This window comes from Mycobacterium sp. URHB0044, assembly GCF_000620625.1.
Lineage (GTDB): Bacteria > Actinomycetota > Actinomycetes > Mycobacteriales > Mycobacteriaceae > Mycobacterium.
The window spans coordinates 460634-573379 of the sequence record NZ_JIAW01000001.1 but is presented as its reverse complement, the minus strand read 5'-3'; the positions used below and the strand labels follow the sequence as shown (position 1 = coordinate 573379).

The 112746-nt window shown below is 66.8% G+C and carries 109 protein-coding genes, 3 tRNA genes and 2 pseudogenes (2 of these 114 only partly in view); 56 read left to right on the top strand and 58 right to left on the bottom strand.

Going from position 1 to position 112746, the window contains the following annotated elements; all coding sequences use genetic code 11:
- The 9 genes from N536_RS0102775 to rpmH all read right to left on the bottom strand — a co-directional run.
- Positions 1 to 323 carry the beginning of a hypothetical protein gene (locus N536_RS0102775; RefSeq protein ID WP_029112210.1) on the bottom strand. Its footprint begins 415 nt before the window's first position, so the window shows 323 of its 738 coding nt (coding positions 1-323); its start codon is at positions 321 to 323; its stop codon lies beyond the left edge, outside the window.
- 218 nt (positions 324 to 541) lie between these two features.
- Entirely contained in the window at positions 542 to 1519 is a 978-nt protein-coding gene (locus N536_RS0102770; protein WP_029112209.1) for a ParB/RepB/Spo0J family partition protein, read from the bottom strand.
- A gap of 124 nt (positions 1520 to 1643) precedes the next feature.
- On the bottom strand, positions 1644 to 2630 hold the full coding sequence (locus N536_RS0102765) for a ParA family protein (protein ID WP_029112208.1): 987 nt from the start codon (positions 2628 to 2630) through the stop codon (positions 1644 to 1646).
- Positions 2627 to 3328, bottom strand: coding sequence for a 16S rRNA (guanine(527)-N(7))-methyltransferase RsmG (gene rsmG / locus N536_RS0102760; RefSeq protein WP_036435022.1), 702 nt, complete (start codon positions 3326 to 3328; stop codon positions 2627 to 2629). Before rsmG ends, N536_RS0102765 begins: the two co-directional genes overlap by 4 nt.
- A 57-nt stretch (positions 3329 to 3385) precedes the next feature.
- A complete protein-coding gene (locus N536_RS0102755; protein ID WP_029112206.1) occupies positions 3386 to 3913 on the bottom strand; it encodes a R3H domain-containing nucleic acid-binding protein in 528 nt (175 codons plus the stop codon).
- 61 nt (positions 3914 to 3974) lie between these two features.
- Positions 3975 to 5063 (bottom strand): membrane protein insertase YidC, encoded by a 1089-nt coding sequence (gene yidC, locus N536_RS0102750; RefSeq protein WP_051574230.1) that lies wholly within the window; start codon positions 5061 to 5063, stop codon positions 3975 to 3977.
- Between the two features lie 49 nt (positions 5064 to 5112).
- On the bottom strand, positions 5113 to 5415 hold the full coding sequence (gene yidD / locus N536_RS41200) for a membrane protein insertion efficiency factor YidD (RefSeq protein WP_081809014.1): 303 nt from the start codon (positions 5413 to 5415) through the stop codon (positions 5113 to 5115).
- Complete coding sequence (gene rnpA / locus N536_RS41195) at positions 5412 to 5789, bottom strand: ribonuclease P protein component (RefSeq protein WP_081809013.1); 378 nt, start codon at positions 5787 to 5789, stop codon at positions 5412 to 5414. The genes yidD and rnpA overlap by 4 nt, the downstream gene beginning before the upstream one ends.
- A gap of 21 nt (positions 5790 to 5810) precedes the next feature.
- Positions 5811 to 5954, bottom strand: a complete 144-nt coding sequence (rpmH, locus tag N536_RS41190; protein ID WP_068001749.1) for a 50S ribosomal protein L34 — start codon at positions 5952 to 5954, stop codon at positions 5811 to 5813.
- Positions 5955 to 6518: 564 nt separating this feature from the next.
- Between rpmH and dnaA the strand changes: the two genes are divergently transcribed.
- The 10 genes and pseudogenes from dnaA to N536_RS0102690 all read left to right on the top strand — a co-directional run bounded on the left by dnaA (position 6519) and on the right by N536_RS0102690 (position 18499).
- Positions 6519 to 8000, top strand: coding sequence for a chromosomal replication initiator protein DnaA (dnaA, locus tag N536_RS0102740; RefSeq protein ID WP_029112203.1), 1482 nt, complete (start codon positions 6519 to 6521; stop codon positions 7998 to 8000).
- Between the two features lie 508 nt (positions 8001 to 8508).
- Positions 8509 to 9708 carry a DNA polymerase III subunit beta gene (gene dnaN, locus N536_RS0102735; protein ID WP_029112202.1) on the top strand — a complete coding sequence of 400 codons (1200 nt, stop codon included), beginning with the start codon at positions 8509 to 8511 and terminating at the stop codon, positions 9706 to 9708.
- Between the two features lie 22 nt (positions 9709 to 9730).
- Positions 9731 to 10630, top strand: a pseudogene (gene gnd / locus N536_RS0102730) (phosphogluconate dehydrogenase (NAD(+)-dependent, decarboxylating)); the annotation flags it as partial.
- A 37-nt stretch (positions 10631 to 10667) separates the two neighbouring features.
- Positions 10668 to 11828, top strand: coding sequence for a DNA replication/repair protein RecF (gene recF, locus N536_RS0102725; RefSeq protein WP_029112200.1), 1161 nt, complete (start codon positions 10668 to 10670; stop codon positions 11826 to 11828).
- The gene (locus tag N536_RS0102720; RefSeq protein ID WP_029112199.1) at positions 11825 to 12403 is read left to right on the top strand and encodes a DUF721 family protein; all 579 of its coding nucleotides are present in this window, start codon (positions 11825 to 11827) and stop codon (positions 12401 to 12403) included. Before recF ends, N536_RS0102720 begins: the two co-directional genes overlap by 4 nt.
- Positions 12404 to 12634: 231 nt before the next feature.
- Positions 12635 to 14668, top strand: a complete 2034-nt coding sequence (gene gyrB, locus N536_RS0102715) for a DNA topoisomerase (ATP-hydrolyzing) subunit B (protein WP_029112198.1) — start codon at positions 12635 to 12637, stop codon at positions 14666 to 14668.
- A 34-nt stretch (positions 14669 to 14702) separates the two neighbouring features.
- A complete protein-coding gene (gyrA, locus tag N536_RS0102710; RefSeq protein WP_029112197.1) occupies positions 14703 to 17210 on the top strand; it encodes a DNA gyrase subunit A in 2508 nt (835 codons plus the stop codon).
- A gap of 48 nt (positions 17211 to 17258) precedes the next feature.
- Positions 17259 to 18125, top strand: coding sequence for a DUF3566 domain-containing protein (locus tag N536_RS0102705; RefSeq protein WP_029112196.1), 867 nt, complete (start codon positions 17259 to 17261; stop codon positions 18123 to 18125).
- Positions 18126 to 18190: 65 nt separating this feature from the next.
- A tRNA-Ile gene (locus N536_RS0102700) sits at positions 18191 to 18264 on the top strand.
- Between the two features lie 162 nt (positions 18265 to 18426).
- A tRNA-Ala gene (locus N536_RS0102690) sits at positions 18427 to 18499 on the top strand.
- A 10-nt stretch (positions 18500 to 18509) separates the two neighbouring features.
- Here the strand turns inward: N536_RS0102690 and N536_RS0102685 are convergent.
- The 3 genes from N536_RS0102685 to cwsA are packed head-to-tail and all read right to left on the bottom strand — an operon-like array spanning position 18510 to position 19941.
- Positions 18510 to 19196 carry a sensor domain-containing protein gene (locus tag N536_RS0102685; RefSeq protein ID WP_029112195.1) on the bottom strand — a complete coding sequence of 229 codons (687 nt, stop codon included), beginning with the start codon at positions 19194 to 19196 and terminating at the stop codon, positions 18510 to 18512.
- Positions 19197 to 19250: 54 nt separating this feature from the next.
- Positions 19251 to 19460 (bottom strand): hypothetical protein, encoded by a 210-nt coding sequence (locus N536_RS0102680; RefSeq protein ID WP_155948389.1) that lies wholly within the window; start codon positions 19458 to 19460, stop codon positions 19251 to 19253.
- Positions 19461 to 19512: 52 nt separating this feature from the next.
- The gene (cwsA, locus tag N536_RS0102675) at positions 19513 to 19941 is read right to left on the bottom strand and encodes a cell wall synthesis protein CwsA (RefSeq protein ID WP_029112193.1); all 429 of its coding nucleotides are present in this window, start codon (positions 19939 to 19941) and stop codon (positions 19513 to 19515) included.
- Positions 19942 to 20066: 125 nt separating this feature from the next.
- On the opposite strand from cwsA, the gene N536_RS0102670 reads away from it, so the two are divergent.
- A complete protein-coding gene (locus N536_RS0102670; RefSeq protein ID WP_029112192.1) occupies positions 20067 to 20612 on the top strand; it encodes a peptidylprolyl isomerase in 546 nt (181 codons plus the stop codon).
- A 42-nt stretch (positions 20613 to 20654) separates the two neighbouring features.
- Here N536_RS0102670 and N536_RS0102665 read toward each other — a convergent pair whose 3' ends face one another.
- Together N536_RS0102665 and crgA are read right to left on the bottom strand one after the other, a co-directional pair.
- Positions 20655 to 21071, bottom strand: a complete 417-nt coding sequence (locus tag N536_RS0102665; protein WP_029112191.1) for a PH domain-containing protein — start codon at positions 21069 to 21071, stop codon at positions 20655 to 20657.
- Positions 21072 to 21226: 155 nt separating this feature from the next.
- Positions 21227 to 21511, bottom strand: coding sequence for a cell division protein CrgA (gene crgA / locus N536_RS0102660; protein ID WP_029112190.1), 285 nt, complete (start codon positions 21509 to 21511; stop codon positions 21227 to 21229).
- Positions 21512 to 21626: 115 nt separating this feature from the next.
- On the opposite strand from crgA, the gene N536_RS0102655 reads away from it, so the two are divergent.
- Positions 21627 to 22370: a DUF881 domain-containing protein gene (locus tag N536_RS0102655; RefSeq protein WP_029112189.1), complete on the top strand. Its 744-nt coding sequence runs from the start codon at positions 21627 to 21629 to the stop codon at positions 22368 to 22370.
- A gap of 22 nt (positions 22371 to 22392) precedes the next feature.
- Positions 22393 to 23067 (top strand): aminodeoxychorismate/anthranilate synthase component II, encoded by a 675-nt coding sequence (locus tag N536_RS0102650; RefSeq protein ID WP_029112188.1) that lies wholly within the window; start codon positions 22393 to 22395, stop codon positions 23065 to 23067.
- Here N536_RS0102650 and pknB read toward each other — a convergent pair.
- The 7 genes from pknB to N536_RS0102615 form a co-directional block, all read right to left on the bottom strand.
- Positions 23045 to 24931 (bottom strand): Stk1 family PASTA domain-containing Ser/Thr kinase, encoded by a 1887-nt coding sequence (pknB, locus tag N536_RS0102645; RefSeq protein WP_029112187.1) that lies wholly within the window; start codon positions 24929 to 24931, stop codon positions 23045 to 23047. The two genes, N536_RS0102650 and pknB, sit on opposite strands and share 23 nt — an antisense overlap.
- 9 nt (positions 24932 to 24940) lie before the next feature.
- Entirely contained in the window at positions 24941 to 26212 is a 1272-nt protein-coding gene (locus N536_RS37235; RefSeq protein ID WP_051574183.1) for a protein kinase, read from the bottom strand.
- Positions 26209 to 27684 carry a D,D-transpeptidase PbpA gene (gene pbpA / locus N536_RS0102635; protein ID WP_029112186.1) on the bottom strand — a complete coding sequence of 492 codons (1476 nt, stop codon included), beginning with the start codon at positions 27682 to 27684 and terminating at the stop codon, positions 26209 to 26211. The genes N536_RS37235 and pbpA overlap by 4 nt, the downstream gene beginning before the upstream one ends.
- Positions 27681 to 29096, bottom strand: coding sequence for an FtsW/RodA/SpoVE family cell cycle protein (locus N536_RS0102630; protein ID WP_029112185.1), 1416 nt, complete (start codon positions 29094 to 29096; stop codon positions 27681 to 27683). Before N536_RS0102630 ends, pbpA begins: the two co-directional genes overlap by 4 nt.
- A complete protein-coding gene (locus N536_RS0102625) occupies positions 29093 to 30592 on the bottom strand; it encodes a PP2C family serine/threonine-protein phosphatase (RefSeq protein ID WP_029112184.1) in 1500 nt (499 codons plus the stop codon). The genes N536_RS0102630 and N536_RS0102625 overlap by 4 nt, the downstream gene beginning before the upstream one ends.
- Positions 30589 to 31056 (bottom strand): FHA domain-containing protein, encoded by a 468-nt coding sequence (locus N536_RS0102620; protein ID WP_029112183.1) that lies wholly within the window; start codon positions 31054 to 31056, stop codon positions 30589 to 30591. Before N536_RS0102620 ends, N536_RS0102625 begins: the two co-directional genes overlap by 4 nt.
- A gap of 157 nt (positions 31057 to 31213) precedes the next feature.
- Positions 31214 to 32665: an FhaA domain-containing protein gene (locus tag N536_RS0102615; RefSeq protein WP_029112182.1), complete on the bottom strand. Its 1452-nt coding sequence runs from the start codon at positions 32663 to 32665 to the stop codon at positions 31214 to 31216.
- A 223-nt stretch (positions 32666 to 32888) separates the two neighbouring features.
- Here N536_RS0102615 and N536_RS0102610 point away from each other — a divergent pair.
- Positions 32889 to 32971: transfer RNA gene (locus N536_RS0102610), tRNA-Leu, on the top strand.
- Between the two features lie 107 nt (positions 32972 to 33078).
- Here the strand turns inward: N536_RS0102610 and N536_RS0102605 are convergent.
- The 5 genes from N536_RS0102605 to N536_RS0102585 all read right to left on the bottom strand — a co-directional run bounded on the left by N536_RS0102605 (position 33079) and on the right by N536_RS0102585 (position 36419).
- Positions 33079 to 33468, bottom strand: coding sequence for a limonene-1,2-epoxide hydrolase family protein (locus N536_RS0102605; RefSeq protein ID WP_029112181.1), 390 nt, complete (start codon positions 33466 to 33468; stop codon positions 33079 to 33081).
- A gap of 54 nt (positions 33469 to 33522) precedes the next feature.
- Complete coding sequence (locus N536_RS0102600) at positions 33523 to 33909, bottom strand: DUF2237 family protein (RefSeq protein WP_036435015.1); 387 nt, start codon at positions 33907 to 33909, stop codon at positions 33523 to 33525.
- A 151-nt stretch (positions 33910 to 34060) separates the two neighbouring features.
- Positions 34061 to 34261 (bottom strand): hypothetical protein, encoded by a 201-nt coding sequence (locus tag N536_RS0102595; protein ID WP_029112179.1) that lies wholly within the window; start codon positions 34259 to 34261, stop codon positions 34061 to 34063.
- Between the two features lie 310 nt (positions 34262 to 34571).
- Positions 34572 to 34778: a hypothetical protein gene (locus N536_RS0102590; protein ID WP_029112178.1), complete on the bottom strand. Its 207-nt coding sequence runs from the start codon at positions 34776 to 34778 to the stop codon at positions 34572 to 34574.
- Positions 34779 to 34967: 189 nt separating this feature from the next.
- Positions 34968 to 36419: a neutral zinc metallopeptidase gene (locus tag N536_RS0102585; protein ID WP_029112177.1), complete on the bottom strand. Its 1452-nt coding sequence runs from the start codon at positions 36417 to 36419 to the stop codon at positions 34968 to 34970.
- A 291-nt stretch (positions 36420 to 36710) separates the two neighbouring features.
- Here N536_RS0102585 and N536_RS0102580 point away from each other — a divergent pair, with 291 nt between their 5' ends.
- Positions 36711 to 37139, top strand: coding sequence for a hypothetical protein (locus N536_RS0102580; RefSeq protein ID WP_051574182.1), 429 nt, complete (start codon positions 36711 to 36713; stop codon positions 37137 to 37139).
- Positions 37140 to 37145: 6 nt separating this feature from the next.
- On the opposite strand, the gene N536_RS0102575 is transcribed toward N536_RS0102580, so the two are convergent.
- On the bottom strand, positions 37146 to 37739 hold the full coding sequence (locus tag N536_RS0102575) for a TetR/AcrR family transcriptional regulator (RefSeq protein WP_029112175.1): 594 nt from the start codon (positions 37737 to 37739) through the stop codon (positions 37146 to 37148).
- A 66-nt stretch (positions 37740 to 37805) separates the two neighbouring features.
- Between N536_RS0102575 and N536_RS0102570 the strand changes: the two genes are divergently transcribed.
- Genes N536_RS0102570 through N536_RS42020 form a run of 4 tightly spaced genes read left to right on the top strand, consistent with a single transcriptional unit; the run spans position 37806 to position 41246 of the window.
- Positions 37806 to 40058 carry a molybdopterin-dependent oxidoreductase gene (locus N536_RS0102570; protein WP_081809012.1) on the top strand — a complete coding sequence of 751 codons (2253 nt, stop codon included), beginning with the start codon at positions 37806 to 37808 and terminating at the stop codon, positions 40056 to 40058.
- A gap of 13 nt (positions 40059 to 40071) precedes the next feature.
- A complete protein-coding gene (locus N536_RS0102565; protein ID WP_029112173.1) occupies positions 40072 to 40572 on the top strand; it encodes a pyridoxamine 5'-phosphate oxidase family protein in 501 nt (166 codons plus the stop codon).
- Positions 40572 to 41048: a nitroreductase family deazaflavin-dependent oxidoreductase gene (locus N536_RS0102560; RefSeq protein WP_081809011.1), complete on the top strand. Its 477-nt coding sequence runs from the start codon at positions 40572 to 40574 to the stop codon at positions 41046 to 41048. Before N536_RS0102565 ends, N536_RS0102560 begins: the two co-directional genes overlap by 1 nt.
- 18 nt (positions 41049 to 41066) lie before the next feature.
- A complete protein-coding gene (locus N536_RS42020; protein ID WP_155948387.1) occupies positions 41067 to 41246 on the top strand; it encodes a hypothetical protein in 180 nt (59 codons plus the stop codon).
- Between the two features lie 8 nt (positions 41247 to 41254).
- Here N536_RS42020 and N536_RS0102550 read toward each other — a convergent pair whose 3' ends face one another.
- The 5 genes from N536_RS0102550 to N536_RS0102530 form a co-directional block, all read right to left on the bottom strand.
- Positions 41255 to 42073: a thioesterase family protein gene (locus N536_RS0102550; protein ID WP_029112171.1), complete on the bottom strand. Its 819-nt coding sequence runs from the start codon at positions 42071 to 42073 to the stop codon at positions 41255 to 41257.
- Positions 42074 to 42125: 52 nt separating this feature from the next.
- Positions 42126 to 42566, bottom strand: coding sequence for an STAS domain-containing protein (locus N536_RS0102545; protein ID WP_197040046.1), 441 nt, complete (start codon positions 42564 to 42566; stop codon positions 42126 to 42128).
- 279 nt (positions 42567 to 42845) lie between these two features.
- On the bottom strand, positions 42846 to 43622 hold the full coding sequence (locus tag N536_RS0102540; RefSeq protein WP_029112169.1) for a pirin family protein: 777 nt from the start codon (positions 43620 to 43622) through the stop codon (positions 42846 to 42848).
- Positions 43623 to 43631: 9 nt separating this feature from the next.
- Positions 43632 to 44057 (bottom strand): EVE domain-containing protein, encoded by a 426-nt coding sequence (locus tag N536_RS0102535; RefSeq protein ID WP_029112168.1) that lies wholly within the window; start codon positions 44055 to 44057, stop codon positions 43632 to 43634.
- Between the two features lie 287 nt (positions 44058 to 44344).
- Entirely contained in the window at positions 44345 to 44635 is a 291-nt protein-coding gene (locus N536_RS0102530) for a WhiB family transcriptional regulator (protein WP_029112167.1), read from the bottom strand.
- Between the two features lie 307 nt (positions 44636 to 44942).
- Between N536_RS0102530 and N536_RS0102525 the strand changes: the two genes are divergently transcribed.
- On the top strand, positions 44943 to 45680 hold the full coding sequence (locus N536_RS0102525) for a hypothetical protein (RefSeq protein WP_029112166.1): 738 nt from the start codon (positions 44943 to 44945) through the stop codon (positions 45678 to 45680).
- Positions 45681 to 45683: 3 nt separating this feature from the next.
- On the opposite strand, the gene N536_RS41185 is transcribed toward N536_RS0102525, so the two are convergent.
- The gene (locus N536_RS41185) at positions 45684 to 47129 is read right to left on the bottom strand and encodes a MinD/ParA family protein (RefSeq protein WP_029112165.1); all 1446 of its coding nucleotides are present in this window, start codon (positions 47127 to 47129) and stop codon (positions 45684 to 45686) included.
- Positions 47130 to 47511: 382 nt separating this feature from the next.
- Here N536_RS41185 and N536_RS0102515 point away from each other — a divergent pair, with 382 nt between their 5' ends.
- The 15 genes from N536_RS0102515 to N536_RS0102445 all read left to right on the top strand — a co-directional run bounded on the left by N536_RS0102515 (position 47512) and on the right by N536_RS0102445 (position 64118).
- Positions 47512 to 48810 carry an EspA/EspE family type VII secretion system effector gene (locus N536_RS0102515; protein ID WP_029112164.1) on the top strand — a complete coding sequence of 433 codons (1299 nt, stop codon included), beginning with the start codon at positions 47512 to 47514 and terminating at the stop codon, positions 48808 to 48810.
- A gap of 25 nt (positions 48811 to 48835) precedes the next feature.
- On the top strand, positions 48836 to 49153 hold the full coding sequence (locus N536_RS0102510) for an ESX-1 secretion-associated protein (protein ID WP_029112163.1): 318 nt from the start codon (positions 48836 to 48838) through the stop codon (positions 49151 to 49153).
- Positions 49150 to 49995, top strand: coding sequence for an ESX secretion-associated protein EspG (locus N536_RS0102505; RefSeq protein ID WP_029112162.1), 846 nt, complete (start codon positions 49150 to 49152; stop codon positions 49993 to 49995). The genes N536_RS0102510 and N536_RS0102505 overlap by 4 nt, the downstream gene beginning before the upstream one ends.
- 13 nt (positions 49996 to 50008) lie before the next feature.
- A complete protein-coding gene (locus tag N536_RS0102500) occupies positions 50009 to 50545 on the top strand; it encodes a hypothetical protein (RefSeq protein ID WP_029112161.1) in 537 nt (178 codons plus the stop codon).
- The gene (gene eccA, locus N536_RS0102495) at positions 50538 to 52262 is read left to right on the top strand and encodes a type VII secretion AAA-ATPase EccA (protein ID WP_029112160.1); all 1725 of its coding nucleotides are present in this window, start codon (positions 50538 to 50540) and stop codon (positions 52260 to 52262) included. Before N536_RS0102500 ends, eccA begins: the two co-directional genes overlap by 8 nt.
- A gap of 3 nt (positions 52263 to 52265) precedes the next feature.
- Positions 52266 to 53744 carry a type VII secretion protein EccB gene (gene eccB, locus N536_RS0102490; protein ID WP_029112159.1) on the top strand — a complete coding sequence of 493 codons (1479 nt, stop codon included), beginning with the start codon at positions 52266 to 52268 and terminating at the stop codon, positions 53742 to 53744.
- Positions 53741 to 55966, top strand: a complete 2226-nt coding sequence (gene eccCa, locus N536_RS0102485) for a type VII secretion protein EccCa (RefSeq protein ID WP_029112158.1) — start codon at positions 53741 to 53743, stop codon at positions 55964 to 55966. The genes eccB and eccCa overlap by 4 nt, the downstream gene beginning before the upstream one ends.
- On the top strand, positions 55963 to 57744 hold the full coding sequence (gene eccCb / locus N536_RS0102480) for a type VII secretion protein EccCb (protein WP_029112157.1): 1782 nt from the start codon (positions 55963 to 55965) through the stop codon (positions 57742 to 57744). Before eccCa ends, eccCb begins: the two co-directional genes overlap by 4 nt.
- Positions 57745 to 57889: 145 nt before the next feature.
- Complete coding sequence (locus N536_RS0102475) at positions 57890 to 58186, top strand: PE family protein (protein ID WP_029112156.1); 297 nt, start codon at positions 57890 to 57892, stop codon at positions 58184 to 58186.
- A 57-nt stretch (positions 58187 to 58243) separates the two neighbouring features.
- Entirely contained in the window at positions 58244 to 59599 is a 1356-nt protein-coding gene (locus N536_RS0102470) for a PPE family protein (RefSeq protein ID WP_231514388.1), read from the top strand.
- 82 nt (positions 59600 to 59681) lie between these two features.
- Positions 59682 to 60008, top strand: coding sequence for a WXG100 family type VII secretion target (locus N536_RS0102465; protein WP_029112154.1), 327 nt, complete (start codon positions 59682 to 59684; stop codon positions 60006 to 60008).
- A gap of 34 nt (positions 60009 to 60042) precedes the next feature.
- A complete protein-coding gene (locus tag N536_RS0102460) occupies positions 60043 to 60339 on the top strand; it encodes a WXG100 family type VII secretion target (RefSeq protein ID WP_036435011.1) in 297 nt (98 codons plus the stop codon).
- 93 nt (positions 60340 to 60432) lie between these two features.
- Positions 60433 to 61845, top strand: coding sequence for a MinD/ParA family protein (locus tag N536_RS0102455; protein ID WP_029112152.1), 1413 nt, complete (start codon positions 60433 to 60435; stop codon positions 61843 to 61845).
- The gene (eccD, locus tag N536_RS0102450; RefSeq protein WP_029112151.1) at positions 61842 to 63371 is read left to right on the top strand and encodes a type VII secretion integral membrane protein EccD; all 1530 of its coding nucleotides are present in this window, start codon (positions 61842 to 61844) and stop codon (positions 63369 to 63371) included. Before N536_RS0102455 ends, eccD begins: the two co-directional genes overlap by 4 nt.
- 12 nt (positions 63372 to 63383) lie before the next feature.
- Positions 63384 to 64118 carry a hypothetical protein gene (locus N536_RS0102445; RefSeq protein WP_064751507.1) on the top strand — a complete coding sequence of 245 codons (735 nt, stop codon included), beginning with the start codon at positions 63384 to 63386 and terminating at the stop codon, positions 64116 to 64118.
- A gap of 17 nt (positions 64119 to 64135) precedes the next feature.
- Here N536_RS0102445 and N536_RS41180 read toward each other — a convergent pair whose 3' ends face one another.
- Positions 64136 to 64960: a secretion protein EccK gene (locus tag N536_RS41180; protein WP_155948386.1), complete on the bottom strand. Its 825-nt coding sequence runs from the start codon at positions 64958 to 64960 to the stop codon at positions 64136 to 64138.
- Between the two features lie 46 nt (positions 64961 to 65006).
- Here N536_RS41180 and N536_RS42015 point away from each other — a divergent pair, with 46 nt between their 5' ends.
- Positions 65007 to 65252: a hypothetical protein gene (locus tag N536_RS42015; RefSeq protein ID WP_155948385.1), complete on the top strand. Its 246-nt coding sequence runs from the start codon at positions 65007 to 65009 to the stop codon at positions 65250 to 65252.
- A 1183-nt stretch (positions 65253 to 66435) separates the two neighbouring features.
- On the opposite strand, the gene N536_RS42010 is transcribed toward N536_RS42015, so the two are convergent.
- The 6 genes from N536_RS42010 to N536_RS42005 form a co-directional block, all read right to left on the bottom strand.
- Positions 66436 to 67491: a hypothetical protein gene (locus tag N536_RS42010; protein ID WP_155948384.1), complete on the bottom strand. Its 1056-nt coding sequence runs from the start codon at positions 67489 to 67491 to the stop codon at positions 66436 to 66438.
- A 367-nt stretch (positions 67492 to 67858) separates the two neighbouring features.
- Complete coding sequence (locus tag N536_RS0102435; RefSeq protein WP_029112148.1) at positions 67859 to 68197, bottom strand: YbaB/EbfC family nucleoid-associated protein; 339 nt, start codon at positions 68195 to 68197, stop codon at positions 67859 to 67861.
- The gene (locus N536_RS43290) at positions 68194 to 69750 is read right to left on the bottom strand and encodes a PPE domain-containing protein (RefSeq protein ID WP_029112147.1); all 1557 of its coding nucleotides are present in this window, start codon (positions 69748 to 69750) and stop codon (positions 68194 to 68196) included. The genes N536_RS0102435 and N536_RS43290 overlap by 4 nt, the downstream gene beginning before the upstream one ends.
- Positions 69751 to 69799: 49 nt before the next feature.
- On the bottom strand, positions 69800 to 71197 hold the full coding sequence (eccE, locus tag N536_RS0102425) for a type VII secretion protein EccE (RefSeq protein ID WP_029112146.1): 1398 nt from the start codon (positions 71195 to 71197) through the stop codon (positions 69800 to 69802).
- Entirely contained in the window at positions 71194 to 72540 is a 1347-nt protein-coding gene (mycP, locus tag N536_RS0102420) for a type VII secretion-associated serine protease mycosin (RefSeq protein WP_029112145.1), read from the bottom strand. Before mycP ends, eccE begins: the two co-directional genes overlap by 4 nt.
- Positions 72541 to 72741: 201 nt before the next feature.
- On the bottom strand, positions 72742 to 73677 hold the full coding sequence (locus N536_RS42005; protein ID WP_155948383.1) for a hypothetical protein: 936 nt from the start codon (positions 73675 to 73677) through the stop codon (positions 72742 to 72744).
- A 176-nt stretch (positions 73678 to 73853) separates the two neighbouring features.
- Here N536_RS42005 and N536_RS41175 point away from each other — a divergent pair, with 176 nt between their 5' ends.
- From N536_RS41175 to N536_RS40595, 4 genes are all read left to right on the top strand, one after another.
- Positions 73854 to 74942, top strand: a complete 1089-nt coding sequence (locus N536_RS41175; RefSeq protein WP_051574179.1) for an FHA domain-containing protein — start codon at positions 73854 to 73856, stop codon at positions 74940 to 74942.
- Between the two features lie 50 nt (positions 74943 to 74992).
- On the top strand, positions 74993 to 76162 hold the full coding sequence (locus tag N536_RS0102405) for a hypothetical protein (protein ID WP_155948382.1): 1170 nt from the start codon (positions 74993 to 74995) through the stop codon (positions 76160 to 76162).
- Between the two features lie 161 nt (positions 76163 to 76323).
- Positions 76324 to 78378, top strand: coding sequence for a serine/threonine-protein kinase (locus N536_RS0102395; protein WP_029112141.1), 2055 nt, complete (start codon positions 76324 to 76326; stop codon positions 78376 to 78378).
- A 143-nt stretch (positions 78379 to 78521) separates the two neighbouring features.
- The gene (locus N536_RS40595) at positions 78522 to 79655 is read left to right on the top strand and encodes a hypothetical protein (RefSeq protein WP_155948381.1); all 1134 of its coding nucleotides are present in this window, start codon (positions 78522 to 78524) and stop codon (positions 79653 to 79655) included.
- Between the two features lie 126 nt (positions 79656 to 79781).
- Here the strand turns inward: N536_RS40595 and N536_RS42000 are convergent, their stop codons facing one another.
- Positions 79782 to 79952 carry a hypothetical protein gene (locus N536_RS42000; protein ID WP_155948380.1) on the bottom strand — a complete coding sequence of 57 codons (171 nt, stop codon included), beginning with the start codon at positions 79950 to 79952 and terminating at the stop codon, positions 79782 to 79784.
- A 108-nt stretch (positions 79953 to 80060) separates the two neighbouring features.
- On the opposite strand from N536_RS42000, the gene N536_RS41995 reads away from it, so the two are divergent.
- On the top strand, positions 80061 to 80381 hold the full coding sequence (locus tag N536_RS41995; RefSeq protein ID WP_155948379.1) for a hypothetical protein: 321 nt from the start codon (positions 80061 to 80063) through the stop codon (positions 80379 to 80381).
- A 52-nt stretch (positions 80382 to 80433) separates the two neighbouring features.
- On the opposite strand, the gene N536_RS0102380 is transcribed toward N536_RS41995, so the two are convergent.
- The 5 genes from N536_RS0102380 to N536_RS0102360 form a co-directional block, all read right to left on the bottom strand.
- Complete coding sequence (locus tag N536_RS0102380; protein WP_029112139.1) at positions 80434 to 81531, bottom strand: sensor domain-containing protein; 1098 nt, start codon at positions 81529 to 81531, stop codon at positions 80434 to 80436.
- 63 nt (positions 81532 to 81594) lie between these two features.
- Positions 81595 to 81891: a hypothetical protein gene (locus tag N536_RS37225; protein WP_036435003.1), complete on the bottom strand. Its 297-nt coding sequence runs from the start codon at positions 81889 to 81891 to the stop codon at positions 81595 to 81597.
- Positions 81892 to 81957: 66 nt separating this feature from the next.
- Positions 81958 to 82533 (bottom strand): FxLYD domain-containing protein, encoded by a 576-nt coding sequence (locus tag N536_RS0102370; RefSeq protein ID WP_155948378.1) that lies wholly within the window; start codon positions 82531 to 82533, stop codon positions 81958 to 81960.
- Positions 82534 to 82607: 74 nt separating this feature from the next.
- Positions 82608 to 83078 (bottom strand): WhiB family transcriptional regulator, encoded by a 471-nt coding sequence (locus N536_RS37220; RefSeq protein WP_064751505.1) that lies wholly within the window; start codon positions 83076 to 83078, stop codon positions 82608 to 82610.
- Between the two features lie 46 nt (positions 83079 to 83124).
- Positions 83125 to 83865 carry a sensor domain-containing protein gene (locus N536_RS0102360; RefSeq protein ID WP_029112137.1) on the bottom strand — a complete coding sequence of 247 codons (741 nt, stop codon included), beginning with the start codon at positions 83863 to 83865 and terminating at the stop codon, positions 83125 to 83127.
- A gap of 339 nt (positions 83866 to 84204) precedes the next feature.
- Here N536_RS0102360 and N536_RS0102355 point away from each other — a divergent pair, with 339 nt between their 5' ends.
- Positions 84205 to 85077 (top strand): FHA domain-containing protein, encoded by an 873-nt coding sequence (locus N536_RS0102355; RefSeq protein WP_081809007.1) that lies wholly within the window; start codon positions 84205 to 84207, stop codon positions 85075 to 85077.
- An 8-nt stretch (positions 85078 to 85085) separates the two neighbouring features.
- On the opposite strand, the gene N536_RS37215 is transcribed toward N536_RS0102355, so the two are convergent.
- Positions 85086 to 86006 carry a DUF4878 domain-containing protein gene (locus tag N536_RS37215; protein WP_051574175.1) on the bottom strand — a complete coding sequence of 307 codons (921 nt, stop codon included), beginning with the start codon at positions 86004 to 86006 and terminating at the stop codon, positions 85086 to 85088.
- 832 nt (positions 86007 to 86838) lie between these two features.
- Between N536_RS37215 and N536_RS37210 the strand changes: the two are divergent.
- The 4 genes and pseudogenes from N536_RS37210 to N536_RS0102335 all read left to right on the top strand — a co-directional run.
- A pseudogene (locus N536_RS37210) lies at positions 86839 to 89421 on the top strand (ATP-binding cassette domain-containing protein); the annotation flags it as partial.
- A 153-nt stretch (positions 89422 to 89574) separates the two neighbouring features.
- Positions 89575 to 90174, top strand: coding sequence for a sensor domain-containing protein (locus tag N536_RS43460; RefSeq protein WP_369798374.1), 600 nt, complete (start codon positions 89575 to 89577; stop codon positions 90172 to 90174).
- Positions 90175 to 90341: 167 nt separating this feature from the next.
- Positions 90342 to 91055 carry an LppX_LprAFG lipoprotein gene (locus N536_RS0102340; protein WP_036435001.1) on the top strand — a complete coding sequence of 238 codons (714 nt, stop codon included), beginning with the start codon at positions 90342 to 90344 and terminating at the stop codon, positions 91053 to 91055.
- Between the two features lie 73 nt (positions 91056 to 91128).
- Entirely contained in the window at positions 91129 to 91506 is a 378-nt protein-coding gene (locus N536_RS0102335; RefSeq protein WP_029112133.1) for a DUF4189 domain-containing protein, read from the top strand.
- A 55-nt stretch (positions 91507 to 91561) separates the two neighbouring features.
- On the opposite strand, the gene N536_RS37205 is transcribed toward N536_RS0102335, so the two are convergent.
- From N536_RS37205 to N536_RS0102305, 6 genes are all read right to left on the bottom strand, one after another.
- The gene (locus N536_RS37205) at positions 91562 to 91849 is read right to left on the bottom strand and encodes a hypothetical protein (RefSeq protein WP_051574173.1); all 288 of its coding nucleotides are present in this window, start codon (positions 91847 to 91849) and stop codon (positions 91562 to 91564) included.
- Between the two features lie 9 nt (positions 91850 to 91858).
- Positions 91859 to 92188: a hypothetical protein gene (locus N536_RS37200; protein WP_036434999.1), complete on the bottom strand. Its 330-nt coding sequence runs from the start codon at positions 92186 to 92188 to the stop codon at positions 91859 to 91861.
- 71 nt (positions 92189 to 92259) lie between these two features.
- Positions 92260 to 92517, bottom strand: a complete 258-nt coding sequence (locus N536_RS0102320) for an HPr family phosphocarrier protein (RefSeq protein ID WP_029112132.1) — start codon at positions 92515 to 92517, stop codon at positions 92260 to 92262.
- Between the two features lie 29 nt (positions 92518 to 92546).
- Positions 92547 to 94541, bottom strand: coding sequence for a fructose-specific PTS transporter subunit EIIC (locus N536_RS0102315; protein WP_029112131.1), 1995 nt, complete (start codon positions 94539 to 94541; stop codon positions 92547 to 92549).
- 21 nt (positions 94542 to 94562) lie between these two features.
- The gene (gene pfkB, locus N536_RS0102310) at positions 94563 to 95540 is read right to left on the bottom strand and encodes a 1-phosphofructokinase (protein WP_029112130.1); all 978 of its coding nucleotides are present in this window, start codon (positions 95538 to 95540) and stop codon (positions 94563 to 94565) included.
- On the bottom strand, positions 95537 to 96316 hold the full coding sequence (locus tag N536_RS0102305) for a DeoR/GlpR family DNA-binding transcription regulator (protein WP_029112129.1): 780 nt from the start codon (positions 96314 to 96316) through the stop codon (positions 95537 to 95539). Before N536_RS0102305 ends, pfkB begins: the two co-directional genes overlap by 4 nt.
- A 42-nt stretch (positions 96317 to 96358) precedes the next feature.
- On the opposite strand from N536_RS0102305, the gene ptsP reads away from it, so the two are divergent.
- Both ptsP and N536_RS0102295 read left to right on the top strand, forming a co-directional pair.
- A complete protein-coding gene (gene ptsP, locus N536_RS0102300; protein WP_029112128.1) occupies positions 96359 to 98134 on the top strand; it encodes a phosphoenolpyruvate--protein phosphotransferase in 1776 nt (591 codons plus the stop codon).
- A 70-nt stretch (positions 98135 to 98204) separates the two neighbouring features.
- Positions 98205 to 99179 (top strand): pirin family protein, encoded by a 975-nt coding sequence (locus N536_RS0102295; RefSeq protein WP_029112127.1) that lies wholly within the window; start codon positions 98205 to 98207, stop codon positions 99177 to 99179.
- Here the strand turns inward: N536_RS0102295 and N536_RS0102290 are convergent.
- Positions 99176 to 101329 carry an FUSC family protein gene (locus N536_RS0102290; protein ID WP_029112126.1) on the bottom strand — a complete coding sequence of 718 codons (2154 nt, stop codon included), beginning with the start codon at positions 101327 to 101329 and terminating at the stop codon, positions 99176 to 99178. The two genes, N536_RS0102295 and N536_RS0102290, sit on opposite strands and share 4 nt — an antisense overlap.
- A gap of 27 nt (positions 101330 to 101356) precedes the next feature.
- The gene (locus N536_RS0102285) at positions 101357 to 101926 is read right to left on the bottom strand and encodes a TetR/AcrR family transcriptional regulator (protein WP_029112125.1); all 570 of its coding nucleotides are present in this window, start codon (positions 101924 to 101926) and stop codon (positions 101357 to 101359) included.
- A 184-nt stretch (positions 101927 to 102110) separates the two neighbouring features.
- Here N536_RS0102285 and N536_RS0102280 point away from each other — a divergent pair, with 184 nt between their 5' ends.
- The 8 genes from N536_RS0102280 (at position 102111) to N536_RS37195 (ending at position 109023) form a co-directional block, all read left to right on the top strand.
- On the top strand, positions 102111 to 102746 hold the full coding sequence (locus N536_RS0102280) for a TetR/AcrR family transcriptional regulator (protein ID WP_029112124.1): 636 nt from the start codon (positions 102111 to 102113) through the stop codon (positions 102744 to 102746).
- A 106-nt stretch (positions 102747 to 102852) separates the two neighbouring features.
- Positions 102853 to 103815, top strand: a complete 963-nt coding sequence (locus N536_RS0102275; protein WP_029112123.1) for a class I SAM-dependent methyltransferase — start codon at positions 102853 to 102855, stop codon at positions 103813 to 103815.
- Between the two features lie 84 nt (positions 103816 to 103899).
- A complete protein-coding gene (locus tag N536_RS0102270; RefSeq protein ID WP_029112122.1) occupies positions 103900 to 105321 on the top strand; it encodes an aldehyde dehydrogenase family protein in 1422 nt (473 codons plus the stop codon).
- Between the two features lie 36 nt (positions 105322 to 105357).
- Entirely contained in the window at positions 105358 to 106221 is an 864-nt protein-coding gene (locus tag N536_RS0102265; protein ID WP_029112121.1) for an SDR family oxidoreductase, read from the top strand.
- Positions 106222 to 106224: 3 nt separating this feature from the next.
- Positions 106225 to 107187 carry an NADPH:quinone oxidoreductase family protein gene (locus N536_RS0102260; protein WP_029112120.1) on the top strand — a complete coding sequence of 321 codons (963 nt, stop codon included), beginning with the start codon at positions 106225 to 106227 and terminating at the stop codon, positions 107185 to 107187.
- The gene (locus N536_RS0102255) at positions 107184 to 107888 is read left to right on the top strand and encodes a haloacid dehalogenase type II (protein ID WP_029112119.1); all 705 of its coding nucleotides are present in this window, start codon (positions 107184 to 107186) and stop codon (positions 107886 to 107888) included. The genes N536_RS0102260 and N536_RS0102255 overlap by 4 nt, the downstream gene beginning before the upstream one ends.
- Positions 107885 to 108367: a DUF456 domain-containing protein gene (locus N536_RS0102250; protein WP_029112118.1), complete on the top strand. Its 483-nt coding sequence runs from the start codon at positions 107885 to 107887 to the stop codon at positions 108365 to 108367. The genes N536_RS0102255 and N536_RS0102250 overlap by 4 nt, the downstream gene beginning before the upstream one ends.
- Positions 108368 to 108681: 314 nt before the next feature.
- Entirely contained in the window at positions 108682 to 109023 is a 342-nt protein-coding gene (locus tag N536_RS37195; RefSeq protein ID WP_051574172.1) for a hypothetical protein, read from the top strand.
- Positions 109024 to 109371: 348 nt separating this feature from the next.
- Here the strand turns inward: N536_RS37195 and N536_RS0102240 are convergent, their stop codons facing one another.
- The 3 genes in view from N536_RS0102240 to N536_RS37190 are tightly spaced (at most 52 nt apart) and all read right to left on the bottom strand, a layout consistent with a single transcriptional unit that may run on beyond the window.
- On the bottom strand, positions 109372 to 110169 hold the full coding sequence (locus tag N536_RS0102240) for a tyrosine-protein phosphatase (RefSeq protein ID WP_155948406.1): 798 nt from the start codon (positions 110167 to 110169) through the stop codon (positions 109372 to 109374).
- Between the two features lie 17 nt (positions 110170 to 110186).
- Complete coding sequence (locus N536_RS0102235) at positions 110187 to 111401, bottom strand: acyl-CoA dehydrogenase family protein (RefSeq protein ID WP_081809041.1); 1215 nt, start codon at positions 111399 to 111401, stop codon at positions 110187 to 110189.
- 52 nt (positions 111402 to 111453) lie between these two features.
- Positions 111454 to 112746, bottom strand: the 3' portion of a protein-coding gene (locus tag N536_RS37190; RefSeq protein ID WP_231514386.1) for a cell wall metabolism sensor histidine kinase WalK. 195 nt of this gene lie beyond the right edge of the window; 1293 of the gene's 1488 nt are visible here — the last part of the coding sequence; the start codon falls outside the window, past its right edge — the gene reads right to left on this strand; it ends in the stop codon at positions 111454 to 111456.

Sequence of the window (112746 nt, the reverse complement as noted above, 5' to 3'; positions counted from 1 at the left end):
TCCGCACTGACCGGGCCGCTGGGAAAGAGGCGCGCCCGCGGGACCGCGCGCGGCGAGCCGTAGAACGCGTAACCGAGGCACGGCGCGTCATCGGATGACGAGTCCAGTTGGCCGTCGGGTCCGCACGGCACTGCGATCTGACCGCACGAGCCCCACTCGAGCATGACCATCGACAGCCACGCTTCCTTCTCGAATTCGGGATCGGCGAGGTGATCGTCGCCGGGCAGCGTCGACGGATCGACTTCCCAGAACACGCATCGCCGCGCATGCTTGGGCAGTTGCTCGAAGGCTTCCAGCCGCAGCGGCATGATTCGGGCCGACACTAGACTCCCCGGCTTTCAGACAGATCAGAACTCGTTGGTTGCCCCTCCAGGATAGGTAAGGTCGCCGCGCCGGGTTCGGTTTCGGTGCGGACGCTCACCGAAATCCGGCTTTCCATCGAATCCCTTTGGTGCGCAACGTGTTTCCTCCTCGGAGTGGCGTCGACAGCCGATCGACGGACCCTATGTGTCACAGTGACGTAATTACGACGTGTGGTAGGTCAGGCCTTCGCAGAGTTCATTAGGTCCACTATCCGCTGCAGGTCGTCGACCGAGCCGAACTCGACCACGATCTTGCCCTTGCGTTTGCCAAGGCTCACCGTCACGCGGGTGTCGAACGCGGACGACAGCTTTTCAGCAACGTCCTGGAGGCCCGGCATCTGGATCGGCTTGCGGCGCGGCGCCGGCGCCGTCTCGGGCCCCTCGCGGTTGGCCAACGTGACGGCCTCCTCCGTCGCGCGGACGGACAGACCCTCCGCGACGATGCGTGCGGCCAACTCCTCTTGCTTCTCGGTACCTCCCTCGAGTGCCAGCAGCGCACGAGCGTGCCCAGCGGACAGCACGCCGGCGGCCACCCGACGCTGGACGGCGATGGGGAGCCGCAACAGGCGGATCATGTTGGTGATCACCGGTCGCGACCGGCCGATGCGGGCGGCTAGTTCATCGTGGGTGACCGCGAACTCGTCGAGCAGCTGCTGATAGGCCGCCGCCTCTTCCAACGGATTCAGCTGTGCCCGGTGGATGTTCTCGAGGAGGGCGTCGCGCAGCATGCTGTCGTCGGCAGTCTCGCGGACGATCGCGGGGATGGTCGCCAGCCCGACCTCCTGGGCTGCCCGCCACCGCCGCTCCCCCATGACGAGCTGATACCGAGGCGCACCGCCGTCGGATTCCAACGCGCGCACCACGATTGGCTGCATGAGGCCGAACTCGCGAATGGAATGCACCAGCTCCGCCAGCGCCTCACCGTCGAACACCTGACGCGGCTGCCGTGGGTTCGGCTCGATGGCGGACGGGTCGATCTCCCGGTACACCGCGCCGACCTCGGAGACGGGAGCCGGGGCGCCGCCCAGCACGACGTCGGCCGCCGCGTCACCCATGCGCGGGCCCATCTCACCGGGCGTGTGCTCGCTCGGCCCGGTGGGGATCAGCGATGCGAGCCCACGCCCCAGGCCGCTCTTCTTGCGTGTCGGTTGAGTCATCGGGTTTGTCTCCTCTTCGCGCAAGCGCTCATCGGTACTGTCTCCTCTTCACGCAAGCGCTCATCGGTACTGTCTGCTCTTCGCGCAAGCGCTCATCGGTACTGTCTGCTCTTCGCGCAAGCGCTCATCGGCTCTCCCCCGGACTCGTGTGCGCCCGCTCCGCCAGTTCTCGGCTGGCATCGAGGTAGCTCATCGCTCCCCGTGAACCCGGGTCGTAGTCCAGGATCGTCATCCCGTACCCCGGCGCCTCGGAGACCTTGACGCTGCGCGGAATGACTGTGCGCAACACCTTGTCCCCGAAGTGGGCCCGGACGTCCTCCGCCACCTGATCGGCGAGCTTCGTGCGGCCGTCATACATCGTGAGGATCACAGTCGTGACGTCGAGGTTCGGATTCAGATGCGACTTCACCATCTCGATGTTGCGCAGAAGTTGGCCGACGCCCTCGAGTGCGTAGTACTCGCATTGGATGGGGATCAGTACTTCCGGAGCCGCCACGAGCGCGTTGATCGTGAGGAGCCCCAGCGACGGCGGGCAGTCGATGAAGACATAGTCGAAGTCGTGTTCCTGCAGCGCGGCGAGCGCGTTGCGGAGCCGCCCTTCCCTGGCGACCATGCTGACCAACTCGATCTCTGCGCCGGCCAGATCGATGGTCGCCGGAACGCAGTACAGCCGTTCGTTGTGCGGACTGCGTTGCAGCGCACCCGAGAGAGGGATCTCCCCGATCAGCACTTCGTACGACGACGGGGTGCCTTCGCGGTGTTCGATGCCGAGCGCCGTACTCGCGTTGCCCTGGGGGTCGAGGTCGATCACGAGCGTGTTGAGTCCCTGCAGAGCCAGTGCCGCGGCGATGTTCACCGCAGTGGTGGTCTTGCCTACGCCACCCTTTTGGTTCGCGATCGTGAAGACCCGCTGCCGGGGCGGCCGTCGAAGGTGCTTTGCCTTGGCGGTGTGCAGCAGCCGCACCGCCCTCTCGGCTTCGGCCCCGATCGGGGTGTCTTGGGCAGCGTCGTCCTTCCAGGCCTCGCCAGAGCTCGACGTCCATGTTTCACGTGAAACATTGGGGGGCGGTGGCCTGTCGTGCGCCGCGTCGCCGTCGGTGGACGGTGTCATCCTCTGCTCCTGCCCGATCGCCCCTTGGGGCTCGATCGCGATGTCCGCTTCCCGCGTCGCGCTACGACCACGGTGGCGGGTGGATTCAAATAGTCCACGCCACATTTCACCACCCCTATGTCCACCGCACCCAACAAGCTCAGTGCCCGTCGGTGCTCGCCAACTTCTTCGTCGGCACGGTCGCCCTTCATCGCCAACATGCGTCCGCCTTCACGCAGCAGGTGCAGGGACCACCTCGCCAGCTTGTCGAGCGACGCGACCGCCCTGGACGTGACGGCGTCCACCTCGCCCAACTCGACCCGAACGTCCCTATCCTCCGCGCGGCCGCGGATCACGGCGACGTCCAGACCAAGTTCGTCGACGACCTCGCGCAGGAAGTCGGCGCGCCGGAGCATGGGTTCGATGAGCGTGACGCGGACTCCCGGGCGCGCCAAGGCGAGTGGGATGCCCGGCAGTCCAGCCCCGCTCCCGACGTCCGCCACCCGCTCATCGTCCCCCACCAGTTCGGCGACGGCGGCGCTGTTGAGTACGTGTCGCTCCCACAGCCGCGGCACTTCGCCGGGACCGAGGAGACCGCGTTCGATACCGGCACCGGCGAGGATCCGGACATACCGTTCGGCCCGCTCGAGGTTCTCGCCAAAGACTGCGGCGGCCACGGATGGCGTGTCCGGAGGTTCGTCATGTTTCACGTGAAACATCCTCCGGATCCGCCATCGGGCCGCCGCATGGGAACTACATCTGTGTAACTCAGTGGGTCAGTCAAGCAACACGACGACGCGCCGAGCCGGCTCAGCACCTTCGCTCTCGCTGTGCACGCCGTCCACGGCCGAGACCGCGTCGTGCACGATCTTGCGCTCGAACGGCGTCATCGGATCGAGCTGTTCGCGCTCGCCCGTCTCCAGCACCCGGTGTGCGATCCGGTCGCCAAGGGCGGCAAGCTCGTCCCGACGACGCCGCCGCCACTTGGCGATGTCGAGCATCAGCCGGCTGCGCTCACCGGTCTTCTGGTGCACAGCCAGCCGCGTCAACTCCTGGAGCGCATCGAGCACTTCACCCTTCCGGCCGACGAGCTTGTTCAAGTCGTCGCCCCCGTCGATGCTCACGATGGCGCGATCCCCCTCGACGTCGAGGTCGATGTCGCCGTCGAAGTCGAGCAGATCGAGGAGCTCCTCGAGGTAGTCGCCGGCGATCTCGCCTTCGGCCACCAATCGATCCTCGAGCTCCTCGCCCTTCGGTTCGTCCGCTGGCGCGGTGCTGCGTTCGGTCGTATCAGCTTCTGTCATGTCCGTCCTTCTTCCTCGTCCACCGGTCGGCCCGCGGTTGGTGATCCGCGGTCGGCTCCGGTCAGGGCCTTCGCTTCTTTGGCCGGTTGTTGGTTCGGCGCGGAGCGCGATTGGGTGTTCCGCTGCGCGCACTACCGTTCTTGGGCGTCGTCGCATCGGGGCTTGCCGACTCGTCGAGGGCCGCGATCTCGTCCCCCGCGGTCTCGGTGAGTTCAGCAGCCGACGACGTCTCGGCGTCCGACACCTTGTCCGTGGGCTTCGCCGCCGCGGGCTTCGCGCCGGGGGCGGGCTTGTTGCGCTTCGGCTTCGCGCCCGGCGGCGGAGCGTTCGACGCGCGGCGCTCCAACTCCTCGAGCTTCTTAGCCTCCTCGCGCTGCTCGATCTTGCCGAAGACGTAGTGCTGCTGGCCATAGGTCCAGATGTTGTTCGACACCCAGTAGAAGAGGATGGCGAGCGGCAGGAAGGGCCCGCCGACGACGACGCCGATCGGGAACACGTAGAGCGCCAGCTTGTTCATCATCGCGGTCTGCGGATTGGCCGCCGCTTCCGGACTCTGCCTGGCGACGGACGCCCGGCTGTTGAAGTGCGTCGCGATGCCCGCGATGATCATCAGCGGAATGCCGACGGCGATGACCGCCGGCCGGTCGAACTCCTTGAACGCGCCGATGCCCGTCGTCTGGATCATCGTCCCGCCCAGCGGAGCACCGAACAGGTTCGCGTCCAGGAAGTGCCCGACGTCGGTCGCGCTGAACAAGTAGTTCCCCAGCGACCGGTTCAACTCCGGTGACAACTGCGGCTGCCCGAAGCCGCCCTGTGTCCGGTTGAACGACCGCAGCACGTGATACAGCCCGAGGAACACCGGCACCTGGGCAAGCATCGGAAGGCAGCCGAGGATCGGGTTGAAGCCGTGATCCTTCTGGAGCTTCTGCATCTCCAGCGCCATCCGCTGGCGGTCCTTGCCGTACTTCTTCTGCAGCGCCTTGATCTGTGGCTGCAACTCCTGCATCTGGCGCGTCGTCTCGATCTGCCGGACGAACGGGCGGTACAGGATGGCCCGCAGCGTGAACACCAGGAACATCACCGACAGCGCCCAGGCGAAGAAGTTCGACGGGCCCAGCACGAACGCGAAGGCCTTGTACCAAACCCACATGATCGCGGAGACCGGGTAATAGATGTAGTCGAGACTGAACCAATCGAAACTAAACAAGCGAATCGCTCCTCAACGTGGCGCCTCCGTCGGCGTGGTCGTCATGCGCGTGCGGCGGGTCCGGTATCGGATCCCATCCTCCTGGATGCCACGGCCCACATTTCAGCAGCCGCACCACCGCGAACCAACCACCGCGGATCAGCCCATGCTGACGTAGGGCGTCCACCGCGTACTGACTGCACGTCGGGGTGAACCGACACGAGGGCGGGCGAAGTGGCGAGATCATGTTTCGGTAAAGCTCGATCGCGAAGATCACGCCGCCCACGATCCTGGCCTTCGGCCCGCGTCCGCTCATCGGGGCGTGGAACCCTTTCGGCTCCCAGGGGTACGGCCCTCCGGGCCCGTCCGCCGCAGCGCCTCTCGCAATTCCTGCTCCAGTCTTGCCGACATGGCGTCACGACTACCCGGCAGAGCGCGAACCACCACCCGGTCCCCCGCACCCAGTTCGTCGACCACACCATGGGCGACGTGTCGGAGCTTGCGCGAGACGCGGTGACGTTGGACGGCATTGCCGACGGACTTCGAGACAACGAAGCCGATCTTCGGAGCGTCGCCTTCGGCGGACCGGAGAGCATGCACGACGAGGTCGGGCTGGACGGCACGGACTCCCCGTTTGACCGTCAACCCGAAATCCGTCGACCGCGTCATCCGGTACCGGGCCGGAAGCACCGCGCTAAATCCTGCGTCTAATCACGCAGTGAGAGAACGACGGCCCTTGCTGCGCCGGCCGGACACGATGGCGCGCCCGGCACGGGTGCGCATGCGCAACCGAAAGCCGTGCACGCGTGCGCGCCGTCGGTTGTTCGGTTGAAAAGTCCGCTTGCCCTTGGCCACGGCTGTCTCTCCTCAGTTACTGTCGCGTCGGCATCCTTCACCGCCACGACGTCGTCATGCCGGTTGGGACACAGGCGCCGTTCGGATGAACGTCGGTCTCGCTTGCTAGCCCCGGCGCGGTACCCCGAACATCCGGGTCGCAGCCGTGTCGCCACGTTCGGGCGACTGTTCGAGGGTACTGACGAGATTTCCCTAGGTCAAACCACTCGCGCCGACCACCGAATTCACCACACTCGTCACAATATTCACGGGCCGTAAGCCGGCGTTCACGAAGGTCACGTGAATGTTGCAGAACGGTTGGCACCTGCCGCGAAAACTGTTAGCTTCTGGCAATGCCGTTTCAGAGTGGAGCGGCCACGGACAACCAACTGAGGATGACCACTCACCCGCGAGCCCACAGATTTCCACCCGCTGTGACGAGCTCCGGGGAACGGCCTTCCGACAAGTAGACAACGACGCGACGACCCACTGTCCGCTGTCCACAGCCTGTGGATAACTTTGTGGACAGTTTGGGCTTCGTCTATTCGGCCGTCTCAAGAGCGGCCTCGAGGGGGTACGTCTCTTTTGACAACCGACCCTGATCCTCCGTTCGTCGCGATCTGGAACGACGTCGTCGCCGAGCTCAACGGCGACCCCGCCTCCCGAGCATCCGTCAACGGCGGATCCGCGTCACCGTCACTCACCCCCCAGCAAAGAGCCTGGCTCAAGATGGTCCAGCCATTGGTCATCACCGAGGGGTTTGCTCTGCTGTCGGTTCCCACCCCGTTCGTCCAAAACGAGATCGAACGTCATCTGCGCGAGCCGATCATCACGAGTCTTAGCCGTCGGCTCGGACAGCGGGTGGAACTCGGCGTCCGGATCGCAAACCCGGAATCGGCGCCGGACCCGATTCCCGGCGACGAGGGTCCACCCGACCCCGATGAGGTCGACGAAGACGAGGAAGCTCTCGCCAGCGCCGAGGCCAGCTGGCCGACGTACTTCACCCGCGAGCCGCAGAATTCCTCCTCGACCAACGACGTCAGCCTCAACCGCCGCTACACCTTCGACACCTTCGTCATCGGTGCATCGAACCGGTTCGCGCATGCCGCCAGCCTCGCCATCGCCGAGGCGCCAGCCCGGGCCTACAACCCCCTCTTCATCTGGGGCGAGTCGGGGCTTGGCAAGACGCACCTCCTGCACGCCGCCGGTAACTACGCCCAACGCCTGTTTCCCGGCATGCGCGTCAAGTACGTCTCCACCGAAGAGTTCACCAACGACTTCATCAACTCCCTCCGTGACGACCGAAAGGCATCGTTCAAGCGCAGTTATCGCGACATCGACGTCCTACTGGTCGACGACATCCAGTTCATCGAAGGCAAGGAAGGCATCCAGGAGGAGTTCTTCCATACCTTCAACACCTTGCACAACGCGAACAAGCAGATCGTCATCTCCTCCGATCGGCCGCCGAAGCAGCTGGCGACGCTGGAGGACAGGCTCCGCACCCGGTTCGAGTGGGGACTGATCACCGACGTCCAGCCTCCGGAGCTGGAGACGCGCATCGCGATTCTGCGCAAGAAGGCCCAGATGGATCGGCTCGACGTGCCCGGTGACGTCCTGGAGCTCATCGCGAGCAGCATCGAACGCAACATCCGCGAGCTCGAGGGCGCGCTCATCCGTGTCACGGCGTTCGCGTCGCTGAACAAGACCACGATCGACAAGTCCCTCGCCGAGATCGTCCTGCGCGACCTCATCTCGGATGCCAGCACGATGCAGATCAGCGCGGCCACCATCATGGCGGTCACCGCTGAGTACTTCGCGATCACCGTCGAAGAGCTCCGCGGTCCCGGCAAGACCAGGGCCCTGGCGCAGTCCCGTCAGATCGCCATGTACCTGTGCCGCGAGCTCACCGATCTCTCCCTGCCCAGGATCGGTCAGGCGTTCGGCCGCGACCACACGACCGTCATGTACGCGGAGAAGAAGATTCGCGGAGAAATGGCCGAACGACGCGAAATCTTCGACCACGTCACCGAACTCACCACCCGGATTCGGCAGCGCTCCAAGCGCTGACCGACGAATTTCGCCGGGGACTTTTGAAAAACTTTGGTCGCTACTGCACCACTCGTCACACAAAATCCTCGTGGAAACTGCTGTGCACAACCTCCGGACAACCGGGGCACTCGTCGCCGCGTCGTTCACACACCGCGATCCGTGCACAGACCGCGGTCGTTCACGAGCAGATCATCCACAATCCGTACACGAGCGCCGACGGCGTCCCACCAGCGCGCCAATGCCTTCATCCCCAACCTGCACAGCCCCTATTACTAATACTCATCTCTCCATTAGGAGTTTCTTCTAAAAGTAGGGCCCTGGGGACACGTCGTCCGGACCGGCATCGGGCCGGTTCGCGGTCGCACTCGTCGGTGCAGGCGATTAGCTTTCAAGTTGGAGCGGAAGGCTCTACGGTGGTTCTTCGACAGCCGGTACGGTCGACTGATCGCAGGACCGCGACGCGTCGCAAGACGAGTCTGAATCCGCTGCTTAGAGCTTGTTGGTCTGGTTGCATCGAAGGGACGCTATGGACGTGGTGACGACGACGGTTGGTCTCACCGATTTGAAGTTCCGGCTGGTCCGTGAGGACTTCGCCGACGCGGTGGCCTGGGTCGCACGGATCCTGCCCAGCCGGCCCACCGTGCCCGTCCTGTCCGGTGTGCTTCTGACCGGTTCCGACGACGGCCTGGTGATATCCGGATACGACTACGAAGTGTCGGCCGAAGTTCGAGTGGCAGCCGAGATCGCTTCTCCTGGAAGCGTTTTGGTGTCAGGCAGGTTGCTGTCCGACATCACGCGCTCGTTGCCGGCCAAGCCGGTCGACGTCAGCGTCGAGGGCACCAGGGTGTCGCTGAGCTGCGGAAGTGCACGGTTCTCGCTGCCGACCATGGCCGTCGAGGATTACCCGACACTGCCCACACTGCCCGACGAGACGGGCGTGGTGGCCTCGGATCTGTTCGGCGAGGCCATCGGACAGGTGGCCGTCGCCGCCGGTCGCGACGACACCTTGCCCATGCTCACCGGCATCCGCGTCGAGATCTCCGGCGAGAAGGTCGTTTTGGCCGCGACGGACCGGTTCCGGCTGGCGGTGCGGGAACTCACCTGGTCCACCGAGGCCGCGGATCTCGAGGCAGCGGTGCTCGTGCCGGCCAAGACCCTCGCCGAAGCCGCCAAGGCGGGCACCGATGGTTCCGACGTCCGGTTGTCGTTGGGAGCGGGAAGCGCCGTCGGCAAGGACGGGCTGCTCGGCATTCGCAGCAACGGCAAGCGCACCACCAGCCGCCTGCTCGACGCGGAATTCCCGAAGTTTCGGCAGTTGCTGCCCGCGGAGCACACCGCGGTGGCCACCATCGGCGTCGCCGAGCTGACCGAGGCCATCAAGCGCGTGGCGCTGGTCGCCGACCGGGGAGCACAGGTTCGGCTGGAGTTCACCGAGGATTCGCTGCGTCTGTCGGCCGGTGCCGACGACGTGGGGCGCGCCGAGGAGGATCTGCCGGTCGAGTTCTCGGGTGAACCGCTGACCATCGCATTCAACCCGACCTACCTGACCGACGGGCTTGGCTCGTTGCACTCCGAGAAGGTGACGTTCGGATTCACGACACCCAGCCGTCCGGCCGTATTACGTCCGGCAGGCGAGGATGATGGACACGTCGGTTCGTCCGGGCCGTTCCCTGCCGCTCAGACCGATTACGTCTATTTGTTGATGCCGGTGCGCCTTCCGGGCTGACCGGCCCTACGCCAAGAAGGAAGCGCACATGCAATTGGGGTTGGTCGGCCTCGGCAAAATGGGTTTCAACATGCGGGAGCGTCTGCGAAAAGGCGGACACGAAGTCGTTGGCTACGACCCGCGGCCGGAGGTCACCGACGTTCCGACGCTTGGCGCGTTGGCCGAGGCACTCCCCGCGCCGCGTGTGGTGTGGGTGATGGTGCCGTCGGGCCCGGTCACGCACGACACCATCGTCGCGCTCGCCGAAGAACTCAGCGAGGGCGACCTCGTCATCGACGGCGGCAACTCCCGCTACACCGAAGATGCTCCGCACGCGAAGTTATTGGCCGCCAAGGGAATCGGGTTCATCGATGCCGGAGTATCCGGTGGCATCTGGGGCCTGACCGAGGGCTACGGGCTGATGGTCGGAGGAACCGACGCCGACGTGGCACGCGTGATGCCGATCTTCGACGCCCTGCGCCCACCCGGGGACGTGGCCGACGGCTTCGTCCATGCGGGGCCGGTCGGTGCGGGCCATTTCACCAAGATGGTGCACAACGGCATCGAGTACGCATTGATGACCGCTTACGCCGAGGGTTACGAAATCCTCGCCGCAGAAGATCTGGTGAAGGATCCGCAAGCGGTGTACCAGGCGTGGACGAACGGCACGGTGGTGCGGTCCTGGTTGCAGCAACTGCTGGCCAAGGCACTGAAGGAAGATCCGCAACTCGCCGGCATCAGCGGCTACACCGAGGATTCCGGCGAAGGACGCTGGACCGTCGAGGAGGCGATTCGACTGCGGGTTCCGGTGCCGAGCATCGCGGCCGCACTCTTCGCGCGCTTCCTGTCCCGGCAGGATGACTCGCCGACGATGAAGGCCGTCGCGGCGCTGCGGAATCAGTTCGGTGGTCACGCCGTCAAGAGGATCAGTAAGTCCGGATGATCCGGCGCGCACGATCGAGGCGACACGGGGTTGAGATTTGTACGTCCGTCATCTGGGGTTGACCGACTTCCGGTCCTGGCCGCAGGCCGAACTGGAGCTGGAACCCGGGCGCACGGTGTTCATCGGATCGAACGGCTTCGGGAAGACGAATCTCGTTGAAGCTCTGTGGTATTCATCCACGCTTGGCTCACATCGCGTCGCGTCCGACGCACCATTGATCCGCGCCGGAGCCGAACGAGCGGTGGTCTCCACCATCGTCGTCAACGAGGGACGTGAGCTCGCCGTCGACCTGGAGATCACGGCAGGGCGGGCGAACAAGGCGCGGTTGAACCGCTCCCCCGTCCGCAGCGCCCGCGAAATCCTCGGGGTGTTGCGTGCGGTGTTGTTCGCACCCGAGGACTTGGCGCTGGTGCGCGGTGATCCAAGTGAACGGCGGCGCTTCCTCGACGAATTGGCCACCACCCGCCGTCCCACCATCGCGGGCGTCCGCGCGGATTACGACAAGGTGCTCCGTCAGCGCTCCGCCTTGTTGAAAACCGCTGCGGGCGGCCGCTTTCGCGGCGATGCCAGCGCGTTGGAGACGCTCGACGTGTGGGATGGACACCTGGCTACCTACGGTGCGCAACTCATCGCGGCGCGCGTGGAGCTCGTCAACCAGCTCTCCCCCGAGGTCGAGAAGGCCTACCAACTCCTGGCCCCTGCAACCCGTGCCGCCGCCATCCGATACCGCAGTTCGGTCGAGACCATCGAGGCCGAAGCTGCCGCAGGCACCGTCAGCACGGAACTGTTCGAAGCGGCGTTGTTGGCAGAACTGGCCCGCAAGCGCCCCGCGGAAGTCGAGCGCGGAGTCTGTCTCGTCGGCCCACACCGCGACGATCTGGAACTACGGCTCGGCGATCAGATCGCGAAAGGCTTTGCCAGCCATGGCGAATCGTGGTCAGTGGCGCTATCCCTACGGTTGGCCGCCTACGAGTTGTTGCGATCGGAGGGCAGCGATCCGGTGCTACTACTCGATGACGTCTTCGCCGAACTCGACACGGCACGCCGCCGTGCGCTCGTCAACGTGGCCGCGTCCGCCGAGCAGGTTCTCGTCACCGCGGCCGTGCACGACGACGTTCCCGAGGACTGGGACGCGCGGCGCATCGAGATCGGCATGCGCGATGACGACACGGGTCGATTCTCGGAGGTGATCGGATGACGGAGTCCGGACAGAATGACGACGCCGAGGCGTCGGCGCCCGCGCCGCCGGAGCACCTCGCGCATCTGCGCGGGATGGATCTGGTGCGCCGGACGCTGGAGGAGGCGCGCGGCGCCGCCCGCAGCCAGGGCAAGGACGTCGGCCGCGGCCGCACCTCCCCCGCACGCCGGGTGCCCCGCAAGGGCAAGCGGCGCACGTGGTCGGGTCCCGGACCCGACGCCAGGGATCCGCAGACCTTCGGAGCGGCCACCCGCGACCTCGCCCGCAGTCAGGGCTGGACCCCCCGCGTCGCCGAGGGTTCGGTGTTTGGCCAGTGGCCGACGGTCGTCGGCGAGCAGATCGCCGAACACGCGAACCCGTCGTCGCTACGCGAAGGAATCCTCACCATCGAGGCCGAATCCACCGCTTGGGCGACCCAGTTGCGGATGGTCCAGGCGCAGATCCTCGCGAAGATCGCCGCGGCGGTCGGGGACGGCGTGGTGACGTCGCTGCGGATCGTCGGTCCGACCGCGCCGACGTGGCGAAAGGGCAGGTATCACATCGCTGGTCGAGGCCCCCGGGACACCTACGGATGACCTGGGACTGAGGGGCCGCTGAGAGCCGCGCCAATCCGCGAAGCGGTTCTCTGGAGCGGCCGGACGCGAGGATCGCCGAGAAATTCCGCGCACGGCTCATTTAGGTGTGCAGAAACGCAGCCTCAGAGTCAGTCCTGACGGGGTCGAACGGTAGACTAACGACAGATCCGCAAGGGGCCTCCGATCCCTTAGCTGGTATCCCCTGCCAAAGACCAAGGAGACGCGTTCAACGTGCCTGCCCAGAAGAAGAGTGCTCCCAAGGAGTACGGCGCCGATTCGATCACCGTTCTCGAGGGCCTGGAGGCAGTCCGTAAACGTCCGGGCATGTACATCGGGTCGACCGGTGAGCGCGGCCTGCACCACCTCGTCTGGGAAGTGGTCGACAACGCGATCGACGAGGCCATGGCCGGCTACGCCACCAGGGTCGACGTCAAGATCCTCGGCGACGGCAGCGTCCAGGTCGCAGACGACGGCCGCGGTATCCCCGTCGCCATGCACGCATCGGGCGTTCCAACCATCGACGTCGTCATGACGCAGCTGCACGCGGGCGGCAAGTTCGGTGGTGAGAACAGTGGCTACAACGTCAGCGGCGGTTTGCACGGCGTCGGCGTGTCGGTGGTGAACGCCCTGTCCACCCGACTCGAGGCCACCGTCATGCGTGACGGCAGCGAGTGGTTCCAGTACTACGACCGCTCGGTTCCCGGCACCTTGAAGCAGGGCGGGCCGACCAAGAAGACCGGCACCACGATCCGGTTCTGGGCGGACCCCGACATCTTCGAGACCACCGTCTACGACTTCGAGACCGTGGCCCGTCGGCTTCAGGAAATGGCGTTCCTCAACAAGGGACTCACGATCGATCTCGTCGACGAGCGCGTCACGGTCGACCAGGTCGTCGACGACGTCGTCAGCGACACCGCCGAGGCGCCCAAGTCGGCCGACGAGAAGGAAGCGGAGGCCAAGGGTCCGCACAAGACCAAGCACCGCACCTACCACTACCCCGGCGGACTGGTGGACTTCGTCAAGCACATCAACCGCACCAAGTCCCCGATTCAGCAAAGCATCATCGACTTCGACGGCAAGGGCCCCGGCCACGAGGTCGAGATCGCGATGCAGTGGAACGCAGGCTATTCCGAGTCGGTGCACACCTTCGCCAACACCATCAACACCCACGAGGGCGGCACCCACGAAGAGGGCTTCCGCAGCGCGCTGACGACGGTGGTCAACAAGTACGCCAAGGACAAGAAGCTGCTGAAGGAGAAGGACCCGAACCTCACCGGCGACGACATCCGCGAGGGCCTCGCCGCGGTCATCTCGGTGAAGGTCAGCGACCCGCAGTTCGAAGGCCAGACGAAGACCAAGCTCGGCAACACCGAGGTGAAGTCGTTCGTGCAGAAGATCTGCAACGAGCAGCTGAGCCACTGGTTCGAGGCCAACCCCGCAGAGGCCAAGACCGTTGTGAACAAAGCGGTCTCGTCCGCCCAAGCCCGGATGGCTGCGCGCAAGGCCCGCGAGTTGGTGCGCCGCAAGAGCGCCACCGACATCGGCGGCCTTCCCGGCAAGCTCGCCGACTGCCGCTCGACCGACCCCCGCCTGTCGGAAGTGTATGTGGTGGAGGGTGATTCGGCCGGCGGCTCGGCGAAGAGCGGCCGCGACTCGATGTACCAGGCGATCCTGCCCCTTCGCGGCAAGATCATCAACGTCGAGAAGGCCCGCATCGACCGTGTGCTGAAGAACACCGAAGTCCAGGCGATCATCACCGCTCTCGGCACGGGCATCCACGACGAGTTCGACCTCGCCAAGCTGCGGTATCACAAGATCGTGCTGATGGCCGACGCCGACGTGGACGGCCAGCACATCTCGACGCTGCTGTTGACGCTGTTGTTCCGATTCATGAAGCCGCTCATCGAGAATGGGCACGTGTTCCTCGCGCAGCCGCCGCTGTACAAGCTGAAGTGGCAGCGCAGCGATCCCGAGTTCGCGTACTCGGACCGCGAGCGCGACGGGCTGCTGGAGGCCGGCAGGGCTGCGGGTCGAAGGATCAACGCAGAAGACGGAATCCAGCGGTACAAGGGCCTCGGCGAAATGGATGCCAAGGAGCTGTGGGAGACCACCATGGATCCGAGTGCCCGAGTGCTGCGCCGCATCACCCTCGACGATGCCGCCGCGGCCGACGAACTGTTCTCGATCCTGATGGGCGAGGACGTCGAGGCACGGCGCAGCTTCATCACGCGCAACGCGAGAGACGTTCGCTTCCTTGACGTTTAACGCCGCATCCACAGACGAATAGGGCTGACACACAATGACTGACACCACCCTGCCGCCCGGCGAAGACGGCGCGACCACCGATCGCATCGAGCCGGTCGACATTCAGCAGGAGATGCAGCGCAGCTACATCGACTACGCGATGAGCGTCATCGTCGGCCGCGCCCTCCCCGAGGTGCGCGACGGTCTCAAGCCCGTGCACCGCCGCGTGCTGTACGCGATGTACGACTCCGGCTTCCGGCCGGACCGCGGACACGCGAAATCCGCCCGGTCCGTTGCCGAAACGATGGGCAACTATCACCCGCACGGCGACTCGTCGATCTACGACACCCTGGTCCGCATGGCCCAGCCGTGGTCGCTGCGTTATCCCCTTGTCGACGGACAAGGCAACTTCGGCTCACCGGGCAACGACCCACCGGCGGCGATGAGGTACACCGAGGCACGCCTCACGCCGCTGGCGATGGAGATGCTGCGGGAAATCGACGAGGAGACAGTCGATTTCATCCCGAACTACGACGGTCGGGTGCAAGAGCCCACCGTGCTGCCCAGCCGTTTCCCCAACTTGCTGGCCAACGGATCCGGTGGCATCGCGGTTGGCATGGCAACCAACATGCCACCGCACAACCTCCGCGAGCTCGCCGAGGCCGTGTTCTGGTGCCTGGACAACTTCGAGGCTGACGAAGAGGCCACCTTGGCCGCGGTCACCGAACGCGTCAAGGGTCCGGACTTCCCCACCTACGGTTTGATCGTTGGCTCACAAGGGATTCACGACGCGTACACGACGGGCCGCGGCTCGATCCGGATGCGCGGCGTCGTCGAGGTCGAGGAAGACAGCAGGGGCCGCACCCTGCTCGTCATCACCGAGCTGCCCTACCAGGTCAACCACGACAACTTCATCACCTCGATCGCCGATCAGGTCCGCGACGGCAAGCTCGCGGGCATCTCGAACATCGAGGACCAGAGCAGCGACCGCGTCGGATTGCGCATCGTCGTCGAGGTCAAGCGCGACGCCGTGGCCAAGGTGGTGCTCAACAACCTCTACAAGCACACCCAGCTGCAGACCAGCTTCGGCGCGAACATGCTGTCGATCGTCGACGGCGTGCCGCGCACGTTGCGACTGGACCAGTTGATCCGGCTGTACGTGGTTCACCAGTTGGACGTCATCGTCCGCAGGACCACCTACCGGCTGCGCAAGGCCAACGAACGGGCCCACATCCTGCGCGGACTCGTCAAGGCGCTCGACGCGCTCGACGAGGTCATCGCTTTGATCCGGGCGTCGGAGACCGTGGACGTCGCCCGTGCCGGCCTGATCGAGCTGCTCGACATCGACGACATTCAGGCCCAGGCGATCCTCGACATGCAGCTGCGGCGCCTCGCCGCCCTGGAACGTCAGCGCATCGTCGACGACCTGGCCAAGATCGAGGCCGAGATCGCCGACCTCGAGGACATTTTGGCCAAGCCGGAACGTCAGCGCGCGATCGTGCACGACGAACTGGCGGAACTCGTCGAGAAGTACGGCGACGACCGGCGCACCCGGATCATCCCCGCCGACGGCGACGTCGCCGACGAGGATCTGATCGCCCGCGAGGAAGTGGTCGTCACGATCACCGAGACGGGCTACGCCAAGCGGACGAAGTCCGACCTCTACCGCAGCCAGAAGCGCGGCGGCAAGGGCGTGCAGGGTGCCGGCCTCAAACAGGACGACATCGTCAACCACTTCTTCGTCTGCTCAACCCACGACTGGATCCTGTTCTTCACCACGCAGGGCCGGGTGTACCGGGCGAAGGCCTACGAGCTGCCCGAGGCGTCCCGCACCGCGCGCGGACAGCACGTCGCCAACCTCCTGGCGTTCCAGCCGGAGGAACGGATCGCCCAGGTCATCCAGATCAAGAGCTACGAGGATGCGCCATACCTGGTGCTGGCCACCCGCAACGGCCTGGTGAAGAAGTCGAAGCTGACGGACTTCGACTCCAACCGGTCGGGCGGCATCGTCGCGGTGAACCTGCGAGACGGCGACGAACTGGTCGGCGCTGTGCTGTGCTCGGCCGACGACGACCTGCTGCTGGTGTCCGCAAAGGGTCAGTCGATCCGGTTCTCGGCAACCGACGAGGCGCTGCGGCCCATGGGCCGCGCCACCTCGGGCGTCCAGGGCATGCGGTTCAACACCGATGACGAGCTGCTGTCGCTCAACGTGGTGCGCGAGGGCACGTATCTGCTGGTCGCGACCTCCGGCGGATACGGCAAGCGCACCGCCATCGAGGAGTACACCCCGCAGGGCCGCGGTGGCAAAGGCATCCTCACCATTCAGTACGACCGCAAGCGTGGCACCCTGGTCGGAGCGTTGATCGTCGACGAGGACACCGAGCTGTACGCCATCACCTCCGCGGGCGGTGTCATCCGGACCAGGGCACGTCAGGTGCGCAAGGCCGGGCGGCAAACCAAGGGGGTGCGGTTGATCAACCTGGGTGAGAACGACACACTGGTGGCGGTCGCGCGCAACGCCGACGAGGACGCGACGGAAGACGACGAGTCCGACGAGTCGTGACGCGACATCGATTGCCGCCGGCGATCGGCCTGAGCGAAGGAGCCGTAGGTGAGTTCACCGAACGAGCCGGGACACCCACGTACGGGTGACGGGCCGGGAAGTGCCAACGGCTCGCCTGCCGGTGACCACGGCGACGTTCCGCCGTGGCAGCGGGGAGCGCCTCGCGCGCGCCCCGCGCAGCAGCAGCGCCCACCCGAGCCGTCCCCCGAACAGGGACGGGCGGGTTCCGGCGCCGGACACGCGCCGGGAGTGGACGCCCGCCTGAACCGGTTCATCTCCGGGGGCCCGGCGGCACCGTCCGGTCCGCCGCCCGTTCGTGATGCGGCCGCACCCCGGGAAGCCGCGCCGCGCGAAGGTCCACCGCGCGAGGCGGAGCAGGCACCCGCCCGCAACGACCGCACGGAGACCGTGCGCCCGGAGGCGTACGCCAGCGAGATCCCCGATCTCTCGGGGGCCGCGCCCCGCGGTCAACAGCGCAAGCAGGCCGAACGCCCCGAGCCGGCCACCCGGGCGCCGGGCTCGAGCCGCACCCAGGTGGCCAACCGACCGCAGGGTCCGGTCCGCGCGAGCATGCAGATTCGGCGGCTCGACCCGTGGAGCGTGTTGAAGGTTTCGCTGGTGCTGTCGGTCGCGCTGTTCTTCGTGTGGATGATCGCCGTCGCGTTCCTGTATCTCGTGCTCGGCGGCATGGGGGTGTGGAGCAAGCTGAACAGCAACGTCGGCGATCTGCTCACCAGTGCCAGCGGCAGCGGCGGCGAGTTGGTGTCCAGCGGAACGATCTTCGGCGGTGCTGCGCTGATCGGACTGGTCAACATCGTGTTGCTGACCGCGATGGCGACCTGCGGCGCGTTCATCTACAACCTCACCACCGACATCGTCGGCGGCGTCGAGGTCACGCTCGCCGACAGGGACTAACGCCCGCGGTTTGGGTCGACGGCCGGCATTACGGTAATCTCGGCGCTCGGCCGTAGTGCGTTTACGGGCCTGTAGCTCAGGTGGTTAGAGCGCTTCGCTGATAACGAAGAGGTCGGAGGTTCGAGTCCTCCCAGGCCCACGGTTGCCGGTTCGACCGGCGGACTCACTGGAAGGGTGCACCGTGAGGTTGGTGTTGCTTTCCGTCGCGGTCGCCGTGGCGGTGCTCGTGTGGCGATCTCGACACGGCGCCGAGGTGTGGCACGAGGCGGCGGCCGATCAGCCCGGCTGATTGCAGTTCCTAGGGGCCTTAGCTCAGTTGGTAGAGCGCTGCCTTTGCAAGGCAGATGTCAGGAGTTCGAATCTCCTAGGCTCCACAAAAACCCATCACCAGCGCGCGGCTACGTTGTCTGCGATCTGGTTGGCGATCCGCAGCGCAGAATCACCGGGGTTGGCGCTGCACGTGTTGACGTCGATGATCACGTTGTTTCGCAACTTGAGCGCGCGTCCACAACCCCATCCCGGAGCTGCGGCGTCCTGCAGAGCCACCGTGGTGCTCAGCGCGCCGTTCGCGTCGGTGATCTGACCGACGGACCATTGCGAGCCGCTCTGGGTGTGGCTGTACTGGTGACAGGACCGCCACTGCTGCGCGGAGTGATCGAGGAAGGCGGCTGCCTTGTCGACGAGGAGATACAACACCACCGCCTGCTTGAGATAGTGCGTGAAGTGGTCGCCATCGTTGAGGCTTTGATCGCGCTCGGCTTGGAAACCGCTGTCGGCGTAGACCGCGGCCTCCGCCGCACCGTCGAGGGCGAGGCACTCCGCCGGCGCCATGGTTGCGCTGTCGTCGGACATCGAGCTCGCGGCGCCAGTGACCGCCATTGCCGTCGCCCCCATGGCGGCGTTCACCTGGTCGGCGCTCAGCAGCAGCCCGGCCAGTTCACGCTCGACCAGTGGACGCGGAGTCATCGACGGGGTGGCAACCGGCGCCACGGCGTTGCCAGTCGTGGCCGCACATCCCGTGACCAAAACGCAGAAGACGGCAGCGGCGTGCGCGACCGCAGTCTGTCGCATCCCTTGGGCGTCCCCGCTTTTGGACGAAGTAAACCCAAACGGAGTGGCGGCCTATCAGGAGGGTCCCGTGGTGAGCTCCCCTACGAGGGCACGCAACTCGGCGAATTCCCACGAATCGTTGCCCCTGGTCTGGATGTGGTCTCGCCATGCGGTGTGCGCCCGCTCCAGCCCCGCAGCTGCCGAGACTCCTTCGGCTCGCAGCAGGGCGGTCATGGCGATGAGCATCGCGCTCGTCGCGGAGGAATACAGCGGATCGTCGGACATGGAAAGAATGTAGCGATCCAGCGTGCCGTTATTGACGCGCATGCCCGGTGTTTCAGGGCTTGGGCGTGACCTCGACACTCGGTGCGAGCGGCGACGGCTCCGGCTGCGCGGACCGTCGGATGATCGAGAACGTCACCGCGCCGGCTGCGAGCACCGCGGCGCCTGCGGCGATCAGGAGGATCGGACGGGGACGGCGTCTCGTGCTGCGGCGGGCTTCCTGCAGCGCCTGCGGCAGGTTGTAGACGACCTCCTGCGCGGCGGCGAGCTCGTTGACGATCGACTCCTGTGCGGCGGCGAGATCCCTGCGTAGCTTTCCGCTGCGGTAGCGGTCGCCCAGCCAAGAGGCCGACGAGTGCACGGATTTCACGCCGAGCCCGACCGCTCCCCTGGTGACGTCTACCGGACCCACCGTCGAGTACTTCAGTCCACGGGCGAACCGCTCACTGGGCGTCAACCGAACGGTGCTGGTCTTGGAGCTCATGCCACAACCTCTCTGCGGACTGGATCGATCGAACTCCCAGCCTGCCATCAACGGGGATGGCGTGGGCGGCCGGTGACCGCGACAACACTATTCGGGCGGGGGCGAGATCCGGCGCCGAAACGCGAATGGCAGACTGGGATCCCGTGACGAGCCCCATTCAGACAGCGACCGCGACTTTGCACACCAACCGCGGCGACATCAAGATCGCACTCTTCGGCAACCACGCCCCCAAGACCGTCGCCAACTTCGTCGGCCTGGCTCAGGGCACCAAGGACTACAGCACCGAGAATGCGACGGGCGGAACGTCGGGACCCTTCTACGACGGCGCGGTCTTCCACCGCGTGATCGCCGGCTTCATGCTTCAGGGTGGCGACCCGACCGGCACCGGCCGCGGCGGCCCGGGCTACCAGTTCGCCGACGAGTTCCATCCCGAGCTGCAGTTCGACAAGCCCTACCTGCTGGCCATGGCCAACGCGGGGCCGGGCACCAACGGCAGCCAGTTCTTCATCACCGTTGGCAAGACGCCGCACCTGAACCGCAAGCACACCATCTTGGGTGAGGTCGTCGATCCCGAGTCGCAGAAGGTCGTGGACGCCATCGGCGCGACGCCGACCGACCGCAGCGACCGTCCGGTCGAGCCGGTCGTCATCGAGTCGGTCACGATCTCCTAGGCCCCTCCCCGGGGTCCTCACCGCGCCACGAGTGCGCGCGCCTCAGCGCGCGTACCCGGCGTCGGTCAACGCGTCGAGCACTGCGAGTGGACTTGTCCCGAGATCCCATCGGGTGAATACCAGCAAGCGGTCGTCGGGCACCGTGTCGATCTCGAGCAAGTGCACCTTGCGTCCGATCCGGCGGAACTCCGTGATGCGGATCTTCGCGATGTCGCCACGGCGCAAAACGTGCGTCCGCCACCACCCGCGAATCATGAGTCCGTCGGCCGTGATTGCCAGCTTTGGGCGTGCGCGCCACGACATGCTTGCAAACGCCAGTAGTCCGACCGCGGCAATCCCCGTGATGAGCCGGCCTGGAGCATCTGTGACTACGGTCACAACGGCCGTAGCCATCAATAGGCCGACGAATCCGCACGCTGCAATTCCGGCGGCCGGCGGACCCCACTCAGTTTGCTGCATCGGCTGTGAACACCCTCTAACCGTGGCGTATCGAGTTATCCACAGGCGCTATCCCCAATGGGGATGAATCACAACGATGTGATTGGGTGACGAAAAGGTTGCGGAACGGGTAACGCGCCGAGACCACTTTGAATGCATCCTCATGCGAAGGATGGTCACCGCCACCGCATCGTGAGCAACAGACCGGTAATCATGAAGGCAAACGCGATGGCGTAGTTCCACTGCGCGAGGTCGGCCATCCACTGCAGGAAACTCGGCGCGTCGACGGGGTTGGTTGCCGCCAACTGGAACACCAGCAGCCAGAGCAGGCCAACCAACATCAATCCGATGAACAGCACGACGAACCACACGCTCGAGGGCCCGGTCTTCACCTTGACCGGAGTGCGACTTACCGGGTTGACGGTGAAGTCGCTCTTCTTACGAACCTTGGACTTGGGCATGGGTACCTTCGCGGACAGTCGGCGTCACGGGTGCGACGATGGAGCGGATGCACTTGAGAGCCTAACCCAGCAGGCCTCCGCTCAAGGAAAAGCGAAGGCCACCGAGGAGGAGACGATGGCCGAACGCTCCGCCTGGCGGTTCGGCGTCCCGATCGTCTGCCTCTGCGCGGGCCTCCTGCTGGCGGCCACCCACACCGCGTCCGAAGGCGGTGAGATCCGGCGCAGCGACTCGCCACGACTCGTCGACCTCGTCCGCGACGCCAACCGGTCCGTCGACCGGCTCTCCGGCGAGCGCGACTCGCTGGTCGCTCAGATCGACAACCATCACGGCGGCTCCCCCGGCGCGGACGCCGCGCTCACCGCCATCAACGGCCGCGCCGACGCGCTGGCCGCCGAGGCCGGCCTCGAACCCGTGCACGGCCCCGGCCTGGTGATCACGTTGAACGACGCGCAGCGCGACGCCGAGGGCCGCTTTCCCGGTGACGCCTCCCCGGATGACCTCGTGGTCCACCAGCAGGACGTCCAGGCGGTGTTGAACGCTCTGTGGACTGCCGGGGCGGAAGGCATCCAGATGCAGGATCAACGGATCATCGGCACCACCGCGCCGCGCTGCGTCGGCAACACTCTGCTGCTCAACGGGCGCACCTACAGTCCGCCGTACGTGATCACCGCGATCGGCGACGTCCCGGCAATGCGGGCTGCGCTGGCCGCGGCACCGCTGGTCACGCTCTACAAGCAGTACGTGGTTCGGTTCGGGCTCGGTTACACCGAGGAGGCGCGGGACCGGGTCGACTTGGTGGGATACCCGGCGTCGGTCCGCATGCGGTTCGCCAAGCCCGCCGGCCCCCTTGGGTACTGAGCGCACCCAGTAACCTGGTCGAATGCGCGTCTTGGTCGTCGACAACTACGACAGCTTCGTGTTCAACCTGGTCCAGTACCTGGGCCAGCTCGGCGTGGACGCGACCGTCTGGCGCAACGACGACGCCCGGCTCGACGGCGACGCCGCCGTCCTTGCGGCTACCGAGGAATTCGACGGCATCCTGCTCAGCCCCGGTCCCGGCACCCCCGAACGGGCAGGCGCGTCCATCCCGCTGGTGCGCGCGTGTGCGGCCGCGCAGACGCCGCTGCTCGGGGTGTGCCTCGGACACCAGGCGATCGGCGTGGCGTTCGGCGGCACGGTAGACCGCGCTCCCGAACTCCTGCACGGCAAGACCAGCAGCGTGCATCACGCGAATATCGGTGTGCTGCAAGGACTCCCGGATCCGTTCACCGCGACGCGGTACCACTCGCTGACGATTCTGCCGGAGACGCTCCCGGCGGAACTTCAGGTGACCGCGCGCACCGAGGGCGGTGTCATCATGGGCGTGCAGCACGTCGAGCTGCCGATCCACGGCGTCCAGTTCCACCCGGAGTCGATCCTCACCGAGGGCGGCCACCGGATGCTGGCCAATTGGCTGACGCTGTGCGGCACCGCGCCCGCCGAGGGTCTGGTCAGCCGGCTCGAGCAGGAGGTCGCCGACACGGTTCGGTCGGCTACTGCGCGAAGCTCAGCGTGATCGACGCGGTGTAGTTCGTCGGGGTGCCGGGCGCCGGGTCCTGTGTGGCCACCGCGTTCGTCGGTGCGCCGCTGTTCTGGGCGTTGGGCAGCTTGATCAGCTCACCGGTCCAGCCGAGCGATCGCAGCAGCGGTTCGGCGTCCACCCAGAACATGTTCCTCAGGGGCGGCATGATGAACTGGTTGCCCTGCGACACCTGGATCTGAATCACCGTGTCCAGCGGAACGACTTGGCCCGCAGCGGGATTGGTTCCAATGACCTGTCCGGCGGGCTTGGTGCTATCCACCGGCACGGGCAGATTCTTCTCGAATCCGCTCTGCGTCAGGAGTTGTTGGCATGGCTCCTGGGTGAGGCCTGCGCAGTCCGGGACCTGCTTGGTACCAGGCCCCGAGCTGACGAGGACGTTGATCTCGTTGGTGATCGCCGACGTCTGGTTCGGCGACGGGATGGTCGTGATCACCCGGTCCTTCGGCACGGTAGGACTGCTCGAATCCGTCCGCTTGAAGCGCTCGAAACCGGCGTCCTTGAGCCTGCTGACGCACTCCGCATAGGTCAGGTTCGTGCTGCAGTCCGGGACCTCGCGCTGCTCGGGGCCGGTGGAGACGTTGACGGTGATGTCCTCACCGGCGCTGACGGCGGTGTTGGCGTCCGGGTCGGTACTGATCACCTGGTTCGGTGGCACCTTGGAATCGGGCTTCTGGTCGATGCTCGTGTTGAAGCCGCGGTTCTGTAGCAGCGCGACGGCATCGTTCTGCAGCATGCCGTGCACGTCGGGCACCTGCTGGTCGCGCGGATTGGCGCCGATCATGTTGATCGCGACCGTCACCACGACGGTCAGCACGGCGAGCACCGCGACGGCGATCAGCCAGCGCTTGATCGACCCGCCACGTGCCGGCTCGACGTAGCCCGGCTGGTGCGTCGGGATGTGCTCGGTCGGCATCGCGCGGCCGCCGCGTGGGGGCGTGGCCGCCGAAAGCAGTGACGTGCGTTCGGCGTCGGTGAAGACCTTCGGGGCGTCCGGCGCCTCGCCGCTGTGCACGCGGATCAGATCGGCGCGCATGTCGGCGGCCGTCTGATAGCGGTTCTCGGGATTCTTGGCCAGCGCCTTGAGCACCACGGCGTCCAGCTCGGGCGAGATCCCGTCGTGGCGACCCGACGGTGGCACCGGGTCTTCCCTGACGTGTTGGTAGGCCACCGCGACCGGCGAGTCGCCCACGAAAGGCGGCTCCCCCGTGAGCATTTCGTACAGCACGCAACCCAGCGAGTACACGTCGGAACGGGCGTCGACCTTCTCGCCGCGCGCCTGCTCGGGCGAGAGGTACTGCGCGGTGCCGATCACCGCGGCGGTCTGCGTCATCGGATTGCCGCTGTCGGCGAGCGCACGGGCGATGCCGAAGTCCATCACCTTGACCGCGCCGGCCTTGCTGATCATGATGTTGGCCGGCTTGACGTCGCGGTGAATGATGCCGTGCTGATGGCTGAAGTTCAGCGCCTGACACGCATCGGCGATGACCTCGATCGCGCGCTTGGGGTCCATCGGGCCCTCGGCGTGCACGATGTCGCGCAGCGTCACACCCTCGACGTACTCCATCACGATGTAGGGCAGCGGCCCGTTGGCGGTCTCGGCCTCGCCAGTGTCGTAGACCGCGACGATCGCGGGGTGATTCAGCGCCGCGGCGTTCTGGGCTTCCCGGCGGAACCGCAGATAGAAGCTCGGGTCGCGGGCCAAGTCGGCGCGCAGCACCTTCACCGCCACGTCGCGGTGCAACCGCACGTCGCGCGCAAGGTGAACTTCTGACATGCCGCCGAACCCGAGAATCTCTCCGAGTTCGTAGCGGTCTGACAGGTGCTGAGGGGTGGTCATCGGGGTTGTCTATTCCAGGGCAGCCGGAGGGATGGAGGCCGCGTCGTCGGCACTACCATTCCCGTTCGATCCGTGATCAATCCATCCCGGCTCCGGCATGGCACCCGGGGACGCAGGCGGCGGTGGCACGACGGTGGTGTTCGTGACCGTCGGCGGTGGCAACTGCTTGTCCTTGCGGTCCTGGGCATTGAGCACGATCAGGATTGCGATGACGATGGCCAGCGCGCCCAGCACCCCGGCCGCCCACAGCAGGGCGCGCTGACCGGGCGAGAAGGTGCGACGCTGCGGCACCGGCGTGCGATGACTGCCGGTCGCGGGGCGGGGACGGGCGGCCGTGGGTGGTCTGCTGCCGAAGTCGGCGACGGCGCGGGCCTGGGTGACCGACGGAATCGCGGCAGGAGCGGCGCGGCCGATCGTCGGCGCATGGTTCGGCCGGGGTGGCCGGCGCCCCGCGCGCACCGCGGCCACGGCGTCGGCGAATGGCCCGCCGGAGCGGTACCGGTGGCCGGGCTCCTTGGCCAGGGTGATCTCGATCAGTTCGCGCACGTTGGGCGGCAGGTCGGCAGGCAGCGGAGCGGGCTGCTCCTTGATGTGCTTCATCGCGACGGTCAATGCGCCGTCGCCCGTGAACGGCCTGCGACCCGACACCGACTCATAGCCGACGACGCCCAGCGAGTAGACGTCGCTGGCGGCGGTGGCGTCCTTGCCGAGGGCCTGTTCCGGCGCGATGTACTGCGCGGTGCCCATGACCATGCCGGTCTGCGTCACCGGCGCGGCGTCGACGGCCTTGGCGATGCCGAAGTCGGTGAGCTTCACCTGTCCGGTCGGCGTGATGAGGATGTTGCCCGGCTTGACGTCGCGGTGCACGAGACCGGCGGTGTGGGCGACCTGCAGTGCACGGCCGGTCTGCTCGAGCATGTCGAGCGCGTGCCGCAGCGACAGCCGACCGGTGCGCTTGATGACGGCGTTCAGCGGTTCACCGTTGACCAACTCCATCACCAGGTACGCGGTGCGGCCCTCGCCGACGTCCAGTTCGGTCTCGCCGTAGTCATAGACGCTGGCGATGCCGGGATGGTTGAGCATGGCGACGGTGCGTGCCTCGGCGCGGAACCGCTCGACGAACTCGGGATCGGACGAGAACTCCGCCTTCAGCACCTTGATGGCGACCTGGCGGCCCAGCCGGGTGTCGACGCTCTCCCACACCTGGCCCATGCCGCCTGTGGCGATCAGCCGCTGCAACCGGTAGCGGTCGGACAGCGTCACTCCGACGCGCGCGCTCATGATCCCTCCCGCAGCGCCGCGGCAATCGTGGCGCGTCCGATGGGGGCGGCCAGCGCACCGCCGGTGGCGGACAATCGGTCGCCACCATTCTCCACGAGAACTGCGACGGCGACCTTGGGGGCCTTGGCCGGGGCAAAGGCGATGTACCAGGCATGCGGCGGGGTGTTGCGCGGGTCGGTACCGTGCTCCGCCGTACCGGTCTTGGAAGCGATCTGCACGCCGGCGATTGCTCCCTTCTGCTGCGTCGCCTGCTCGGCGCCAATCATCAGGTCCGTAAGTGTAGTAGCGACCTGGGAGGACACTGCCCGCCGCACTTGTACGGGGGAGTTGGTGGCGATGTTCGCCAGGTCCGGGCCCTTCAAGTCCGCAACGAGATAGGGCGCCATCGTGACCCCGCCGTTGGCGATCGTGGCGGCCACCATGGCGTTCTGCAGCGGAGTGACCGCGACGTCCTTCTGCCCGATGCTGGACATGCCGAGGGCGGCGGGATCGCTGATCGGACCGACCGTGGACTCGGCCACCTGCAGGGGCATGGGCGCAAGAGCGGAGTCGAGACCGAACGCCTGCGCCGTACTCCGCAGCGCGTCGGCCCCGGTGTTGATGCCGAGCTGGACGAACGACGTGTTGCACGACTTCGCGAAGGCATCGCGCAGTGAGGCCGTCGGACCACTTCCGCACGTCGACCCGCCGTAGTTCTCCAGCGTTGCGGTGCTGTCGGGCAACGGAATTCGCGATGCCGCAGTGAGTTGGGTGTTCACCGTAGCGCCCGATTGCAGGGCGGCCGCGGTGGTGATCACCTTGAACGTCGACCCAGGGGGATAGGTCTCGGAGATGGCCCGGTTGACCAGTGGGGAGTTCGCGTCGTCGCGCAGCCGCTGCCACGCTGCGGACTGCTCGTCGATGTCGTGGGAGGCAAGCAGATTCGGGTCGTACGACGGGGCCGACACCATGGCCAGGATCTTGCCCGTCGAGGGTTCGAGCGCCACCACGGCGCCCTTGCACGGGCCGTTGCAGCCCTGGGCCATCGCGTCCCACGCCGCCTGCTGCACCTGCGGGTTCACCGTGGTCGCCACGTTGCCGCCGCGGGGATCGCGACCGGTGAAGAAGTCCGCCAGCCGCCTGCCGAACAGCCGTTCGTCGGAGCCGTTCAAGACGGTGTCCTCGGCGCGTTCGAGTCCGGCACTGGAGTAGCGCAGCGAGTAGAAGCCCGTCACCGGCGCGTAGGCCAGCGGGTTGGGATAGACGCGCAGGAACCGGAAGTGCCCATTGGTGGACGTCGAGTACGCCAGCAGTTGGCCGCCCGCGGAGATCTGACCGCGCTGCCGGGAGTACTCGTCGAGCAGGACGCGCTGGTTGCGCGGGTCGGAGCGCAGCCCGTCGGCGGTGAAGACCTGCGTCAGGGTGGCGTTGGCCAACAGAAGCACGATCAGCGCCATGATGGCGATCGCGACGCGGCGCAGAGAAGTGTTCATACGCGGCCGATCACCTCCGTGCTCGCGGCGGCGATCGGCGTGTTGTTGGCCGGCTTCCCCGTCAGTGGGCGCCGGGCGGCGTGCGAGACGCAGACCAGAATCGCCAGCAGCACGTAGTTGGCGAGCAGCGACGAGCCACCGTAGGACATCCACGGCGTGGTGAGGCCCGTGAGCGGGATCAGCTTCGTCACCCCGCCGACGACGATGAACAGTTGGATCGCCAGCGTCGAGGCCAGGCCGGCGGCCAACAGCTTGCCGAAGCTGTCGCGGACTGCGATCGCGGTGCGAAGCCCCCGCATGATGACGATCGTGTAGAGCATCAGGACGCCCGCGACACCGACGAGACCGAGCTCCTCACCGATCGCGGCGATGATGAAGTCGGTGGACGCCGCGGGCACGGTTCCGGGCTGGCCGTTGCCAAGGCCGGTGCCGAAGATGCCACCGGTCGCGAAGCTGAACAACGACTGCACGATCTGATAGCCGGCGCCGTCGGGGTCGGCGAATGGATCGAGCCACGTCTGGACGCGCGTCTGCACGTGCGAGAACACGTGGTACGCCACAACGCTTCCCGCCGCGAACAGGGCCAGCCCCAGCAGGACCCAACTCAGCCGTTCGGTCGCGATGTAGACCAGCACCAGGAACGACGCATACAGCAGCAGGGACGTGCCGAGGTCCTTCTCGAACACCATCACGCCGATCGACGCAATCCATGCGGCGAGCAGCGGCGCGAGGTCGCGCGGCCGGGGGAGATCCATGCCGAGGAAGTGCTTACCCGCACTGGTGAACAAGTTGCGCTTGGCCACCAGGACCGCCGCGAAGAAGATCAGCAGCAGGATCTTGGAGAACTCGGCGGGCTGAATCGAGAAGCCGGGCAACTGAATCCAGATCTTCGCGCCGTTCTGCTCGGACATCGACCGCGGCAACAGCGCGGGAATCGCCAGCAGGATCAGGCCCGTCAAGCCGCAGACGTAGCCGTAGTGGGCCAGGCTGCGGTGATCGCGAAGGAAGATCACGACGAGCGAGAAGGCGACCACACCGACCAGCGTCCACAGCATCTGCTGGTTGGCGCTCGGCCCGCGGGCGGCACCGGAGGCCAGTGGACCGGCGGCCAGGTCGAGGCGGTGAATCATCACCAGCCCCAGTCCATTTAGCAGCGCGACGACGGGTAGCAACAGCGGATCGGCGTATGGGGCGAAGCGTCGAATCGCCAGATGCGCCGCGGCGAACAACGCAACGTAGGCCACCAGGTACTGGATCAGATCCCAGCTCAGCCCCTGTTCCTGATTCGCCTCGACGATGAGCAGTGCCACCATCGTGATCAGCGCGGCGAACCCGAGCAACAACAGTTCGGCGTTGCGCCGGTTGGGCATTGGCGGCACCACGGTCACCGGGGGCTGCGGTTGGGTGCTCATGACGCCGCCCGGCAGGTGGTACCCGGCTCCTGCGGTGGCGGAGGCAATGCCGTCACCGTCGGTGACGGCGTGGGCGGCGGCGGGGGCGGCGCGGGAGCGGTCAACGTGGTGGGTGTTTCGGGCTCACCCGACGGAGGGGGCGGGGGAGCGGCCGACTCGCTCGAGGTCGGGGGCGGCGGTGGGGGTGGGGCCTTCGTCGTGGTGGGCGTCGGCGTCGCGGGTTTTGGGGGCGCGCAGATCGGCAGCAGCGACGTGTGACCGAGCTCCTGGAGCTGCCGGATCGCGTCGTCGACGCTGCCTGCGGGCAGACCCGCCGACACCTGTGCGCGTTCGGACTCCCGCAGATCGCCGACCTTGAGCGATTGACAGCCGGTACGGTCATCGTCGACGCCGATGATCTTCAGGTCGCTGCGTCCGACGAGGCACGCGACCCGGAACGGTTGCTGCAGCGGCATTCCGAGGAACGAGCCCTGGACGCCGCGCATGATGTAGACCGCGCCGTCGTGTTCGGCGACGTAGTAGTTGCTGCGAATCATCATGCGGCCCACCGCGAGTCCGGCGAGCACCAGGAGCACGAGCAGTACGGCGGCGTAGATCATCTTGCGGCGCGACCGCGGCTTGCGCGGCGGTTCCGGTTCGGTCGCAGGGCGTTTCGGCGGTCCGGTGGGGACGCGCCGCGGGTTGAACGCCGAAGCACGCCCCGCTGCGGTGTTCGGCGGGAGGGTCTGATCGTCGTCACCGGAAACGGCGCCGGCCAGGATCGGCTGGGTCTGGCCGTAGCCGTAGTCGACGACGTCCGCCACGACCACGGTGACGTTGTCGGGGCCGCCACCACGCAACGCCAATTCGATGAGCCGGTCCGCGCTTTCGGCCACGTCCGGGATCTGCAGCGCGTCCAGGATGGTCTCGTGGCTGACCGGGTCCGAAAGCCCGTCGGAGCACAACAGGTAGCGGTCCCCGACGCGGGCCTCGCGCACGATCAGCGTCGGCTCGACCTCGTGTCCGGTCAGGGCCCGCATGATCAACGACCGCTGCGGGTGGCTGTGCGCCTCCTCGGCGGTGATGCGGCCTTCGTCGACGAGCGTCTGAACGAAGGTGTCGTCCTTGGTGATCTGGCTGAGTTCGCCGTCGCGGAGCAGGTAGCCGCGCGAGTCACCGATGTGGACGAGACCAAGTTTGTTGCCTGCGAACAGGATTGCAGTGAGCGTGGTGCCCATGCCTTCGAGCTCGGGATCGGCTTCGACGTGAGCGGCGATCGCGGCGTTGCCTTGGTGCACGGCGTCGTTCAGCTGGCTGAGGAGGTCGCCGCCGGGCTCGTCGTCGTCGAGATGCGCGAGGGCGGCAATGACCAACTGGGAGGCGACTTCACCGGCGGCATGGCCGCCCATGCCGTCCGCCAACGCCAACAGCCGCGCCCCGGCGTACACCGAGTCTTCGTTGTTGGCGCGGACGAGGCCGCGGTCACTGCGCGCGGCGTACCGGAGGACGAGTGTCACGGGCGCAGCTCGATTACCGTCTTGCCGATTCGAACCGGCGTTCCCATCGGAACCCTAACCGCCGTCGTCACCTTCGCCCTGTCGAGGTATGTACCGTTGGTCGATCCTAGGTCCTCGACGTACCATTCCGTGCCCCGCTGTGACAGGCGTGCATGCCGTGTCGAGGCGTAGTCGTCGGTGAGCACCAACGTGGAGTCGTCGGCCCTGCCGATCAGCACGGGCTGCGCCCCCAGGGTGATCCGGGTGCCTGCCAGCGCGCCCTCGGTGACGACGAGTTGGCGAGCGGTGTGACGACGCTGTCGATTCGGCAGCAGCGTGCCGCGCAGCGCCAGGCCGCGCCGGACCATCACGGCGCCGGTGGGTGCGTAGAGATCGGTGCGAAGGATTCGCAGCACCGACCAGATGAACAGCCACAGCAGCAATAGGAAACCGACACGCGTCAGCTGCAGAACTAGCCCCTGCATCCGACGTCCTCTCCGTCACCGTCCCGTAGTCGTCGCGTCGGCGCCACCGGCTGCACTCCGGGCTCGGCTACCTTCGGCAACGTCACGATACTTGGGCGCTGATGGGCATGAGGGTGAAGCGAACAGCTTGCACCCGGGCTGTGACCGGCCCGAGTCCTCAGTGAACGCGGACGATGATCTCGGAGTGGCCCAGGCGAATCACGTCGCCGTCGGCCAGCTGCCACTCCTGAACCGGCGCATTGTTGACCGTGGTGCCGTTCGTCGAGTTGAGGTCCGACAGTAGGGCGACCTGGCCGTCCCAGCGGATCTCCAGATGCCGACGTGACACACCGGTGTCCGGCAGCCGGAACTGCGCGTCCTGGCCGCGGCCGATGACGTTGGCGCCCTCACGCAGCTGGTAGGTGCGACCGCTGCCGTCGTCGAGCTGCAGCGTGACGTTCGCACCCGCGACGCCGTAACCGGCGCCGCCGTATCCGCCAGGCGCTGCGGCCGGCTGGCCGTAGTCGTAACCGGGCTGGCCGTAGCCACCGTCGCCGTACCCGGCAGGCTGCGCGGGCGGCTGGCCGTAGTCGTAGCCGGGCGGCTGCGCGTAGTCCTGCCGGGCGTAGCCCTGTGCGCCGTATCCGCCGTCGCCGTAACCGCCCTGGTCGGGGTATCCGCCCTGGTCCGGATAGCCACCTTGGTCCGGGTAGCCGCCCTGATCCGGGTAGGACGGGCGCGCCTCGGGCCTGCCGTAGTCGTCGTGGCGCGGCGGAGCGGCAGGCGGGCGGCCGTAGTCGTAGTCGCCTGGGGGTGGGCCGTAGCCGGCGGGAGGAGCCGCGGGCGGCGGCCCGTAGCCACCGGGCGCGGGGCGGTGGCCCTGATCGGGGTAGCCCCCGGCAGCCGGGGGAGGACCGTAACCGGCAGGCGGGCGCTGCTCGTACGACGGCGGCGGCGGATAACCCTGGTCCGGGTAGCCGCCGTGCTCGGCGCCGTAGCCGCCCTGCTCGTAGGGTGCCTGCCGCGGCGGGTAACCGGGCGCCGGCGCGCCCTGCGGGGGATAACCACCCTGCTCGGGGGGCGGCGGCTGCTGACCGCGCTGGTCGTCACCATGCTGGCCGTAGTCGTAGTACTCGTCGCCGGGCTGCCCTTGTCCCTGGCCGCCGCGGTAGCTCGGGTTGTCGCTCATTGGGGGTACTCCTGGTTCTGCGGTGTACGCGCGGTCTCGTGCTTCCTGGGCGGGGTCGCCGCTGGTCGAGTCTGGGTTGACCGATCCACGTGTGCGGAACTGGCCAGTGTGCAGGTTCGGTGACGGTTCGAATCTGACGACCACCTCACCATACGTTTGCCACCCTTGATCATGGATGTAACCCTCCAGGTATCTGGCAAAAGTGGTCGATCTGAGGTCCGGGTCCGCGCTCACCTTTTGGTAATCCGGCACACTGAGGGTAATGACGTAGTCGTTGGGTGCCAAAATGTGGCCGCCGCCCACTTCCCGTACGCCGGACTCCGCCTCCCGCTGCAGGATCGCCTCGACTTCCTGCGGCACGATCGCCCCGCCGAAGACCCGTGCGAACGCGTCACCGACGGTGGACTCCAGCTTGCGTTCGAAGCGGCCGACAAGACCCATGTCACCGCCTACCTCGCTCGTCGTCGTCCGGATGGTCCGAGGCCAGCGTGTCGTAAAGCCTCGATGCTTCCTTCATGGTATCGGCCATCCACGTCAGAGCGGGACACACAGAACTCTGAGAATCGGATCACGGCAGGTCAGGGGTGACTCGCGGATTCCCAGCAGCCCGATCTGCACGGTTGGGGAGTGGGCCGGTGTGCGTGATAGTCTTCCCCGGTTGTTGGGGCGAGTGGCGGAATGGCAGACGCGCTGGCTTCAGGTGCCAGTGTCCTTCGGGACGTGGGGGTTCAAGTCCCCCTTCGCCCACAATCACGCGGTTCGGTGAACCGTAGCCACCAAGGTCACGAACTCAAAAGGGTTCGTGACCTTTGTGTTTCGGCGGTCTTGGCCGGGACCAGCCAGCGGTAGTAGGGCTAGGCCCCGATTTGTTCGAGTTGCCGCTCCATCGCGGCAGAGTCGAAGTAGTCCCGCCAGACGGTGATCTTGCCGTCGACGACGGTGAGGGTGCCCATGACCGGCAGCGAAATCACGGCGCCGCTCGAGTGGTGGAATTCGTCGACGCGCTCGTTGAGGACGACGTTGCCGGTGGCGCAGATGTTCACGATCTTCCAGTCGGCGCGGAAGGTCGTGCCCATCCCGAAGTCGAGGTGGAACTTGCGAACGGCCTCGAGTCCCTTGATGTCCGGGTATGGCACGTTGTCGTACAGCACGTCCTCGGAGAGCATGGCGAGGGCCTCCTCGACGCGATTGGCGTTCCAGTGCGCTACGAAGGTCTTGGCGACGTCGATCGGGCTGTCGGACATGGTGTTCCCCTCGCGAGTCGGATTCTTCAGGTTGGCGTCAGCACGGGCCGACGTTCACAGGCTGCCCAGGTCGTCGGGCACGTCGACGGCGTGCTCCCGCAGTTCCTCCAACGTCACTACCTCGAGGGTGCGCTCGTGCGTCGCGGCGAGCACGACCGGAGCGGCGTAGCCGTCGCGCTGGGCTCGAAGCCAGTTGCCCGCGGTGACGCACCAGCGGTCGCCGGGCGTCAGACCGGGGAAGCGGTACTGCGGCATGGGCGTCGACAGATCGTTGCCGATCGAGCGTTGGTGTTCCAGGAACTCTCCGGTCACGACCGCGCAGATGGTGTGGCGGCCCTGGTCCTCGGGTCCGGTCGAGCAGCAGCCGTCGCGGTAGAAGCCCGTGAGGGGTTCGGTGCCGCATGGTTCGAGGGGGCCACCCAGCACATTGCGATCAGGCATTGGCTCAGTATCCCGCATGGGCGCGGTTTCGGGTGTGCCGTGGAGAGGGGCATCGTATTCGCTTCCGGCAGAGGCGGTTTACTTCGCGGAAAGCGGGTTTGGATACGAAAGAGGGGCGCCCGGTTGGGGCGCCCCTCTCTTGGTTTGTGTGTCAGCGGCTCTGGTGAACCGTGGTGTCCACCTGCGGCACGTTCACGGTCGGGCCGATCTGGTCGAGCCAGGTGTGGTGATCGATGCCGGTCGGGATGATCGACGGCACGAGCGGAGCTGCCTGGGCGGCCGGAGCGGCGAAGCCGAGGACGCCTGCGACCAATCCGCTGGCGATGATGGTGGCAAATCCGAACTTCTTCATCGGGGTGTTCTTCCTTCTTTTCTTCTCGAGTGGGTCGATCCGTGGCGGGAGGGCCGCGGTTCGGAGCCCATGTCGGCCATTTGGTAAACCCTTATGACCGGACTGACTGTTTAAACGCCGAGGTCAGCGGGATCATTCCACTGGCAGGATCTGATCGTCGGTTGGCAGTGATGCGTCGTCGCACGGCCACTTTTCAGCCCGTGGCGGGCGTCGTCCATCACAGGCATGGCGCGAATGTGACGTCGGACTCGGCGAACTCGTCACACGAAAGAGGGGCGCCCGGATGGGCGCCCCTCTTCGCGTCGAGCGGTCAGCGGCTCTGATGAACCGTGGTGTCGACCTGCGGCACATTGACCTGAGGACGAATCTGGTCGAGCCAGACGTGGTGGTCGATGTCGGCCGAGATGGTGGTCGACGACACCGGGCCGACGGCAGCCTGTACGGCGGGAGCGGCGAAGCCGACGACGCCTGCGACCAGTCCGCTGGCGATGATGGTGGCGAATCCGAACTTCTTCATGGGAGTTTCTTCCTTCTTCTTCTCGCGGTTCGAGCCGTGCCGAAAGGTCGCGGTTCTTCAAGCCCTGTCGGCCGGTGGGGAGGCCTTCCCGGCCGGTCTGATACTTCAAACACGGTGGTACACGGGATAATTCCGGTGGCAGCATCTGATCGGCGGTTGGCAGGAATCGACCGCGAGAAGGGCGAGAGGCTATTTGAAGCGGCTGTAGCAGAGGTCTCGACCACCGGTCAGGCCTGAGCGGTAGGCGATGATGCGGGTGAAGCCGGCGGGCACCGTCTTGCCGTCCACGTTGCTCGCGGCCAGCCCGTTGGTCAGCAGGCCCGAAACGGCTTCGTCGAGGTCTCCGGCGGTGAGCATCAGGCTCTTGCCGCTGGGCAGCTCCAAGGGATCGGCCATGGCGCGCTGCGCGACCCCTGTGAGGCATGCCGTCCGCAACGCCGCCACGGGGGTGTCGAGGGGATCGCCGTTCTCGTGTTGCATGGCGAGGGCGTACCGCGACGTCAACACGGACAACGCACTGTTGTCACCTTGCAGCAGAACGTAATTGGACTCGTTGTCGGCCTCACCGAGCTTTTGTAGCGCGGGCAGGTCGACGGAGATCGTGTTGCTGTCGGGACAGTACGTCGCCGGCGGGCTGGGCTGCACGCCCAAACATGGCTGGATGCCGTACGCCAACGTCGGCGCCGCGCTCGGCTTGTACACCTCGCCGAGCACCTCCATCAGCGTGTCCAAGGTGTCCTCGTCGATGGGAACCTCACCGCTCTGCACGTCGCCGGTGTCGTCCAGCGGCAGTTCCATCGGCAGATCGCCGCGTCGTTCCTCGATCTCGTCGAGGTCGATCTTCGCGCACTCCGGGGCGCCGCCGACGAATCCCATTTGGAAGGCGCTGACCCGGTCCAATGCGGTGCCGTGACCCTCTTCGAGCATCTCGGTGTCCTGCGGCCCGAGGATGGGGTCGCGGAGGGTGATCGCTGCGGCGAGGACGTGGTTGAGTCCGTCACCGGTGCTGAGCGAGAACCGTGGCGACTGGCCTTCGGCGACCCACCGGATGTACGTGCCCGCAAAGCAGTCCGCCTGTTGTTCGCTGACGATGACCGGGGTGTCGTCGTCGACGATGCCCGCCATGTGCTGCACGGCGTGCCCGTACTCGTGGGCCATCAGCGCCCCGATGGATACGTCGCCGAAGAAGTCGCGGCCGGTGGGGACCATCGCGCCCCGGTCCCACGCCATGATCTTGCGGCTGGGGCAGTAGAACGCGTTGGGCTCGTCGTAGGTCTCGGTGCCGCAGATCGCCGGGCTCGACGGATCCTTCGAGTCGTAGGACTGGAGGCGCTCGATGGGCTCGAACGTGCCGTTCAGCGACGAGCTGTAGTTCTGTTGCCAGAAATCGGTGACGTCGTTGACGGCCAGCAGCGTCAACCTGTCGACGTCTCCGCCGTCGGTGTTGGTGACGTCGCCGGTCGGTTCGGGGGCGTCGGCACGGATGCCGCTGGGTCCGTCCTCGGCGGGCAGACCGCCGGCGCGGAACGGGTCGTAGAGCGGGGACACCGCGTGGCCCTCGGTGACCGTCGAGCAGCCGGCGAGGAGCAATCCCACACACGCGACGCTGACCGTCGCCACCACTCTGCTGACTCGAATCATGTCCTGACGATCTCGTGAATGCGGTTCGGGGTTTGCGCAGAGGGTAACCCGGTGGTGCACCGCATGGGCCGGGTCGACGGGGATGTCGTGGGGGATCGGTACGCCGGAAGGGCCAGGAGATTACCCCGAACGGCTGGCGTGCAAACCGGACTCGAACTGTTGCCGGTCCGTTAACGACGGTATGAAAGTCCGTTCTTAGCAGAGTATTAGGCGCCGCTGCCGGACGCCTTAGATTTGCGGGCTACTTTCAAGGTCAGGTTGCACCAGCCGACCATCGAAATGAGGCGTTCCATGGCTTCCACGTTCCGCTACGGAAACCCGGCGTTCGACTGCAACGGTGCCCAGATCCATGCGCACTGCCGTCAACTGGCCACCGTGGTCAGCGTCACGGGTGTCATCGACGCGAGAAACCTCGAGCGGGTCACGGAGTTCGCCAGGCGTTTCATCCTCGGCGACAAGCCGTTCGTTCTCGACCTCAGTGGCGTCTATTCGCTTCGCGGGGATTGCGGTTCGATCCTCGACGCCGTCGACGACCGGTGCGCTGCCACCAACGTGGAGTGGGCACTCGTCGCGAGCAGTGAGTTCGCCGAGGCGCTCGGCGTCGGCGACCAGGACGCCGTCACCATCACGAGTTCGGTGCCCCTGGCGCTACACCACTTCGCCGACGAGATCGGCGCCCGCCGCCGGCTGCTGCTTCCGATGCTCGGCCGGACCGCCTGAGCGGCGCTACGACAGCACGCCGCGCAGCACCAGCTGCGTGAGTTCCCTGGCCGCCCGGTCGACGTCCTTGACCCGGCGCACGCACACCGCGTACCAGGCGCCTCCCGCGATCGCGTCCATGATGGTGTCCGCGCTGACCACCGATCTCGCGACGCCGTCGCTCACCGCGTCGTCGAGTCGCACGGCGAGCCGGCTGCGCGCGGCGGCTTCCAGCCGGTCGCTGAGCACCCGGCGTGACCGGCGGTCCGAGCGCAGGTCGACGAGCAGTCCCGGTATCGACTCGCGGACCACCGGATCGCCGTACATCCGGATGGCGCCGTGGCACAGCCGGGCGATCTCGGCGACGAACTCGTCGGCGGGCGCCTCCGGGCCCAGGTCGGGAAACGCGGCCTCGTGCACGAGGTGGGCCTTCGAGGTCCATCGGCGGTAGATGGCCGGGCGGCTGACGCCGGCCGTGGTGGCGATGAGGTCGATCGTCGTCGCCGAGTAGCCGCGTTCCACCAGTAGGCGCCGCGTGGTCTCGAGCACCGACGCGTCGATCGCGGGATCCCTGCGCGAGCCCTTACGGCGGTGCCGTGGTGCCGGAGCAGTCTCCACGATCGCCTCCCTCGCCGCCGATTAGTCGTTACAGTCTGTCACAACAAACAGATTATTGGGAGGCGTTCGGTGACGAGTGGATCCACGAGGCAGCTGGCCGGCGTCGGCGAGGACGGCCTGCACCTCTACACCTGCCCGTTGTGTGAGGCCATGTGCGGCTTGGAGATTCAGGTCGACGGCGGCCGGGTCGCCAGTATTCGCGGCAATCGCAACGACACCTGGAGCGCAGGACACATCTGCCCGAAGGGCGCCACGCTCGGCGCCGTGCACGAAGACCCCGACCGCATTCGCCGGCCGATGATCAAGGTCGATGGCGAGTGGCAGGAGGTGACCTGGGACGCGGCCTTCCGGCGGTGCACGGAACTGCTGACGCCCGTGATCGAGAAGTACGGCATCGGTGCGGTGACCGCCTACACCGGCAACCCGTTGGCGCACTCGTTCTCGCTGGCGCGTTACGCCGGTGTGCTGCTGGGCATGTCCGGCATGCCGATCACCTACTCGCCGGGCACCGTCGATCAGTGGCCGAAGAATCTGTCGTCGCACCTGATGTACGGCGGCTGGTGGTCGTTCCCGGTGCCCGACATCCAACGCACCGATCTGTTCGTCGTGATGGGTGCCAACCCCGCGGCGTCGCAGGGTTCGCTACTCGCAGCGCCGGACGTGATGGGCATCGTCGACGGAATTCGCAAGCGCGGCAAGGTGATCGTCATCGATCCGGTCCGCACCGCCACCGCGGCGCGCGCCGACGAATGGCTGCCCATCACCCCCGGCACGGATGCGGCGCTGCTGCTGGCCATCACGCACACCCTGTTCGACGAGGACCTGGTGTCGCTCGGAACCGCAGCGCCTTACCTCGACGGCGTGGAGCGCATGCGGGAGGTCGCCGCGGACTGGACGCCAGAACGCGTCGCCGACGCCACCGGCATACCGGCCCCGCGGATCAGGGAACTCGCCCGCGAACTGGCGGCCACGCCGCGTGCGGTGCTGTACGGCCGAATCGGCTTGTGCAATCAGGAATTTGGCAGCCTGGCGAGCTGGCTGGTGGACGTCGTCAACATCCTCACCGCCCACTTCGACACCCCGGGCGGGTTGATGTTCCCCCGGCCAGCGGCGTGGTCGGTCACCGTGCAGCCTCAGCCCGGCCTCGAGGACGGGCTCGCCGAGTTCGGCCGGTTTCGCACCAGGGTGCGCGGCGCGAAGGAGGTGCTGGGCCAGGTGCCGGTGTCGTGCATGGCCGAGGAGATCGCGACGCCGGGGGAGGGCCAGATCAAGGCGCTCATCACCGTCGCGGGCAATCCGGTGCTGTCCACGCCCGGCGGCCACCAGCTCGACGAGGCGCTGCCGCAGTTGGAGGCGATGATCGCCGTCGACCTGTGGCTCAACGAGACCACCCGGCACGCTGACGTGATCCTGCCGGGCTTGTCGCCGCTGGAGCAGGCGCATCACGACGATCTGATCCTGAACTTCGCCGTGAACAGCTTCGCGAACTACTCGGCGCCGGTGTTCCCGCCCGACGACCCGGACCGTCCCGAGGAGTGGGAGATCCTGATCCGCCTGACGGGCTTGTGCACCGGCACCCCCGCCGAGGACGTCGACGTCGCCGCGATCGACGACGGCTTCTTCGACTACATGGCGTTCACCCAAGGGCTCGACGGCGCACAGGTCCGCGCGAACTACGAGCACGGCGGCCCGGAACGGGTGCTGGACCTCACGTTGCGCACGGGGCCCTTCGGCGACCGCTACGGCGAGAATCCCGACGGCCTGACACTGGAGAAACTGAAGGCACAACCCGACGGCATCAACTACGGGCCGATGGTCCCGCAACTGCCGGGCATCCTCGGCACCGCCGACGGCAAGGTGCGGCTCGCGCCGCAGTACCTGCTCGACGATCTGCCGCGGCTGGCCGCACGGCTCGAGCGGGAACCCGACGACCTGGTCCTGGTCAGCCGTCGGCACCTGCGGTCCAACAACTCCTGGCTGCACAACGTCGCACCGTTGATGAAGGGCAGGGAGCGGTGCACCCTGCTGATGCACCGCGCCGACGCCGACCGGCGCGGTGTGGCCGACGGCGACGTCGTCACGGTCACGTCGTCGGCCGGTCGACTCGACGTGCCGGTCGAGGTGACCGACGCGATCAAACCCGGCGTGGTGTCGATGCCGCACGGCTGGGGGCACGGCAAGCCCGGCACCAGGATGTCGGTGGCCAACGACTCCCCTGGCGTCAACACCAACGTGCTGTCGCCGCCGGAGTTCCTCGACGAGCCGTCCGGAAATGGCGCACTCAACGGCATCCCGGTGACCGTCGCCGTCGTGAACGCCTGATAAGCATTACGACGTGGGAAAGAACGAGCGCGGCAAGATCGTCATGAGCGACGACGAGATCGTCGAATTCATCGATCACAGCCGCACCGCGACCATGGCGACGCTGTCGGCCGACGGCAAGCCGCATCTGGTGGCCATGTGGTACGCCGTCCTCGACGGCGAGATCTGGTTCGAGACCAAGGCCAAGTCGCAGAAGGCGGTGAACCTGCGCCGCGACCCGACCCTCACCGTGATGATCGAGGACGGCAAGACGTACGACACGCTGCGCGGCGTGTCGATCGAGGGCCGCGCCGAAATCGTCGACAGCGACCCGGATCTGCTTCTGCGCGTTGGGATCAGCGTGTGGGAGCGCTACACCGGCCCGTACAGCGAAGACATGCGGCCCTTCGTCGACCAGATGATGAACAACCGCGTCGCCGTGCGCGTGGTGCCCACCCGTACGCGCAGCTGGGACCACCGCAAGCTCGGGATGCCCGAGATGCCGGTGTCCGGGTCGACGGCGCAGTATCTCTGATGCCGCAGGACCGCCCCAAGCAGTTGGACTCGCCGCTGCTGCCGAAGATCTTCAAATACGCAGGCAAAGTGCATGTTTGGGTCTATCGCCGGACGAGCGGGCGGGTCGGCGGGAAGTGGCGCATCGGTGCCGGCTTCCGCAAGCCGGTGCCCACGTTGCTGCTAGAGCATCGGGGCCGCAAGTCGGGCAGGGTGTTCGTCACGCCGCTGCTGTACATGTTCGACGGGGCCGACGTGGTGATCGTCGCGTCGCAGGGCGGGCGCCCTGAACACCCGCAGTGGTATCGCAACCTGACTGCTAACCCGGACACGTTGGTCGAGATCGGAGCCGACCGTCGCGCGGTGCACGCGGTCACGGCCGATCCGGTGGAGCGGGAACGGTTGTGGCCCAAGCTCGTTGACGTATATGCCGACTTCGACAACTACCAGAGTTGGACGGAACGCGAAATTCCCGTGGTCGTGCTGAAACCGCGCTGAAGCGCGAGGTGGTTTGGCGTGCGCGGGGATGGGCATCCCACGCAGATGCCACGCGGTAAGGGAATCTACGACGACGAGGGCGACTCGTTCGACGAGCGGGATCCAACCGCGTCGAGCGCCGACGACGGCGGCCACGAGAAGACGACCGACACGCCAGACGTGGAGTCCGCCAAACAGGCCGGCGAGCCGACCGGCTGACCGCCGAGTCAGCCCGCGGAGCGCGGGCTGAAACCGGGATTGGCCAGCGCGGTGGCAGTGGCGGTGCCGACCGGTCCCGTGCGGTCGAACATGGCCGCCGTGCCCGTCGCGACGCCGCCGTGGCTGGAGTGCGTCAGCGCGGCCAGCCCGATGTCCGGGCCGTCGGGCAATCTGCTCAGCGTCACCGTGTAGTCGGCGTTGATGTAGTGCAGCCCGTGGGTGCCGTAGTGGGTGAGCGAGCTGGCGACGTCCCCGGCCATCGCGGCGCGGGTGAAAGCCGTCATCGGCTGACCGTCGACCAGCGGTTTGATGTCCCGCAGCCACACGAACTTCGGTCCGTCGTGCTGCCATTCACTCAGATCGAAGCTCAGTCCGGCGACGTCGCGCTTCTTGCCGTAGGCCCAAACCATCATCGGCACCGCGTCGAGCGGACCGTCGGGTTCCGCCGGAACCGGAGGCATGGCGACCTGCGATGTCCAGACCGCCCCCGGCGGCTGCTCACCCTTGCGCAGGAACAACGCGCTCGCCTTGGCCACCACCGTGTCCGACTGCGTCATCTCCGCCTCGACGAGGACGAGGCGCCGGCCGCGACGGACGATCGACGTCCGGACCTGCACAGGTGCCATGGCGGCTGGCCGCAGCAGGTCGACGGTCAGCCGGGCGGGCTGCAGTTCAGGGTCGCCGGTATCGCGCTCGACGACGTGGCCGAGGAGGCCGCCGACGAAGTTTCCGCTGATCGACGAGCCCCACGGCCCGTTCGCGAGCGGTGTCGGAGCGAAGGAGGCGCCGTCGGACAGGAAGTACGCGGGCGGCAGCGGGGTCGTCATTGCACATGACGATATCGACGCGCGAGCGCGAAGCTCGCGGCGGTCGTGGAGCCTAGCTGCGAGAGGTGACCAGCACGGCTGCTTCGTCGGTGTACCGGCCCAGTTGCCGAAGCGCCGCGGCAGCGCTTCGGGCCTGCGGCAGGTCGTCGGCGTGACAGACGCGAAGTACCCGCTGTACCGCTGAGCTGGCGACCAACTTCCAGCGGATGCGGTCGCAGCACAGGTCGATCCGCCGGAGGGCCGTGAGACCTGCGGTGCCGAAGAAGTTCACCGCACTCAAGTCCAGGACGAGTGTGCCTGCGAGGGCGGCGTGGCGTTCGACGTAACCGGCGAAGTCCATGCCGTTGCTGGCATCCACTTCGCCGCAAACGGAAATCACCACCAGGTTCGCACTGGCAGTTGCGCTCGCTCGTGCCCGACCCCACTGCTCGACTTCGCCGACGTGGGTCGGATCCGGGCGGTAGATGCGGCACGTCCCCATGAGCGCCATCATCATCATCTCCTCGGGATCGAAATGCGCGCACGCACCCGAGAGGCGGGAGTATGCGTTTGATCAATCCGCCGTGAGCTCGACGTAGGGCGAAAGTACAACGATATGCGCACCATATGGGCGGATTCGCAGACTGAGAAAAACTGATTCCAAGACGTAAATTACTGATCTAGATTGCTCGAAATCTCATTTGCGCAGTTGAACCGGCCCGTCGAACGGCGGAACTCGTTGCCAGGGCCTGAACTGGCAAAACTGGCGTTTGCGCAGGTGCGCCCATGTGGGTCATCCGCGGGGCCGCAATTTGCCGTTCGGCAGTGGCGGGGCCGGCAGCCGAGGACCCGGATACCCCGACACCGCGCCGAAGCGATCGTCGGCGTTCTGCCAGAGCTGGCGGTACTCGACGATCTCGTCGTGACTGCGGACGACGAAGTTCCACCACATGACCAGCTGCTCACCGAACGGTGGTCCACCGAGCAGCAGGACGCGTGCCGGTCGTTGCTCGCGGTTGGTCAGCACGACGGAATCGTGGCCCGGCGACTGGTACCAGAGATCGGCCACGTCGAGTTCGACGCCACCCGCTTCCACGGTGCCCTGGTCGAGGAGTACCCCGTGCTCGAACGACGGGTCGACGTCGAATGAGACCGTCGCGCCTGGACTCAGATCGACCTGGGCGCCAAGCAGCGGTGTGAAGGTACGAACCGGCGATCGGGCGCCGGCCAGCTCACCGAGGAAGACACGGACCCGCGCACCGTTTACGGCGAGTGGAGACGGGACGTAGTGCGCGAAGTCGCGACCCGCGTCGCGGTCGGCATCGGGAAGGGCCACCCACAACTGGACGCCGTGCAGAACGCGGGCGGCAGGCTTCGAACCAGGCACCGACACCTCCGAGTGGCAGATGCCGGCGCCAGCGCCGATCAGCGAGCGTTCGCGTTGCGGAAGCGTCCGACGCACCCGGATAGCCCGCGGTCCGCCGAGCGGAACGTCGCGCGGATGCAGCACACCAACGAATGGTGAAGCACCACAAGCGACTTCGTCTGGCGCCACCTCGGTGTTGCTCACCCGTCCAGACTAGACCTTGACGGCCTCCGTCATCGCGGCTCGGATCACCTCGAAGTCGTGCTCGTCGACGGCGAACACCCCGGCCCGGAACCGGAAGCCCCAGCGCGCCTTGTCGATCACGAAGTCCAGGTCGTCGAGCAACGGGCGGATGGGTGTCTCCGAACAGGGCAGGAACTCGACCCGCCGTCGCCACGGCTTGAACTCGGGGTCGAGGTCGGCCTGATACACCTCGTCGTCGATGACCTGACCGATTGCCGTGAACGCCTGCAGCGGCGCACCGTCGGGATAGTCGGTCTTTGGTGAATAGAAGGCGATCCAGTCACCCCGTGCCATCTTGCGCAGTGCCTGCGGATTGCCATGGTTGGCTTGCGTGAAACCGCCGGCCACGCCGCGCTGCACGTGGCCGCGGCTGACGGTGTTGATCCAGTACGTCATGGCGTCACGGTAGGGCTGGGGTCCGACGGTGAAGCACATTCATCCACAGGCACGGAATCCATTGGGGCCGTGCTAACGAACCGAGCCGCCGGCGCTTTCGCGTCGGCGGCTCGGGTGACGATGCCGGCAGTGCGCCTCTCGGCATGTGGTCGCTCTAGGCGACATTTCTGGGGTGGTACCCGGGGCATTGCACGACACCGTCGACTTATCCTAACCGCATTGCGCGCCGGCGTATTCCGTTCCGTCCGCCGCGCCGCCGTCCCCTCGATCGGCGGCGAGGCGAGCGGTCAGGCCGACTCCAGGAAGAGCCGCCGCGTGCGGACGGAGTAACCGTTGCGCTCGGCCAAGGACCGGAGCTGGCGCAGCGCGAAAGTGCGGCCGCGACCGCCTTCCGGGATCACGATGCCGGCCCACAGTCCCTCGGCGTGCGGAAGCTCGACCGCGTCGCGTGCGCACGCCCACCGACGCGGGCACAGCCGGCAGATGCTCTTGGCCTCGTCGTCGGCAGCCGATGTCCAGCGCTCCGGATTGCGGGTGCATTCGCCGATCGGCAGCCCGTCCAGGCCCACTGCGTTCATGTTCCGCTCCTTCAGTCCTGCGCCCGGTCGTGCCGGCGCGATGGAAGCGAATGTATAGCAACAACTGTAGCGATGCAACAGTTTGGTGCTACAGAGTTGCCCCTGGCGGGCCACAGGCCAAAGCGCAGGCGGCGCCCTTGCGCGTCACCTGGTGGTTCGAACAGAGGATCGCAGCGGTGGCTGCGACACAGTTCAAACTAGAAACATGCAACGGTTCTCAGCGACCGGTAACCCGGCTAAAGTAAGGCGACAACGTAGCGGTGCAGCAGAATGATGCTGGGCCGCGCGCAGGCAGGAGGCACCCGGTTTGGTCAGCGCCGACAACGACGTCGACACCTCCGTCGAGGTGGACCCGGGCATGGCGCGCGCGGGCGCCGCCGCCGCGGCGAGACGCCGGGAGCTCGACATCAGCCAGCGCAGCCTCGCCGCCGACGGCATCATCAACGCCGGTGCACTCATCGCCTTCGAGAAGGGGCGCAGCTGGCCACGCGAACGCACCCGGGCGAAGCTGGAAGAGGTGCTCCAGTGGCCGCCGGGAACCATCGCGCGGATCAGGCGGGGCGGATCCGTTGCGGCGGCCGAACCGGCGCAGGCCTTGCCCGGCGGCGACGAGGTCTCGCTGATCGCCCAAGCCGTCGAAGCGGCGGTCAACACCCTTGGCGCCACGATCGGCTCGCTGCCGCCGGTCGACGACCCCGACTTCACCCCGCGGGTCACCGCGATCCTGACCGACCTGCGTCAGCTCGAGGCGGTGGCGGCGCGCGCGGCGCGCATCGGGCGGCTGACGCCTCCACTGTTGAAGGCATTGAGCACCGTGCGCCGCCAGATGGACGAGCTCACGCTTCTCGGTGCGACGGCTCCGACGGCGACATTGGGTCAGCGGCTGTATGCCGCCCGCCGCCGCGCCAACCTCACCATTGGCGAGACCGCGCAGGCGTCGGGCGTACCCGAGGAGGCCATCATCGCCGCCGAGGCGGAACATCCGGTAGCCGCCGCGGAGGCGGAGCTGATCGAGTCGCTCGTCGCTCAGATCGACTGGCGCTGAACGCTAGAACCGATCGCGGGTGCGTTCGCGGTCGTCGCTGGTTGGGAAGTGCTCGGCGAGCGCGGCAGCGATCTCGAGGAATTTCCGCCGCGTTGCGGGGGACATCTCCGTCGTGCGGTCGATGACGCCACCAGGCCGCAGGTGCCCGTCGAATGGGACCTCCACCACGGCCTGCCCCTGGCCGGCGAACTGCTGGGCGAGGATCGCGCGGGTGCGTTTGTCGGCGTGCCCATCCGAGTCATTCAGGACGACGACGGTGCGCTGCAGCAGACCGGTCAGTCCGCGGTTGGCCAACCAGTCCATCGTCTGGCCCGCCGCGGCGGCTCCGTCCACCCACGGCGACGAGACGACGATCAACGCGTCCAGATCCCGCAGCACTTCCTGGGTGACGGGCGTGTCCATGGTCGAACTGCAGTCGACGATCGAGATCGTGAAGTGCCGGTCCAGTCGCGCCGTGGCCTCCCGGTAGATCGCGGGGTCGAGGACACGCCGTCGGGCCGGACTCGCCTCACCGGCCAGCACGAACAGACCCGCCGCGTTGTTGCCGACCCGGCTGCGCACGTCGGCGAACGTCTCGAGGTGCTGATCGCCGGCGAGCTCCCAGTAGGAACCCATCGCCTTTGGGTCGACGCGGCTGCCGAGCTTGCCGAACGCCGTGTCCGCGTCGATCGCGACCACCCGATCGTCCTGACGCAGCTCCGCGAAGATCGACCCGAGGCTGGCCGACACCGTGGTCTTGCCGACGCCGCCCTTGCCCATCACGCCGATCTTGAAGTGGCCGCGCAAGGGGGCCTTGATCCGCGCCTCCAGTTCGGCCTGGCGCTGCTCGTCTGGGGACTGGCCGAGATTGACCATCCCGAACGTGAGCCGGTAGAGCGCCAAGCGCCACCCTCGCGATGGCGGAATCTGTTTGGCTGGAACGAGTTCGTCGCGAATGATCCGGTCCGCGTAGGACCCTGTTGGTGGCGGCGGGGCGACGCGGGAGTCCGGACCGTACTGCTGGGATGGCCAGGAACCGGGGGGCGGCGGGGGCGGAGCGGGCGGCCGTTGGCCTCGTTGCTGCTGCCAGCCGGGCGGCTGCTGACCCCACTGCTGCTGGCTCGACGGTTGGGGTGGGCTCGGATGTTGGGGTGGGGCTGGCGGTTGAGGCGGGCTCTGCTGTGGCGGTGGCCCTGGCGAAGGGCCGTAGCGGAGCGGTGGCGCGCGGAAGCCGCCGGTTGGCGGACGATCGGGCTCGGGGGAGGGTTCCGGAGCGGGGCGCGGCGGAGCGGCAGGCTCGGGCTCTGCCGGGTCGTCGGCCGGGACGAAGTCGACCGGCGGTCGGGATGGCAGGGGCGTCGCCGCCGGGGTGAACGTCGGTTCGGCGGGCTTCGACGGGGGCTCGTAGTCGGTTTCCTCGGGCCCGGTCCAGCCGAGTTGTCGGCGCAGGGCGTCGTCGCGCTCGGTCACGGCACCATTGCTCCCTTCCCTGGAATCGGACGATGCGACTCTCGGCCTTCAATCAAGTATCAACCACGCCTGGTCGTCGTCGTCCGAACTCCCCGGCTCCGCGGGTGATGTGCGGCGTGCAGCAAACATGATTTACGCACCTCAGACGCGCCCACCCGGAGCCATCGGACAATGTCACCCCGCCCGTGCGCGCGGTGTCGACGTAGGCAGGACGGCTGCGATGCACGCCCGATGCCCAAAATTCTGATGCGCCCGTACTTCGCCATATGACCAGGCCAGAGAGATTTACCGAACGCTCGTACAGCGCCCGTCGCCGTCAAATTGGTGCACTGGGAGCCACCGATCCGCTGGTACGCTCGCATTCGGCGAGGGGGTGCAAGGCATGGGCCTGCTGGGCAAGCTGGAGAGCTTCGGCAAAGCGGTATGGGCGACCGGCAAAGCGGTCGTCGGCGGCGCGGGCGCGAAGGAATCTCTGCGGGCGGCCGACTCTGTGATCCTCGAAGGCGGTCAGTTGGTCATCGCCGGCATGAAGCTGACCACCGGCGTTGGTACCCCCGAGGACGGCGAGCGGTTCGGCCAAGCGGGTGTGCGCGGGCTCGATGCCATTGCGACGTTGGGGTCCGCGCAACCCAGCCCCAGCTGGTCGGGCGAGGGAGCCCAGTCCTACTCGGCTCGGAACGTCGAACAGATGGCACGGATCGAGAACATGACAACCGTCGACCACGACGTGCACCGCGTGCTCGCCGCCGAGGCCTTCCAGGTCGGCATGCACCGGGGCAGGCTCGACGACTGGTACAACTGGCTTGCCGACATGGGTCTGGTGACGTCCGCGCTCGGGCTCGTCCCAGGCGTCGGCCGGAGCTTGAAGGCTGCGGCCGACGCGCAGGCGGTGCTCGTCGCAGTAGGCAGCAGCTCGATCGAGCTCTACCAGCTCTCCTCCGAGGTCGACGCCAACGCGGCGGCCCTACAGCAGCTCGCCGACCGCTACGGAGACGCCGCGCCGAGCGCGAACATCGCCAAGACGCCACCAGATCGGAACCCTCCACCCCCGTCGGACGAAGACGTGCCGGACGAGACGCCGGAGGAAGAGCATCCCGAAGAGGCGCCGGCGCCTGCGGTGGACGAAAAGCTCGACGCTCCAACTGGTTTCGTTGCACCCGGCGGGGGTCCGGGCGCATCGGGCGCGAATAGCGGTGGCGGGCCGCCCGCGAGCGGTGGTGCTCCAGCCGCGCCGCCGACCGCCATACCCGAGGCGGCGCCCGTGGCGGAGTTCGAGACGCCGAGCAGCGGTCCGGCGCCTGCGGCGATGGGTGCCTCGCCGGCTGCTGCGCCGCCGCCGATGAGTGCGGGCGCTGCTCCGATGGCTCCGGCACCCGGCATACCCATGGCGCTGATCAAGGAGGCGGTTCGGGCGGCCCTGCAGGAAGAGGCCGAAAAGCGGGACGCCGAAAAACGGGACGAGGACGAGCCCGACGAGGAAGAGGAAGACGAGACAAAGGACGAGGACGGGGACGGCGTACCCGACGAGGAAGCCCGGCCTGAGGAGGCCAAGTCGGGCGAGGCCGGAACCGACGGTGAGCGCCCGCCCGTGGACGTCGACGTAGCCCGTCTCGGCAGACCCGGCACGGTTACGTTTGCCGGAGAAAATCCGATCGGGCCGCCGCCGACGCCAACGCCATAGGAAGATGATTACGAAGGGGATCTACATGTCTGGCGATCTGCGTGTTACGACCACGTACCTACTGGAGCTGGCGGCCAAACAGCGGCAAGCGGCCGGCGAAATCCGGTCCGCGGCGCAGGTCGCCGACGGTGTGGATACTTCAGTACGGGTGACGCACGGGGTGATCTCGTGGGCCACGGCTGCCGCGGTGGAGGCCGTGCAGAACGCACGCCGCGCCGCCGGCTCGGAATGGGAGGGGGTTTCGGACGAAATGGCCGACAACTTGGAATTGTCCGCCGCGGCGTACGACCGGGTCGACTCGCTGGCCAGCGGCCGGCTCGGCGGCCGGATGCAAACCCGATGACCACTCCGGGCGGCGCTGGCCGCACCACGCACATCGACGACGTCGTCGGGGTCGAGGTCACGATCGACGGCATGCTCGTCATCGCCGACAAGCTGCACCTGATGGAGTTCCCGCCCTCCATGGGGATCCGGCCCAACATTCCGCAGCTCGAACTGCGCAACATCGTGTGGGACCAGGTAACCCGCGACCTCACTGCGCAAGGCGTGCTGAACGTGTTCGGCGAGCCCCATCCCGAGGTCGCCGCCATGGTCGACACCCTCAGCCGCGCCGACCGCACGCTCGAGGGCCGCTGGTGGCGCCGCGACGTCGGCGGCAAGATGGTGCGCTTCGTGGTGTGCCGCAAGGGTTCCCGGCACGTCGTGGCCGCCCGCGACGGCGACATGCTGGTGCTGCAGCGCGTGGCGCCGCAGGTCGGTCTGGCCGCCATGGTGAACGTCGTCCTCGGTTCGGCAACCCCAGCCGAGGTCGAACCGCTCACCGCCGCGGCAAGCCGGCTCGGCGACTCGCGAACCGCCAATCAGTTGGCGCAGTTCGGCATCAACCCCGCCTCGGCGCGGACGTACGCCGACCTCATCGCCGCACCGGCCAGCTGGGTGGAGATCACCGCCAACGAGCGCCACCCGGGCGGCACGTACTCCCAGGCCGACGTGGCAGCCGGCGTCCTCGATGCGTCCAAGGGCCGCATCGTGTCGCTGCCGCGGAAGGTCAACGGTGAGTTGTACGGCAGCTTCCTGCCGGGAACCAACGAAAACCTGCAACGCGCACTCGACGGCCTGCTCGCGTTCCTTCCGTCAGGCGGTTGGTTCGACAAGAACGACGCAGAGACCTCCGACACGGACTGAAAGGCATCCCCTGGTGGACGACTCTCCGCCTCACCATCCCGATGACGACGATCACGACGATCTAGCTGCGCTGGACTTCTCCGCGCCCGACACCAGCGCAGGCGACTCGGTGCTCGACGTGCTCGCTGAATACGCCGTGGACGACGACGAGTACCTGGCCGCCGACGTCCTCGAGGCGATCGATCCACTCCACACCGATGCGCCTGGCGAACCGCCCGCGCCGCTGTTCACCGTGACGAACCCACCCGGCACCGTCACCGTGACTACCTTCATGGATGGACGAGTCAACCGCATCGATCTATCGCCGAAGGCAACCACGATGACCGAATCGAACCTCGCCGACGAGATCGTCGTGATAGCCAAGCTGGCCACCCAGGACGCCAGATCCGCGCAGTACTCTTTCATGCTTGACGGCATGCGCCAACAAGGCCACGACGACGTCGCGACGCACGACTTCCTGACCAGAGATCTCGACCTTCCCTCGCCCGAACAAGCCGAAGCCGCCCGATTGCAGGTGTTCGCCACCAGATATGCGAGTAACCATGACTGACCAACTAGCCGGGCTGTTCGGCAGCGCCGTCGGCATGTTGCCGACGGCGCCTGCGCGGTCCCTCGAAATGTTCACCGAGATCACGACGCTCGACGAAACCGCGTGCGACGGCTGGGTGGGACGCATCCGCTGCGGCGACACCGACCGCGTGACGCTGTTCCGCGCCTGGTATTCGCGGTCGAACTTCGGCCAGTTGGCCGGCGCTGCCGAGATCTCGATGAACACTCTGAACGCACGCGTGCCCATCGGCGGGCCGTTCGGCGACATCACCTATCCGGTCAATTCGCCGCTGGCCATCACCCTCGGCTTCGCCGTCAACGAAGCCGCGGGCGGCAACTACGCCGACGCGATGGAAGCGCTCGAGGACGCACCGGCCACCGGCGCGGAGCACCTGATCGCATGGGTCAAGGCCGTGATCTACGCGTACGCCGAACGCTGGACCGACGTCATCGACGAGGTGCGCAGTGCGGCCAACACGTGGCCGGACAAGTTCCTGGCCGCCGCCGGGGGCGTCGCGCACGGCGTCGCGGCGGCGAACCTCGGGTTGTTCACCGAGGCGGATCGCCGCCTGACGGACGCGAATTCGTCACCCGCGGGCGAAGGGTGCAACACCGCGATCGCCTGGTATCTGGCGATGGCGCGGCGCAGTCAGGGCAACGAGGAGTCGGCTGTCGCGCTGCTGGAGTGGTTGCAGGCGACTCACCCGGAGCCCAAGGTGACTGCGGCACTGAGGGATCCCACCTACCGACTGCCGACCACGACGGCAGAGCAGATCGCGCTGCGCAAGGATCCGTGGGACCCGAAGAGTGTCCAGGCCGACAACTCGGGTCGGGAGAAGCTGCTCGCCGACGCGCAGGCCGAACTCGATCGCCAGATCGGGCTCAGCCGGGTCAAGGAGCAGATCGAAAGATATCGGGCCGCAACGCAAATGGCGAAGGTGCGGGCCGCGCGCGGGATGAAGGTGGCGCAGCAGTCCAAGCACATGATCTTCACCGGACCGCCGGGCACCGGTAAGACCACGATCGCCAGGGTGGTGGCCAACATCCTCGCCGGCCTCGGCGTCATCACCGAGCCGAAGCTGGTCGAGACGTCGCGCAAGGACTTCGTGGCCGAGTACGAGGGGCAGTCGTCCGTGAAGACCGCCCGCACCATCGACCGCGCCGTCGGCGGAGTGCTCTTCATCGACGAGGCGTACACGCTGGTGCAGGAGCGCGACGGCCGCGCCGATCCGTTCGGCACCGAGGCGTTGGACACCCTGCTGGCCAGGATGGAGAACGACCGTGACCGCCTGGTCGTCATCATCGCCGGCTACAGCGCCGACATCGACCGCCTGCTGGAGTCCAACGACGGGCTGCGGTCCCGCTTCTCGACCCGCGTCGAGTTCGACTCGTACTCGCCGGAAGAGATCGTGGAGATCGCCAAGGTGCTTGCGGCGTCCAACGACTCAGCACTGGACGAGGACGCAGGCAAGCGCGTGCTGGAGGCGGCCACCTTGTTGAGCCAGCGGACGCTCAACGGCAAGCCCGCGCTCGACATCGCGGGCAACGGTCGGTACGCCCGCCAGCTCGTCGAGGCGGGCGAGCAGTGCCGCGACATGCGTCTGGCGCGGTCGGTCGACTTCGACAGCCTCGGCGTCGAACAACTCAGTGAGATCAACGGCGAAGACATGGCCGACGCGATCGACGCCGTGCACGCCCGCCTAGCGATCGTGGATTAGACGATGGCAGGATTCCGGCTCACCACCAAGGTCCAGGTCAGCGGCTGGCGCTTCCTGCTCCGCCGCGTCGAGCATGCCATCGTGCGCCGCGACACCCGGATGTTCGACGATCCGCTCCAGTTCTACAGCCGCGCAGTGTCGTTGGGCATCGTCATCGCGGTGCTGGTCTGCCTCGGTGCGGCGTTGTTGGCGTACTTCAAGCCGCTCGGCAAGCGCGGCGGCGACAACCTGCTGGTCGACCGGACCACCAACCAGCTGTACGTGGTGATGGGCGGGACCAATCTGCTGCACCCGGTGTACAACCTGACCTCGGCGCGGCTCGTGCTCGGCAATGCGGGCACACCCAGCGCAGTGAAGTCCGACGAGCTCAACCGCATGCCGAAGGGACAGCCCGTCGGGATCCCCGGCGCCCCGTACGCCACCCCGGTGGGGCCACCCGCGTCCATGTGGACGCTGTGCGACACCGTCACCAAGCCGGAAAGCGTTGCGCCGACGGTGGATACGTCGGTCATCGTGTTGCCGCTCAAGGTCGACGCTTCAGTGGGGCCCATGCGCCCCGACCAGGGTGTGCTGGTGTCCTACCAGGACAGGGACTGGTTGGTCACGGAGACGGGTAGGCATGCGATCGATCTCTCCGACCGCGCGGTGACGTCAGCCGTCGGGATTCCGGTGACTGCCAGGGCCACCCCCATCTCGGAGGGGTTGTTCAACGCGCTGCCGAACGGGGGCCCGTGGCAGCTTCCGCAGGTACCGGCTGCCGGCGCGCCGAATACCGTTGGGCTGCCTCCGAATTTGGTGATCGGTTCGGTGTTCCAAACCGTCACGGACTCGGACGAGCAGAAGTATGTCGTGCTGCCCGACGGAGTGGCAAAGGTCAACGACACCACGGCCGCGGCATTGCGCGCCACCAACTCCTACGGACTGGTCTCCCCGCCGTCGGTGGAGTCCAGTGACGTCGCCAAGATCGCCGAGCAGGTGTACACCTCGCCGCTGCCCGACAAGGCGCTGCAGATCCAACTGCGTGAGGACGCGCCGACGCTGTGCTGGTCCTGGCAGAGGGAACCCGGCGACCAGTCGCCCAAGACCACCGTCGTCACCGGGCGGCACCTGCCTATCAGTGCGGGATCGATGAACAACGGCATCGACCAGATCGGCGGCGACTCAACGGTGTTCATCGACGGGGGTCAGTACATCCGGTTGCAGTCCCCGGATCCCCGCTACGGCGAGAGCCTCTACTACATCGACCCGCAGGGCGTGCGCTATGGGCTGCCCGACGAGGAGACCGCCCAAAAACTCGGGTTGTCGGCGCCCAAGACCGCGCCGTGGCAGGTGGTCGGTCTGCTGGTCGACGGCCCGGTGCTGTCGAAACAGGCGGCACTGCTTGAACACGACACTCTGCCCGCGGACCCGAATCCACGCAAGGTCGGCGATCCGAACGCCGTTCCGGCGGCCCCCGCGGCCCAGACAGGAGGTGGGAGATGACCACCAGGAAGTTCACTCCGACCATCAAACGCGGACCGCGCCTGACGCCGGGCGAGATCAACGTGACGCCGCCCGACGACCTCGGCGTCGAGATTCCGCCGTCGGGAATCCAGAAGGCGATGCCGTGGGTGATGGGCGGCTGCATGATCGGAATGATCTCGATCATGATCTTCACCGGCGTGCGGCAACTGTCGCCGTACATGTTGATGATGCCGCTGATGATGGTCATGGGAACCGTCGGCTTCATGGGCGCCGGCGGGTCGGGCGGCAAGAAGGTGCCCGAGATCAACGCCGACCGCAAGGAGTATCTGCGGTACCTCTCCGGGCTGCGGACGCGCGTGACGTCGTCGGCCGCTGCTCAGGTGACGTTCTTCAACTACCACGCACCGCATCCCGATGATCTGCTGTCGATCATCGGGACCAACCGGCAGTGGTCGCGCCAGGCCAACAACGACTTCTACGCCGCGACGCGAATCGGCCTCGGCGCGGAGCCGGCCGTCGACCGCCTGCTGAAACCCGCCGTCGGCGGCGAGTTGGCGGGACCGCAGGCGGCGCCCCAGCCGCACCTCGAACCGGTCAGTCACATGTGGGTGACCAAGTTCCTGCGCACCCACGGCCTGATTCACGACTGCCCGAAACTCATTCAGCTGCGCAGCTTTCCGACCATCGCGGTCGGTGGCGACCCAGCAGGCGCCGCGGGCCTGCTCACCGCGATGATCTGTCACTTGGCCGTGTTCCATCCACCGGACCTGCTGCAGATCCGGGTGCTGACGGACAACCCCGAGGATCCCGACTGGAGTTGGTTGAAGTGGTTGCCCCACGCGCAGCACCAGACTGACACGGACGCCTCAGGTGCGACGCGCCTGGTGTTCACCAGGCCCGACGGCCTCAGTGATCTGACCGCCCGCGGCCCGCACACCGCCGATTCGGTGCCCAGCGGTCCGTACGTCGTGGTCATCGACCTGACCGGTGGCAAGGCGGGCTTCCCCGTCGACGGCAGGGCCGGCGTCACCGTCATCACGCTGGGCAACCACCGCGGCTCGGGCTACCGCATCCGGGTCGATGCCGACGGCACCGCCGACGACCGCCTGCCCAACCAGACCTTCCGCTTGGTGACCAATGTGACCGACAAGATGACGCCGGCGGCAGCCGGCCGGATCGCGCGCAAGCTCGCGGGCTGGTCGATCACCGGCACGATCATCGACAAGAGCACCCGAGTGCAGAAGAAGGTCGCCACCGAGTGGCACCAATTGGTCGGTGCGCAGACCATCGAGGAAGTGACGCCCAGTCGTTGGCGGATGTTCAGCGATCTCGACCACGACCGCTTGCGCATCCCGTTCGGGCACGAACTCAAGACCGGCGACATCATGCACCTCGACATCAAGGAGGGTGCCGAGTTCGGTGCGGGGCCGCACGGCATGCTGATCGGTACCACCGGTTCCGGCAAGTCGGAATTCCTTCGCACGCTCATCCTTTCGCTAGCCGCGACACATCACCCCGATCAGGTCAATCTGCTGCTGACCGACTTCAAGGGCGGTTCGACGTTCCTGGGCATGGAGAAGCTGCCGCACACCGCCGCGGTCGTGACGAACATGGAGGAGGAAGCCGAGCTCGTCAGCCGCATGGGCGAGGTGCTGACCGGCGAGCTCGACCGTCGCCAGTCGATCCTCCGCCAGGCGGGCATCCAGGTCGGTGCAGCCGGCGCGTTGTCGGGCGTCGCGGAATACGAGAAGCACCGCGAGCGGGGCGCCGAACTGGCGCCGCTGCCTACGCTCTTCGTCGTCGTCGACGAGTTCGCCGAACTGCTGCAGAACCACCCCGACTTCATTGCGCTGTTCGACCGCATCTGCCGCGTCGGCCGATCGCTACGCGTGCACCTGCTGCTCGCGACGCAGTCGCTCAACACGGGCGGCGTCCGCATCGACAAGCTGGAACCGAACCTCACGTATCGCATCGCCCTGCGGACCACCAGTTCGGCCGAGTCGAAGGCCGTGATCGGAACGCCTGAGGCGCAATACATCACGAACAAGGAGAGTGGCGTCGGATTCTTACGGGTCGGCATGGAGGATCCGGTGAAGTTCCAGAGCGTCTATACCGGTGTCAACTATGTTCCGACGCCGGTGAACGAGGTCGGTGAGGTGGCGCCCAAACACGCTGCGGTGAGCAAGGTGCGGATCCGCCCGTTCACCGCGGCGCCGATCGCAGAGGCTTTGACGTCATGACGGGACTCGAGCAGGAACAGCGGGTACTGCGCGAGGTCGTCCTCGAGCAGTTGACCACCGGCGAGATCCGGGCCTACCGAATGTGGTTGCCGCCGTTGACCGATCCGACGCCGGTCAACGAACTCGTCGAGCGTGACCAGCGTCGGCCGTTGCGCTTCGGGCTCGGCATCATGGATGAACCGCGCCGGCACAAGCAGGAGGTGTGGGGCGTCGACGTGTCGGCGGCGGGCGGGAACATCGCCATCGGCGGCGCGCCCCAGACCGGCAAGTCGACGTTCCTGCAGACGATGATGCTCTCGGCGGCAGCCACCCACACCCCGCGTCAGGTGCAGTTCTACTGCATCGACCTGGGTGGCGGTGGACTGATGTACCTGGAAGACCTACCGCACGTCGGCGGCGTCGCCACGCGGTCCGAACCCGACCGGGTCAGCCGAATGGTGGCGGAAGTGAAAGCCGTTCTGCGCCAACGAGAAGCGACGTTCAAGCAGTATCGGGTCGGCTCGATCGCGATGTATCGCCAACTGCGCGACGACCCGAACCACCCGGCGTCAGCAGATCCGTTCGGCGACGTGTTCCTAGTGATCGACGGCTGGCCCGCATTCGTCTCGGAGTTTCCCGACCTCGAGCCCGTGGTGCAGGACATCGCCGGTCAGGGTCTGGCGTTCGGCGTGCATACCGTGATCTCGACGCCGCGTTGGACGGAGCTGAAGTCCCGCATCCGTGACTACCTGGGCACCAAGGTCGAGTTCCGCCTCGGCGACATCAACGAGACGCAGATCGACCGCATGACCCGCGAGATTCCGGTCAACCGGCCCGGCCGTGCCATCTCGATGGAGAAGCACCATTTGATGATCGGGGTGCCACGGCTGGACGGCGTGCACAGTGCGACCGACATGGTGCCCGCCATCACCGCGGCAGTGCAGCACATCGGATCGCTTTACACCGACGAGGCGCCGAAGGTCAGGGTGCTGCCCGACCGCATCTATCTGCGCGAGCTCGACCCCACCCCGCCGGGACCCGACTCCGACTACCGCACCAGGTGGACCATTCCCCTCGGCATCCGCGAGTCCGACCTGTCGGTGGCCTACACCGCGATGCATACGTCTCCGCACCTACTGATCTTCGGGGCACCGAAGTCGGGCAAGACCACCATTGCCCATGCCGTCGCTTCGGCGATTTGCGCGCGCAACAGTCCGCAACAGGTGCGGTTCATGCTGGCCGATTACCGGTCCGGGCTGCTGGACGCCGTGCCGCAGAGCCACCTGCTCGATGCATTCGCGATCAACAGGAACAATGCGGTTCTCGAGGAAGCGATCAAGGCCCTGGCGGCGAATTTGCAGGTTCGCCTGCCACCTGCTGACCTGACCACCTCGCAGCTACGGGCACGGTCGTGGTGGAAAGGACCAGAAGTGGTCCTGCTCGTCGATGACTGGCACATGGTCGTGGCCGCGGGTGGACCGTTCGGCCCGATGTCGCCGCTGACGCCACTGTTGCCGGCAGCAGCGGACATCGGGCTGCACATCATCGTCACCTGCCAGATGAGCCAGGCCCAGCGATCGACGATGGACAAGTTCGTGGGCGCCGCGTATGGCGCGGGTTCGCCGACGATCTTCTTGTCGGGGGAGAAGATGGACTTCCCGACCAGCGAGTTCAAGCTGAAGCGGCGTCCTCCTGGCCAGGCACTTCTACGGTCCCAGGATGGCAAGGAAGTCATCCAGGCGGCCTACGTGGACCCACCTGAAGAAGAAGTGTCAGCAGCACCTCCTGACGCCCGGTAATATTCTCTGCAGACGTTCAGCAACGCAGTTGACAACTGGTCAGCAAAGGATCGGGGGATCCACTCCGTGGGGAGCAAACAGCCGCTCCAGAAGGGTCGTCGACCCGTTATGCAGTGTGTTCCAAATAACTGAGGAGAAAGCGCAAATGCAACCGTTGATGCACAATCCAGGCGCCGTTGGAGTTGGTTCTCAGGTCGTCGCAAACGGCGGCCGCGGCCTAGCCACCGGTACGGCGGCGACAACCGAGGCCAGCGCATTGATACCGGCAGGTGCAGAGGAGGTCTCGGTGCAGGCGGCGATCGCGTTCGCGACGGAGGCTCTGCAGGTGAATGCGTTGAATGCCCTCGCTCAGGAAGAGTTGGCGCGCACGGGCGCGGCGTACATCGAATCAGCCCAGCTCTACACGGCTGTCGACGCCTCTAGCGCGGCCACCCTTTCGTAATCACACGCATGTCGTAATAACAACAAGTCAACTCAGAGAGATTGAGTCCAGCAAACTATGTCTGCAGTACCCGCAATGATGGCGATGTTCTATGGAGCATTGCCACCAGAGGTGAACACAGCCAGGTTGATGGCTGGTGCGGGCCCATCGCCGATGCTCCAGGCGGCAGCGGCGTGGGAGACCCTTGCGATCTCCCTGGAGACACAGGCTGAGGAACTTGCAGGCAGCCTGGTGGCGCTGCAGAGTTCGTGGCAGGGCGGCGCGAGCGAGCGGGCCGTCACGGCGACGACGCCGATGGTGGTCTGGTTGCGCACGACTGCTCTGCAGGCCCAGAAGCGGGCGATGCAGGCCATCGCCCAGGCCAATGCGTACACGATGGCGATGGTTACCACGCCGCCGTTGCCCGAGATCGAGATGAACCACGTCACGCACGCGGTGCTCGAGGCCACCAACTTCCTCGGCGTCAACGCAATGCCGATCGGCATCAATGAGGCTGACTACTTCGTAAGGATGTGGAACCAGGCGGCGTTCGCCATGGAGGCCTACCAAGCCGAGACCTCCATGAATACGGTGTTCGAACCCATCGCGCCGGCGCAGCCCATCGTCATGCCCGGCGTCGGTGAGAGCGGGGCCGCGATGGCGATCGGCCAGAACGTCGCGATGATGGGCGGCGCAATCATCCGAGAGGCGACGTTCGCTGAGGTCGCCGCCCAGGGCAGCATGCAGATCGCCGCAATGACGACCGGCAGCGCCGTCAACGCCGGAACGTCGGCTGCGCAAGGAGCCGACAGCGCTAGGGAACATGCGCAGCAGGGTGCGCAGCAAGCCGGCCAGCAGCAGGGCAACGCTCAGCAGGGTGTTCAGATGGCCACCCAGATGGCGTCGCAGATGGGCTCCATGGCCGCGCAGGTGCCGCAAACGCTCGGCCAAATGGTGACGCAGCCCGTGCAGCAGATGAGCCAGCCGCTCCAACAGGTGACCCAGATCTTCAGCCAGATGGGTAGCGGTTTCGGCTCCGACAAAGGTGCTCAAATGGGCCTGATCGGCGCCAGTCCAATGTCGAACCATCCATTGGCAGGTGGTTCGGGAGCTACGTCGGGCGCCGGGTTGGTACGCGCCGCGTCGCTGCCGGGTATGGGTGGCTCGGCGGCTCGGACGCCGTTGATGTCGAGCCTCGTGGGGCAGCCGATCGCGTCGAGCCCTAGCGCATCGCCGGTGGGGATGGTGCCTGGTGCGGCGGCGGGTGGCAGCGGCACGGGAGCCGCGCCGGTCAACAACTCGGGCGGCGCAGGCGGCGGCCCGATGGCCGGCGCCGGTCACGGCAGCAAGGGCGGCGGCGGATCCAGGACGGGGCTGCTGGCCCCGACCCTCCTTCCTCAGGATCTGGGCGAAGACGAGGAAGACGACTGGTAGCCGTCCACACAAGACTTCCCGGCCCACGGGGCTGGAAGACTCGCCATCCCTTGGTGAGGACACGAGAGAAAGGTAGTGAGAAATGGCTGGTACAGGAGCCGGGTTAACAACAGACTCTGCTGTCCTCATCGCTGAGGCCAGCAACTTCGATGGCATTTCGGCGGGGCTTCAGGGCGTCATGGCACAGGTCGACGGGACCCAGGGCGCCATGGCTGCAGCCTTGGTGGGCCAGTCCGGCACCGCTGCCCACGCCGCGTTCATGCGGTACCAGGAGGCAGCTCAGGTGCAAAAGGCGGCGCTGGACGAGATCGTGATGAACCTGCACGGCGGCGGCGTGCAGTACGACAGCCACGATAGCGACCAGAGCGGGCTCATCGGCCAGGCCGTGAACCTCGGCATCCACGGCTGACCACGACAACCAATCAACGGAATCGGAGAAAATCATGAGCGGTACAGCACAGGTATGGAATTTCCCCGTGATCGAGGCGCTCGCCCTCGAGATCCACGGCTACGCCGGAGTGGTGAACGGCTTGCTCGACGAGGGCAGCGCCGGTCTGGCCAGGCTGGTCGCCGCCTGGGACGGCACTGGATCGAACGCCTACCAGGGGCTGCAGACGAAGTGGAACAATGCGTCCGCCGAACTGAATGCGGCGCTGGCCAATCTCGGACAGACTATTCAGAACGCGGGTACGGAGATGCACACGGCCGACGTCGGCATCGGAAACTCCTTCGGCATGTAGCGAACCGAGCACCGAGGTGGGCGGGATGGTCGAATGCCGCTCCCGCCCACCTCAGCTCATGCCACACCGCAAACCAACCCTTGAGAGGTCTCCATGTCGGCCGACTATGACCGGCTCTTCCACTCCCCCGACGCGACGCAGCCGCCCGAGGAGGAGACAGAGACCGTCGACCGCGACGCGGTACTGCCCGGCAACGCCGGACCCGCGCCGTCCCACGCGGCACGCCCAGACGCCCCGTCTGGCCCACTGCCCGTCGCTCCGCCCCCGACCAAGACGGCTGCCGCCGCCGCGCCGCCACCACGTCAGACCGAGATCACCAGCCAGATCAGGCCGGCCCAGGGTTCTGCACCGCAGCGAGTGCAAAACGGAATGATGCGAACGCCGCAGGCGTCCGCACCGACCGGCGCCCGCTACGAGCAGGCCCGTCCGGCGCCCGCGCCGCCAGCGCGGCAGGCACCGCCGCCCGCACCGTCACAACACTTCGCCGAGCAGCAGGCAGAGAACCGCGCGGTGTGGACGTCGGCTCAGCAGGTGCCTGCCCAGCCGGCGCCCACGTCGGCCGCCACGATCGGCAACCACCGTGCCATCGACGCGCTCTCGCACGTCGGCGTGCGATCCGCGGTGAAGATGCCGTCGCAGCGTGGCTGGCGGCACATGGTCTATCTGTTGACGCGTATCAACCTCGGGTTGTCGCCGGATGAGATCTACGAACTGGATCTGCACACGCGGATCCGCCGCAACGCGCGCGACTCCTACCAAATCGGGGTGTTCGGGCTAAAGGGCGGCGTCGGCAAGACGGCCGTCACGGTGGCCCTCGGCTCGGAGCTGAGCAAGGTCCGCGGCGACCGCATCCTGGCTGTCGACGCGGATCCCGACGGCGGCAACCTGGCCGATCGCGCGGGCCGCCAGTCGGCAGCGACGGTATCGGATCTGTTGTCGGACAAGGAACTCGCGCGGTACAACGACATCCGCGCCTACACCAGCATGAACGCGGCAAACCTCGAGGTGTTGTCCTCCGAGGAGTACAGCGGCGCGCGTCGTGAGTTCAACGACGAGGACTGGAAGGGTGCCGTCGGCATCGTGTCGCGGTACTACAACCTCGTCCTGGCCGACTGCGGCGCCGGGCTGTTCCAGCCGGCTTCCCGCGGCGTGCTTTCGACGGTGTCGGGTCTGGTGATCGTGGCCAGCGCATCGATCGACGGGGCCAGGCAGGCCGCCGTCACGATGGACTGGTTGCGGCAGAACGGGTATCAGGATCTGCTCGGCCGGTCGTGTGTGGTGATCAACCACGTCGTGCCGGGCAAGCCGAACATCGACGTCGCCGACTTGGTGGAGCAGTTCGAACGCCACGTTCCGCCGGGGCGCGTCATCGTGCTGCCGTGGGACAAGCACATCGCTGCGGGCACGGAGATCCAACTCGACCTGCTGGGCAAGACATTCCGACGTCGGATCACCGAACTCGGCGCCGCGCTGTCCGATGATTTCGACAGGCTTGAGCGTCGTTGACCACCACGGCCGCCGCACCTAGCACGTCGGGCGTGACGCCCGGCAGGCCGTCGACGACCCGCGTCACGATCCTGACGGGTCGTCGGCTCACCGACCTGGTCCTACCAGCGTCCGCGCCAGTCGAGACTTACATCGACGAGACGGTCGCGGTGCTGGCCGAACTGCTCGAGGACACGCCCGCAGATGTATTGGCGGGCTTCGACTTCAAGGCGCAGGGGGAGTGGGCGTTCGCGCGCCCGGGTGCCCCGCCACTGAAGGCGAGTGAGTCGCTCGACGACGCGGGCGTGGTCGACGGAGCGCTCCTGACACTCGTCTCGGTTAGCCGCACCGAGCGATACCGGCCCCTCGTCGAGGACGTGATCGACGCCATCGCGGTGCTCGACGAGTCACCCGAGTTCGACCGCACGGCGCTCAACCGCTTCGTGGGTTTGGCGATTCCGTTGGTGGCCCTGGTGATCACGGGTATCGCGCTGCGCGCGTGGTCGGACACGGGTCACGACTGGTGGTGGCCGGTGGCGCTGGGCGTGGTCGGCCTCGGGGTGCTCATCGGCAGCGTCATGGCCAGGTCCCGCTACGGCAACCTCGACTTGGCCGAAAGCCTGCTGCTCGCTTCGACACCGCTGCTGGCCGGCGCCGTGGCACTGGCAGTGCCACTGCCGCTGGGCGTCGACGGGTTGGGCGCCCCGAATGTTGCGGGCGCCGCAGCCGTGGTCCTCCTTCTCGTCTTAGCGACGCGGGGTGGGCCACGCCGACGAGCGGAGATTGCCTCGTTCGCAGCGATCGCGACCATAGCGATCACGGCCGCGGCGATCGCCTACGGCTACGGCTGGCAGTACTGGGTACCGGCCGGGGCGATCGGTTTCGGCCTGATCGTCGTCACGAATGCGGCCAAGCTGACGGTCGCCGTCGCACGCATCGCGCTGCCGCCGATCCCGGCGCCGGGCGAATCCGTCGCCAACGATGAACTGCTGGACCCGATTTCGAGTCCGGACGCCACTGATGAGGAATCGCCGACGTGGCAGGCGATCATCGCATCGGTGCCCGAGTCCGCTGCTCGTCTCACCGAGCGCAGCCACCTCGCCAAACAGCTACTGATCGGCTTCGTCACCGCAGGTGCCCTGGTGCTCGCCCTCGGGGCCATCGCGGTGGTGGTGCAGGGCCACTTCTTCCTGCATAGTCTGATCGTGGCCGGGCTGGTCACCTCGGTGTGTGGATTCCGGTCGCGGTTGTACGCCGAACGGTGGTGCGCCTGGGCGCTTTTGGCGGCTCTCGTGGTGATCCCGACCGGCGTGGCAATCCGGCTCAGCCTTTGGTACCCAGAGCGTGCATGGCTGGTGTTGAGCGTCTACGTCGCCGTCGCGGTCGTCGCGCTGATCCTGGTGGGGGCGACCGATGGCGTGCGACGGGTCTCGCCTGTGACGAAGCGGATCCTCGAGCTGCTCGACGGCACGGCCATTGCGGCGGTGATTCCTATGCTGTTGTGGATCGCGAGCGTGTACGACGTGCTGCGGAATCTGCGGTTCTGAGGGGAGCTCGAAATGTCTGTCGGTGGCGGTGCTGGCGATGTGTTGAAGGTCGACGCCCCTCTGGTGGAACAGCTTGGTGGTGAACTGGAGGCTTCGGCGGGCGGTCTGCCTGATGCCCCGCCACCGTTCGTCGTTTCCGGTGTCGATGCGATATCGGAGGCGATCGCCTTTCGGCTGCCGGGTATCGAGGGGCCCATCCAGGAAGGTCTGCCACAGGTGAAGGCGGACGCGACGAAGACTGCGGGCAACATCGTTTCGGCCGCCGGGAAGTACCAGGCCACCGACGAACAAGTCGCCGCGAATTACGAGAAGCACCAGTTTGACCAGGCGGGTGGGCCCGCGGCCAGTGGGTCGGGAGGGGGCTCGGGCGGCGATGCGATGAGCCAGATGGGTCAGATGATGGGCATGCCCATGCAGATGGCGCAGCAGGCGATGGGCGCTGTCGCGTCCGTCCCGCAGAGCGTGATGCAGGGCGTGCAGCAGATCAGTCAGGTGACGGCCGGTCTAGGCAAGGGCGGCGAGGCGGGTCAATCAAGCGAGCCGGGCCCGGAGCAGGCGGAGGACCGTCAAGCCGAGGACAGGCCTCGGGAGGACGAGCGGCAGGGTGCTGCATCTGGAGAGTCGAAGGGAGAACGTGCTCCCGATTCGACGGCGAGTGAGGCGCCCACGCAAGTGAATCCTCCTGCGCCGCAACCGAGTCCGTCCGGGCCAAGGCATGCGGCCCCGGATCCATCGGTGAACTTGTAGGTCGACCGTAGCGGCGACTACACGGTGGCTTCGGCGCCGATGGCGTCTGAGATCAGAACGCTGAGGTGTTGCCAGTACACCCAATCGGCGATGGCTTGCCGCTGGGCCGCAGCGTCGACTGCCGTGTGGGCACGGTAGAGCGCTTGCTCCTGAGCATGATCGGCGTAGTCGACGAATGCCTTGAGGTGGGCCATCCCTCGATCCGAAGCGGTACTCATCAACGGCTTCGTGAGTTCGAACCACAGCATGGTGGAACGGTCTTCTGGCGCGGCGGTGTCGGCCGGAGGCGGAGGAAGCAGTTCGACCAGGGCGGCGTCGCTGACGGAGGCCAGACGCGCCGCAACCTCTGGGGCGATCACTTCAAGTCGGCTGCGCCCCTGCATCTTTCCTGTTTCGGGGATGTCGTCGGGCCGCAGGACGATCTTGGCCGCACCAGGATCGAATCGTGCGAACTGCTCTTCGGTGGCGATGACGGCGCGCAACTTTTGGGAGTGACTCTGCGCCCATCCCTGGATGGCGAGGATGGGGTAGGTCGCCCACTTGGCGCGGTCCGTCGGCGGGATCGTCTCGTCCGCGGTAGCCATGGTCACCTGGGGTGGCAGTTGGACTCCGTCCGGGATGTAGCCCAAACCGAAGCTGTTGGCGACGACGATCGATCCGTCGGCGGTCAAGCCGGTGACCCAGAAGAAGCCATAGTCGAGTACGCCGATGTTCAGTGCCGCGGCGATGCGGCGAGCCTGGATCAGCGCTGCGCTGCCGTTGTTCGACTTGCGTTGCATGGCGCCCGCCGTCGATGCGGAGAGGATCGCGTCGCGTTCTGCCCGTGCTGCTGAAACCGGCACGGGCGCAGCGCCTATCCCGCCCGCGTCGGCCCTGACGGACGCAGGATTGACCCCGGGCCCGGTAGGCGTGGAGGGCGGAGGCGTTGGCGCCGCGGGTGGTGGCGTGCTCGGAGGTCCGAGCGGCATTGCCGGCGGCATGGGTGCACTGGAAGTGGGTGGGGCAATGGGCGTCCCGGCGCTGCCTCCGCCCGAGAAGCCACTGCCGACGCCGCCGGAGCTACTGCCTGCGGCACCGGAGCCGGTTGACCCGGAGGAATGCGCTGCGGGTGCGGATTCAGGGGCTTCGACTTGAGGTGGTGCCAGCGGTGTTGGCGGTGCTACGGGCGGCGCGGTGGAAGACGCCGCAGAAACGGGTGGCTGTGTCGCATTCGCGGATTGCTCGGCCATGGCCTTCGTGAAGTCGTTCGCGGGCGCTTGGCCGGTTGAGACTTGCTCGCCTGGGCCGGCTTCCTGTCCCGCAGTTGGCTTGGGCTTCGCGTCTGTCGGGGTGGATGCGGGTGTCGCAGGGATGCTCGAGGAGGGGGATCCACCGCTGCTGCCTGAACCGGACAAGGGGGTCGATGGAGAACCGGACGGGGAACCAGTGCTGCCGCTGCCGATGCCGCCCCCGGGGGCTGACGGCGCTCCTGTGCCCGATGGGCTTGGAGTCGAGCCACTAGTTGGCGGAGCGGACGGCGTGTGGGCAGCCGGGACTGGACTGCTAACGATGTTCTCTGTGTTGGTGGGATTCTGGGCGGACTGACCTGCAGGGACGGCCACCGGTGGCTTGTCGTGGTTGTTTAAGACGTTCTGTGAGTGCGTCTCAGTTTCGGTTGATTGCCCCGCGGGCGCTGGCGGGTTGCGCGAGTTCTTGACAATGTTCTGCGTATGCGTCGCGTTCTGGGTGGACTGCCCCGGCGGCGTAGGTACAGCAGCAGCTGGCCCCGGCGCTTCGCCGAACGCTGGCAGGCCCTCAGCGCGCCCAGGCGGATAAACCTGACCCGTGGTGACTGCGGCGCCAGCCGCAGAAACCACGGCGGAGTTGGCCGCAAAGGCGGCGTCCACAATGTCCTGGATTTGTCCCTGTCGCTCGGACTCGTCAGCGACGGTCGCGCCGTTGATCAAATCGATTGCATGCTGGGCTCGATCGCAGATGGCAATGATCTGGTTCTTGGAGTTCCTGATTGATTCACTAACATTCGTGTGAAACGTAATTGCACTAGTCAGCATGCTGTCGATCGAATTCATTCGGTCGATATGACTCTGAACCGTATTCTTCGCCCCATCCGACGCTCGACCAAACCAGGTCTGGCCGTCGAATAATTTCGTTTGCGTCTGCTGCCAGGAAGCCAGCTTGTCCAACAGTTGCGTTTGCGTCGTCTTGAGCTCGTCCGAACGTCGGGTGTGCGCGTCTTCATCTGCTTCCGGCCACGCGGTTGGAGGGGAAGTCATTTGCCCCTTGTATCCCCCGGTAGGCCTTTCGATTGCCATGTCAATTAACCCGCAACTGCACGGCAGGCACCTGACACTAGGTTCGCCAGTCGAAACGCAGTGTAGTTGAGCCACCCGTCAGCGGCACCGTTGTAGTTGTCACCGGCGGCAAGGTACGCCTTTGTGTACAGTGCGGCCGCAAAGGCGAAATCCTGGAATACGGGGTTATCGCTTTGTCGACCAGCTTCTGTGATGTCATTGGCGTATTCCATGAGTAGTGGACGGGCTGCAAGTTCAACAGCCCGACGCTCGGGCGTCCACTCGGACGCTGGAACACCTGCATCGCGGTTCTGCCAGTCCGACGACGTGGTGGAGTTGAATCCATCAAGACGCTGGACCCAAGCGGCGCACGCTGGGTTAGATGACGCAATGAAAGGAATTGGATTAGACAGGTCGGTCGGCGGAACTACTTGCGTAGGTGACGGTGCGGATGCAATACCAATCGAACGGCTAGCCGATCCGTATTCAATCGTGTTGCAGATTCCGATCAGAGCGGAGCCAGCACTGACGAATGCCGAGGCCAGACCGTCGTCCGCTGGGACGTAACTTGGAAGGCTGTCGGCGTAGGCACGACCGTAGGCGATGAACTGCTGGTAGATTTCGCGAACTACACGATGCGGCGTCTGTTTGGCCAATGTCACCACTTGGTCCGCAGCATTGCGCATTGCCGCCGCAACGGCTTCGGTCTGACGCCGTTGCTCGGCGGTCCATTCCGAAGCAGGGCCTAGCGTCGCACGCTGGGTACCCCAGCCATTGGCCTCGACATCGGCCAGGCTGTTGTTAATGCCGTTGAATGTCATGCACGTAGGTTCTTCAGTAATGATCGACACCGGGCCAGTGTCATTGGCGCTCGCGATATCGCCCGGCGAAGCAGACGTACTCGGCGTCGGCGACGCATCGCCGGCGCCGCGCGTGAATAACAGTGTGGCGCCGATGGTTACTCCGATCACCAGCAAAACCGCGATGGCGACCAGCAGCCACTTGACGTTGTTGCCCCGCTGGGGCGGAACACTTTGCTGCGGCCAGGGCGCCTGCGGGTAGCTGGGGGGGTGCTGACCCATGTATGGCTGCTGGGAGCCCGGCGGCATCGAACTGGGTTGGTGCGGTGGTTGCCATCCACCCTGGGGCGGCATGCTCATGCGTCCGCCCCTGTGGCTGGCCTAACCATTCCGGCACCCCCGCAAGATCGATAGTCCACGCGCCGAGTTTACCGACGCGAACAATCACCAGCCTAAGTTACGACTAGGTCGCCGCTGCGCACAGATTTTCCCGATGGATGTGAATGACCGTTTTATGTCCATCGGCCGCTTCTCAGAACGTGGCCGCTTTCCAGCGCTCCTCATTGCTGCTCTTCGGAACGAGATATGCGCCGCAGCAATTCATCATGGCTTCCGGGGCGCGCTCGCGCTGGACTTGCGACTGCGCACACTAAACGCCGTCTTCCATATCCGCCGTGATCTCGGCGACGACCGCGTCGATTCGTTCGCGATCCGCTTCGATCGATTCGGACGCCTGGAGCGACGCCTTCTGCAACGCCTCGTTGACCCGTCCCTCCACGGTGGCGGCACCCAACCGCAGCAAGCCGTCCTCGATGAAGACGCCGGTCAACCAGTGGTGTCCGTTGAGGGTGACTTCGACCGTCTCCGCTTCGTCGGTGGCAGTGAAGGTTTCGGTGTTCATCTTCGCCAACTGGTCATCCATCAACGACTGCAGCCGTTGCGCCTGCTTCAGCACCGCGGCCACCTGGGGATGCATGTCGTCGCTCACTTGGAGTCCTTGTCCTGAACGTCCTTACGGCGACGATTGCCGATGACCGCCTCGGTCCAGGGTCGATCCTCGGTGTAGAGGTCTTCATCCGGCGACAGCCCGGGCGTGCGCTTCTTCTCCTTGCTGCCACCTTGCCCGTGGCCGCCGCCGCCCATCGGCATTCCGCCCATGCCACCCATGCCGCCGCCGGCTGCACCTCCGCCAGTCGGACCGGCCGCGGCCCCCGCGGTGGGGGTCGCCGAGCCCGGCCCGACGGACACGCCGCCGACGCTGGGCTGCAACGGCATTGGTCCTGCACCGCCTCCACCGGCCCCGCCGCCGGAGCCGCCACCCCCGCTGGCCGCAGCCGGTCGCAGGCTTGGATCGGTCGGTAGCTTCGGCATGTCCTTCGGGCCGCCGCCTGGGAGCCCACCGGGCAGACCCCCGCCCGGCGCGCCACCACCCGAAGGCGAACCGCCACCTGCCGGCGACCCGTCACCCGATGGAGCGCCGCCCCCAGATGGGGCACCTCCTCCGGAGGGAGCGCCCGCAGACGCGGGCTGAGCAGACATGGGTGACACGGCCGGCGCTTGTGCGCCCGGCGGTGCCTGCCCCGAGCCGCCGCCGGGGCCAGTCTGCGGATTGCCATTCGGGTCGGAAGTCTTGCGGGGGTCGCCGTTCGACGTGACCGGGACGGCTGGTACTCCGCTGGGAGGTGGCGGGCTGGGCGGGTTGACGGTCTGCGGTGCAGCCTCCCCCGCGTAGCCGTGGCGAATCTCCTCGGATTCCTTCTGCAACTTCTCCATCTGGAGGCCCAAGTTGTGAGCCGCGCTGCCGCCGTTGGCAATCGCCGTAGCCATCTGCGCCTTCAGCTGCATGTATTGCTGGTACACCTCGGTGTGCTGGAGCAGCGCCTTCACGTGTGCGTCGGCGATCCGCCTGGCCTCACCGGCGAGCTTCTCCCAGGCCGAGCCGAGCTCGGCAAGCCAGTTGCCGTACTCGTTGAACTTCGTGTAGACCTGCTCGGCTGCGTCGCCCTCCCAATTCTGAATCTTCACCTTGAAGGTCTCGGCAGCGGTCTTAAGTGCAGCGCCGTTGGCGGTCCAGGCGGCTGCCGCCTCCTGCAGCGACGCCCCATGATCTCCCATCGACAGCGCCTGCTGCGCGCCCTCGACATCCCGGTACTCATCGGCACTGAGCCCCAGCGGCGCCCCCATCGGGGCGGGCGGCGTCGGCGGCGGGATCGTGTTCGTCTTGGGCATCACCGGCGCGACCGGCGGGCCAGTTCCTTCGATGGCGGCCTGCCCGGCCGCATCGACATCGTCGTAGGCCTGGGCAACCGACCTCAGCGACTCGGCCAGACGCGCGCCCTCGCGATCGCCGTAATCCTGATTCCGATAGAGGAAGCTGGCGTTCTCCTGGAGATTCTCGACCACAGTCTTTGAGAGTGGCAGCTGATCCGGCGGTATTACGAGGGGTTGGTCGAGCAGCGGGTTGCTGAACTTGACGTTCTCGATCTGGATCGCCTTGGTTACCAGATCTATCGTGTCGACCCTTAGTTCGTCCCCCGACATGTCCCCTCCTCGATGCGCCGGCGCTCCAACGCGCACAGCAAACTCATTATCACTGCTCCAGCGCCATCTGGTAGCGGCTCTCCTCGCGCGGATTGATCAACCGGATGGGCAGCTGACGGTGGCGCGGAGTGTCGATGAAGTTGCTCCGCAGCACCACTCGGCCCACACCCGGATGCGGGCCGAGGTAGGTGGTGGCATTGGGCCACGCCACCTTGGCCACCTGACCGATGCGTGCGTTGATGAACCCGGCGAACTCGCGGAATTGCGGTCCGAGGGTGACCACAGCACCCGCGGCGGCTGACCGCACGACGAATTGGGTGAACAATCGCGCGTCACCGAGGTTGATGCTGACGTCGACGTCGTCGAACGGCATGTACACCGGATAGCGGTCGGCGGTCTCGCCGACGAGCACTCCCGCCGAACCGATCGGCAGCTCGTAGTGGCGGTCGGTCACCGGGCTCAGACCGTGCAGCGCCGCACGCTGGCCACCGAACAGACACGAAAAGCCACGCGGCGTCGACGGATTCGCCAGTGTCGTCAGCAACACCGTGGTGGTGGGTGCGGTGCCGGGCCGGATCCGCACCCGGGTGATGGTGTGATCCGCCCGGGCCGACCACCAGACGTCGGGACCGCCGGGCGCGGTGTAGGCGGCGGTAAAGGTGCTGCGGCCCTTGATAGATGACCACGACTCACGCTCGAAGCTGATCTCCGTGGCACGGTCGAAGTCGTCGAAGCTGCGGCCGCACCGCGCGTCAATCCCGTTGCTGGACAACTGATCCGCGATCCTGGTGGTCGACGCCACCAGGTATCGTGCCAACCCCGCCACACCCGCTTCGCGGCGCTGCGCAGGCTTGCGTGTCTCCTCCGGCAAGGCCCGCAGCACGATCCACGTCCGGCGGTTGGCTGGTGCCGGGTAGGGACCGACCACCTGTTCGTACAGCGCGACGAGGCTGGCCGGTGCGGTCTTGCCGACGCGGTAGCCGGCCGAGACGACGTCGGCCTCGAGATCGGGACAATGTGCGGTAATGAGCTGTTCGACGAGCCGGGTGTCGACGACATCGTCGGTATACGCCTCACCCGACACGATGACCGTCGGCGTGAACGGCCGCGGAACCAGCTCGATCACCGACACCAGGTGATCGCCCTGCCAGCGCACGGCGACGTGATCACCCGGCATCACCGTCGAGCCGACGGCAGGGGTGGAGGGTGGTGCCGGAGGTGCCTTGTGCCGTCGGCGCCACGAGAAGATCGCCACGAACCAACCGGTGATCCGTCGGCCCCGCGCGGTGAGCACGGCCGAGATCGCGATGATGACCGACAGAGTGATGGCCAGCCACAGCAGATTCAGCGGGACGAAGATCGCGAAGCACGCCGGAATCAGCACCGCCGCCCACAGCAAGTGGCCGGTGGTGACCCGAAAGCCGAACTGTCCGAAGAAGTTCTTCATCGGCGCCTCAACGCGCGGCGTGTCAACGCACCGAGGCCGAGGGCAAGCGCCAGTGCAGCACCCGTGATCACCACGAGCGTGATCGGGCCCCGGTCCGGCGGCGGGATGTACACCGGCGGCGGCAACTGCTTCACCTTGTACGGAATGGTCCTGGGCCCCGGCGGCACGTCCCACGTCAACGCGGCCACGGGGTCGATGACGCCCGCGCCCACGTAGTTGTCGACGCCGCCACCGGGATGCCTTGCCGTAGCGGTGATCCGGTTGATGATCTGAGCAGCCGTCAGATCGGGGAACCGCTGCTTGAGCATGGCGGCCAGGCCGGACACGAACGCCGCCGCGAAGGACGTGCCGTTGATCGGTACCGGGCCGTCCTGGCCTTGCAGTGCGTTCACCGGGTTGCCGTCATAGCCCAGAGCGGTGATGTTCTCGGCAGGCGCGGCCGCACCGACCCACGGTCCGGACATCGAGAAGGTGCTCGGCTGGCCGGTCGGGCCGATGCCGCCGACCGTCAGCACCAGCGGTGAGTACCACGCGGGCGAGACGATGGTCTGCACCTGCTTCCAACCGCGCGGATCCGACGGTATCGCCGCGTCCGGCGGCGGGTTCTGGCTGCAGTCCTGTCCCGTGTTGCCCGCCGCGACGATCACGACGGCGCCCTTGACGTTGACGGCGTACTCGATGGCGGCACCGAGGCCGGATTCGTTGATGGGACGGGTGATCTTGTAGCAGGCGGCCTCACTGATGTTGATCACCTGCGCACCCAAGTTCGCGGCGTGCACGATTGAGCGGGATAGACTGCGCAGCGAACCGGCGGTCTGCGTGGTGTTTGGGTCGTTCGGATCGGTGCGCGCGCCTACAGGCTGGAAGTTGTCTGACGTCTGGCGTAGCGAAAGGATCCGCGCGTCGGGTGCCACGCCGATGAAGCCGTCCGTCGGCGCACCCCGTCCCGCAATGATCGATGCGGTCAGCGTGCCGTGGCTGTCGCAGTCGGACATTCCGTTTCCATTGGCGTCGACGAAGTCCCCGCCGGGTAACGCTGGCACCCGCGGCGACCCGTTCACCCCGGTGTCGATGACGGCGACAGTTACTCCCTCACCCGTTGCGAATTTCTGCGCCTCGGCAATCCGGAGATAGTCGCTTGCCCATGGCTTGTCGGCGAAGTTGGCCCCTGGAAACGTCGTCGGCGCGGAGCAGACACGGCGTTGCTCGGTGGGCTGATCGGGACCCGTCTCATCAGGTGGCAGGGCAGCGGGGTCGATGGTGGGGGGCTCGATCGCGACCGCGGGGGGCGCGCTCAGCAACGCCAGAATCAGCACAGCGAGTAGGACGCCTATGCGACGCAGCATTCGTGACCTCCCGCCACGATCAATACTCTGACGCTGTGCTGAGACGCACTCAGCAAAGCGATCGATGCGCGCTTCGTGGCGCATCCTGTGACGTCAAGCCCCCAGACCCTGTGCACGGGGCAATCTTACGGGCGAGTTGACGGGGTCAGTTCCGCTTTCTTTGCGGCGCCAACCCGGCCAGTCACCCAGTGCGTCCCGTTAGGGCGAGGACAACCGCTGGATGGCGCGATGAACCTGCAGGCCGACATAGGCCAAGACGAGACCGCTGACCACGGTGATGGCCGCGCTGATGAGCACCCCGAGCGCGTATCCGGCCAAGTGCACCGACGCGAGGTCGAAGATCGTGGCGACGTTGTAGAGCGCGCGCAACGAGGCGAGGACGGCTCCGACTCCGCAGATGCCATAGGCCACGAATTGGTGGGCGAGCTTGGTGCCGAGTGCGAAGTACAGATAGATCAGCCCGGCAAAGACGAGGTCGGTCAAGAGGGTGCCGATGAAGCCTGGCATCAGGCTCATGACGAGCGCCAGGAACAGTCCGATCCCGTAGGTGACGTAGACGAACTGGTCGGCGGAGTTGTCTCTGAAGTTCAGGAACCAAGGTTGGCGGATGAGTTCGCCGCGGATTCCGCGCGACATCAGGCGCGTGATGAGCGAATTGCCCTTGGCCAGCAGTGCATTCGCGGCGTCCATGGGGTTCTGCGATGTATTGCCATAAGGAGCCTGCGGTGGGGATTGTGCCCCGGTGTAGCCCTGGTGCGGCGGCGGAGGGAACTGCGCACCGTATCCCGGCGGCGGAGGGAACTGCGGGCCATACCCCGGGGGTGGCTGGGGTGCCCCACGGCCCCAGCCGGGCGGCGGTGGCGGCGGGGTGGGGGCTGAGGCGGAGGGCCCGTAGGGCTGCTGGGGTGGCGTCGGGTGCTGTTGCTGAGCGTTCGGCGGCGGCGGAGGAGATGCCGGTTGCGGACTGGGCGGCGGTTGGCTGGTGACACGCATCGTCTTCTCCTCTGCTCCGGAGTCGACCTGAGCGGCATCCGCACTCGGAGTGGAGGTGCGGGGCACCACCTGCGTCTTCTCCGGATCGGCACCTTCGTGCGCCGCGCCGGTGACGCGCTGGGTCAGTTCTTCGTCAGCCATGCTGCTAATTCCTCACTTACAGAGAGTGTTCGATGGATAAGGTACGTGGCATTAGGACGTGCCCCGACACCAGATTTCGGACGGCCGCCCGGGTCTCCGGCGAAATCGAAGCGCTTCAATTACACAAAGATACTAGCCATACAACACGTAGCACCGCTACGGTTTATGATGTGACTATGGCATTCACTGAGGTCGACGACGCCAGCGGCGAGGCAGTCCTCCCGCTGACGATCCGTGCTCTGGGGGAGACCCACCGGGTCGATCCCGAACACACGCCGGTGATCATCGGCCGTCCCGATCCTGGCGCCGCGGAACAAGCGCACATCCGCATCGCGGATGCCCGGGTGTCGCGCAAACACGTCGTCGTCACGGTCCGCGATGGACATTGGATCGCTCAGGTCACGGGTCGCAACGGCACGTTCATCGACGGCAGGGAGGTGACCGGCGAGTTCGTCATCCCCGACGAGGGTCTGACCGCGACGCTCGGCCATCCCGTCGGCGGCATTCCGGTGCACTTCAGTACCCAGGACCCGTCCTTGGTCTATGTAGGAGCCCAGGTCGCCAAGCGGCGCAATGACCTTCACATTTCCCAGCGAAAGTTGGCCGAAGCCAAGGTAATGAACGCCGGAGTGCTCATCGCCTTCGAGAAGGGACGCAGCTGGCCCCGCGAGGCCACCCGACAGCGGCTCGAGGAAGCACTGGGATGGGAAAAGGGCGAGATAGCGCGGCTGCGTCGCCAATTCGTCGCATCCTCCGCGGGGGAGGCCACGCAAGCTCACTCCGCAGACGACGCCGAACGCACGGTGATGCTGGAAACCGGGGGCACGACGACGATCGAGTCGAAGTGGATGGCCGAAACCGTCTCCGTGGCCTTGGACAACATCACCAAACAGATTGAGATGCTTCCCGCCCCCACCGCGGCGGCGTTTCAGGCATCCGCAAAGGGGCTGCTTGCCGACCTGAGCCGGTTGGAAACATTGGCCACCAACGCGTCCCGCGGCGCCACCGGCGCCGAGGAGGTCTTCCGCGTGCTGGGCGCGGTTCGTCGCACGCGGCGCGACTTGCTGTTGCGAGCGGCGGACTCGCCGCACGCGACGGTGGGGCAGCGGGTGTTTGCCGCGCGGCACCGGGCCGAGCTGAGCGTCGCCGAGGCTGCCGCAATGGTGGGGCTCAGCCCCGACGACGTCGCCGCGGCCGAAGCGGGCAACGAGATCGCCCCTCCCCAACTCGGTGCGTTGAATCACCTGCTGGAGGCACTGCAGTAATGGGGAGGTATTGCGGAGCCCGTGCGGCGTTCCTTCTGTTGGCAGTTGCCGTGTTGATCGCCGGTTGCAGCACCGTCGTGGACGGAAACGCGGTACGCGCAGCGGGTGGCCCACTGCCCGGGACTGTGGACGTCACGCTGCTGAACCCGGGAAACTATCCGACCAAACCGCTGCCGCCGATGGGTGCCGCGGGAACCCCAGCCACCGGTGCTTGGCTCGACGCTGTGCGGATGGCTGACTTCGTGCTCGGGCCGTGGGAAGTCGATCCCACGCTGCTTACCCCGAGCGGTTTCGCGACGTCCCCCGGGATGATGCCGCTGAAGACCAACGCACTCGAAGCGGTCGTCGATGACGAGGTGGCCAAGGCGGGCTACCGGCACAACTACGTCTATGGTTACGCCTCTTCCCGCAAGGTCGAGGGGCAGAAGGTCTTCTACAACGTCGTGCTGCGAATGGCGGATCCGGAGTCGGCGAGTGCCGCGGCACCGGAGATGGCGCAGGCGACCCTTGACGATCCCCCGGATCCCGTCGTGCCGACCGTGATGGCGCCGATGGCGATCCCCGGACACGCCGATGCGAAGGCGGTCAGTCATTCATACCTCAACACCACCGACAACCGAACGTGGAACGTCGTCGAATCGTTCACCGCGCACGGGCCGTACGTGTTGATGCAACGTGCCAGCGTGACCGACACCTTGGGCGTTGCAGCGGAATTGGTCGCCAGGGCGATCGACCTTCAAGGGCCCCGCATCGATCAGTTCAGGCCGACCGACGTCGCGGAGTTGCCGAACCTGCCACGGGATCCCAGCGGCCTGCTAGCCAAGGCACTTCCGGTGCCCCCCAAGGCCTCAAACGTCAACAACAACGCGACTTTCGGCGCGTATGCGATCCTGCACTACATGAGGGACCCAGTGGTGGCGGCGAAGCCACTTGCCGATGCTGGCGTGGACGTCGCGGTGCAGGGCAACGCCTGGATTGCTCGCGCTCGCGACGCGGCCGGCGCAACCGCCTGGGCAGAGGGCGCCCTCAAAGACGCCACGGGGAAGCCGGTTGATCCGGTGCCAAACCTGCCCAGCAGTAGCTGCCTGAAATCAGAGGGCGACGCAGGGTTTTGGTGTGTGGCTACCGCCGACCGGTACGAATTCGACGTGTGGGGCCAGCAGTTGCGTGACGTGCATCAGCGAATGGCCGCACAGTACATCCTGTTGACGGCGAAATGATCTCGCCCACGACGGTGCGCCATAGCGTCGTGTGTGCGGTTGCCGGTGTCGCGACCAACGTCGGCCGATGGGGCATCGCCGCCTCTTTGCAACAGGCCGCCACTGTCACCCAACAGATCTCAACCCAGCAGCCGATTCTGGTCGGAAACTAAAGGGGCGCAATGGATTTCACAACAGGCGATGTCGTTGGTGGATACACCATAGAGGGCGTCCTCGGATCCGGCGGCATGGGTACCGTATACCGGGCTGCCAACCCCACGCTGCCGCGCAGCGACGCGCTGAAGATCCTCAGCGCAGAGTTCTCCCGCGACGACCAATTCCGGGCGCGGTTCCAGCGCGAGGCCGACGTTGCCGCCACCTTGGACCATCCCAACATCGTCGCCGTCTACAACCGCGGCGAGTTCAACGGCCAGCTGTGGATCGCGATGCAGTACGTGCCCGGCACCGACGCCGACCGGGAACTGAAATTAGGCACCATGACTCCGCAGCGGGCCGCCCACATCACCACTGAGGTCGCCAAGGCCCTCGATTTCGCGCACCGCCGCGGGATCATGCACCGCGACATCAAGCCAGCCAACTTTCTGATCTCGCCTGCCGAACACGACAACGACGACGAGCGAGTCTTTCTCGCCGATTTCGGCATCGCCCGCGCCCTCGACGATGCCGCCCATCTGACCACAGATGGCACCGTGATGGCCTCGATGGCCTACGCCGCCCCGGAGGTGCTGACCGGGGTTGGCGTCGATCGTCGTGCCGACATCTACTCGTTGGGCTGCAGTCTATTTCGGATGCTCACCAACAAGGCTCCCTTTTCCGGCCTACAGGGTGGATTGCCGGCGATGGCCGCGGCACACATGACCGCACCTCCGCCGAAGGTGACCGGCCTGGTTCCAGGGTTGCCCCGCGCCTTAGACGACGTCATCGCCACCGCGATGGCCAAGGATCCCGCGCATCGCTACCAGACGGCACGTGAGCTGGCCTCCGCGGCAACCGCTGCGATCGCCGACTCCACCGCCACCATACCGAGGTCGACGATGACCCAGGAATGGTCGACGCCACCGCTACCGCCGGGGCCGCGTCCACCGGCGCACACCACTCCGCCAGGCGGTACCGAGGCACGCAGCGGCCCTGAATCCGCCGCGTACCCCCCGGGTTTCTACAGCGGGCCGCATGCGCAGACCCAGCCGCGCCAGTTCTCGCCGGGCCCGCCCGGTGGACCGCCGTCCGGCGCACCAGCCGGTCAGCCGCCCGCCGGAAGGAAGCCGGTAAAGCGCCGGCTGGTGATCGGCGTCGTCGTCGTCGCGATCGTTGCCGTGGTCGCGGTGCTCGCCACGGTGTTCCTCACCGCCGAACCAAGCAAACCCGCGTACACCGCGCAGACCTTCACCCACGTGCACGGCACCACCCAGGTCACCGAAGCGCCCACCGCCGTCGCCGCGGTCGGCCCCGGCGACGCGGACGCAGTGCTGTCGCTTGGGCTGCAACCGGTCGCGATCGAATCCGGCGGCCCGCTGCCGTCGTGGCTGCGCGACAAGATCACCGGATCGCCGGCGATCATGAACTTCATCGACACCAACGCGATCCAGACAGCCAAACCCGACCTCATCATCGCCACTGGCGACATCGACGACGCCACGTACCAACGGTTGCAGGCGATCGCGCCGACGATCACCAAACCGTCGGACACCAACCAGGCGTGGAACTGGCAGACCCAATTGCAGTGGATAGCAAGGATTCTCGGCCGCGACAGCCAAGCAACTCAGCTCATCAGCACGATCGGTGCGCAGCAGTCCGACTTGAAGAACCAGAACGGCAAAGTCGTCGGCAAGACCGTGTCCGTGCTGAACATCTCCGATAACGGTGTCACCGAAACGTTGACGCCGTCGAACGCCGCGGACTATCTGACGTCGCTGGGATTGAGCTACAGCAACTTGCTGCAACGCCAGCCCACCGACCGAGGAGTGACGCGGGCGGTCACCGACGTCAACAAGCTGTACTTGATCGTCACCGACGTCCTGGTCGTGGTGCGCACCGACAGGACCGCCGGCGGCGGAGGCGCCGCCGGGCTGCCCAGTCAACTGTCGGGCTACCGCGGTGTCATGGTGATCGTCGACGATCCCGACACCGTCGCCGCGCTTGCAGAGCCCGGTGGTCCGCTGGCCACCCAGTTCTTGGATGCGCACTGGGTGCCCGAACTCGCCAGCAGCATCCCATGACGTCGCTGGCACCAACAGGCTATAGGTCAGTATTTTCTACTCATCGGGACAGGACGGGAAACACAATGCACTGCAACCTCATCCGTGTCGGAATCGTACTGCTCACCGCAGCTACGTTGGCCGCCTGCAGTAGCAACTCCAACGTGCAGGGCACCGCGACCACGGCCGCGCCGCCGACCACCACCGCCGGTGCCGGCGCGGACGGAGTCGACGTCGCCGCACTCAAGCCCGGCAACTATCCCACCGCGCCGCTGCCCGAGGAGCCGTGGAGCGTGCAGGGCGCCATCAGGATGCAGGCCAAGCAGATGGCCGACTTCGTGGTCGGCCCCTGGGAGGTCGACCCCGCGCTCACCGGACTCCACATCACTCCGGTCGTGATCATCGACGCCGAGAACCTGAAGGGCGTGCTGCTGGAGGCTGGCACCGTCGCGGCCAAGCATCATTTCATCAACGCGTTCAGCTCCACCCGCACCGATGGCGATGATGCCGACAGTAAGAAACTGGTGACGATGGTGATGCGCTTCCCGACGAGTGAGGATGCCGCGGCCGCTGCCACCGAGACCAGTGCTGCTCTGGGCACCTATCTCAAGGCCGGCGCTCAGGAGATGGCGTTCATCCCGGGTCACCCTGAGGCACAGGCCACGCAGTCGCCGCAGGTCGGCGGGAAGTACCAAGTCACCAGTCTCACCCCGCATGGTCCATTCGTGCTGTATCAGGAAGCCACGTCATCGGAGAATGCGGAAGCGGCGGCCGCCTTGGTGGCGAAGACGCTCGATCTCCAGGCACCCCGAATCGATACCTATCACCCGACAGATCCCGCACAGAAGACCTCGCTGGACCCGACGGGTCTGGTGGCTAGAACGATTCCGGACGTCAATACGAAAACTGCCGGCGTGTACGGCGTGCGAGGAGCAGTGCACTTCGACCAGAACCCGGTGAGGTCAGGTGAGCGCTACAACGCGGCTGGCGTCGACTTCACCGCCGCCGGCACGACCCAGGTGATTCAGGCGAAGGATCCGGCAGCGGCCGCTGCGTACGCGTCCGGGTTGTTCGACGCCAACAGCGCCGGCCAGGAGCCGGGCCCGACCGTGCCCGGGCTGCCGGCGGCGAAATGCCTGCAAAACCCCAGAACCGGCAACAACGCCGATCCCACCGCTCCCCCGACGTACCGGTGCATCGCCCCGATGGGGAGGTGGGTGGTGCTCGCCGCGGGCCAGCAAGCGGCCGCCGTTACTCAACAGATTGCAGCCCAGTACCTGATGTTGATCGGAAAGTAGCAGCGAGGCAACGGAAGTCCAACCAGCTGACGTCGTTCGGCACGGCGTGGCAGCGTTGACAGCGTGAGTTACGACTTCGCAGTTATCCCAGTCGATCTGGCCACCTCGATCGAGGACGCGGCTCGGCTACATGTGGCGATGTGTGAGCAGGTTCAGCAGCCGGCGCGCAGAGACGTCGAAGCGTTCGTTGTGGAACTTCGCCGCCGGTATGGGTTCGATGCCCGTGAGGACGATTGCATCTTGACGGCCGATTGTGACGCCGACGCCCGGGGCGCCGTAGTGGGGACGTCGTGGCATTCGGTCGCGCACAACACCACTGAATTGCTGAGGATGACTCGCGACTTCGGTTTCGCTCTCTACGACCCTCAGCGGGATCGCCTCTACGATCCTCGCGACCACATCGCAGTGAACGTCGAGTTGGGCGACGGCACCAAGGTGCCCTATCTAAGCGAACGGCTCTTGGCCGCTCTGTTCGATCGCCCGGACCACCGATGGTCGTGGCTCGTCATCCAGCACGGCGACCAGCACTACATCCAGTCAAAGTTCACGGTCGGCGAGGACGTCGTGATCGAACATCGCCGTGGCGGCCCGCAGGAACACTTTCGCGCGACGACCGGGGATAGGCAACTTGCCCAGCGGGTTCTGTGGAATTGGGCTACCTCAACGGCGGGTTGGGAAGACGAACTGACCTGGCAGTTGGTCGATTTCGGCGATTCACCTGACTGAGCGGCGAGCGGTGATTCGGGTGCAGCAAGTGGAGACGGCCTTACCGCCCCGGTCATCGTTGCGCGGTGATCTTCTCACCGATGTCGCGTGCCAACGTCGATGCCGTGCTGGAGACCGATGCTGCGCAGATCCGCACGTCGACGACGACGTTCTTGCGGGGTGTCATGGCGTGCTGGCATTCGCGGCTGGGCCCGAAGAAGAGGATGGAGTTGGTGCCGTCGACGACGGCGGTGCTGCCGGTGGTGGCTTCTTGAGTCTCGCTGCCGGTGGTCGTCCCGTCGGGTTGGGTCACGCGGTGTTGGTTGAGCGTGGCGTTCGTGGACTCGCAGGTCTGCCAGTCGTCGAACTGCCGATCGACGAACTCCTGTGCGGCGGTGTCGCTGGTGAACGAGGCGACTGACTGGGTTACCTTGAAATCGCTAGCGGCGTTGCTGAGCACCTGGGCGGCGAACCCGGTGTACGCCGAGCCCTGGTACACGATGCTATTTGCAGCAGTGACCGCACCGCCGCACCTGAAGGGGTCGACTGTGGTGCCCAAGAGCGGCGCGTCGATAGTGAACACGGCCGTCATCACGGCGTTGTCGGCGAGCTGGCCAATCTCGGGAACCGACGCCAGTAGGCCTTTGAGCTGCGTTGGATCGATCACAACTGGGGCCAGCGCCGTGGTGGTGGTGCTCGGCGCGGAAGACGACGCGCCGGCCGTGGTAGTGGGAGTCAACGACGGTGTGGCCGTCGGTGTCGACGAGTCGCCGCCTCGCATGACGAAAACCGTGGCGGCAACGGCGATCACGACCACGGCGAGGAGCCCGGCGGCGATCAGCCCCCACCGCCGACCGCGCGGCGGTGTTGCGGGCGCGGGCAGATAGTTCGGTGGGTATTGGCCCGGGCCAGTCGGCGGCATCCATCCACCGCCGGGAGGCGGCCCGGCGCCAGGCGTGTTCTGCCATTGGGGGTTCCACGTCCCGGCTTGTGGCGGTGCCATCGGCGGAGCCGGCGCGGCCGACGGGGGCGGGCTCATCGGCGGCGGTGTGCCCGGATGCGGTGTTCTCGGCACTACCGTGGTGGCCTCACCGTCGTCTTCGGGCCCAGGTTGTGTGCCCGGCCAGTCGGTGGTCATCTCGGCGTCGCGGTCATCGTCGTGCGTGCTCATCGGATGTAAGCCTGCCTTACGTGGTGGGAATTCGGTCAGTGATCTGAGCGACGAGCGATGGCTCTAGCGAGCCCGGGTCGGCGGGTGTGGCGGTGGCGGCCAGGCCCCAGGGCTTCCTGGTCCGTACTGCGGAGCAGAATGTGGCCAGCCCTGCTGCGGCCAGTAATTGCCCTGGTAGGGCGGCGGGGCGGGGTAGTAGTTCGGAGGTGGCGTCGGCAATGTGTTCCGTCGCTTGCGGGTGAACAGCTTGACCAGCCCGAACACGATGAGACCGATGATCAAGACTTGGCCGGTGAGGGCCCCGACGGCCCGTCCGGGATGGGCGTCGGCCGCGGTCTGTGCAAGGTAGAGCATCGACATGATTAGTCCTCTTCTGTATGGAATGCCGGAATGGGTTGGTGCGTAGGGGTTGTGGCGCTTGTAGCGTCAGTACTTGCTGACTCCAGCGACCCTGAACGTCGCGCCCTTGAGCTTGTAGTAGTCGTCGGACAACGTGAACGCCTCTTCGGTGACGGACTGGCCGGCCCCGAGGTTCTGGACGTAGGCGGTGTCCTCCGCGATGCGATTGCCGTCGGAGTCGACCGCCTCGATCTGAATGCTGAAGGTGGCCCGCTCGCTGCCCTTGTTATGCACTGTCACAGGCAGTTTGCCGGTTGTCAGGCTCGTGTACTTCGTGTCTTTGGTGAAGGCGCCGAACGTCACGTCGACCTCGTTCTCAAGGATCTGCTCGGTGTTTACGCCCGAGGAATTGCTGATCATCTCGTTGACATCACTGGACATGTTGCCGATGAAGATGAGGGGCGCGACGAACACCATGAACGCGAGCACGATTGCACCGCCGATGACGGCAATCAGCACGCCGTGGGTGCTCTTCTTCGGTTGGGGTGCCGGGTATCCATAGCCGTAGGGCGGCATCGGTGTCTGCGGTCCATAACCATGAGGTGGTGCGAGGTGTTCGTACGGGTTGGGCTGCCATCCGGATTGTGGGGACGGATAAGACATTTCGTTGAGTCCTTTCGTGAAGGGCTTTGCGAGTGATGCGGATGGTGAATTGCGTGTCGCGGAGTTGAAGGCGGTTAGGCAGTGGCCGCGGTCGAGGATTCCTGCTGGCGAGGCGTGTGCGCCGTCCGAGGGATCATCGAGGCGGGTGTGCCGGCGTTGACCGCCGTGCCCATGATTTTGGCGTTACTCGGGTGAGTCCGCGGATCGATGGACCCGTCGGCGATGCCCCGCAGAATCTCGCGCTGCGCCTCGAGCACGGGAACCTTGCGCGGGTGCTCGCCCGGCAGCTGCACGCCAGCCCAGACGCCGTAGACGGCCTCCATGTCCAGCGCCCGACGGGCGCACGAGCGCTGTTGCGCGAGTGGGCAACGAAGCAAGCAAGCGGTGCGTGCGGTCTCGGATTGCTGCGAGGCGCGCTGCATCATCGCCAACGTGGGGCCGCCCATGCCTCCGTCTTCACGCTCGGTATGGCCTGCGAAGAAGAGGTCCGGGTCGGCGCTGCACGGAGGGGCAGCCAAATGCGTCGTAAGAGTGTTGGTGGTCATGATGTTTCGCCCTATCTGTGGGTAGTGGAGTGCGTGCTGGACGGGCTCATGCCCACTGGTCGTCGGCCTTGTCGGCGATCGCCTGCGTGATCTTTGCGGCCTGTCCCTCGGCGCGACCTGACGAGCAGGACATCACGTCGATGAAGATGTCGCGGTACGAAGCGATCGCGCGCTCACAAGTGCCGGCGCCGTTGGCGGCGGTTTGGCTGAGGGTCACGATGGTGCGGTCCTCGTTGATCCACGGCGTGCCGAGAACCCAGTCCTGGCCCTCGCCCGAGGTAATAGTCATGCCCTTGCAGTCGGCCCATGCGTTGGCCGTCGCCTTCATGTGGGCGAGCGCCTCCCGCTTGTCCGCGAGTTGCACGACGGCCTCGGAGACGATCAGGTTTGCGTCCGTGCCGTCCGAGACGACACTGAACGCGACGTCCTCGACGTCGGTGTCGGTGTAGGCGGCAGCCGCGTACGGGGCGTACGCCCCGGTGCACTCGGAGGGCTCAATGGTCCCGCCCGAGAGCCGATTTCCCGACTTCGTCTCGACGAGGCGGCGCGCACCGAGCAGGCTGCCCGCCTCGCGGCCGTTGAGCAGCAGAGCCTCCAAGCTCGACGTTCCGGTGAACGTCGGAAGCGGTGCGGCAGGCGCGGCGGCGGCGGTGCCCGCGCTCGCGGCGATGGCCATGCCGGCGAGCACGCTGGCCGTGGCCAGTCGTACGACCGTCGGGCGGGTGGCGACCGGCGCCTGGCGCAGGACGAGAGCGGGGGCCTTCTTCTGGCGGGAGGTGATGCTCATCGACTGACCTTTCGAGTGGGCTGCTGTTGCGGTGCTACGACTATAAACATAGCGAGAGTCGTAGCGCAAGACGTACCGCTGTCGGAGTTTGCGTGTCGACCAGATTCGGCGGATAGAACCGCGCGACCTGCACATATACTGGGCCAAGCTGGCCCTCAGCGTGTTGTACCCGCGAGTTGGAGCGTGCGGGACCTCGCAGCACTGCCGGTAATCCATCGCAGTGATACGGCAAGGCTTGCGGTATCGCTGCGTACGTCGCTACGATTCAAGTCGACGAACGCGCCGCGGTGCTACGACTGCTGCTCGCAGGCGCTTCCGGTGCGCAGATAGGAGAAAGTCATGGACACTGCGTCTCACGACCGTCGCGGCAGCCAGGACCTAATGGTCTGCGTGAACGGTCAGACGGTGATCCGACGCGCAGCGGACGGCGAATTCATCATCGGCCGGGAAGTCCCGCCATCCCACATCCGGGTAGACCACGCCGGCGTCTCCCGCCTGCACGTGCGGCTCGTGCCCGGGTCCCATTGGGACCTCGTTGACTACGACAGCCGGAATGGCGTGTACCTGCAGGGGCACCGGATTCAGTACGAGACACCCATCACCGACGGCATGACCGTGCACCTCGGTGACCCCGACGGAATCCCAATCACATTTCACTACATCGCCGTCGAACACGCGTCTGACACGGACGCTGCCGACCCACCCGAGCCCGACATACAGCGCGCCGGTCAGGCCGTTGTCGAACGATACGAGGAACTGGGACTCTCTCCACGCGAACTCTGCCAGCACGTCGGCATCGAGTCTGAAGTGCTGGCCGGATTGACGCGGGGGCACGTGTGGCCCGACCCCGCGAGTCGCTCCGCGCTCGAAATGGCCTTGGCCTGGCCAACGGGCGCCCTGGACGAAATCCGCCTCGGACAGCCCCATGGCGAGATCACTGATGTGATCACACCCGCTCTGCGGCGGGCCCTTCTGGTCGATTCGGCCACCGTGGCGCTCGCGAGCATCGACGGCGCGATCGCGGATCTTCCACCAGTCGCGGATCCCGCATTCGCCGTCCGTGCCCAACCGATGCTGCGCCGCCTGGCTGCACTCAAGGATCAATTGGCAACCGCCGCAGCCCTTGACGGCGATGACGTCGTCGAGATGCTCGACGTGATCGCGCGTGTCTACGGCCGCCTACTCACTCCCGCCGGAGCCCCCACGCGATAAAGCGCCCGCTAGTTGTAGGTCAGCGTTGGGGGAGTATGACTCAAATCCGCTGTGGCGCTGATGAAGGGGGTGATCTGCCCTGCCTTTAGATCGGTCGTTACGTCCATGGTGATTTCGCCGTACAGCGATGCCTCCAGCTGGTACTCGCTGAAGTTCTGGACCTTGACCTGGCTGGTGTCAGCCGCCCCCCAAGTCACCGAGGACACATCGTAGATATCGAGCAGCTTTACCGGGCACGGGGCCGGCGGTGAGGCGCTGTGCGACTGCCGGCAGGCGGCTAGATCATCGTCCAGCTCGCCCATGATGGCTTTGGTGCCCGCACTGTTGAGCGTGATCTCGGGTTGTAGCCAGGGGCTCGAGTAGGAGGAAAGCTGCTCCAAGAGCAGCGGATCCTTGGTCTTCACGTCCAGGTATTTGTTGGTGCTGCCGACATCGAGGTAGCCCGGGAAGACGTAGAGGCTACCTTCGTCAGCCGGTTTGTCGAACACGGTCAACGTTTGAGCTGCTGCGTTCGATGAGCCGCCGGGCGCCGCATTCAGTTTGATCGCCGCCGCGTCGAGCCGCCACTTGTCGCCGTTCTTCTTCAAAGACAGTGTGGCATCGGAGGTTTTCGTTCCGAAGGTGGCCGTCACATGGACCTGCGCCATCCCGATTACTGCGGCAGCACTGTCGTCGTTGAGGATGCGGATATCGGTGATCGGCCACTCGGCGATCTGCTTCTTCAGGATGTCATCGGTGAGCAGATCCTTGGTCCCGGGCTGGTCGTCGGAGTACGAGAGTGCGGCTTCGGCGTCCCCCCGTGACAGCGCCTCCAGGTAGCCCTTCACGACGTCACCGGCCGAACCGTTGCCGCTGTCGGTGCCTCCACCGAACACAGTGAAGGTCAACACGATGCCGATTACGACCAGCACTGCCAAGCCGGCGATCACGCTGAGGATGAGCGGTTTGCGGCCGCGCTTCGGACCCTGTCCTCCAGCCTGTCCATACGGTGGCGGTGGCGGTTGTCCGTAGCCAGCGCGCTGCAAATGGCCGGACAAGTCACCGGTTGCGGGCCCGCCCGGGTACCCGGGCGGCGGCGGAGCTTGTCCGTACCCCGGACTCGGATAACCGGATGCCACCGGGCCCTGCCCGTATGGGGGCCGCTGCGGCGGCGCCGGCGGCGGCGTTCCCCAGTCACCCTTACCTGGCACAGCGTGCGGCGGCTGCCAACCGCCGCCGGTCGCCGGTGGCGTCGCGGGCCGCACTTCGGTGGCCTCCCCGTCCTCCTCACGGCCAGGATCACCACCGGAATTGGGCCCACCGCCGGACCAACGTGTCATTGTCTACTCCCCTGAATGTTCGCGATAACAGTACCTAGCTGTGGCCCCTCCGACTTACACGACTTCGCAAGGCGGTGCGCCGCGGTATCGCTGATGGCCGATGCGCCCGCGGGACCGCCCGTCCCGGCCCGGGAGCGCGGCGGTTGGGTGTCCTATCCGGGGAGGATGAGTGTGGTTGCATAGAAGCTGGTTTCGAGCCACTGAGCATGCGTGGCTGCCGCTGACGAACGCGTGCGCGTTCTCGGCCCAGTCGACCGCAATCCAACGATGCCGTGAACGGGGCAGGGACTCGATTCCTGACCAAACGGCTGAAGCCGCTTATGAGGCGCTGCCGATACAGTCCCTACTTGGACGTGCAGGAGCATAGGAGGGTCATGGTGGGTTCCCCCGCTGCCGCGTTTCCGGCGGTCATCATCGGAACACCTGGTCGACGGGAGCTGCCGTGACCCGGGCTATGGCTCCGCCACTGGTGGTGCGCCTCGGGGAGTCGATGTTTGCGTTCGCCCCCGGTCCCGACATCACCGTGGGGCGTGACAGCAACCGGCCCGGCCAGGATCGGCAACGTCACATTCGCGTGGACGTCGCCGCCAAGGCGATTTCCCGGGTCCACATGGTGCTGCACGCCGACGGTCAACAATGGGTCGCCATCGACAAGAGCCGCAACGGCATCTACGTCGACGGCAAGCGCGTGAGCACCGTGCCGATCGACGATGACGTACGAATCCATCTCGGCGCTCCCGACGGGCCGGCGCTCACATTCCAGATCACCACCCAGCAACTCCACGTTTCGAGCATCGCGCCACCGCGTCCGGGTCCGCCCACGTCGCCGCCACCCGGAAGACAGTCGGTTCCGCCTGTCCCACGACCCGCATCACCGCAGCAGCGGACCGCGCCGCCGCCGGTGCAGCGACCGCCGCAGCCACATCGGCCGACGCCTCCACCGCCACAGCGCCCATCCGCGGTTCCGCGACCGGCGTCGGGGCCTGCTGCCCCGCCGCCACGGCCGCCGGCGCCGTCCGCCCCGCTCCCGTCTCCCCGTACGGCAACCGAGACCGAAGCCGACGTGATCGCACGCATGACGGGAGCCGTCAAAAGGGTTCTGCCGCAACGTCCACCTTCGCCGCCGCCCGCGGCCGTCACCATCGGACGGCATTCCACGTCGACCGTACGCATCGACGACTCGCTGGCGTCCCGTACGCACGCCTATCTGGTCGCCTCGCCTACGGGTACCCAGCTGTTCGACAATGCCAGCGGCAACGGCACTTTCGTCAACGGGGTCCGCATCAACGCGGTCACGCTACGAGTCGGCGACGTCATCACGATCGGCAACACCGACCTCGTATTCACCGGCGGAACCTCCTTGGCGCTGCGGGCGGCAACGGAGACGACGGGCGGCGTACAGGCGCACCAGCTCGGTCTCGCCATCGACGGCCACCAGCTGCTGACCAACGTGTCCTTCACGGCTCGGCCCGGAACACTCACCGCGGTGATCGGTCCCTCCGGTGCTGGAAAGTCGACACTGATCAAGCTGCTCGGCGGAGCCGCCCAACCCACGTCTGGGCAGGTGACGTTCGACGGGCACGACGTGCATGCCACGTACGCGTCCATGCGCTCGCGCATCGGCATGGTTCCCCAAGACGACGTCGTGCACCGCCAACTCAGCGTCGACCAGGCGCTGTCCTACGCCGCGCAGCTGCGGCTGCCACCGGACACAAGCAGGTCCGACCGTCGTGCGGTGGTCGACCGCGTGCTCGGCGAACTCGAGCTGACCGAGCACCGCAACAAGCGGGTCGACAAATTGTCTGGCGGGCAACGCAAACGCGCCTCGGTGGCCTTGGAGCTGTTGACCGGGCCGTCGCTGCTGATCCTCGACGAGCCGACGTCGGGTCTGGATCCGGCGCTCGACCGCCAGGTCATGTCGATGCTCCGCCGACTAGCCGACGCAGGCCGGACCGTCGTCGTCGTCACCCACTCGCTCACGCATCTGAACATGTGCGACCAGGTTCTGCTGCTGGCGCCCGGCGGCAAAACCGCCTACGCCGGCTCGCCCGCGGGGATCGGCGATGCGATGCGCACCACCGACTGGGCCGACATCTTCGCGTGGGTGTCCACCCAACCCGACGATGCCCACGCCGCTTTCCTAGCCCGCAATCCCAGCGCTGCCCAGCCGGCGGCACCGACCGCACCGGCCGGGCCCCTTGGCGAACCGGCCCACACCAGCACCGGCCGCCAGATGCTGACGTTGGCCCGCAGGCAGATTCGGCTTATCTTCGCCGACCGCGGCTACACCGCCTTCCTCGTGCTGCTGCCCTTCGTCCTCGGAGCACTATCGCTGGTGGTGCCCGGCAAGGTGGGTCTCGGCGTCGCGACCACTGCCAGCGGCGCGCCCAACGAACCGACCCAGCTGCTCATTCTCGCCAACATCGCAGCCGTCTTCATGGGCACTGCGTTGACGATTCGCGACCTCGTCGGTGAGCGCACCATCTTTCAACGTGAGCAGTCGGTCGGGTTGTCGTCGGGTGCCTATCTGGCGTCAAAGATTGCCGTCTACAGCGGATTTGCGGCGCTTCAAACCGCTGTCGTCACCGCCATCGTGGTCTACGGCAAGGGCGGACCCACCCAGGGCGCCCTCGCTCTGGGCAACCCGGTATACGACCTGTACGCCACCCTCGCGCTGACGGCCATCGTGTCGGCGGTCTTCGGACTGCTGTGGTCCTCGCTCGCTCGCTCCAATGAGCAGATCCTTCCCATGCTCGTCGTCGTCATCATGCTGAGCATCGTGTTCTCCGGCGGACTTATCCCCGTCACCGCGCGTATAGGACTCGAGCAGGCGTCGTGGTTCCTTCCTGCGCGATGGGGCTTCGCGGCGTCGGCGTCGACGGTCGATCTGCTCAAGGTCGCCCCCCTGATAACGGTCGACGACCCGCTGTGGCGCCACGCCCTGAAGTGGTGGTCCCTCGACATGGGTGTGCTGCTGCTGCTGGGAATCGTTGCCGCCGTGGTGGTGTGGCGACGACTGCGCCTGCCTCCCGACACCGCGGTCGGCGGGGGTGCCCGCCGCGGCGCTTCCAAGGCGGCCGGCGCGGTGCTGGTTCTGGTGCTGGTAGCCGCGTTCGTCGCGGGCCTGTCGGTGCTCACCCGCGGCGGCGGAACCCGCGATCCTGCGGCGAATTCACCAATGGCGGGCATGCCTACCCAGGGTGCGGCGCCACCGCAGCAGGCGGTGCGGCCCGACCAGCTGAGCGGCCTCCTGTTGGATGCCAGCGCGGTGAGTTCGGTGATGCAAGAACCCGCCATGTCGGGTCTCACACCTGCCCCGTCGACGGCCCACCGCACGACGAGTTCCGCACCTGCGAACTGTGCCAGCGCCGCGGAGGCCGGCAACACCGCGGCCTACCTGGGGACGGACTTCACCGCGACGGCGGGCTCCGACTTGTCAGGCCCAAGTGATCCAAACATCACCGTCACCCAGTTCGTCACCAGCTTCCCGAGCGTGGAAGCTGCAGCCTCAGTGCAGGACACGCAGATCAACGAATGGAGGGCCTGCGCCGGCATCTCGGTAACGCTTACCGGCGGGGGCCCTCCCCACACGATCACCGTGGGTGAGCCCGAATCCGTCGAAGGCCGGCTCACAGTCACCTTCACCGAGCCCGGGCGGTCCTGCCAGCACGTGTTGACCACCGATTCCAACGTCGTCATCGACGTGGCGACGTGCACGGCGACGGGTGGCCAGCAGGCCGACGACATCGCCAAACAGATCACCGACAAGATCACCTGACCCAAATCGGCTCTGTGTGTGCGCATTGCGCGATGAATCGCCTACGACGCGAGTCGCACTGTGGCCACGAGATGTGTCTGCGGACGCCACAGCTGAACGTTTAATGTGTGACGCGACCGAGGCACCGGGGACAGCCGGGTGCTGGCTAACAGAAAGTGAGTGTGTGTATGAGGCTTCGATTCGGTGCAGCGTTGGCGCTCACCGCAGCAGCGGCGATCGCCCTGACGGGCTGCTCGTCGAGTTCAGACACATCATCCAGCGGCGCCGACGCCAGCACCCTGATTCAGCAGTCCTCAGACGCGATGAAGAACCTCACCAGCGCCCACTTCGAGGTCACCGCCGAGGGCAACGTCCCCAACCTCAAGGTCACGAAACTCGAGGCCGACGTCGCATCCAAGCCCGCCGTGGTAGCCACCGGGACCGCCAGCATCCAGATGGGTCAGGAAACCCAGGACGCCAAGCTCATCTTCGTCGACGGCAGCCTCTACTCCGACATCGCCGAGCCCGGCACCTTCACCGACTACGGACCTGGTTCGTCGATCTACAACCTGTCGGTCCTCCTCGACCCGCAGAAGGGTTTGGCCAACGCCCTGTCGAAGCTCAAGGACCCCAAGACCGCTGGCTCTGAAGACATCAACGGCACCAAGACCACCAAGATCACCGGAACGGCGTCCACCAACGATGTCGCCGAATTGGCCGGCGCAAAGAAGGCCCCGGAGAAGGAGCGCACCGTCCCGATGACGGTATGGATCTCCGACAGTGAGCCGCACTATCTCGTACGGGCCCAAATCGATCCGGTCCCCGACACCAAGCTGGTCATGACGCTGTCGGATTTCGGCAAGCAGGTCACCGCTACCAAGCCGCCGCTTCCCACTCCCTGACCAAATTCTCTTCATCCCCAACATCGTTCACATCTTCGGTGCGCCGGCTCGGCGCCCAGAAAAGGATCTAGTCATGAAGGTGACCGCTTTCTCTCAGCGCGCGGCTGTAGCCGCCGCCGCTGCACTCACCGCCGCCACCATCAGCGTGGCCGGCGCTCCCGACGCAGACGCCGCGTTGTATTACGGCGCCATCGCGTACGCCCCGAATGGTGCCGGCGCTTCCGTGTGGAACTACCCGTCGCGGTCGGAGGCCGAACAAACCGCGCTGGACTACTGCGGGTACTCCAGTTGCAAGACCCTGTCCAGCTTCAAAGACTGCGGCGCAGTGGTATACGACGGGGATGCTTGGCAGGGTGGCTATGGCCGCACCTTATCGGCCGCCATCGCCGACGCCAAGCGTCGCATGCCAGGTGGTTACGTCGATTCGTGGGCGTGCAACACCCTCAGTTGAGAATTACCCGCGAACGACGCCGCCCGGCCTGCTCTAAAGCAGGCCGGGCGGCGGTCTAGGAGCCGATCAGATAGCAACCCCAGATCACCGGGGCCGATAGAGGCACCGAGATCAGCCCGATGAGCAGCCCGCGGCCGATCTGTCCAGCGGTACCGGGCCGTGTTATCAGGACGGCCGCGGCGATCACGTCGACGACGATGATTGGTACGAAGAGGACGTAGAGGGCGGCGTACGGGAAGGACATCCACGCGGCGACGGTGCCGATGAAGACGCTGACCGCCGCCGCAATGAAGCCGGCCGCACTGTGCGGCTCAGGGGTCTGAATGCCTTTGAGCTCAGCCATCTTCGGATCTCAACCCGTGTACAGCACCCAGCCGACCACGAGGCCGGCCAGGAGCACGATCGCCGAACAGCCTACGAGGCTCAGTCCGATCCCGCGGGTACGTGATTCCCGTGCTCGCAGCAGCGCAACACCGGTCACTGCCGCGACGAGCGCGGTGACCGCGACCGAGGCCAGGAACGAGACGAGATTCTCGATACCGGCGCCAGCTCTCCACTGCAGCCAGGAGACGCCGATCGCGGCGGCGACCACGAGCTGGACGGTGAAGGGTACAGCCCAGGTCGCAGCCTTCCACGTATCGGTGTGGATCGGGCGTGGTCGTTCGCCGACGTTGTCGCTCACTCGTCTGAGTCTATGGCTGTCTGTGCGGTCGGCCTGACGCTGATTTCAGGGGAGCGCCAACGACTTTCAACTCAGGCGTCGAGGTCCTGCTGAACCAGCTCCGCCACCGTGTCGAGCGCGGCCTGGTCCTCCGAGAACACAGTCACCTGGGCTCCGTTTCCGGCGCCGAGGGTCATGATCATCAGCGCCGAGCCGGCGTCCACCGGCTCACCGCCGTCGACGCACAGGGTGACCTCGGCGCCCGCGTTGGTGACGGCTTCGGCGATGATCGCGGCGGGGCGGGCGTGCAGGCCGATCGAGGAACCGACGATGACGGTCTTGGTGGGCATGTGGAGTCTCCTTGTAATTGGTGAGGGGATCAGACGGTGGTCAGAGCGGGGGAGTCGTCGACGTCGACCTTGGCCTTGGCGAACTGCTTGGCGGCCACGACCGCCACCGCACCGGCGGCCGTGCCCACCGCCAGCGCAACCAGGAACCAGATCAGGTGCCCGATGGCGAAGAACACGAAGATCCCGCCGTGCGGCGCTTTGAGCGTCACACCGAACGCCATGATCAACGCACCGGTGATGGCACCGCCGAACATCATCGAGGGGATCACCCGCAGCGGGTCCGCCGCGGCGAACGGGATGGCACCCTCGGAGATGAACGACGCACCCAACAGCCAAGCGGCGCGGCCGTTTTCGCGCTCCGGCTCGGTGAACAGGCCCGGCCGCACCGCGGACGCCAGTGCCATCGCGAGCGGCGGCACCATGCCCGCGGCCATCACGGCCGCCATGATCCGCAGCGACGCCGGGTCGGCGACGTTGAGTCCCGCGGTGGCGAAGGCGTAGGCCGCCTTGTTGACCGGCCCGCCGAGGTCGAAGCACATCATCAGACCAAGGATTATGCCGAGGATGATCACCGAACTGCCGGACAGACCGCCGAGCCAGTTGGTGAGGCCCGATGTGATCGCCGCCAACGGACGACCGAGCAACAGGAACATCAGCAGGCCGACGACCAGCGAGGCGACCAGCGGGATGATCACCACGGGCATCAGGCCGCGCAGCCAGCGCGGGACGTCGATCCGGCTGATCCACAACGCGGTGAACCCGGCGATCAGACCACCGACGATGCCGCCGATGAACCCGCCGCCGACGAACACCGCGACGGCACCCGCCGTGAAGCCCGGTGCGATTCCCGGCCGGTCGGCGATGGCGAACGATATGTAGCCGGCGAGCGCCGGTACCAGGAACGAAAACGCCAGTCCGCCAAGGGTGAACAGCACCGCGCCGAGATACTGGCTCAACCCGCCGCTCGGCAGGTTGGTCAGCGAGTTGCCTGCCGCGATGATGTTGCCGAGGCTCTTGGTCGCACCGTCGGGAGTGTTGGCGATGTCGTAGCCGGCCAGCAGGAACCCCAGCGCGATGAGCAGGCCGCCGGCGGCGACGAACGGAATCATGTAGCTGACGCCGGTGAGCAGGATCTGCCGCGTACGGGTACCCCAGCCAACGTCCCCGGACGGCGCAGCGGCAGCCGGCGCACCGGCACCACCCTCGACGCGAGCGGCGTTCGGATTGTCGGACGCCGCAACGGCTTCGGCGACCATCTTGGCGGGCTCGTTGATCGCGCGCTTGACGCCGGAGGCGATGACCGGCTTGCCCGCGAAGCGCTGCCGGTCCTTGACGCCCACGTCGGTGGCGAAGATGACGGCGTCGGCAGCCGCGATGACGTCGGCCGACAGCGGGGTGCTCCCCGACGAGCCCTGCGTCTCGACGTGCATCGTGACGCCGGCTTCCTTGGCAGCGGCGGCCAGTGAGTCGGCCGCCATGTAGGTATGCGCAATGCCGGTCGGGCACGCGGTGATGGCGACCAACGTCTTCGCCGCGGCAGGGGCCGGAGGCGAAGAAGGCGCGGCCGTGGCGGGCGCCGGGTTGACCACCCCTTCGACGAGCTCGACGATCTCGTCGTCGGACGACGCGTTGCGCAGCGACGCCACGAAGTCCTTGCGTACCAAGGCCCTAGCCAGGCTCGACAGCAGCTTCATGTGCTCGGACCCGCCTGCCTGCGGCGCGGCGATGAGGAACGCGAGATCGGCGGGACCGTCGGGCGCGCCGAAGTCGACCGGCGGCGAGAGCCGGGCGAACCCGATGGTGGCCTCGTCGACGTGGGGCGAGCGACAGTGGGGGATCGCGATGCCGCCGGGCAGTCCGGTGGCCGACTGTGCTTCGCGCGCCATCGCAGCGGCGACCAGCCCGTCGCGGTCGGTGGCGCGGCCTGCGGTGGCGAGACGGTCGGCGAGCAGGCCGATGACGGCCTCCTTGTCTCCGCCGGCGTCGACGTCGAGAGCGACCAGATCAGTGGTGATGATGGACATGTCGTTACTTTCCTCGTTCGGTTATGGGCGGGTGGACGCGGGCGTAATCGCATACACCCGAACGGCTTCGAGATCGATCTGGATGGGCGACGGTAGTGCCGAGCCCGGCAGGGAGGCCGCCGCGCTGCCGTAGGCGACGGCCATCTGCAGCCGTTGCGGCGGCTCGGCACCGCCGACCTCGGCACGCAGGTAACCGGCAAGCGCGCTGTCGCCCGCGCCTACGGTGCTGCGCGGTGTGATCGGCGGGGGCGTCGCCATCCAGGCGCCCGTCGCGTCGACGAGCACCGCGCCCGCCGCGCCGAGAGTGACGAGCACCGCACGGGCGCCACGGTCGATGAGCTGACGCGCGGCCAGCACCACCGGCTCGGGATCCCCTGCGGCTGCGGCACTTTCCAGGTCGGCGGGTGATGCGCCGACCAACCCGGCGAGTTCTTCGGCGTTGGGCTTGATGACGTCGGGTGCGGCCCGGCCGAACGACGCGGCCAGTGCGGCCAGCGGCCGCTCCGACGTGTCGACTGCAACGCGGCACGCAGCGGGTGCGAGGGTGGCGACGATCTCGGCGTACCAATCGTCGGGCACGCCCGGTGGCAGCGAGCCGGACAGCACCACCCATGACGCGTCGGTGGCGGCTTCGGTCACCGCCCGGGTCAGCGCGTTGCGCGCCGAGTCGTCGAGCGTCGCGCCCGGTTCGTTCAGTTTGGTTGTGGTGCCGTCGGATTCGGTGATCGCGAGGTTGGTGCGAACTGCTCCGGTCACCGGCACGCATCGATAGGTTACGCCGCTCGATTGCAGAGCCGTGACGATGGGGTCGGCATCGGCGGCGGGCAGGATCGCGACGGCGTCCAGCCCGGCGAGAGTCAGGGCGCGGGCCACGTTGACGCCCTTGCCGCCCGGCTCGGTGGTGGCCGACGTGACCCGGTGCACGGCGCCGCGGGTCAGTGGCGTGCCCAGCGTGACGGTGCGGTCGATGCTCGGGTTGGGTGTGACGGTGACGATCACGAGGGGACTCCGGCGGTGATGACCTCGACGCCTTCGTCGGTGAACGACTTGCGGTCGGCGTCGGCGATCTCGGCGTCGGTGATCAGCGTGTCGACGCTAGTGATGGGGGCGAAGCTGACGAGGTCCTCGCGGCCGACCTTGGTGGAGTCGGCGACGACGACGACGTAGTTGGCGCACCGCACCATGGCGCGTTTGACCGCGGCTTCTTCCCCGTCGGGCGTCGACAGACCGTGGCGGGGGCTGATCGCGTTGGTGCCGATGAAGGCGATGTCGACGCGCAGCGTGTCGAGCACCCTCAGTGCCTGCTCGCCGACGGCTGCCTGCGTGACCCCGCGGACCCGGCCGCCGAGCAGTTGGAGCGACACCGAGTTGAAGCCGGCCAGCCGGGCGGCGATGGGCACCGAGTTGGTGACGACGACGAGTTCGCGGTCGGTGGGGACCAGCGCGGCGATGCGTGCGGTGGTGGTGCCTGCGTCCAGCAGGACGCTCGCCCCACTCAGCGGGAAGAACTCGGTGGCCGCGGCGGCGATGGCGTCCTTGTAGTCGGCGCGGGTGGACTCCCGCTCGCCGACGCCCGGCTCGACGAGGTGCAGGGCCCGCACCGGAACGGCGCCGCCGTGGACGCGGCGCACGATGCCCGCCTTGTCCAGAGCAGCAAGGTCGCGTCGCACGGTCTCGGTCGTGACGTCATAGGCCTGGGCCAGTTCGGCGACCGAGGCGCGGCCTCTGCTGATCACCAGAGCGGCGATCGCTTCCTGGCGCTCTTCCGCGTACATGGCCCTCCGCTTATGTGGGATATCTGCGTTCTGAATGTTGATATGTTTGGTTTTACCCCTGACTGTGTTGACTTGTCAATGATTTCTAGTAATCTGGCTCACATGAGTACGTCGCCTTCGGCCACATCACTACCGGTTCCAGCGGACGCTCCGCCGGCTGGAACCGTCCTTCGGGGAGTCCCCGCGGTGGGTGGGGTGCAATACGCCCCGGTGATTCGGCCGGGCAAGCGGCCGCGGCTCGAGGACGCTCCGGTGGCCGAACTGGCTGAGGCCGACCGGCCCGGCGAAGTGGCTCGGTTCACCGCGGCTGCCGCGGCAGTGGCCGAGCGGCTGCGCGCCCGGGCGGGCCATGCGACGGGCGTCGCCTCGGAGGTGCTCGCCACCACCGCGACCATGGCGCAGGACCGCGCCTGGCTGGGGGACGCGCAGAAGCGGGTCAACGCCGGAACGCCCGCGGAGCAGGCCGTCGCAGCGGCGATCGAGAAGATCGCGGAGATGTTCGCCAAGGCTGGCGGCCTGATGGCCGAGCGGGTCACCGATCTGCGCGACGTCCGCGATCGCGTCATCGCCGAACTCAGCGGACTTCCCGAGCCCGGCGTTCCGGTGCCCGACGTGCCGTCGATCCTGTGCGCCGAGGACCTCGCCCCCGTCGACACCGCCGGTTTGGATGCCGCACTGGTCGTCGGGCTCGCCACCACACTCGGCGGTCCGACCAGCCACACCGCGATCATCGCCCGCCAGCTGGGCATCCCCTGCGTGGTCGCCGTCGACGGTCTCGACGCGGTGCCTGCCGGCACGAACGTCATGGTCGACGGCACGCTGGGCACCGTCACCGTGGAGCCCGACGCAGCCGTCGCGGCGCGCGCCGTCGAGGTGGCGCAGCGTGAGGCGGACCTCGCCAAGAGCTGGACCGGTCCGGGTGCCACCGCCGACGGACACGTCGTCGCGATCCTGGCCAACGTGCAGGACGGCGCAGCCGCGCAGGCGGCGCGCAAGACTCCCGCCGAGGGCGTCGGTCTGTTCCGCACCGAACTGTGCTTCCTCAATCGCGACGCCGAGCCAACCGTCGACGAACAGGCCCAGATCTACTCCGACGTCCTCGAGGCGTTCGACGGCCGCAAGGTCGTCATCCGGACGCTGGATGCCGGATCGGACAAGCCGCTGAAGTTCGTCGGCCATCCCGACGAGGCCAACCCCGCGATGGGCGTGCGCGGCATCCGCATCGCCGAGGGCAACCCGGGCATCTTGACCCGGCAGTTGGAGGCCATCGCCGCCGCAGCGCACCGGACGGGCAACGCGCCATGGGTGATGGCCCCGATGATCGCCACGCCCGCGGAAGCGGAAGCCTTTGCCGCGCAGACTCGTTCGTACGGCCTGACACCCGGTGTGATGATCGAGGTGCCTGCCGCCGCTCTGCTGGCCGACCGCATCCTCGAGCACGTCGACTTCCTCTCGATCGGCACGAACGACCTCACCCAGTACACGATGGCCGCCGACCGGATGTCGGCCGAACTCGCCACCTTGACGGACCCATGGCAACCGGCGGTGCTGACACTCGTCGCCACGACGGTGAAGGCAGGAGTCGCGGTGAACAAACCCGTCGGCGTCTGCGGTGAGGCCGCCGCCGATCCCCTGCTGGCCTGCGTGCTGGTCGGCTTGGGGGTGTCGTCGCTGTCGGCGGCCGCCGCGGCCGTGGCGGGCGTCGGCGCGAGACTCGCGCAGGTCACGTTGGCGCAGTGCCGTGCCGCAGCCGATGCGGCGTTGGCGACCGCCAGCGCGGCCGATGCGCGCGCCGCGGCGATGGCCGCCCTGCTCTAGGAGAGCCCACGGGGAATTAATCGGACCGTAGTCCGGTTACTGCGGGTACGTTCCAATCGAGGAGGTCACGATGCCCGCCATCACCGCCGACACGCTCACCCTGCCCCGGGTCGCCGGGCCCGTCGCGTCGGACACCGAACGCCCCGTGCGTTCCATCACAACCGGACCCCGCGGCTACGAAGGCGAGGGCTTTCCCGTCGTGCGTGCCTTCGCGGGCGTCAGCGCCGCCGACCTCGACCCGTTCGTCCACATGGACCAGATGGGCGAGATCGAGTACCAGCCCGGTGAACCCCGCGGCACCGACTGGCACCCTCACCGCGGCTTCGAGACCGTCACCTACATGATTGACGGCAGGTTCGCACACCAGGATTCGCACGGCGGCGGTGGCCTCATCACCGACGGTGCCACGCAGTGGATGACGGCAGGGTCGGGCATCCTGCACATCGAGACGCCGCCCGCCGAACTCGTCGAGAGCGGCGGCACCTTCCACGGCATCCAGCTGTGGGTGAACCTGCCGCGCAAGGACAAGTTCGCCAGCCCGCGCTACCAGGCCATCGAGGGGGGACAGGTCAAGCTGCTGTCCTCCGACGACGGCGGTGCGCTCGTACGTATCATCGCCGGCGACGTCGACGGCCAGCAGGGTCCCGGCGCCACCTACACGCCGATCACGTTGGCGCACGCCACCATTCAGCCCGGCGCACTGTTGAACGTGCCGTGGAACCGCGACTTCAACGCGCTCGTCTACGTGTTGTCCGGCCGCGGCACGGTGGGCCCCGTGGCGCAGCCGATCCAGCAGGGCCAGCTGGCGGTGTTCGGGCCCGGTGACCGGATCTCGGTCGGCGCTGCGGAGGGCCAGGACTCGAACCGTCCCGCGCTGGAGGTTCTGATCTTGGGCGGCAAGCCCATTCGCGAGCCCGTCTTCCACTACGGACCGTTCGTGATGAACTCCAAGTCGGAGCTGATCCAGGCCATGGAGGACTTCAATGCGGGCAAGTTCGGCGTCATCCCGCCGAATGCGCTGATGCCGCACACTGCCGGACGTTAGGCGCGGCTGGTGACGGGTTGCACCGGATCGGGGTAGAGCAGTTCCAGCTCGCCCAGGTTCGCGGCAACCGTCACCAGCGGCAGCGCGGCGGAGACCGAGAGTGCGTCACCTGGCGAGTCGGCCCGCAGCGCCAACACGAAGTCGTCGCTGATCGGTCCCTGCCCAACGGTGCCCGCAGTGCCGTGCAGCCGCGCGCAGATCCCGTCGGCGTGCGCTTCGAGCACCGTGCGCACGCGCGGGTAGGTGGCGAGCGGCGGCGGGACGACGTCGGCGATGAGCTCGGCCGCAGTGCGCAGACGAATGGCGCGGTTGGCCGCGCGGATCACCGGTGCGCGCAGATCCGTCGAACCGCCGCTCTCCGAAAGATACTGGCGCACCGCATCATCGAGCGTGCGGGATGCCGACATCGCGTCGTGGCCGAGCGCGAAGACGCGGTCGTTGGCAGCCTCGGACGCGCCGCGGGTGACGCGGCGCACCGCCGTCCGCAGGTACGTCGAGCCGACCTCACACGCGGCGTCGATCGCCTTGGAGACCGCGGACGCCGCGCCGCGCGGCCACAGCAACAGCGACACCACGATGCCCACCAGGGCGCCGACCACCACGTCCTCGACGCGGATCAAGCCGACGCTCCAGCCCGTCGGCACGATCACGTTGAAGACGATCAGCACCATCATCGTGAACATCGCCTGCCCCGCGATGAACGACGCCACCTGCTGCACGTACGCCGACCCGAACGCGACGACCGGCAGCATCGTCCACATCACCGCTGGGTCGTAGCCCATCAGCTGGATGAAGATCGCACCGAGCACGAACCCGATGCCGGTACCCGTGACGGCGCGCAGCACGCGCGTGCCGGTGGTCAACGCGCTGCTGCGCAGCACCGACATGGCGCCGAGAACCACCCAGAAGCCGTGCTGCACGGGAAACAGGTGGGTGATCGCGACGGCGGTCGCCAGCCCAAGGCCGGTGCGCAGGCTGTTGCGCACCACCACAGCCCGCGTGGCGACGAACCCGGCGGTCAGATACGCGATGGCCTGCGACTCCGAATAGACCCGGTCGGACGCGCCTGCCTCCGGGAGCCGACGGCCAAGCACGCGGGCCCACACCGGCCGCGCGTCGGCGTCCGCGGCGATGGCGATGACGCGCCCGGTAGCGCCGACGCAGGCCGAAATGGTGCGACGCGTCAACAGCTTTCGCCCGACGCCGATGGCGGTGGCGTCACTTGGCTCATCCAGGATCTCGACGATGTCTTCTCGGTACCGGCTCTGCGCCACCAGGCGCTGCACGGCCAACGCCTGCGCGAGGTCGGCGCGAAATTCGTCGCGGCCCTGCGCCTGCGGCGTGGTGAGCACCTTGGCCGAATCGCGCAGCACCCGCACCAGGGGGTCGCGCATCTCGGCCAGCAGATCCCCCGACGTCTCGGTGACGCGATCGGACAGCCACTGCAGATCGTCGACGACCCGCACCAGGGCGCGGCTGCCCGCGGTCAGTGCGACGGGCCGGAAGTCGGCGCCGAGGAAGTTGGCCCGCAGCTCACCCATCGCCGCCGAGACGGCGTCGGCCGACGCGGCGCCCTCCAACCGGTCGGCCAGGGTGCGGCACACCGCCGCGGCGTGGCGGCGCAGGTCGTCGTGATGCCGCGGCGGCAGCAGGAAGAGGGAGGCGGGGACGGCGAGCGCCAGCGCGATGAGCCAGCCGAACAGCCGCTCGGGGATCGGGCCTGGCGGCGTGCAGACCGGCAGCACGAACGTCAGCAGCGTCGAGCGCTGTCCGGCCGCGACGATCTCGCTCAGCACGCCGGAAAAGGTCACCGCGACGGCGAGCACGAACATCGTCGTGACGGCCAGCCACGGGATGGGTGCGACGAGCGAACCGAGCGTGATGAGGACGGTGCCGTTGAACCCGAGGCCGGCGTACGCCAACGCCCTGGCCGGGCGATTACCGGGAAAGTCCACCATGATGAGCAGCGCCACGGACCCGAAGATCGCGAACAACGGTGTCTGCGAACCGCCGCCGACCTCGAAGGCGACGGCCGCCGCGATGGGCACCACGATCGCCGCACGGATCGCGCGCCGCAGCGCGTCGTGTTCGGGATCGCGCTCGTTGATCCGATCCACTGCCCGGCGCCACCAGCCAGCCCGGGTCAGCATGCACCGGATGGTAATCCGGTGGTGCCGTCAGACGTTGTCGGGGAGCGTGTCGAACCGGCCCGAATCCAGCGCGTCGAGCAGTTGGTCGGCGATCCACTGGATGTCGCTTGGTTCGCGCCGCGGCAGCACGGCCTGCTCGTAGCCGATCAGGAGGTACAGCGCCCACGACGCGAACACCTCCGCGTGATGCTTGTCGTCGAGGATCTCGCACGCCGATTCCACCAGGAAGTCGAAGCGCTGCCGGTCGACGGCCGCCTGCATGGCACCCACCTCGGTGTCGATCGCACTCCACACGCGGATCGCTCCCTCGGCGCCGTGCGGCAATGCGAGCCCCTCCTGGATCAGCGAGCCGATGCGGCGGCGTGGATCCGGCTCGGCCCGGATGACGTCGATGACGCTGACAGTGCGGGCCTGCATCCAATGGGAGACGAGCGCGCGGGTGTAGGCGGACCAACTGGCGAAGTAGTGGTAGAAGGAGCCGGTGGTGACCCCGAGGCGGTTGCACACCTCGGCGAGCTTCAGGCCGCCGTAGCCGAGATCGGACAGCACGTCGATACCGGCGTCGAAGTACGACTCACGGGTTACGACGCTCGCCATTGCGCCACCATAGTTGTCCCCCGACGTTGAGCATTGGCTCTGGGTACCCACGCTTGGCAAATCCACGCGCGTGCGGCGCACCGTCTCCCATTGACGGTCGCGGTGATTTGCTGCACGAGATTCTCCGAATGCTTCCGCAACCATTCACCTCAGCGACACCGGTGACGTGTGGCACAATTTGACTGTGCCGTATACCGCGACCCGGGGTCCAGGACGTCCGCCCGCGGCTAAGGCTGCGGAGACCCGGGAACGCATCGTGCGTGCGGCGCGGGAGGTTTTCAGCGAACTCGGCTATGACGCAGCAACATTCCAGGCAATTGCCATCCGGGCCGACCTGACTAGGCCGGCAATCAACCACTACTTCGCCAGCAAGCGGGTGCTCTACGGCGAGGTGGTGGACAAGACCAACGAGATGGTGGTGGCCGCCGGAATGGCGAAGGCGGAGGTCGAGACGTCGCTCTTGAAGCGGTTGACGGCCTTCTTCTCGGCAGCGATGCAGGCAGAATCCCGTGATCGGTCGGCCGCAGCCTTCCTGGTTACGTCAGTGCTGGAATCCCAGCGGCATCCGGAACTCAGCCGCGACGAGCACAACTCACTCAAGACGTCCCGCGCGTTCGTCACCTGGGTCGTCACCGACGCCATCGAGCGTGGCGAGCTGACCACCGACACCGACGTTTCGACCCTCGTCGAGATGCTCATCGCCGTGATGTGGGGGATGGGTTTCTACGCGGGCTACGTCGGCGGCCACGACGAGTTGACCACCATCGTGGAAAAGCTGGAACTGCTCCTGGCGAACAAACTGTGGAAGATCGCCGAGTAACTCGCCAAAAACCGGTCAGCCCGCCCGTCGCACTCTTGGCAACGTCACGCACGGCATCGTGCGGCCGTCCACATAGGTGATCTAAGTTCTTCGGTATCGTGGTGACATGAGCTCACTGCGCACCCATGACGACTCCTGGGACATCGCGACCAGCGTCGGATCGACCGCGGTGATGGTCGCAGCAGCGCGGGCCGGTGAGACCGCACGCGCCGAGCCGCTCATCCGCGACCCGTACGCCAAGACGCTGGTGGCCGGGGCCGGCACCGGGATCTGGGAGGCGCTGCTCGACGACAGCTTCGTCGCGAAGGTCGCCGACGTCGATGCCGAGGCTGCCGCGGTCTTTGCGCACATGGGCAGCTACCAGGCGGTGCGCACGCACTTCTTCGACGACTACTTCGCCAAGGCGGTCGCGGCGGGCATCCGGCAGGTCGTCATCCTGGCGTCGGGCCTGGATTCGCGGGCCTACCGACTGGACTGGCCGGCCGGCACCGCCGTCTACGAAATCGATCAGCCCAAGGTGCTCGAGTACAAGCACGCGACCCTCGCCGAGCACGGCGTCGCGCCGTCGGCCGAGTTGCACCAGGTGCCGCAGGACCTCCGGTACGACTGGTCGAAGGCGTTGCGGGAGAGCGGGTTCGACGCATCGCTGCCTACGGCGTGGCTGGCCGAGGGGCTGCTGATGTACCTGCCGGCAGACGCCCAGGACCGACTGTTCGAGCAGATCACCGAGCTCAGTGCGCCGGGCAGTCGCGTCGCGGCGGAAACGGCCGGGGTCACCTCCGCGGAGCGCCGTGCGGCCATGCGGGAACGCTTCGAGGGCATCGCGGAGCGGTTCGGGATGCAGAACGTGATGAACATCCAGGAGTTGATGTACGACGATCCCGCTCGTGCCGACGTCACGGCGTGGCTGAACGGGCACGGCTGGACGGCGTCCGGCGTGCACTCCGTCGACGAGATGCGGCGTCTGGACCGCTGGACGCTGCCCATCGAGGAGGACGAGGACGCGGAACGGGGCGGGTTCTCGACCTTCGTGATCGGCGAGAAGGCGGCCGACCAGACCAGCGGGTAGGCGCAGCGTCGGAGTCGCGCGGGCCTGTTCGCCAACCGGGTGGTTGGTTAGGATCGGGTATTCCTCGGGTCAGGAAGGACTCCCATGACCACGCAATCCGCCGACGCACCGGCGCCAACTGCGCCCGGTTCGACCACCAAAGTCGACATTCCCACCATCGTTGCTCGCGTCCGCAAGACCTACGCCACCGGCCGTACCCGCGACGTCGAGTGGCGCAAACAGCAGTTGCGCGCGCTGGAGCGCCTCGTCGTCGACAACGAGGCAGCCATCGCTGACGCGCTGCACCAGGATCTCGGCCGCAATCCGTTCGAGGCGTGGCTGGCCGACATCGCCAGCACCGCGAGCGAAGCGGCCGACGCCGCGAAGAACGTCGGGAAGTGGACCAAGCGCAAGCACCGGCTGCTGGAGAAGGCACAGCTGCCGGGCCGCGCGTGGATCGAGTACGAACCGTTCGGCGTGGTGCTGGTCATCGGTGCGTGGAACTTCCCCTTCGCCCTGACGCTCGGCCCGGCCGTCGGAGCGCTCTCCGCGGGCAACGCGGTCGTGCTCAAGCCGTCCGAGGTGTCACCGGCGTCGTCGTCGTTGATGGCGGAGCTCGTGCCGAAGTACCTCGACAGTGACGCCGTCGTGGTGGTCGAGGGAGACGGCGCGGTCAGCCAGGAGCTCATCGCGCAGGGCTTCGACAAGCTGTGCTTCACCGGCGGTACCGAGGTCGGCCGCAAGGTCTACGAGGCGGCGGCCAAGCACCTCACGCCCGTCACGCTCGAACTCGGTGGCAAGAGCCCAGTCATCGTCGCCGCCGACGCCGACATCCCGGTGGCCGCCAAGCGCATCGCGTGGACCAAGCTCATGAACTCCGGCCAGATCTGCATCGCACCGGATTACGTGCTGGCGGACGCGTCGATCCGCGACCAGCTTGTCGACGAGATCAAGGCGACCATCGACAAGTTCGAGGCCGAGGAGGTCGCGGGCAAGCGAATCGTCAACGAGCGCCACTTCGACCGGCTGGTCGCCTCTCTGGCGGCGACCAAGGGCGAGGTCGCGATCGGCGGCGGCTCCGATGCCGGGGCGGTCAGGATTCAGCCGACGGTCGTCGTGGACCCAGACCTTGACGAGCCGTTGATGCAAGATGAGATCTTCGGGCCCATCCTGCCGATCGTCACGGTCCAATCCCTGGACGAGGCAATCGATTTCGTCAATGCGCGGCCCAAGCCCCTTGCGGCGTACCTGTTCACCAAGAGCAAGAGCGTGCGGGAGCGGGTGATCAAGGAGGTCACCTCCGGCGGCATGCTGGTCAACCACCTGTTGTTCCAGTTCTCGACCACGAAGCTGCCGTTCGGTGGAGTCGGACCATCGGGCATGGGTTCCTATCACGGGCGGTTCGGCTTCGAGGAGTTCAGCCACCGCAAGTCGGTGCTGACGAAGCCAACCCGACCCGACTTAACCGCCATCATCTACCCGCCGTATACAGAGAAGGCGTGGAAGTTGGCACGCAAGCTCTTCTAGCTGCCGTTCAACCGAGGATCGAGAGATAGGAACCCAATGCCCGGAGTGCAGGATCGCGTCATCGTCGTCACCGGAGCCGGTGGTGGATTGGGTCGTGAGTACGCGCTGACCCTGGCCCGTGAGGGCGCCAGCGTCGTGGTCAACGACCTCGGTGGCTCCCGTGACGGCACCGGTGCCGGACACAACATGGCCGACCAGGTCGTCGACGAGATCAAGGAGGCCGGCGGTCGCGCCGTCGCCAACTATGACAGCGTGGCCGAGCCAGAAGGCGCCGCGAACATCATCAAGACCGCGGTCGACGAGTTCGGCGCCATCCATGGCGTGGTCAGCAATGCCGGCATCCTGCGCGACGGCACCTTCCACAAGATGACGTACGAGAACTGGGACGCCGTGCTGAAGGTGCATCTCTACGGCGGCTACAACGTGATCCGCGCGGCCTGGCCGCACTTCCGCGAGCAGAGCTTCGGCCGCGTCGTGGTGGCCACGTCGACCAGCGGGCTGTTCGGCAACTTCGGGCAGGCCAACTACGGTGCGGCGAAGCTGGGCCTGGTTGGCCTGATCAACACGCTGGCCCAGGAAGGCGCCAAGTACAACATCAAGACCAACGCCGTCGCGCCGATCGCCGCCACCCGCATGACGCAGGACATCCTGCCGCCCGAGGTATTCGAGAAGCTGACGCCGGAGTACGTCGCGCCGGTGGTGGCCTACCTCTGCACGGAGGAAGTGCCCGACACCGACTCGATCTTCATCGTCGGTGGCGGCAAGGTGCAGCGCACCGCGCTGTTCCAGAACGACGGCGTGACGTTCGAGAACGTGCCATCGATCGACGACGTCGCGGGCAAGTGGGGCGAGATCACCGATCTGTCCGCGGCCAAGTCGGCCAGCTTCAAGCTCGGTTAGACGGTGAAGGCGCTTGTCGCGCAGGAGCTCTCCGGGCCATCCGGGTTGGCCTACACCGATGTCGACGACCCAGCCGGTGACGGCCTGGTGGTCGTCGACGTCGGTGCGGCCGGTGTCTGCTTTCCCGATCTGCTGCTGATCCGCGGCGAGTACCAGCTGAAGTTGGACCCGCCCTTCACTCCCGGGATGGAGGTCGCGGGGACGGTGCGGTCGGCGCCTGAGGGCTCGGGTTTCACGCCCGGCCAACGGGTTTCGGCGTTCACCATGCTCGGCGGGTACGCCGAGCGGGTGGCGGTGTCGCCGGACAACGTGGTGGCGAGCCCCGACGACGTGGACGACGCATCCGCGGTGTGTCTGCTTGGCAACTACTACACGATGTACTTCGCGCTGGAGCGTCGTGGCGCGCTGCGTCCCGGCGAGACGGTGCTGGTGCTGGGGTCCGGCGGCGGCGTCGGCACGGCGGCCATCCAGATCGCGAAGGCGTTGGGAGCCAAGGTGATTGCGATGGTGCACCGGGCCAGCGCCATCGAATACGTCGAGTCGCTGGGCGCCGACGTGGTGTTGCCGCTCACCGACGGGTGGGCGCAGGCCGTGCGGGACGAGACCGGTGGCCGCGGCGTCGATCTGGTGGTGGACCCGATCGGTGGGGATGCGTTCGACGACGCGATCCGCGTGCTGGCAACCGAGGGACGGCTGCTGGTACTGGGTTTCGCGGCGGGCGGCATCCCAACGGTCAAGGTGAACCGGTTGCTGCTGCGCAACGTCAGCGTGGTGGGCGTCGGGTATGGCGAATTCGTGAATCGGACGCCGGGATCTCAGTCGATGTTCGGGTTGGGGTTGGGCCGGCTGATCGCCGGCGGGCTGCGGCCGCCACCGCCGATGCAGTATCCGCTGTCGGAGGGCCGAGCGGCCCTGGAGAGCCTGGCGGAGGGCGGGGTGCGCGGCAAGGTGGTCTTGTTGCCGTGAAGGTGTTGGCGTTCGACGTCTTCGGAACCGTCGTCGACTGGCGCACCAGCATCATCGGCGAACTCGATGCCTTCGGCGAAAGGCATGGGCTGCAACGAGATTGGGCGGCGTTTGCCGACGATTGGCGCGGCGGCTATCCGGAGGCGATGGACCGGGTGCGCCGCGGCGACCTCCCGTGGATGCGGATCGACGCGCTGCATCGGGTGATCCTCGACGACCTGTTGCGCAAGGCCGGCATCGATTCGGTGCCTGAGGAGGATGTCGACGACCTCAACCGCGCGTGGCACCGCCTCGACCCGTGGCCGGACTCGGTGGCTGGTTTGACCCGTCTCAAGCAGCGGTTCGTCATCACGACGCTGTCGAACGGAAACGTGTCACTGTTGACCAACATGGCCAAGCGGGCAGGGCTGCCGTGGGATTGCGTGGTCTCGGCCGAACTGTTCCACCACTACAAGCCGGATCCTGAGGTGTATCGGGGCTGCGCCGACCTGCTCGACGTGCGGCCGGTGGAGGTGATGCTCGTCGCGGCGCATCCGAGCGATTTGCGTGCTGCGCGCGACGCCGGTCTGAAGACCGGGTACGTGAAGCGGCCGCTCGAGCACGGCCCCGGCCGTCCCATGCCGGCATTCGAGGACGGCGAGTTCGACGTCGTGGCCGACGACTTCGACGACCTCGCAATGCAACTCGGGTGTGAACGGTGAGCACGGCAGGGGTCGTGCTGGTCGCCCTGGCGATCGCGGTGGGGTTGGTCGGAATTCTGGTGCCGCTGCTACCCGGCACGGTGCTGGTGTTCGGTGCCATCGCGGTGTGGGCGTTCATCGAGCGGACGACGGTGGCGTGGGTGACGCTCGGTGTCGTCGCAGTGCTGTTGGGCGCCACCTTGCTGGTGAAGTACCTGTGGCCGATGCGACGGATGCGCGGCGCCGACGTCAGGACGTCGAGCCTGTTCGCCGGTGCGGTGCTTGGCATCATCGGTTTCTTCGTGGTGCCGGTGCTTGGCCTGGTGTTGGGCTTCGTGCTCGGCGTGTATTTGGCCGAGCTGGCGAAGCGACGCGATCAGCGGTTGGCCTGGACGTCGACCGTGCACGCGATCAAGGGCGTGGCTCTGTCGGTCGGGGTCGAGTTGGCGGGTGCGTTGTTGGCGACGGCGGTGTGGGCGGTCGCGTTGTTCGTGGGGTAACCGTGTTCGTGGGCTAGCGGTGTTGGTGGGCTAGCGCGCCAGGTGCTCGTGCCAGGCGCGTGCGTCCCGGACCACTGTTGGAAATGCCCACCTACGAGCGACTTTTCGCGGGCGCCCCTGCCAACCGTCGACCTACCCGTCGACCCGCACCCCGCGCTAACACCACCCCGATTGCCCACCTCCGAGCGACTTCTTCACGGCTAGTGTGCGGCAGGTCGCGCATCCGCGGCTTCGGGGGAGACTCCCTGTGGATAAGTGCCCACCTGACAGCGACTTCTCGCGGGATGTGTCGTAGCGCGATGTCACCGTCGGGCATGGCCCAACCACGCGAACTACGCGGCATTGAGCTTCGCTACGCGCTCACCATGTACCTCGCCCAACACGGTTCACATTCGGTCGCAGAGCTGATCGAGGCACTGACATATCAGGGTTTCCGGATTCCGGGCAGGGCGTCGAAGGCCGTGTCGGATGCGCTGCGATGGGAGATCGCGCATGACAGAGTTCGTCGGCACGGCTGGGGCCGGTATGGGCCCGGGGTATTGCCGCGTGCGACCGAGTACCGGATTCACCAACGTGTGCTAGCGATGCGCGAGGAGGCGCGGGGCCGGCCGTTCGACCTGGCCGGGTGGGACGGTCCGACGTGGTCGAATGCCTGAGGCCGCCTGGCACCCGGCCCAACACCGGTGACCCGAAAAGTCGCTGTTAGGTGGGCAAATGGGGTGTTGTCTGCCGGGGTGTGGGTCGGGTGGTCGGTCGACGGTTGGCAGTGGCGTGTGCGAAAAGTCGCTGTTAGGTGGGCAAATGGCGTGGTGGCTGCCGGGGGTGTGGGTCGGCTGGTGGGTCGACGGTTGGCAGGGGTGCGTGCGAAAAAGTCGCTGTGAGGTGGGCAATCGGGGTGGTGTCTGCGGGTGGGGATCGGCTGGTGGGTCGACGGTTGGCAGGGGTGCGTGCGAAAAGTCGCTGTTAGGTGGGCAATCGGGGTCGTGTGTGCCAGCGGGGGTGGCTCAGGCCAGCAGGTTCGCACGCAGGCGATCCACCTGATCACCCGTGACACCAAGCGCCTCAAGGTAATTCGGCAGCGAACCGTAGTCCTCGTCGATGGTGCTGCGCGCCGCCGCGAGGTAATCCTCCCGAACGCCCAACACCTCCTCGTTGAGCCGCGCTTCGGCGAACGTGACGATCTCATCCGTCGTCCCCTCAGCACCGCGATTGCGGATCGACTCGAGGATGCGTTCCCTCAGCTGCGGCACCGCCTCATTGCTGCGGAGGAAGTCGGCCAGGATCTCGTCGCGGGGAACCCCCGCCGCTTCCAGCGCCAGTGCAACCGTGAATCCCGTCCGGTCCTTCCCCGCGAAGCAGTGCGTGATGACGGGACGCCCGTCGGCCAGCATCGAAACCACCTCGCGCACCGCAAGATGCGCGCCGGGCAACGTCGGGAAGCGCTTGTACTCCTCCGTCATGAAGCGCGCCGCCGCAACGGCGACGTCCTCGTCGTCGGGCTTCTCCGTCATCATCCGCTCGAACGTCTGCTCGTGCGGCGCCTCGGCCCCCTCAGGACCCTGATTGGAGAGCTCGTGAAACGGCAGCAGATGCACCTCGACGCCCTCGGGCACCTGCCCTGGCCCGCGGCGCTCGACCTCGCGAAGCGACCGCAGATCGGCGACGTCCGTGATGCCCAGCCGCAGCATCGCTTCGCGACCGGCGTCGTCGAGCCGGCTCAGCTCGCTGGACCGGTAGAACCGTCCCGGCCGGATGCCGGTGTGCTCGGCGACGTCCCGAAAGTTCCACGCCCCCGACAGCATCGCGACGTCGCCGGTCACTACGCGGTCACCGCCGCCGCGAAAGCGCTCTTCTCGCGGCCCAATTCGGCGCGCGCGATGGTCCGCATGTGCACCTCGTCGGGCCCGTCGAACAGCCGCATCGCCCGGTGCCAGCTGTACAGCCGCGCCAACGGGAAGTCGTCACTGACGCCTGCGGCGCCATGGACCTGAATGGCACGGTCGATCACCGCGCACGCCACGATCGGCGCCACCGACTTGACCTGCGACACCAACAGGTGCGCCTCCCGGTTGCCGAGCTGATCGATGGTCCACGCCGCCTTCTCGCACAGCAGCCTGGCCTGGTCGATCTCGTTGCGCGACTTGGCAATCGACTCACGCACCACACCCTGCTCGGACAGCGGCTTCCCGAACGCCACCCGCTTCTGCACGCGGTCCACCATCAACGCCAGCGCCCGCTCGGCCGCGCCGAGCGCCCGCATGCAGTGGTGGATCCGGCCTGGTCCCAGCCGCGCCTGGGCGATCGCGAAACCCGAGCCCTCCTCACCGAGCAGATTGGTGGCGGGAACCCGCACGTTGTCGAAGACGATCTCGCAGTGCCCGTGCTGGTCCTGCCAACCGAACACCGGCGTCGACCGCAGGATGTTCACCCCGGGAGTGTCCGCTGGCACCAGCACCATCGACTGCTGCTGATGGCTGGCGGCGTCGGGGTTGGTTCGTCCCATCACGATCAGGATCTTGCAGCGCGGGTCGGCGGCGCCGGTGGTCCACCACTTGCGCCCGTTGATCACGTAGTCGGCACCGTCGCGCACGATCGACGTCTGGATGTTGCGGGCGTCGCTGGAGGCCACCGCCGGTTCCGTCATCGCGAAGCCGCTGCGGATCTGCCCGTCGAGCAGCGGCTCCAGCCACTGCTTGCTCTGGTCCTCGTTCGCGAACAGGTGCAGAGTCTCCATGTTCCCGGTGTCGGGCGCCGCGCAGTTGAGTACCTCGGGCGCGATCTCCAGGCTCCAGCCCGACAACTCAGCCAGCGGCGAGTACTCCAGATTGCTCAGCCCCGAGATCGACGGCAAGAACAGGTTCCACAGTCCCCGCTCCTTCGCCTTGAGCTTGAGCTCCTCGACGATCGGCGGGACGGTGTGATCCTTGGGGCCCGCCTCCTCGCGGTAGCGGTGGTACTCCGCCTCGGCCGGGAACACGAATTCCGTCATGAACTCCGTGAGTCGCTCGTGGTGGTCTTGCGCCTTCGGCGACATCGTGAAGTCCATGACCGTCACGATAGGACACGTGGTGAACGGCCTGACGGCGTCATGGTGTCGCGGCCCCAACACGGTGCCTGACGACGCCGCCGTAGGTCAGGACGAGGTCGGGCAGCTCGACGGTGAAGGTGGTTCCGCCAGCGTCCGATCGAACCGCGACCGCACCGTTGTGCGCTTCGGCGATCGACTGCACGATGGCAAGGCCCAGCCCGCTGTTGCCCGCCTCCCGGGATCGTGAGGTGTCGGCCCGCACGAATCGGTCGAACAGATGCGGCAGCAGGTCGGTGGGAATGCCGGGACCGTCGTCCTCGACGGCCAGCTCGGCCCGGGCGCCCGTGTCATCGGCGCGAATCCGCAGGGAGGTGGTGACGGTCGTGCCGGGCGGCGTGTGGACCGAGGCGTTGGCCAGCAGGTTGCTCAGCAGCTGGTGCAGCCTGGCCCGATCGCCGAGCACCCGAACCGGTATCTCGGGCAGTTCGAGCTGCCAGTGGTGCTCCGTCGCCGACACCGTGATGTCGTTGACGGCGTCGATGAGTACGTCGTCCAGGTCGACCTCCTCGGTCAGCAGCCCCTCGCGCTCGTCGAGGCGAGACAGCAACAGCAGGTCGGCGACCAGCGACGCCATCCGCAGCGACTCCGACTCGATGCGCGCGAGCGCGTACTCGGTGGTGTCCGGCAGCTCCGCCCGATCTTGGCGGGTGAGTTCGGCGTAGCCCTGGATCGCGGCCAGCGGTGTGCGGAGTTCGTGGCTCGCGTCGGAGAGGAACCGGCGGATCCGGCGGTCCGACTCGGCACGCTCCACGAGCGCGGAATCCACGTTGGCCAGCAGCCGGTTCAACGCCCGCCCGACGATGGCGACCTCATTGTCGGGGTCGGTGTCGGCATCGGCGACCCGCGCGGTGATCCGATGGCCCGGATCGGCGAGCGGCAACTTGGCCACGCCGGCCGCCGTCGCGGCGACGCGTCGCAGCGGTCGGAGGCCGAGCCGGATCGCGAGCACGGTGCCTGCCGCGCACACCACCAACGCCACCAGCACCAGGCCTCCCGCGCTGACGCTCTTGCGCACCACCGCCGAGTTGACGCGCTCCAGCGACACCCCCGACACCAGCGTGTGTGCACCGTCGATGGCGCGGCTCTGTACCCGGTTCTGCCCCAGCCGGCCGAGCTCGACGCTGAACGGGGACTCGTCACCGGGCCAGGTGATGGCTTCCAGGGCGCGGACGGCGTCCACCGGTGCCGGGCGCGGCTCGCCGTCGGAGAACACCGCCGAGCCGACGACCGCCCCGTCGTGCAGGACGGCTATCAACGTTCCCGGCGCCTGGCCGGTGAAGTCCGTCAACAC

What these genes read in the sequence shown, in the direction of transcription:
- N536_RS0102315 (WP_029112131.1), bottom strand. Translation starts at nt 94,541, where the DNA reads ATGTCCATCATCACCACTGATCTGGTCGCTCTCGACGTCGACGCCGGC.
- N536_RS37225 (WP_036435003.1), bottom strand. Translation starts at nt 81,891, where the DNA reads ATGTCGATGCTCTACCTTGCACAGACCGCGGCCGACGCCCATCCCGGA.
- N536_RS0102605 (WP_029112181.1), bottom strand. Translation starts at nt 33,468, where the DNA reads ATGTCCGACAGCCCGATCGACGTCGCCAAGACCTTCGTAGCGCACTGG.
- N536_RS0102460 (WP_036435011.1), top strand. Translation starts at nt 60,043, where the DNA reads ATGAGCGGTACAGCACAGGTATGGAATTTCCCCGTGATCGAGGCGCTC.
- N536_RS0102600 (WP_036435015.1), bottom strand. Translation starts at nt 33,909, where the DNA reads ATGCCTGATCGCAATGTGCTGGGTGGCCCCCTCGAACCATGCGGCACC.
- gyrA (WP_029112197.1), top strand. Translation starts at nt 14,703, where the DNA reads ATGACTGACACCACCCTGCCGCCCGGCGAAGACGGCGCGACCACCGAT.
- N536_RS0102475 (WP_029112156.1), top strand. Translation starts at nt 57,890, where the DNA reads ATGCAACCGTTGATGCACAATCCAGGCGCCGTTGGAGTTGGTTCTCAG.
- N536_RS43290 (WP_029112147.1), bottom strand. Translation starts at nt 69,750, where the DNA reads ATGTCGGGGGACGAACTAAGGGTCGACACGATAGATCTGGTAACCAAG.
- N536_RS0102240 (WP_155948406.1), bottom strand. Translation starts at nt 110,169, where the DNA reads ATGCTGTCGGGGGCGTGGAACTTTCGGGACGTCGCCGAGCACACCGGC.
- N536_RS0102770 (WP_029112209.1), bottom strand. Translation starts at nt 1,519, where the DNA reads ATGACTCAACCGACACGCAAGAAGAGCGGCCTGGGGCGTGGGCTCGCA.
- N536_RS0102395 (WP_029112141.1), top strand. Translation starts at nt 76,324, where the DNA reads ATGGATTTCACAACAGGCGATGTCGTTGGTGGATACACCATAGAGGGC.
- N536_RS0102765 (WP_029112208.1), bottom strand. Translation starts at nt 2,630, where the DNA reads ATGACACCGTCCACCGACGGCGACGCGGCGCACGACAGGCCACCGCCC.
- N536_RS0102335 (WP_029112133.1), top strand. Translation starts at nt 91,129, where the DNA reads ATGAAGGTGACCGCTTTCTCTCAGCGCGCGGCTGTAGCCGCCGCCGCT.
- N536_RS0102340 (WP_036435001.1), top strand. Translation starts at nt 90,342, where the DNA reads ATGAGGCTTCGATTCGGTGCAGCGTTGGCGCTCACCGCAGCAGCGGCG.
- N536_RS0102505 (WP_029112162.1), top strand. Translation starts at nt 49,150, where the DNA reads ATGACCACTCCGGGCGGCGCTGGCCGCACCACGCACATCGACGACGTC.
- N536_RS0102720 (WP_029112199.1), top strand. Translation starts at nt 11,825, where the DNA reads ATGACGGAGTCCGGACAGAATGACGACGCCGAGGCGTCGGCGCCCGCG.
- eccE (WP_029112146.1), bottom strand. Translation starts at nt 71,197, where the DNA reads ATGAAGAACTTCTTCGGACAGTTCGGCTTTCGGGTCACCACCGGCCAC.
- N536_RS0102585 (WP_029112177.1), bottom strand. Translation starts at nt 36,419, where the DNA reads ATGATTCGAGTCAGCAGAGTGGTGGCGACGGTCAGCGTCGCGTGTGTG.
- eccCb (WP_029112157.1), top strand. Translation starts at nt 55,963, where the DNA reads ATGACGGGACTCGAGCAGGAACAGCGGGTACTGCGCGAGGTCGTCCTC.
- N536_RS0102265 (WP_029112121.1), top strand. Translation starts at nt 105,358, where the DNA reads ATGCCCGGAGTGCAGGATCGCGTCATCGTCGTCACCGGAGCCGGTGGT.
- N536_RS42010 (WP_155948384.1), bottom strand. Translation starts at nt 67,491, where the DNA reads ATGGGTCAGCACCCCCCCAGCTACCCGCAGGCGCCCTGGCCGCAGCAA.
- N536_RS0102370 (WP_155948378.1), bottom strand. Translation starts at nt 82,533, where the DNA reads ATGTCTTATCCGTCCCCACAATCCGGATGGCAGCCCAACCCGTACGAA.
- N536_RS0102630 (WP_029112185.1), bottom strand. Translation starts at nt 29,096, where the DNA reads ATGAGCACCCAACCGCAGCCCCCGGTGACCGTGGTGCCGCCAATGCCC.
- N536_RS37205 (WP_051574173.1), bottom strand. Translation starts at nt 91,849, where the DNA reads ATGGCTGAGCTCAAAGGCATTCAGACCCCTGAGCCGCACAGTGCGGCC.
- N536_RS0102295 (WP_029112127.1), top strand. Translation starts at nt 98,205, where the DNA reads ATGCCCGCCATCACCGCCGACACGCTCACCCTGCCCCGGGTCGCCGGG.
- N536_RS0102290 (WP_029112126.1), bottom strand. Translation starts at nt 101,329, where the DNA reads ATGCTGACCCGGGCTGGCTGGTGGCGCCGGGCAGTGGATCGGATCAAC.
- N536_RS0102580 (WP_051574182.1), top strand. Translation starts at nt 36,711, where the DNA reads ATGGCTTCCACGTTCCGCTACGGAAACCCGGCGTTCGACTGCAACGGT.
- N536_RS0102615 (WP_029112182.1), bottom strand. Translation starts at nt 32,665, where the DNA reads ATGGGTCTTGTCGGCCGCTTCGAACGCAAGCTGGAGTCCACCGTCGGT.
- N536_RS0102455 (WP_029112152.1), top strand. Translation starts at nt 60,433, where the DNA reads ATGTCGGCCGACTATGACCGGCTCTTCCACTCCCCCGACGCGACGCAG.
- eccB (WP_029112159.1), top strand. Translation starts at nt 52,266, where the DNA reads ATGGCAGGATTCCGGCTCACCACCAAGGTCCAGGTCAGCGGCTGGCGC.
- N536_RS0102320 (WP_029112132.1), bottom strand. Translation starts at nt 92,517, where the DNA reads ATGCCCACCAAGACCGTCATCGTCGGTTCCTCGATCGGCCTGCACGCC.
- N536_RS37195 (WP_051574172.1), top strand. Translation starts at nt 108,682, where the DNA reads ATGGCCCAACCACGCGAACTACGCGGCATTGAGCTTCGCTACGCGCTC.
- dnaN (WP_029112202.1), top strand. Translation starts at nt 8,509, where the DNA reads ATGGACGTGGTGACGACGACGGTTGGTCTCACCGATTTGAAGTTCCGG.
- N536_RS0102515 (WP_029112164.1), top strand. Translation starts at nt 47,512, where the DNA reads ATGGGCCTGCTGGGCAAGCTGGAGAGCTTCGGCAAAGCGGTATGGGCG.
- pknB (WP_029112187.1), bottom strand. Translation starts at nt 24,931, where the DNA reads ATGACCACCCCTCAGCACCTGTCAGACCGCTACGAACTCGGAGAGATT.
- N536_RS0102535 (WP_029112168.1), bottom strand. Translation starts at nt 44,057, where the DNA reads ATGACGTACTGGATCAACACCGTCAGCCGCGGCCACGTGCAGCGCGGC.
- N536_RS0102670 (WP_029112192.1), top strand. Translation starts at nt 20,067, where the DNA reads ATGGCAGACTGGGATCCCGTGACGAGCCCCATTCAGACAGCGACCGCG.
- N536_RS0102270 (WP_029112122.1), top strand. Translation starts at nt 103,900, where the DNA reads ATGACCACGCAATCCGCCGACGCACCGGCGCCAACTGCGCCCGGTTCG.
- N536_RS0102380 (WP_029112139.1), bottom strand. Translation starts at nt 81,531, where the DNA reads ATGAGCACGCACGACGATGACCGCGACGCCGAGATGACCACCGACTGG.
- N536_RS0102650 (WP_029112188.1), top strand. Translation starts at nt 22,393, where the DNA reads ATGCGCGTCTTGGTCGTCGACAACTACGACAGCTTCGTGTTCAACCTG.
- N536_RS0102510 (WP_029112163.1), top strand. Translation starts at nt 48,836, where the DNA reads ATGTCTGGCGATCTGCGTGTTACGACCACGTACCTACTGGAGCTGGCG.
- N536_RS0102545 (WP_197040046.1), bottom strand. Translation starts at nt 42,566, where the DNA reads ATGATGGCGCTCATGGGGACGTGCCGCATCTACCGCCCGGATCCGACC.
- N536_RS0102560 (WP_081809011.1), top strand. Translation starts at nt 40,572, where the DNA reads ATGCCGCAGGACCGCCCCAAGCAGTTGGACTCGCCGCTGCTGCCGAAG.
- N536_RS0102620 (WP_029112183.1), bottom strand. Translation starts at nt 31,056, where the DNA reads ATGCAGGGGCTAGTTCTGCAGCTGACGCGTGTCGGTTTCCTATTGCTG.
- N536_RS0102590 (WP_029112178.1), bottom strand. Translation starts at nt 34,778, where the DNA reads ATGAAGAAGTTCGGATTCGCCACCATCATCGCCAGCGGACTGGTCGCA.
- N536_RS0102665 (WP_029112191.1), bottom strand. Translation starts at nt 21,071, where the DNA reads ATGCAGCAAACTGAGTGGGGTCCGCCGGCCGCCGGAATTGCAGCGTGC.
- N536_RS42005 (WP_155948383.1), bottom strand. Translation starts at nt 73,677, where the DNA reads ATGGCTGACGAAGAACTGACCCAGCGCGTCACCGGCGCGGCGCACGAA.
- N536_RS0102685 (WP_029112195.1), bottom strand. Translation starts at nt 19,196, where the DNA reads ATGCGACAGACTGCGGTCGCGCACGCCGCTGCCGTCTTCTGCGTTTTG.
- N536_RS0102530 (WP_029112167.1), bottom strand. Translation starts at nt 44,635, where the DNA reads ATGAACGCAGTGGGCCTGGACGGGCTGCCGATCGGCGAATGCACCCGC.
- N536_RS42000 (WP_155948380.1), bottom strand. Translation starts at nt 79,952, where the DNA reads ATGCCACGACGTCCCCACTACGGCGCCCCGGGCGTCGGCGTCACAATC.
- N536_RS0102445 (WP_064751507.1), top strand. Translation starts at nt 63,384, where the DNA reads ATGTCTGTCGGTGGCGGTGCTGGCGATGTGTTGAAGGTCGACGCCCCT.
- N536_RS0102595 (WP_029112179.1), bottom strand. Translation starts at nt 34,261, where the DNA reads ATGAAGAAGTTCGGATTTGCCACCATCATCGCCAGCGGATTGGTCGCA.
- N536_RS0102755 (WP_029112206.1), bottom strand. Translation starts at nt 3,913, where the DNA reads ATGACAGAAGCTGATACGACCGAACGCAGCACCGCGCCAGCGGACGAA.
- N536_RS0102285 (WP_029112125.1), bottom strand. Translation starts at nt 101,926, where the DNA reads ATGGCGAGCGTCGTAACCCGTGAGTCGTACTTCGACGCCGGTATCGAC.
- pbpA (WP_029112186.1), bottom strand. Translation starts at nt 27,684, where the DNA reads ATGAACACTTCTCTGCGCCGCGTCGCGATCGCCATCATGGCGCTGATC.
- rsmG (WP_036435022.1), bottom strand. Translation starts at nt 3,328, where the DNA reads ATGTTTCACGTGAAACATGACGAACCTCCGGACACGCCATCCGTGGCC.
- N536_RS0102550 (WP_029112171.1), bottom strand. Translation starts at nt 42,073, where the DNA reads ATGACGACCCCGCTGCCGCCCGCGTACTTCCTGTCCGACGGCGCCTCC.
- N536_RS0102680 (WP_155948389.1), bottom strand. Translation starts at nt 19,460, where the DNA reads ATGTCCGACGATCCGCTGTATTCCTCCGCGACGAGCGCGATGCTCATC.
- N536_RS43460 (WP_369798374.1), top strand. Translation starts at nt 89,575, where the DNA reads ATGGCGGGCATGCCTACCCAGGGTGCGGCGCCACCGCAGCAGGCGGTG.
- yidD (WP_081809014.1), bottom strand. Translation starts at nt 5,415, where the DNA reads ATGAGCGGACGCGGGCCGAAGGCCAGGATCGTGGGCGGCGTGATCTTC.
- N536_RS0102275 (WP_029112123.1), top strand. Translation starts at nt 102,853, where the DNA reads ATGAGCTCACTGCGCACCCATGACGACTCCTGGGACATCGCGACCAGC.
- N536_RS41175 (WP_051574179.1), top strand. Translation starts at nt 73,854, where the DNA reads ATGGCATTCACTGAGGTCGACGACGCCAGCGGCGAGGCAGTCCTCCCG.
- crgA (WP_029112190.1), bottom strand. Translation starts at nt 21,511, where the DNA reads ATGCCCAAGTCCAAGGTTCGTAAGAAGAGCGACTTCACCGTCAACCCG.
- N536_RS37235 (WP_051574183.1), bottom strand. Translation starts at nt 26,212, where the DNA reads ATGAGCGCGCGCGTCGGAGTGACGCTGTCCGACCGCTACCGGTTGCAG.
- cwsA (WP_029112193.1), bottom strand. Translation starts at nt 19,941, where the DNA reads ATGAGCTCCAAGACCAGCACCGTTCGGTTGACGCCCAGTGAGCGGTTC.
- eccCa (WP_029112158.1), top strand. Translation starts at nt 53,741, where the DNA reads ATGACCACCAGGAAGTTCACTCCGACCATCAAACGCGGACCGCGCCTG.
- eccA (WP_029112160.1), top strand. Translation starts at nt 50,538, where the DNA reads ATGACTGACCAACTAGCCGGGCTGTTCGGCAGCGCCGTCGGCATGTTG.
- ptsP (WP_029112128.1), top strand. Translation starts at nt 96,359, where the DNA reads ATGTTTGGTTTTACCCCTGACTGTGTTGACTTGTCAATGATTTCTAGT.
- N536_RS0102355 (WP_081809007.1), top strand. Translation starts at nt 84,205, where the DNA reads ATGGACACTGCGTCTCACGACCGTCGCGGCAGCCAGGACCTAATGGTC.
- N536_RS0102305 (WP_029112129.1), bottom strand. Translation starts at nt 96,316, where the DNA reads ATGTACGCGGAAGAGCGCCAGGAAGCGATCGCCGCTCTGGTGATCAGC.
- N536_RS0102360 (WP_029112137.1), bottom strand. Translation starts at nt 83,865, where the DNA reads ATGAGCATCACCTCCCGCCAGAAGAAGGCCCCCGCTCTCGTCCTGCGC.
- N536_RS37220 (WP_064751505.1), bottom strand. Translation starts at nt 83,078, where the DNA reads ATGACCACCAACACTCTTACGACGCATTTGGCTGCCCCTCCGTGCAGC.
- N536_RS0102235 (WP_081809041.1), bottom strand. Translation starts at nt 111,401, where the DNA reads ATGTCGCCGAAGGCGCAAGACCACCACGAGCGACTCACGGAGTTCATG.
- N536_RS0102655 (WP_029112189.1), top strand. Translation starts at nt 21,627, where the DNA reads ATGGCCGAACGCTCCGCCTGGCGGTTCGGCGTCCCGATCGTCTGCCTC.
- N536_RS0102465 (WP_029112154.1), top strand. Translation starts at nt 59,682, where the DNA reads ATGGCTGGTACAGGAGCCGGGTTAACAACAGACTCTGCTGTCCTCATC.
- yidC (WP_051574230.1), bottom strand. Translation starts at nt 5,063, where the DNA reads ATGTGGGTTTGGTACAAGGCCTTCGCGTTCGTGCTGGGCCCGTCGAAC.
- N536_RS0102470 (WP_231514388.1), top strand. Translation starts at nt 58,244, where the DNA reads ATGTCTGCAGTACCCGCAATGATGGCGATGTTCTATGGAGCATTGCCA.